106 protein-coding genes and 2 pseudogenes are annotated in these 111,738 nt (G+C 69.7%); 53 read left to right on the forward strand and 55 right to left on the reverse strand.

All coding sequences use genetic code 11. The features are described from left to right. Positions 1–231, forward strand: a 231-nt coding sequence (locus AB0C62_RS17930) for a zinc ribbon domain-containing protein (protein WP_362974154.1), incomplete at its 5' end; no start/stop codon positions are given. Positions 232–288: 57 nt separating this feature from the next. Here the strand turns inward: AB0C62_RS17930 and AB0C62_RS17935 are convergent. Together AB0C62_RS17935 and AB0C62_RS17940 are read right to left on the reverse strand one after the other, a co-directional pair. Next, the gene (locus tag AB0C62_RS17935; RefSeq protein ID WP_362974156.1) at positions 289–612 is read right to left on the reverse strand and encodes a hypothetical protein; all 324 of its coding nucleotides are present in this window, start codon (positions 610–612) and stop codon (positions 289–291) included. 286 nt (positions 613–898) lie between these two features. Then, positions 899–1,477, reverse strand: coding sequence for a dihydrofolate reductase family protein (locus AB0C62_RS17940; protein WP_362974158.1), 579 nt, complete (start codon positions 1,475–1,477; stop codon positions 899–901). 312 nt (positions 1,478–1,789) lie between these two features. Here AB0C62_RS17940 and AB0C62_RS17945 point away from each other — a divergent pair, with 312 nt between their 5' ends. Continuing rightward, positions 1,790–4,129 (forward strand): helix-turn-helix domain-containing protein, encoded by a 2,340-nt coding sequence (locus tag AB0C62_RS17945; RefSeq protein WP_362974160.1) that lies wholly within the window; start codon positions 1,790–1,792, stop codon positions 4,127–4,129. Positions 4,130–4,169: 40 nt separating this feature from the next. Here the strand turns inward: AB0C62_RS17945 and AB0C62_RS17950 are convergent, their stop codons facing one another. The 3 genes from AB0C62_RS17950 to AB0C62_RS17960 form a co-directional block, all read right to left on the reverse strand. Next, positions 4,170–5,150 carry a helix-turn-helix domain-containing protein gene (locus tag AB0C62_RS17950; RefSeq protein ID WP_362974162.1) on the reverse strand — a complete coding sequence of 327 codons (981 nt, stop codon included), beginning with the start codon at positions 5,148–5,150 and terminating at the stop codon, positions 4,170–4,172. 164 nt (positions 5,151–5,314) lie between these two features. Beyond that, positions 5,315–6,034: an alpha/beta hydrolase gene (locus tag AB0C62_RS17955; protein ID WP_362974164.1), complete on the reverse strand. Its 720-nt coding sequence runs from the start codon at positions 6,032–6,034 to the stop codon at positions 5,315–5,317. A 22-nt stretch (positions 6,035–6,056) separates the two neighbouring features. After that, positions 6,057–7,019 carry an alpha/beta hydrolase gene (locus AB0C62_RS17960; protein ID WP_362974445.1) on the reverse strand — a complete coding sequence of 321 codons (963 nt, stop codon included), beginning with the start codon at positions 7,017–7,019 and terminating at the stop codon, positions 6,057–6,059. 350 nt (positions 7,020–7,369) lie between these two features. Here AB0C62_RS17960 and AB0C62_RS17965 point away from each other — a divergent pair, with 350 nt between their 5' ends. Continuing rightward, positions 7,370–7,852 carry a hypothetical protein gene (locus tag AB0C62_RS17965; RefSeq protein WP_362974166.1) on the forward strand — a complete coding sequence of 161 codons (483 nt, stop codon included), beginning with the start codon at positions 7,370–7,372 and terminating at the stop codon, positions 7,850–7,852. A gap of 34 nt (positions 7,853–7,886) precedes the next feature. Here AB0C62_RS17965 and AB0C62_RS17970 read toward each other — a convergent pair whose 3' ends face one another. Beyond that, positions 7,887–8,519, reverse strand: coding sequence for a TetR/AcrR family transcriptional regulator (locus AB0C62_RS17970; RefSeq protein ID WP_362974168.1), 633 nt, complete (start codon positions 8,517–8,519; stop codon positions 7,887–7,889). Between the two features lie 146 nt (positions 8,520–8,665). On the opposite strand from AB0C62_RS17970, the gene AB0C62_RS17975 reads away from it, so the two are divergent. Beyond that, the gene (locus AB0C62_RS17975; protein ID WP_362974170.1) at positions 8,666–9,415 is read left to right on the forward strand and encodes an SDR family oxidoreductase; all 750 of its coding nucleotides are present in this window, start codon (positions 8,666–8,668) and stop codon (positions 9,413–9,415) included. A 33-nt stretch (positions 9,416–9,448) separates the two neighbouring features. Here AB0C62_RS17975 and AB0C62_RS17980 read toward each other — a convergent pair whose 3' ends face one another. The 5 genes and pseudogenes from AB0C62_RS17980 to AB0C62_RS18000 form a co-directional block, all read right to left on the reverse strand. After that, positions 9,449–9,703 (reverse strand): hypothetical protein, encoded by a 255-nt coding sequence (locus tag AB0C62_RS17980; RefSeq protein ID WP_362974172.1) that lies wholly within the window; start codon positions 9,701–9,703, stop codon positions 9,449–9,451. A 149-nt stretch (positions 9,704–9,852) separates the two neighbouring features. Then, positions 9,853–10,878: pseudogene (locus AB0C62_RS17985) on the reverse strand (acyltransferase family protein); the annotation flags it as partial. 433 nt (positions 10,879–11,311) lie between these two features. After that, positions 11,312–11,929: a VOC family protein gene (locus tag AB0C62_RS17990; RefSeq protein ID WP_362974174.1), complete on the reverse strand. Its 618-nt coding sequence runs from the start codon at positions 11,927–11,929 to the stop codon at positions 11,312–11,314. 113 nt (positions 11,930–12,042) lie between these two features. Beyond that, positions 12,043–12,813: an SDR family oxidoreductase gene (locus tag AB0C62_RS17995; protein ID WP_362974176.1), complete on the reverse strand. Its 771-nt coding sequence runs from the start codon at positions 12,811–12,813 to the stop codon at positions 12,043–12,045. Between the two features lie 165 nt (positions 12,814–12,978). After that, positions 12,979–13,383, reverse strand: a complete 405-nt coding sequence (locus AB0C62_RS18000) for a nuclear transport factor 2 family protein (RefSeq protein ID WP_362974178.1) — start codon at positions 13,381–13,383, stop codon at positions 12,979–12,981. Positions 13,384–13,694: 311 nt separating this feature from the next. Between AB0C62_RS18000 and AB0C62_RS18005 the strand changes: the two genes are divergently transcribed. The 3 genes from AB0C62_RS18005 (at position 13,695) to AB0C62_RS18015 (ending at position 15,720) form a co-directional block, all read left to right on the forward strand. Continuing rightward, positions 13,695–14,297, forward strand: coding sequence for a GPP34 family phosphoprotein (locus tag AB0C62_RS18005; RefSeq protein WP_362974180.1), 603 nt, complete (start codon positions 13,695–13,697; stop codon positions 14,295–14,297). 43 nt (positions 14,298–14,340) lie between these two features. After that, entirely contained in the window at positions 14,341–14,790 is a 450-nt protein-coding gene (locus tag AB0C62_RS18010) for an SRPBCC family protein (protein WP_362974182.1), read from the forward strand. Positions 14,791–14,859: 69 nt separating this feature from the next. Next, complete coding sequence (locus AB0C62_RS18015; RefSeq protein WP_362974184.1) at positions 14,860–15,720, forward strand: endonuclease/exonuclease/phosphatase family protein; 861 nt, start codon at positions 14,860–14,862, stop codon at positions 15,718–15,720. A gap of 35 nt (positions 15,721–15,755) precedes the next feature. Here AB0C62_RS18015 and AB0C62_RS18020 read toward each other — a convergent pair whose 3' ends face one another. Then, the gene (locus AB0C62_RS18020; RefSeq protein ID WP_362974186.1) at positions 15,756–16,919 is read right to left on the reverse strand and encodes an NAD(P)/FAD-dependent oxidoreductase; all 1,164 of its coding nucleotides are present in this window, start codon (positions 16,917–16,919) and stop codon (positions 15,756–15,758) included. Positions 16,920–17,031: 112 nt separating this feature from the next. Between AB0C62_RS18020 and AB0C62_RS18025 the strand changes: the two genes are divergently transcribed. Further along, positions 17,032–17,721, forward strand: coding sequence for a helix-turn-helix domain-containing protein (locus AB0C62_RS18025; protein ID WP_362974188.1), 690 nt, complete (start codon positions 17,032–17,034; stop codon positions 17,719–17,721). 43 nt (positions 17,722–17,764) lie between these two features. Here AB0C62_RS18025 and AB0C62_RS18030 read toward each other — a convergent pair whose 3' ends face one another. Both AB0C62_RS18030 and AB0C62_RS18035 read right to left on the reverse strand, forming a co-directional pair. Next, positions 17,765–18,121, reverse strand: a complete 357-nt coding sequence (locus AB0C62_RS18030) for an STAS domain-containing protein (protein ID WP_362974190.1) — start codon at positions 18,119–18,121, stop codon at positions 17,765–17,767. Then, positions 18,118–18,570 carry a PP2C family protein-serine/threonine phosphatase gene (locus tag AB0C62_RS18035; protein WP_362974192.1) on the reverse strand — a complete coding sequence of 151 codons (453 nt, stop codon included), beginning with the start codon at positions 18,568–18,570 and terminating at the stop codon, positions 18,118–18,120. The genes AB0C62_RS18030 and AB0C62_RS18035 overlap by 4 nt, the downstream gene beginning before the upstream one ends. Positions 18,571–18,781: 211 nt before the next feature. Between AB0C62_RS18035 and AB0C62_RS18040 the strand changes: the two genes are divergently transcribed. The 3 genes from AB0C62_RS18040 to AB0C62_RS18050 all read left to right on the forward strand — a co-directional run bounded on the left by AB0C62_RS18040 (position 18,782) and on the right by AB0C62_RS18050 (position 24,602). Beyond that, positions 18,782–22,954 (forward strand): SpoIIE family protein phosphatase, encoded by a 4,173-nt coding sequence (locus AB0C62_RS18040; protein ID WP_362974194.1) that lies wholly within the window; start codon positions 18,782–18,784, stop codon positions 22,952–22,954. Continuing rightward, positions 22,954–23,241, forward strand: coding sequence for an STAS domain-containing protein (locus AB0C62_RS18045; protein WP_362974196.1), 288 nt, complete (start codon positions 22,954–22,956; stop codon positions 23,239–23,241). The genes AB0C62_RS18040 and AB0C62_RS18045 overlap by 1 nt, the downstream gene beginning before the upstream one ends. A 203-nt stretch (positions 23,242–23,444) precedes the next feature. Beyond that, on the forward strand, positions 23,445–24,602 hold the full coding sequence (locus tag AB0C62_RS18050) for a N(5)-(carboxyethyl)ornithine synthase (protein WP_362974198.1): 1,158 nt from the start codon (positions 23,445–23,447) through the stop codon (positions 24,600–24,602). A 71-nt stretch (positions 24,603–24,673) separates the two neighbouring features. On the opposite strand, the gene AB0C62_RS18055 is transcribed toward AB0C62_RS18050, so the two are convergent. The 3 genes from AB0C62_RS18055 to AB0C62_RS18065 form a co-directional block, all read right to left on the reverse strand. Beyond that, positions 24,674–26,854 (reverse strand): MMPL family transporter, encoded by a 2,181-nt coding sequence (locus AB0C62_RS18055; RefSeq protein ID WP_362974200.1) that lies wholly within the window; start codon positions 26,852–26,854, stop codon positions 24,674–24,676. 230 nt (positions 26,855–27,084) lie between these two features. Next, positions 27,085–28,200, reverse strand: coding sequence for a MerR family transcriptional regulator (locus tag AB0C62_RS18060; RefSeq protein ID WP_362974202.1), 1,116 nt, complete (start codon positions 28,198–28,200; stop codon positions 27,085–27,087). A 34-nt stretch (positions 28,201–28,234) separates the two neighbouring features. After that, positions 28,235–28,702, reverse strand: a complete 468-nt coding sequence (locus AB0C62_RS18065; RefSeq protein ID WP_362974204.1) for a hypothetical protein — start codon at positions 28,700–28,702, stop codon at positions 28,235–28,237. A gap of 222 nt (positions 28,703–28,924) precedes the next feature. On the opposite strand from AB0C62_RS18065, the gene AB0C62_RS18070 reads away from it, so the two are divergent. Next, positions 28,925–30,547 carry a hypothetical protein gene (locus AB0C62_RS18070; RefSeq protein ID WP_362974206.1) on the forward strand — a complete coding sequence of 541 codons (1,623 nt, stop codon included), beginning with the start codon at positions 28,925–28,927 and terminating at the stop codon, positions 30,545–30,547. Between the two features lie 65 nt (positions 30,548–30,612). After that, complete coding sequence (locus AB0C62_RS18075) at positions 30,613–32,127, forward strand: amidase (RefSeq protein WP_362974208.1); 1,515 nt, start codon at positions 30,613–30,615, stop codon at positions 32,125–32,127. Here AB0C62_RS18075 and AB0C62_RS18080 read toward each other — a convergent pair. Beyond that, positions 32,113–32,802 carry a 2-phosphosulfolactate phosphatase gene (locus tag AB0C62_RS18080; RefSeq protein ID WP_362974210.1) on the reverse strand — a complete coding sequence of 230 codons (690 nt, stop codon included), beginning with the start codon at positions 32,800–32,802 and terminating at the stop codon, positions 32,113–32,115. The genes AB0C62_RS18075 and AB0C62_RS18080 overlap by 15 nt on opposite strands. A gap of 146 nt (positions 32,803–32,948) precedes the next feature. Then, positions 32,949–33,599 (reverse strand): helix-turn-helix domain-containing protein, encoded by a 651-nt coding sequence (locus AB0C62_RS18085; protein ID WP_362974212.1) that lies wholly within the window; start codon positions 33,597–33,599, stop codon positions 32,949–32,951. Between the two features lie 202 nt (positions 33,600–33,801). Here AB0C62_RS18085 and AB0C62_RS18090 point away from each other — a divergent pair, with 202 nt between their 5' ends. From AB0C62_RS18090 to AB0C62_RS18100, 3 genes are all read left to right on the forward strand, one after another. Then, entirely contained in the window at positions 33,802–34,545 is a 744-nt protein-coding gene (locus tag AB0C62_RS18090) for a VOC family protein (protein WP_362974214.1), read from the forward strand. A gap of 173 nt (positions 34,546–34,718) precedes the next feature. Next, a complete protein-coding gene (locus AB0C62_RS18095) occupies positions 34,719–34,934 on the forward strand; it encodes a hypothetical protein (protein WP_362974216.1) in 216 nt (71 codons plus the stop codon). An 80-nt stretch (positions 34,935–35,014) separates the two neighbouring features. Continuing rightward, positions 35,015–35,398 (forward strand): DUF488 family protein, encoded by a 384-nt coding sequence (locus AB0C62_RS18100; protein ID WP_362974218.1) that lies wholly within the window; start codon positions 35,015–35,017, stop codon positions 35,396–35,398. 113 nt (positions 35,399–35,511) lie between these two features. Here the strand turns inward: AB0C62_RS18100 and AB0C62_RS18105 are convergent, their stop codons facing one another. Both AB0C62_RS18105 and AB0C62_RS18110 read right to left on the reverse strand, forming a co-directional pair. Continuing rightward, positions 35,512–36,489 carry a hypothetical protein gene (locus AB0C62_RS18105; protein ID WP_362974219.1) on the reverse strand — a complete coding sequence of 326 codons (978 nt, stop codon included), beginning with the start codon at positions 36,487–36,489 and terminating at the stop codon, positions 35,512–35,514. An 87-nt stretch (positions 36,490–36,576) separates the two neighbouring features. Then, a complete protein-coding gene (locus AB0C62_RS18110; RefSeq protein WP_362974220.1) occupies positions 36,577–37,851 on the reverse strand; it encodes an MFS transporter in 1,275 nt (424 codons plus the stop codon). Between the two features lie 788 nt (positions 37,852–38,639). Here AB0C62_RS18110 and AB0C62_RS18115 point away from each other — a divergent pair. Further along, positions 38,640–39,830 (forward strand): GNAT family N-acetyltransferase, encoded by a 1,191-nt coding sequence (locus tag AB0C62_RS18115; RefSeq protein ID WP_362974222.1) that lies wholly within the window; start codon positions 38,640–38,642, stop codon positions 39,828–39,830. 26 nt (positions 39,831–39,856) lie between these two features. Here AB0C62_RS18115 and bla read toward each other — a convergent pair whose 3' ends face one another. After that, positions 39,857–40,735 carry a class A beta-lactamase gene (gene bla, locus AB0C62_RS18120; RefSeq protein WP_362974224.1) on the reverse strand — a complete coding sequence of 293 codons (879 nt, stop codon included), beginning with the start codon at positions 40,733–40,735 and terminating at the stop codon, positions 39,857–39,859. 139 nt (positions 40,736–40,874) lie between these two features. Here bla and AB0C62_RS18125 point away from each other — a divergent pair, with 139 nt between their 5' ends. Next, a complete protein-coding gene (locus tag AB0C62_RS18125) occupies positions 40,875–41,429 on the forward strand; it encodes a GNAT family N-acetyltransferase (protein ID WP_362974226.1) in 555 nt (184 codons plus the stop codon). Positions 41,430–41,467: 38 nt separating this feature from the next. Here AB0C62_RS18125 and AB0C62_RS18130 read toward each other — a convergent pair whose 3' ends face one another. Next, positions 41,468–42,052, reverse strand: a complete 585-nt coding sequence (locus AB0C62_RS18130) for a hypothetical protein (protein ID WP_362974228.1) — start codon at positions 42,050–42,052, stop codon at positions 41,468–41,470. A gap of 240 nt (positions 42,053–42,292) precedes the next feature. After that, positions 42,293–42,646, reverse strand: coding sequence for a helix-turn-helix domain-containing protein (locus tag AB0C62_RS18135; RefSeq protein ID WP_362974230.1), 354 nt, complete (start codon positions 42,644–42,646; stop codon positions 42,293–42,295). A gap of 67 nt (positions 42,647–42,713) precedes the next feature. Between AB0C62_RS18135 and AB0C62_RS18140 the strand changes: the two genes are divergently transcribed. Beyond that, positions 42,714–43,274: a carboxymuconolactone decarboxylase family protein gene (locus AB0C62_RS18140; RefSeq protein ID WP_362974232.1), complete on the forward strand. Its 561-nt coding sequence runs from the start codon at positions 42,714–42,716 to the stop codon at positions 43,272–43,274. A 78-nt stretch (positions 43,275–43,352) separates the two neighbouring features. On the opposite strand, the gene AB0C62_RS18145 is transcribed toward AB0C62_RS18140, so the two are convergent. Then, complete coding sequence (locus AB0C62_RS18145; protein WP_362974234.1) at positions 43,353–44,165, reverse strand: thioesterase family protein; 813 nt, start codon at positions 44,163–44,165, stop codon at positions 43,353–43,355. Positions 44,166–44,606: 441 nt separating this feature from the next. Between AB0C62_RS18145 and AB0C62_RS18150 the strand changes: the two are divergent. The 3 genes and pseudogenes from AB0C62_RS18150 (at position 44,607) to AB0C62_RS18160 (ending at position 48,081) form a co-directional block, all read left to right on the forward strand. Then, positions 44,607–45,361 (forward strand): annotated as a pseudogene (locus AB0C62_RS18150) (L,D-transpeptidase family protein). A 180-nt stretch (positions 45,362–45,541) separates the two neighbouring features. Further along, complete coding sequence (locus tag AB0C62_RS18155) at positions 45,542–46,240, forward strand: response regulator transcription factor (RefSeq protein WP_362974236.1); 699 nt, start codon at positions 45,542–45,544, stop codon at positions 46,238–46,240. After that, positions 46,237–48,081 carry a HAMP domain-containing sensor histidine kinase gene (locus AB0C62_RS18160; RefSeq protein WP_362974238.1) on the forward strand — a complete coding sequence of 615 codons (1,845 nt, stop codon included), beginning with the start codon at positions 46,237–46,239 and terminating at the stop codon, positions 48,079–48,081. Before AB0C62_RS18155 ends, AB0C62_RS18160 begins: the two co-directional genes overlap by 4 nt. 52 nt (positions 48,082–48,133) lie before the next feature. Here AB0C62_RS18160 and AB0C62_RS18165 read toward each other — a convergent pair whose 3' ends face one another. Then, positions 48,134–49,072: an RNA polymerase sigma-70 factor gene (locus tag AB0C62_RS18165; RefSeq protein WP_362974240.1), complete on the reverse strand. Its 939-nt coding sequence runs from the start codon at positions 49,070–49,072 to the stop codon at positions 48,134–48,136. A 164-nt stretch (positions 49,073–49,236) separates the two neighbouring features. Between AB0C62_RS18165 and AB0C62_RS18170 the strand changes: the two genes are divergently transcribed. Continuing rightward, positions 49,237–49,722 (forward strand): carboxymuconolactone decarboxylase family protein, encoded by a 486-nt coding sequence (locus tag AB0C62_RS18170; protein ID WP_362974447.1) that lies wholly within the window; start codon positions 49,237–49,239, stop codon positions 49,720–49,722. A 203-nt stretch (positions 49,723–49,925) separates the two neighbouring features. Here AB0C62_RS18170 and AB0C62_RS18175 read toward each other — a convergent pair whose 3' ends face one another. Then, a complete protein-coding gene (locus AB0C62_RS18175; protein ID WP_362974242.1) occupies positions 49,926–50,459 on the reverse strand; it encodes a GNAT family N-acetyltransferase in 534 nt (177 codons plus the stop codon). Positions 50,460–50,587: 128 nt separating this feature from the next. Here AB0C62_RS18175 and AB0C62_RS18180 point away from each other — a divergent pair, with 128 nt between their 5' ends. The 4 genes from AB0C62_RS18180 to AB0C62_RS18195 are packed head-to-tail and all read left to right on the forward strand — an operon-like array spanning position 50,588 to position 54,038. After that, positions 50,588–51,034: a MarR family transcriptional regulator gene (locus AB0C62_RS18180; RefSeq protein WP_362974244.1), complete on the forward strand. Its 447-nt coding sequence runs from the start codon at positions 50,588–50,590 to the stop codon at positions 51,032–51,034. A gap of 45 nt (positions 51,035–51,079) precedes the next feature. Beyond that, on the forward strand, positions 51,080–52,843 hold the full coding sequence (locus tag AB0C62_RS18185) for an MFS transporter (protein ID WP_362974246.1): 1,764 nt from the start codon (positions 51,080–51,082) through the stop codon (positions 52,841–52,843). 59 nt (positions 52,844–52,902) lie between these two features. Further along, entirely contained in the window at positions 52,903–53,469 is a 567-nt protein-coding gene (locus AB0C62_RS18190) for a cysteine hydrolase (RefSeq protein WP_362974248.1), read from the forward strand. Beyond that, positions 53,466–54,038: a YbhB/YbcL family Raf kinase inhibitor-like protein gene (locus AB0C62_RS18195; protein ID WP_362974250.1), complete on the forward strand. Its 573-nt coding sequence runs from the start codon at positions 53,466–53,468 to the stop codon at positions 54,036–54,038. The genes AB0C62_RS18190 and AB0C62_RS18195 overlap by 4 nt, the downstream gene beginning before the upstream one ends. 205 nt (positions 54,039–54,243) lie before the next feature. On the opposite strand, the gene AB0C62_RS18200 is transcribed toward AB0C62_RS18195, so the two are convergent. Beyond that, positions 54,244–54,894 (reverse strand): helix-turn-helix domain-containing protein, encoded by a 651-nt coding sequence (locus AB0C62_RS18200; protein WP_362974252.1) that lies wholly within the window; start codon positions 54,892–54,894, stop codon positions 54,244–54,246. Between the two features lie 186 nt (positions 54,895–55,080). Here AB0C62_RS18200 and AB0C62_RS18205 point away from each other — a divergent pair, with 186 nt between their 5' ends. Further along, the gene (locus tag AB0C62_RS18205) at positions 55,081–56,199 is read left to right on the forward strand and encodes a serine hydrolase domain-containing protein (protein WP_362974254.1); all 1,119 of its coding nucleotides are present in this window, start codon (positions 55,081–55,083) and stop codon (positions 56,197–56,199) included. Positions 56,200–56,433: 234 nt separating this feature from the next. Here AB0C62_RS18205 and AB0C62_RS18210 read toward each other — a convergent pair whose 3' ends face one another. Next, on the reverse strand, positions 56,434–57,891 hold the full coding sequence (locus AB0C62_RS18210; RefSeq protein WP_362974256.1) for an MFS transporter: 1,458 nt from the start codon (positions 57,889–57,891) through the stop codon (positions 56,434–56,436). A 99-nt stretch (positions 57,892–57,990) separates the two neighbouring features. On the opposite strand from AB0C62_RS18210, the gene AB0C62_RS18215 reads away from it, so the two are divergent. Next, on the forward strand, positions 57,991–58,620 hold the full coding sequence (locus AB0C62_RS18215; RefSeq protein WP_362974258.1) for a TetR family transcriptional regulator: 630 nt from the start codon (positions 57,991–57,993) through the stop codon (positions 58,618–58,620). Positions 58,621–58,629: 9 nt separating this feature from the next. On the opposite strand, the gene AB0C62_RS18220 is transcribed toward AB0C62_RS18215, so the two are convergent. Further along, a complete protein-coding gene (locus tag AB0C62_RS18220; protein WP_362974260.1) occupies positions 58,630–60,033 on the reverse strand; it encodes a glycoside hydrolase family 76 protein in 1,404 nt (467 codons plus the stop codon). Positions 60,034–60,265: 232 nt separating this feature from the next. Continuing rightward, positions 60,266–60,910, reverse strand: coding sequence for a GAP family protein (locus AB0C62_RS18225; protein ID WP_362974262.1), 645 nt, complete (start codon positions 60,908–60,910; stop codon positions 60,266–60,268). A 329-nt stretch (positions 60,911–61,239) separates the two neighbouring features. Here AB0C62_RS18225 and AB0C62_RS18230 point away from each other — a divergent pair, with 329 nt between their 5' ends. Continuing rightward, positions 61,240–62,175, forward strand: a complete 936-nt coding sequence (locus AB0C62_RS18230) for a class I SAM-dependent methyltransferase (RefSeq protein WP_362974264.1) — start codon at positions 61,240–61,242, stop codon at positions 62,173–62,175. Further along, the gene (locus tag AB0C62_RS18235; RefSeq protein ID WP_362974266.1) at positions 62,172–62,684 is read left to right on the forward strand and encodes a hypothetical protein; all 513 of its coding nucleotides are present in this window, start codon (positions 62,172–62,174) and stop codon (positions 62,682–62,684) included. Before AB0C62_RS18230 ends, AB0C62_RS18235 begins: the two co-directional genes overlap by 4 nt. Before the next feature lie 77 nt (positions 62,685–62,761). On the opposite strand, the gene AB0C62_RS18240 is transcribed toward AB0C62_RS18235, so the two are convergent. Both AB0C62_RS18240 and AB0C62_RS18245 read right to left on the reverse strand, forming a co-directional pair. Continuing rightward, a complete protein-coding gene (locus tag AB0C62_RS18240) occupies positions 62,762–63,082 on the reverse strand; it encodes a hypothetical protein (RefSeq protein WP_362974268.1) in 321 nt (106 codons plus the stop codon). Between the two features lie 126 nt (positions 63,083–63,208). Further along, positions 63,209–63,601, reverse strand: coding sequence for a hypothetical protein (locus tag AB0C62_RS18245; protein ID WP_362974270.1), 393 nt, complete (start codon positions 63,599–63,601; stop codon positions 63,209–63,211). Between the two features lie 324 nt (positions 63,602–63,925). Here AB0C62_RS18245 and AB0C62_RS18250 point away from each other — a divergent pair, with 324 nt between their 5' ends. Next, complete coding sequence (locus AB0C62_RS18250) at positions 63,926–64,279, forward strand: DUF805 domain-containing protein (RefSeq protein ID WP_362974272.1); 354 nt, start codon at positions 63,926–63,928, stop codon at positions 64,277–64,279. Positions 64,280–64,385: 106 nt separating this feature from the next. On the opposite strand, the gene AB0C62_RS18255 is transcribed toward AB0C62_RS18250, so the two are convergent. Both AB0C62_RS18255 and sigJ read right to left on the reverse strand, forming a co-directional pair. Beyond that, positions 64,386–64,934: a GNAT family N-acetyltransferase gene (locus tag AB0C62_RS18255; RefSeq protein ID WP_362974274.1), complete on the reverse strand. Its 549-nt coding sequence runs from the start codon at positions 64,932–64,934 to the stop codon at positions 64,386–64,388. A gap of 55 nt (positions 64,935–64,989) precedes the next feature. Continuing rightward, the gene (sigJ, locus tag AB0C62_RS18260) at positions 64,990–65,895 is read right to left on the reverse strand and encodes an RNA polymerase sigma factor SigJ (RefSeq protein ID WP_362974276.1); all 906 of its coding nucleotides are present in this window, start codon (positions 65,893–65,895) and stop codon (positions 64,990–64,992) included. Positions 65,896–65,993: 98 nt separating this feature from the next. Between sigJ and AB0C62_RS18265 the strand changes: the two genes are divergently transcribed. Both AB0C62_RS18265 and AB0C62_RS18270 read left to right on the forward strand, forming a co-directional pair. Further along, positions 65,994–66,356 (forward strand): hypothetical protein, encoded by a 363-nt coding sequence (locus AB0C62_RS18265; protein ID WP_362974278.1) that lies wholly within the window; start codon positions 65,994–65,996, stop codon positions 66,354–66,356. 232 nt (positions 66,357–66,588) lie between these two features. Then, positions 66,589–67,809 carry a GNAT family N-acetyltransferase gene (locus AB0C62_RS18270; protein WP_362974280.1) on the forward strand — a complete coding sequence of 407 codons (1,221 nt, stop codon included), beginning with the start codon at positions 66,589–66,591 and terminating at the stop codon, positions 67,807–67,809. A gap of 84 nt (positions 67,810–67,893) precedes the next feature. Here AB0C62_RS18270 and AB0C62_RS18275 read toward each other — a convergent pair whose 3' ends face one another. Next, positions 67,894–68,784 carry a helix-turn-helix transcriptional regulator gene (locus AB0C62_RS18275; protein ID WP_362974282.1) on the reverse strand — a complete coding sequence of 297 codons (891 nt, stop codon included), beginning with the start codon at positions 68,782–68,784 and terminating at the stop codon, positions 67,894–67,896. Between the two features lie 212 nt (positions 68,785–68,996). Here AB0C62_RS18275 and AB0C62_RS18280 point away from each other — a divergent pair, with 212 nt between their 5' ends. From AB0C62_RS18280 to AB0C62_RS18290, 3 genes are all read left to right on the forward strand, one after another. Further along, complete coding sequence (locus AB0C62_RS18280; RefSeq protein WP_362974284.1) at positions 68,997–69,857, forward strand: SDR family NAD(P)-dependent oxidoreductase; 861 nt, start codon at positions 68,997–68,999, stop codon at positions 69,855–69,857. 128 nt (positions 69,858–69,985) lie between these two features. Beyond that, positions 69,986–70,195 carry a cold shock domain-containing protein gene (locus tag AB0C62_RS18285; protein ID WP_362974286.1) on the forward strand — a complete coding sequence of 70 codons (210 nt, stop codon included), beginning with the start codon at positions 69,986–69,988 and terminating at the stop codon, positions 70,193–70,195. A 51-nt stretch (positions 70,196–70,246) separates the two neighbouring features. Continuing rightward, positions 70,247–71,050: an inositol monophosphatase family protein gene (locus tag AB0C62_RS18290; protein ID WP_362974288.1), complete on the forward strand. Its 804-nt coding sequence runs from the start codon at positions 70,247–70,249 to the stop codon at positions 71,048–71,050. Positions 71,051–71,180: 130 nt separating this feature from the next. Here the strand turns inward: AB0C62_RS18290 and AB0C62_RS18295 are convergent, their stop codons facing one another. Both AB0C62_RS18295 and AB0C62_RS18300 read right to left on the reverse strand, forming a co-directional pair. Then, the gene (locus AB0C62_RS18295) at positions 71,181–71,924 is read right to left on the reverse strand and encodes a nucleotidyltransferase domain-containing protein (protein ID WP_362974290.1); all 744 of its coding nucleotides are present in this window, start codon (positions 71,922–71,924) and stop codon (positions 71,181–71,183) included. Positions 71,925–72,097: 173 nt separating this feature from the next. After that, positions 72,098–72,610, reverse strand: a complete 513-nt coding sequence (locus AB0C62_RS18300; RefSeq protein WP_362974292.1) for a MarR family transcriptional regulator — start codon at positions 72,608–72,610, stop codon at positions 72,098–72,100. Between the two features lie 39 nt (positions 72,611–72,649). On the opposite strand from AB0C62_RS18300, the gene AB0C62_RS18305 reads away from it, so the two are divergent. Then, entirely contained in the window at positions 72,650–73,612 is a 963-nt protein-coding gene (locus tag AB0C62_RS18305; RefSeq protein WP_362974294.1) for a DMT family transporter, read from the forward strand. A gap of 135 nt (positions 73,613–73,747) precedes the next feature. On the opposite strand, the gene sbnA is transcribed toward AB0C62_RS18305, so the two are convergent. From sbnA to AB0C62_RS18330, 5 genes are all read right to left on the reverse strand, one after another. Next, positions 73,748–74,749, reverse strand: coding sequence for a 2,3-diaminopropionate biosynthesis protein SbnA (sbnA, locus tag AB0C62_RS18310; RefSeq protein ID WP_362974296.1), 1,002 nt, complete (start codon positions 74,747–74,749; stop codon positions 73,748–73,750). Positions 74,750–74,845: 96 nt separating this feature from the next. Further along, on the reverse strand, positions 74,846–75,916 hold the full coding sequence (sbnB, locus tag AB0C62_RS18315; RefSeq protein ID WP_362974298.1) for a 2,3-diaminopropionate biosynthesis protein SbnB: 1,071 nt from the start codon (positions 75,914–75,916) through the stop codon (positions 74,846–74,848). After that, a complete protein-coding gene (locus AB0C62_RS18320) occupies positions 75,913–76,920 on the reverse strand; it encodes a TauD/TfdA family dioxygenase (RefSeq protein ID WP_362974300.1) in 1,008 nt (335 codons plus the stop codon). Before AB0C62_RS18320 ends, sbnB begins: the two co-directional genes overlap by 4 nt. A 24-nt stretch (positions 76,921–76,944) precedes the next feature. Next, on the reverse strand, positions 76,945–79,422 hold the full coding sequence (locus AB0C62_RS18325; RefSeq protein ID WP_362974302.1) for an amino acid adenylation domain-containing protein: 2,478 nt from the start codon (positions 79,420–79,422) through the stop codon (positions 76,945–76,947). Further along, entirely contained in the window at positions 79,419–81,959 is a 2,541-nt protein-coding gene (locus AB0C62_RS18330; protein ID WP_362974304.1) for a Pls/PosA family non-ribosomal peptide synthetase, read from the reverse strand. Before AB0C62_RS18330 ends, AB0C62_RS18325 begins: the two co-directional genes overlap by 4 nt. A 478-nt stretch (positions 81,960–82,437) precedes the next feature. On the opposite strand from AB0C62_RS18330, the gene AB0C62_RS18335 reads away from it, so the two are divergent. The 3 genes from AB0C62_RS18335 (at position 82,438) to AB0C62_RS18345 (ending at position 84,103) form a co-directional block, all read left to right on the forward strand. Continuing rightward, a complete protein-coding gene (locus AB0C62_RS18335) occupies positions 82,438–82,884 on the forward strand; it encodes an SRPBCC domain-containing protein (RefSeq protein ID WP_362974306.1) in 447 nt (148 codons plus the stop codon). Further along, positions 82,884–83,222 (forward strand): helix-turn-helix domain-containing protein, encoded by a 339-nt coding sequence (locus AB0C62_RS18340; protein ID WP_362974308.1) that lies wholly within the window; start codon positions 82,884–82,886, stop codon positions 83,220–83,222. The genes AB0C62_RS18335 and AB0C62_RS18340 overlap by 1 nt, the downstream gene beginning before the upstream one ends. Before the next feature lie 71 nt (positions 83,223–83,293). Further along, on the forward strand, positions 83,294–84,103 hold the full coding sequence (locus tag AB0C62_RS18345; RefSeq protein WP_362974310.1) for an SDR family oxidoreductase: 810 nt from the start codon (positions 83,294–83,296) through the stop codon (positions 84,101–84,103). 188 nt (positions 84,104–84,291) lie between these two features. Here the strand turns inward: AB0C62_RS18345 and rph are convergent, their stop codons facing one another. The 4 genes from rph to AB0C62_RS18365 form a co-directional block, all read right to left on the reverse strand. Further along, positions 84,292–86,889 (reverse strand): rifamycin-inactivating phosphotransferase, encoded by a 2,598-nt coding sequence (gene rph / locus AB0C62_RS18350; RefSeq protein WP_362974312.1) that lies wholly within the window; start codon positions 86,887–86,889, stop codon positions 84,292–84,294. Positions 86,890–87,229: 340 nt separating this feature from the next. After that, positions 87,230–87,958 carry a glycoside hydrolase family 16 protein gene (locus tag AB0C62_RS18355; protein WP_362974314.1) on the reverse strand — a complete coding sequence of 243 codons (729 nt, stop codon included), beginning with the start codon at positions 87,956–87,958 and terminating at the stop codon, positions 87,230–87,232. A 177-nt stretch (positions 87,959–88,135) separates the two neighbouring features. Next, entirely contained in the window at positions 88,136–88,489 is a 354-nt protein-coding gene (locus AB0C62_RS18360) for a PRC-barrel domain-containing protein (protein WP_362974316.1), read from the reverse strand. Between the two features lie 313 nt (positions 88,490–88,802). After that, positions 88,803–89,906, reverse strand: coding sequence for an ABC transporter substrate-binding protein (locus AB0C62_RS18365; RefSeq protein ID WP_362974318.1), 1,104 nt, complete (start codon positions 89,904–89,906; stop codon positions 88,803–88,805). Positions 89,907–90,047: 141 nt separating this feature from the next. On the opposite strand from AB0C62_RS18365, the gene AB0C62_RS18370 reads away from it, so the two are divergent. Both AB0C62_RS18370 and AB0C62_RS18375 read left to right on the forward strand, forming a co-directional pair. Then, positions 90,048–90,422: a VOC family protein gene (locus tag AB0C62_RS18370; RefSeq protein ID WP_362974320.1), complete on the forward strand. Its 375-nt coding sequence runs from the start codon at positions 90,048–90,050 to the stop codon at positions 90,420–90,422. A 247-nt stretch (positions 90,423–90,669) separates the two neighbouring features. Continuing rightward, a complete protein-coding gene (locus AB0C62_RS18375) occupies positions 90,670–91,152 on the forward strand; it encodes a GNAT family N-acetyltransferase (protein WP_362974449.1) in 483 nt (160 codons plus the stop codon). A gap of 46 nt (positions 91,153–91,198) precedes the next feature. Here AB0C62_RS18375 and AB0C62_RS18380 read toward each other — a convergent pair whose 3' ends face one another. Beyond that, positions 91,199–92,014 carry a phosphotransferase gene (locus AB0C62_RS18380; protein ID WP_362974322.1) on the reverse strand — a complete coding sequence of 272 codons (816 nt, stop codon included), beginning with the start codon at positions 92,012–92,014 and terminating at the stop codon, positions 91,199–91,201. 228 nt (positions 92,015–92,242) lie between these two features. Here AB0C62_RS18380 and AB0C62_RS18385 point away from each other — a divergent pair, with 228 nt between their 5' ends. From AB0C62_RS18385 to AB0C62_RS18400, 4 genes are all read left to right on the forward strand, one after another. After that, positions 92,243–92,596, forward strand: a complete 354-nt coding sequence (locus AB0C62_RS18385) for a hypothetical protein (RefSeq protein WP_356174504.1) — start codon at positions 92,243–92,245, stop codon at positions 92,594–92,596. Between the two features lie 303 nt (positions 92,597–92,899). Further along, positions 92,900–94,132, forward strand: a complete 1,233-nt coding sequence (locus AB0C62_RS18390; protein WP_362974324.1) for an MFS transporter — start codon at positions 92,900–92,902, stop codon at positions 94,130–94,132. Between the two features lie 182 nt (positions 94,133–94,314). Further along, a complete protein-coding gene (locus AB0C62_RS18395) occupies positions 94,315–95,634 on the forward strand; it encodes a DUF1254 domain-containing protein (protein ID WP_362974326.1) in 1,320 nt (439 codons plus the stop codon). 2 nt (positions 95,635–95,636) lie between these two features. Next, positions 95,637–96,317 (forward strand): GAP family protein, encoded by a 681-nt coding sequence (locus AB0C62_RS18400; protein ID WP_362974328.1) that lies wholly within the window; start codon positions 95,637–95,639, stop codon positions 96,315–96,317. Between the two features lie 46 nt (positions 96,318–96,363). Here the strand turns inward: AB0C62_RS18400 and AB0C62_RS18405 are convergent, their stop codons facing one another. Continuing rightward, positions 96,364–96,960: an NAD(P)-binding domain-containing protein gene (locus AB0C62_RS18405; RefSeq protein WP_362974330.1), complete on the reverse strand. Its 597-nt coding sequence runs from the start codon at positions 96,958–96,960 to the stop codon at positions 96,364–96,366. Between the two features lie 41 nt (positions 96,961–97,001). Next, positions 97,002–97,835: an inositol monophosphatase family protein gene (locus tag AB0C62_RS18410; protein ID WP_362974332.1), complete on the reverse strand. Its 834-nt coding sequence runs from the start codon at positions 97,833–97,835 to the stop codon at positions 97,002–97,004. A gap of 131 nt (positions 97,836–97,966) precedes the next feature. On the opposite strand from AB0C62_RS18410, the gene AB0C62_RS18415 reads away from it, so the two are divergent. Together AB0C62_RS18415 and AB0C62_RS18420 are read left to right on the forward strand one after the other, a co-directional pair. Then, positions 97,967–98,878 (forward strand): LysR family transcriptional regulator, encoded by a 912-nt coding sequence (locus tag AB0C62_RS18415; protein ID WP_362974334.1) that lies wholly within the window; start codon positions 97,967–97,969, stop codon positions 98,876–98,878. A 222-nt stretch (positions 98,879–99,100) separates the two neighbouring features. Continuing rightward, on the forward strand, positions 99,101–99,469 hold the full coding sequence (locus AB0C62_RS18420) for a VOC family protein (protein WP_362974336.1): 369 nt from the start codon (positions 99,101–99,103) through the stop codon (positions 99,467–99,469). 71 nt (positions 99,470–99,540) lie between these two features. Here AB0C62_RS18420 and AB0C62_RS18425 read toward each other — a convergent pair whose 3' ends face one another. Next, on the reverse strand, positions 99,541–100,119 hold the full coding sequence (locus tag AB0C62_RS18425; RefSeq protein ID WP_362974338.1) for a TetR/AcrR family transcriptional regulator: 579 nt from the start codon (positions 100,117–100,119) through the stop codon (positions 99,541–99,543). A gap of 90 nt (positions 100,120–100,209) precedes the next feature. Between AB0C62_RS18425 and AB0C62_RS18430 the strand changes: the two genes are divergently transcribed. Then, a complete protein-coding gene (locus tag AB0C62_RS18430) occupies positions 100,210–100,656 on the forward strand; it encodes a DUF1772 domain-containing protein (RefSeq protein WP_362974340.1) in 447 nt (148 codons plus the stop codon). A gap of 395 nt (positions 100,657–101,051) precedes the next feature. Here the strand turns inward: AB0C62_RS18430 and AB0C62_RS18435 are convergent, their stop codons facing one another. Both AB0C62_RS18435 and AB0C62_RS18440 read right to left on the reverse strand, forming a co-directional pair. Then, entirely contained in the window at positions 101,052–102,476 is a 1,425-nt protein-coding gene (locus AB0C62_RS18435) for an amidase (RefSeq protein ID WP_362974342.1), read from the reverse strand. Next, positions 102,473–104,182, reverse strand: a complete 1,710-nt coding sequence (locus AB0C62_RS18440) for an MFS transporter (protein WP_362974344.1) — start codon at positions 104,180–104,182, stop codon at positions 102,473–102,475. Before AB0C62_RS18440 ends, AB0C62_RS18435 begins: the two co-directional genes overlap by 4 nt. Before the next feature lie 725 nt (positions 104,183–104,907). On the opposite strand from AB0C62_RS18440, the gene AB0C62_RS18445 reads away from it, so the two are divergent. After that, positions 104,908–108,111 (forward strand): TIM-barrel domain-containing protein, encoded by a 3,204-nt coding sequence (locus AB0C62_RS18445; protein ID WP_362974451.1) that lies wholly within the window; start codon positions 104,908–104,910, stop codon positions 108,109–108,111. A 154-nt stretch (positions 108,112–108,265) separates the two neighbouring features. On the opposite strand, the gene AB0C62_RS18450 is transcribed toward AB0C62_RS18445, so the two are convergent. Continuing rightward, positions 108,266–108,724 (reverse strand): PRC-barrel domain-containing protein, encoded by a 459-nt coding sequence (locus tag AB0C62_RS18450; protein WP_362974346.1) that lies wholly within the window; start codon positions 108,722–108,724, stop codon positions 108,266–108,268. A 440-nt stretch (positions 108,725–109,164) separates the two neighbouring features. Here AB0C62_RS18450 and AB0C62_RS18455 point away from each other — a divergent pair, with 440 nt between their 5' ends. Then, complete coding sequence (locus tag AB0C62_RS18455; protein WP_362974348.1) at positions 109,165–110,064, forward strand: neutral zinc metallopeptidase; 900 nt, start codon at positions 109,165–109,167, stop codon at positions 110,062–110,064. Between the two features lie 395 nt (positions 110,065–110,459). Next, positions 110,460–110,750, forward strand: a complete 291-nt coding sequence (locus AB0C62_RS18460) for a hypothetical protein (RefSeq protein ID WP_362974452.1) — start codon at positions 110,460–110,462, stop codon at positions 110,748–110,750. A gap of 245 nt (positions 110,751–110,995) precedes the next feature. On the opposite strand, the gene AB0C62_RS18465 is transcribed toward AB0C62_RS18460, so the two are convergent. Next, on the reverse strand, positions 110,996–111,646 hold the full coding sequence (locus AB0C62_RS18465; protein ID WP_362974350.1) for a TetR/AcrR family transcriptional regulator: 651 nt from the start codon (positions 111,644–111,646) through the stop codon (positions 110,996–110,998). Positions 111,647–111,738 lie beyond the last annotated feature (92 nt).

Here is a 111,738-nt window from a genome sequence, read left to right on the forward strand (position 1 = left end):
TGCTCGACCTGCGGCGTCAAGGACGGACCCAAGCCCCTCAATGTCCGGGAGTGGACGTGTGCCGCCTGCGGCACCGTCCACGACCGGGACCACAATGCCGCGATCAACGTGAAGACGGCCGCCGGACTGGCGGTATCAGCCTGCGGAGCACCGGTAAGACCAGGAGCAATCCCGGCACAGCGCGAAGAAACAGGAAGCCACGGACTCCCGACCCAAGCCCGTGCCGCGTAGCGGCACAGCAACAAGTCGAGAAGGCCAGAATCCTCGGGCTTCAGCCCGAGGAGCAAGTCAAGACACCGGTCGGCCTTCCAACTCCCGCTGTAGGGCGGCCAGTGCCCTCTCCAACACCTTCTCCCGGAAGGGGTTCGCGACGTCGAGCGCCTTCGCCACTGTCACCGCTTCTTCGAACAGCGCCAGCCGTCGCTCCGGCAGCTCGCTCACCAAAGGGGGAGCGCCTGCCTCCACCAGGACGTACGCCAGCTTCGACCCGTACACCTCCGGTTCGACCTGTGTGAGAAGGCGATAGATCCACAGCCCCTCGGTACCGCGCACCACCCGTCGATTGGCGCTGAGCAGCCTGAGTCTCGCCAGCACAACCATGTCCTGATCCACCGATCCCCCTTCGTCCCCCACTCCCGCGCCGCGCCCGCCGCGCGACGAGACAGCACAGCGAACGCACCGGCAGCCGAGGAAGGATGCCGGCACGAACGCCGGAGAGTGGATGACGACGAGTCTGCGGGTGGACCACCACCGGCGACAAGGCCGAACGGACGTACGCTCCGTCCTACCGAAACAGCCTCCGAACAGGCATGATGGACCTGACCCTCACCACAATGCGGCCTGCGGGCAGCCCGACGTGGTCGGGGCACCTCCCGCGGAGCACCTGCTCGGTCCGGACTCAGACATGTGCGGTGGGCCGGTAGATGAGCTCTTGGATATGGCCGTCGAGCGTGCGGTGCTCGATCAGTTCGAGGTCGAAGTCGGACGCACCCCCGAAGATCGGTTCCAGTCCGGTCTGACCGGTGATGACGGGGAAGAGCGTCACCTGGACGCGGTCCACCAAACCGGCGGCCATCAGCGCCCGGTTCATCGACAGGCTGCCGTGCGAGCGCAGCGGCACCTCGGAGTCCTTCTTGAGCCGGGCGACGACATCGACGGCGTCGCCGCTCGCGACCTTGGCGTCCGGCCAGTCGAGGGGCCCCTCCAGCGTGCTCGACACCACCGTCGTCGGCAGGTTCCTCATCCGCGTGACCCACGGATCACGGACGTCGGAATCCTCGGTGCTCTCGGCCAGCATCCGCGAGAACGCCCGATAGGTGTTCGCCCCGAACACCATCCGTTGTTCGTCGTCGTACAGGGCGAGGCGATGGTCCAGGAGCTCCGGACCCTGCTTGCCCCAGTAGCCGGTCCAGTTCCCGTTGGCTGCGCCGAATCCGTCGAGGCTGGAAAAGACGTCGAATGTGTAGGTCGCGGTCATGATGGCCTCCTCGAGTGCGGTTGCTCGCGTGCTGTGAATACAGACTGGCAAAAGCGGTGAGACTCATCGCCGTCCGACTCGCGGCTCGCACGGCCGAGACGGACCTCCGGGGTCGGACCTCGCGAGTACAGGCCGAATTCTTGTGGTGGGGGCGGAAGGCCGTCGTGGCCGGTGAGGCGTCGGCCTGGGCGGTTCCCGACGCCGTGTCCTGCGGTGACCGCGACCACCTGAGAATCGAATGAATGGCCGGAACACCGCGCAGAGTAAGATGAAACGACAAATATGTGTGGGTAGTGCCGACGGCGGGGTGTGGTGGAAAGCAGTAGCGGGACGCCGTTCGGCCGTCGGCTGCGGGAACTGCGTCAGGGGCGTGGTCTGACGCTGGAGGAGCTGGCTGAGGCATCCGGGGTCTCGGGACGCGCCATCGGCGACATGGAGCGGGGGCGGAGTCTTCGGCCTCGACGCGGGACGATCGCCGCCCTCGCGCAGGGCTTGGGGCTGGACGAGTCGATCCATGCCGACCTGCTGTCGATCGCCCGGGCCTCCCGCCCGGCCGGGGGCCCGTCCGATTCCGTCGTCCCCCCACATCAGTTGCCCAGGGGCGTCCGCGACTTCGTCGGGAGGCGCGCCGAGCTGGACCTGCTGCGTGACGTCGCCCACCGGCACCTCGAAGACGCCGGCGCGCCGGACCAGGGCCACTGGGCGCTCGCACCCCCGGTGGCCGTGGTGTTCGGCTCCCCCGGAAGCGGGAAGACCACCCTGGCGATACGGCTGGCCGAAGAGTCCAGAACGTCCTTCACGGACGGGGCGTTCCTGGTGGACATGCGAGGCCTGGACGCCCACCCGCTCTCGGTGGACGACGCGGTGGTGCGTCTGCTCGGAGCCTGGGGCGTCGGTGACCTCGACGTGGCGCAGTTGAACAGCGAGGAGCGTATGGCGCGCTACCACGCGATGGCGGCGGAACTCCGCGCCGTCGTGATCCTGGACAACGCGGGAGGCGAGTCCCAGGTGCGCCCGCTCCTGCCGCGTACGGGCCGGGTGCTGATGGTGGTGACCAGTCGTCGTACCTTGGCGGGCCTGGAAGGCGTCCAGCGTGTCGAACTGGGTGCCCTGAGCGAGCCGGAGTCCGCCTCCCTGCTGCGCGCTGTGGTGGGCGCCGGCCGCGTGGACGCCGAGCCGGAGGCCGCGCGCGCGGTGACGGAGCTGTGCGGTCACCTTCCCCTCGCTCTGCGCGTCGCCGCCAACTGGGCGGCCACACGCTCGAACTGGAGCCTCCAACGTCTCGCCACCCGCCTCAACGACGAGAACCGCAGACTGGACCTGCTCAGCGCCGGCGACCTCCGTATGAACTCGGCGTTCTCCCTGTCGTATTCACGTCTCGCCGCGGGGGCGGCACGGATGTTCCGGTTGCTCTCACTGGTACCCGGAGGCGATTTCAGCGTGCCGCTGGCCGCGGTGCTCGCCGACACGGCGATTCCTGAGGCCGAGGACGTACTGGAGGAGCTGCTGGAGGCCGGGCTGCTCGCGACGCACCACGAGGACCGCTACCGTCTCCACGATCTCCTGTGTCTGTACGCGAGGTCACGGCACCACTTGGAGGACAGCCCCCAGGAGTCGGCCGCCGACGCGGCACGGCTGCGGGCCTGGCTGCTCGATACGGCCGTCCTCGCCGGCCGTTGGTACGAGCCCGGTTACGGTGCGCCCGCGCCGGATCCGCTGCGTCTGGTCGCGCTGGACAGTCACCAGCAGGCGCTTCAGTGGATCAAGGCGGAGAGCGACAACTGGTCGGCCGCCTTCCACGCCGCCGCCGACGACGGCGAACACGCCAAGGTGGTCGAAGTCGCCGAGGCCATGCACTGGTTCTCCGACAACTGGGTCTCGTCAGGACTCTGGGTCGACGTCTACGAGCGTGCGGCCGAGGCGTCCGCGTCCCTCGGAGACCCCGCCCTCGAAGCCACCCACCGCAACTACCTCTCGTGGGCCTACTGGGCCTGCGAACGCCGCCACGACGACGCGGTCGCCGCCGCCGAGCATGCCCTGGTTCTCGCCGGCACGGCCCAAGACGTCATCCAGGAGGCGTGGGCCCACACCTACCTCGGCTCACTTCTGAGCCGCGTCGGTGATCTGTCCCGTGCCGCGGACAGCGCACGCCGTGCCATGGATCTGTTCTCCAAGGCGGACGAGATCAACGGATACCTCCAGGCCTGCAACGTGGCCATCGACAGTCTGGCCTCGGCCGACCGCACCGACGAGGCCGTCGAGACCTACGGGGAGGTCATGGCGGTTCTCGCCGACCCCCGGAATGTCGAGCGCATCCCGTCGAACGTGCGAGACGTCACGGCGCTGATCGCGGCCTACCACGTCTCGTTCGCCTATCTCGCTCAAGAGGACTGGCAGGACGTCGTCGACGTTCTCCGGCCGATCGATGGGCAGTTCGAGGCCCTGGGATGGGACAAGCAAGAAGGCAAGGTCCACCTGTACCTGGCTCGCGCCCTGACGCATCTTGGCGAACTCGACTTCGCCGTGGGTGAGTTGCGGCGCGTGCTCGTGCTGGAGGGCAGTATCCCGCAGGCGGTGGTGGAAGAAGCACGTGCCCGCCTCGGGGCCCTGGATGAAGCCGGAGCATCCGTCTGCGCCGATCCGGGCGCCTGACGGCCGACGCTTTCACGGTGCGCATGCGGAACCGCGCCGCTCAAAGCCCCCGAGCGGCGCGCTGTTCACCCGACAGGCCCGCGGCCAGCCAGTCCCGTGGCGCCATTCCGTACGCCGCGCGGAAGGCACGGCTGAAGTGGCTGGCGCTGACGAAGCCCCAGCGGTGGGCGATCGCCGCCACACCGAGCTCCCTCGCCCGGGGCCGCAGGAGATCCCGGCGGCAGCGCTCCAGCCGTTGCGTCCGAATCCATCCACCCACCGTCGTGCCTTCGAGCTGGAACAGCTTGTGCACGTAGCGCACCGACATGAAGTTCGCCTCGGCGATCCTGGACGGCGAGAGACCGGGGTCGGAAAGGTTCCGCACCACGTGCTCCTTCACGCGAACAAGTGATGCCGCGGCGTGCTGCGCCGCATCGGGCACGAAGCGTCCGCAGCGCTCGTCGATGAGCAGGACCAGCAGGTCGAGCGCCGTGGCGGCGACACGGCCCCCGACGCCGCGGTCGAAGGCCGCCGCGTCGCGGGCGGTCTGGGCCAGGTACGTCGCGAGCAGCGCAGCCGTACCCGCGTCGCCCGTGAAGGAGGTCGCGGTCACGGCCCGCAGGTCCTCGTCCCGCACACGCAGCTCATCGCGGGGAAACTGGAACGATGTGAAACTGAAGCCGTCGGCGAGCTTCTTCCTGAACGGCCGGGACGAATCGCTCAGGGAGAAGCCACCCGGTGCTATCCGGGACTCGCGGCCGTCCTGCTCCTTCAACGCCGTGCCACAGTTCTGCAGGCTGAGGATCACCGTCTCCCGGCTGTCCCGCGAGATCAGACGCTTGTCGCGCCGCACCACCTGCGGTCCTGCCTGGACGGTGGAGATCCGTAGGGGACCGAGCTGATGACTGACGATCGATCCGGGCGACGGCTCGCGTTCGAGGAGTTCGACATCGAGGGGTACGAAGGTGCGGTTGACCGCTTCGTGCCAGCGTTCCGTCCGTTCGGAGGCGGACAGAGGCGCGGTGGACAGGACGGTGGACACCAGGAATCTCCCACGGGCAGCGTGATCGCTCGGCAATGCAGCCTGTACCGCAATCACACAGCGTCGAGGTGGGAGAGACCAGGAAGAGACGGAGGAAGTTTCGCAGCGCAGTCCCGCGGACGCCACGGGGGAGGAGCGTCCGCGGGACTGCCTCGGCCGAGAGATCAGCTCGTCGCGCGGACCGCGTCGCGGATCAAGCCGGCCACTTCCGCGGGCCGCGACACGGCGACGGCGTGCGAGGCGCCCTCGATCTCGATGGTGGTCGCGCCGGCCCGCTGCGCACCGAAGCGCTCGACCTCTGGGTTGATCGCCTGGTCCGCTCCGGCGACGAGCGCCCAGGCGGGCTTCGTCCTCCAGGCGGCCGTCGAGGCGGTCTCCGTGAACGACGCCGCGGCCAGCGGGCGTTGGGCGACGGCCAGGACCTTGGTGACATCGGCCGGCACGTCGGCCGCGAAGACGTTCGGGAAGGCCTCCGCCTCGATGGTCACCTCGACGGCGGTCCCGGCCCCCTCGACGGGATACGTCGACTGCCGCAGGCTGCTCGCGAGCGGTGAGTCGGGGAAGCGACCCTGGAGTTCGCCCAGGCTCTCGCCCTCTTCGAGGACGTAGGCGGCGACGTAGACGAGCCCGACGACGTTGTCCGCAGCGCCGGCCACGGTGATGACCGCGCCGCCGTAGGAGTGACCGACGAGGACGACGGGGCCGTCGACCTGGGCTGCCACGGACGCCACGTAGGCGGCGTCGGCGGCCAGGCCGCGCAGCGGGTTCGGCGGTGCGACCACGGGAATGCCGTGGTTCTGCAGCTCGGCGACGACTCCGGACCAGCTGGCGGCGTCGGCGAACGCACCGTGGACGAGGACGACGGTGGGTGTGGAAGTGGTCATGTCCTGTTTCTCCCCGTGAGTCTCAGACGGTCTTCAGTGCCGAGCGCAGGGTGCCGATGGCCTGCGTGATGGCGGCTTCGGCGGCGTGGGTCTCGCGCAGGGCGTTGAGCATCACGAAGTCGTGGATGATGCCCTGATAGCGGACGGCCGTGACCGGGACGCCGGCCTCGCGGAGCTTGTTCGCGTACGCCTCGCCCTCGTCGCGCAGGACGTCGGCCTCGCCGGTGATGACGAGGGCCGGCGGCAGCCCGGTGAGCTGGTCGGTGGTGGCGCGCAGCGGGGAGGCGGTGATCTCGGCGCGCTGCGTCTCGTCGGTCGTGTACTGGTCCCAGAACCACTGCATGCCGTCGCGGCGCAGGAAGTAGCCCGTCGCGAACTGGTGGTACGAGCCCGTCTCGAAGTTCGCGTCCGTGACCGGGTAGAAGAGCACCTGCGCCACGAGCGGGACGTCGCCCCGTTCCTTCGCCATCAGGGTCAGCGCGGCGGTCATGTTGCCGCCCACGGAGTCACCGGCCACCGCGATCCGCGAGGCGTCCAGGCCCTTGGCCGCGCCCTGTTCGACGATCCAGCGGGCGACGGTGTAGTTCTGCTCGATGGCGACCGGGTAGCGGGCCTCGGGCGAGAGGTCGTACTCGGGGAAGACCACGGCGGCCCGGGCGCCGACGGCCAGTTCGCGCACGAGGCGGTCGTGGGTGTGGGCGTTGCCGAACACCCACCCGGCGCCGTGGATGTAGAGGATGACGGGAAGGGTGTCCGTCGCGCCGGCCGGCTTGACGATGCGAGCGCGGACGCTTCCCGTCGGCCCGCCGGAGACGGTGATCCACTCCTCGTCGACGGCGGGCTTCGTGATGTCGCCCGCCTGCACCTCGTCGACCGCCTTGCGGCCCTCGGCGGGAGCCAGGTCGAAGAGGTACGGCGGATGGGCGGTCGCCTCGGCGAAGGCGGCTGCCGCTGGTTCCAGCACCGGCTTGACGGCGTCGGCCATGAGAATCTCCTGAGTCTCGCTCACACGCCGGTCCGTCCGGCGTGACGACGGCGAAGGTGCGCGCCAGGGCCCGTCCACGCCGTCACTCGTCACGCTAGATCCGTCGGGCAGCCCGCATTTGCCCCTGCCTGCAACCGCACTTGACCCACCGTGCACGGGCGCGTGCAGGCGGCTGAGCCCGCCCTTGGCGGAGCGCCAAGCGGGCGATTCGGCGCCGGCCCCCGGGTCCTCGCGCCTCGGCGGGTGACGCTCCCCTCGCGGAGGACGCCCTCTAATACGACAGAGAGGGCGGTGTCTTGAGTTCACTCGAAGAACCACGACATCAGCGTCGGTGGTGCCATGTTTCAGGCATGGTAGGGACAACACTTGCGCCGCTCATCGGCGTTCTGCTCGGCGGACTCGTCTCGTGGGTGGCCCAGCACGCGTTGGGACGTGCGTCGGAACGGGCCGAGACGCGCAGAGGTCTCCGGGAGCGTGCCGAAGCGCGTCGGAGCGAACGTCTGACCCAGCTCATCGACTTCCTGCGCACGGTGCAGGAGGGGGAGAGGGTCGCCGTGGATCACTATCACCACGAGGCGGCCGACGAGCAGTGGCAGGCGCGGGCGAGACAGACCATCGACAGGATGTGGGTCGCGCAGAAGACGATTCACATGCTGTGCGCGCCCGAGGTGAACGAAGCGGCACGGCGGCTGGCGTTCGCCGTTCAGAACGTCATCAGGGACGGGCCCGGTGATGCCGGTGTTCCCGGAGAGCCCCTGGACGAGCGGGTCTGGGCTGCCATCCGGCCGAGTCGGCGGACCTTCCTGGACGTGGTGCGCGACCACCTGAACTGAGAGCCTTCCCGGTGACTCCTGTGACGGGAGCGGCCTACGGTGCCGGGTCGGCAGAGGCCGGCGCGACGCCCTGGAAGAGGTTGGCGATCAGTCGATCGACGAACTCCGGGGTCAGCGGTTGCGCCGGCATCAGCAACCGGTGGTAGACGGCGCCCCAGAGCTGGTCGACGATCGTCTCCAGGTCGACCCCCTCACGGATCTGACCGGCCTGCCGGGCGAGCGTGAGGCGTTCGACGGCGAGGGCGCGACGCTGCGTGACGTAGTGCGTCGAGAGCGCCGCCGCCAGGTCGGGGTCACCCTGGGCGGCTCCGATGATCCCGGCGATCACGGGGCCGTTGCGGTCCAGGAGATCGACGAAACTGCGCAGCTGCGTTGTCAGATCACGCCGGATGTCGCCCGTGTCCGGGAAGGCCAAGGTCTCCCTGAAAGTGTTGAAGTAGGCGTCGAAGGCCAGGGCTCCGGGGGAGGGCCACCACTTGTAGAGGGTCATCTTGCTGACGCCCGCACGGGCTGCGACCTTCGAGAAGGTGAGGGCGTGCACTCCCTCGGCGAGCAGGAGCTCGGCTGCCGTGGTCAGCGTCGCGCGGCGGACGTCCTCAGCCCGGCGGCGCCCGCGGCCCGGCTTGAGCTTGCCGGTTCCGGCGCCCTCGGTGTCCCCGTGCTCCACGCGTCTCCTCCTCGTCCAGCTCGGCCGACCGGGGTGGCACGGCATCCGGCAACAACTATATGGACCCGCGGGCCATATGTATATGGACCATCGGTCTACATACTGCTAATGTACTTATCGTCCACAAAAACGAGAGGGAGATCATCATGACCACGAATGAGCAGCCCGCCGCCCGTGTGGCGATCGTGACCGGAGGCTCGGGCGGGATCGGCAGCGCGGTCGCGCAGACGCTGGCCGCCGACGGCATGTCCGTGGTCGTGCACTACTCCGGCAGGGCCGAGCGCGCCGAGGAGGTCGTCGCGTCGATCGAGAAGGCGGGCGGCGCGGCCGTCGCCGTCTCCGGCGACGTCGCGGACGAGACGGCGATGACGGCGCTGTACGACGCCGCCGAGGAACGCTTCGGCGGGGTCGACGTGGTGGTCAACACCGCCGGGATCATGGTGCTGGCGCCGCTCGCCGACATGGACCTCGACGCCTTCGACCGGATGCACCGGGTCAACGTGCGCGGCACGTTCGTCGTGTCCCAGCTCGCTGCCCGCCGGCTGCGCCCCGGCGGAGCGCTGGTGAACTTCTCCACGTCCGTGACCCGGCTGCAGCAGCCGACCTACGCCGCCTACGCGGCCACCAAGGGCGCGGTCGAGGCGATGACCCTGATCCTCGCCCGCGAACTGCGCGGCCGGGACGTCACCGTCAACGCCGTCGCTCCCGGGCCGACCGCCACCCCGCTCTTCCTCGAAGGCAAGAGCCCCGAGCTGGTCGAGCGGATCGCCGCGGTCTCCCCGCTGGAGCGGCTCGGCACGCCCGAGGACATCGCGCATGCGGTCGCGTTCCTGGCCGGGCCGGGCGGCCGGTGGGTCAACGGCCAGGTCCTGTTCGCCAACGGCGGCGCCGCCTGACCCCCGGGTCCCTGTCGCGGCGTGTGGGCCGGTCTACGGGCGGTGGTGAGTGAGCAGGCCGCGCAGGAGTCCCGGCCGGTGTACGGAGAGCATGTGCGTGCATCCCGCGGTGCCCGCCGAGAACGCCAGGCCCGTCTCCTCCCGCATGGCCGCGAAGAAGCGGCGGCCCTCGGACGTCTGCCGTGACGTGGACCAGGCGTAGCCCATGCACGGACCCAGAGCCGCATGGACGGCCCGTCTCCCGACGCCTTGCCCCTGCCAGTGGGCCGCGACGACGATGCTCTCCACGTGACCGAGCCGGCAGCAGTGGCAGACCTGAAAGTCCATTCGTCCAGCCGCCCGTCCCCCGCCGTCGCGCATGACGACGGCCTGGAGGCCCGCCGGTGTCGACGCGGCGACGCGCTCGAAGTGAACCGCAGGCGGTCTGGCCGGCCCGGTCATCCCGATCTCCGAGCCTTGGCGACGTCGACGGCGTCCTGCCGAAACGCCCACCGCATCTTCGGCTCCATGACGAAGCGAAAAGTCCGCTGAACCGGCGGAGTGCACAGCAGGGTCATCACCGCGGCGGCGACTACGGTGACGGCGATCTCGCCGAGCGGCCGATGGATCCAGGCGGGGTCGTACCAGTCCCAGAAGCGGGAGCCCTTGGCGAGGAAGCCGTGCAGCAGATAGCCATACAGGGTCCCGGCACCGAGCACGGTGAACCACATCGTGCGCCGCGGGACCCAGGCGAAGAAGCAGGCGACCAGGATCACGGAGCAGGCGAAGAGCGCGAGGGTCATGGCGGCGCCCGTCCAGCCCGGGGCGCCCAGTTCCTGCGCACTGTCGCGACGGTAGAACCAGGCCGCGTTCATCCGTGGCGCCGCCCAGTAGGCGACACCCAGGGCGACCGCGAAGACGGGCACGGACAGGACGCGCGCTTCACGCCGGCGCACCAGTTGGAAGTGCTCCGGCTTCAGACAGAGCCCGAGGACGAAGAAGGGCAGAAACTGCAGGACACGCTGCAGGTCGAGGTCGTCGCCGATGTCGGGAGAGGCCGCCGCGAGGGCGGCGACGGCGAGTGCGAGCGGCAGCGGCCGTCGCACGACCTTCCACACCGGAGTGGTCAGCCGCCATATGAGCAGGGCCCCCAGGAACCACGTCAGGTACCAGGGGTCCAGCAGACTGATCGCGAAACCCGGATCGTCGTCCGCCCACCGCTTGAACAGCGAGTACGCCACCTCGAAGACCACGTACGGAACGGCGACGCCCGTCACCAGACGCACGATCCGGTTCGGACGGGCGTCGAAGTTCCGCGAGAAGTAGCCGGAGACGATGATGAACGCCGGCATGTGAAAGGTGTAGACCGTGATGTAGAGGGCTGCCGCCGCCCGGCTGTCACCTCGCAGCGGTTCCCAGGCGTGGCCCATCGCGACCAGCACGATGGCCAGGTACTTCGCGTTGTCGAAGAAGGCCTCACGCTGTGCTGTCCGCTTCGGCAGGGCGTCTTCGGCGGACGGGTCTCGGGGCCCTCCGTCGCCTGCTGCCCCCGAGGGTCGCCTCCGTGCGGTGGACGGATGCGGGCATCCTCCTGGCTCGAACGCTCCAGCGCCTCCCTCACGAGCACCCCCTCAACGGAACCCCGTCAGACCTCTCCAGCGTGTTGCCCGAATCGCGCGAGTCATGCGGGCGCGGCACCTCGCAGGCACCGTAGCCACCCCCGGAGTGCCTCGTGGCCCGAACCACCACACTCGCCCCATGGCGGAGGCGACGATCCCGACGTACTCGCGAAGAGCGAGCGGCATTCAGGAACGTCGCCTCCGAGGCGGTCGGCCCGCCCCCGGCTCCGGACGGAAAGCGAACTGCTGTTCAGGGCAACCCCGTTGAGCAGGACCACCTCACTCGATCGGCAGGTGCTTACGTGGGCGGCTCCGTTCCGGCCTGCTCGCTCACCATGTACCGTGCGTACCAGTCCGGCCAGTCCGGGTCCTCGGCGCCGGTGCGTGCCTCGTGCTCACCGTGCGCGGCCGCCGCCCGCCGCAGCGCGCTCGCCAGGTCGTCCGCCGAGGAGAAGGCGGTGGTCGAGGGGTCCAGCCGTCCCGGAAGCCGTGTGGTGATCTCCTGGAGAATCCAGCCGTTCCCGTCCGGGTCGCTGAACGACACGAAGGATCCATAACTGACGCGTTCCGGGGCGGGGCCGGGCAGGCGCGCATCGGTGCCGGCGTGGTGGAAGACGCCGCCGGCGTCGTGGAACACCTCGCTCGGGCTGCCGCCGCCCCGCTTCAACTCGTCGTGGGCCGCCTCGATGTCGTCGACAATCAGCTGCAGTCCGCGAGCGGAGCCCGGAGCCTGTTCGGTGACCGACGTGCCGAAGATGACCGACGCCGCTGAGCCGGGAGGGGTCACCTGGACCACCCGGAAGTCCTCGCCCGTCGGGATGTCCGCGTCGAGCCGCCAGCCCAGCCCGGTGTAGAAGTCCTTGGCGCGGTCGACGTCGGAAACCGGCACCACGACGACCTCGAGTTTCATGTCCATCGTTTGTTCCTCTCGTCTCGGACCCGAGGGCGACACGGACGACGACCTGCTCCCCGAACGTCGCCGGGCTGTGCTCCACGGCCGACCGTGGCCCGAGCCCCGGGCCACGGATGTCAGTGCGCTACGAGTTGCTGGCCGCCGTCGATGTCGTAGGTGGCGCCGGTGAGTGCGCTGTTGACCATGATGTGCAGGGCGAGGGCGGCGACGTCCTCAGGCCCGACCACCCGTCCGATCGGCAGCGTCTTCCTCAACTCTTCACGCCGTGCGTCGAGTTGGTCGCCGAGAAGGGAGGCCGACAGTGGCGTGTCCACGAACCCGGCCGCGATGAGGTTGACCCGGACGGGGGCGATCTCCAGCGCCAGGTTGGCGGTCAGAGCCGGCAGCGCGGCGGTGACGGCTCCCGTCACGGCCATCCCGAGCGCGGGTCGCCTGCCGCCGGTCCCGCCGATGAACAGCAGCGTTCCCCCCGGTCTGACCTTCTCCCTGCTCGCCCGCGCCACGGCCAGGATCATCGCGATACGCCCGCCGAAGTCCTTTCCGGCCTCTGACAGGTCGAGTTCGGCGATCGGGGTGTATGACGGGCTGCCCGCCGTGACCAACACGTGGTCCACCTGCCCGGGGAGTTCGTCGATGAAGTGTTCCAGGCGTTCGACGTCGTGGGCGTCGAACGCGGCGGTGCTCAGGGGGTTCAGCTGGTCCGCAGCGCGCTTGAGGCGCCCGGGGTCGCGCGCGACGAGGACCAGGTCACCGCCGGCCGCACGCACCTGGCGCGCGGTCTCCAGGCCGATGCCCGCGCTTCCTCCCACCACCACAACCGTCTGCCCGGCAAGCCGTCCACGTGCTCCGTCGGATTCTCCATCGGTCCCACTCACAGGGGTCACCACTCTCCGAACGTGGATTTCGTACGATCCCCCACGGCGTGTCGGCTTCGGGCCCCGCGGGCCAAGGTGGGCAGGGCGCCACTCCGCTCGACCGACTGCGCGGCCGACTCGATTTTCAGTCTGTCACTCGATCGACCGGACGGCATCCGCTCCGCGTCGTGGCACGGATCAGGCCTTGGCGATGGTTCTTCCAGGCATCGGCTCGGCAAGTGCTGTCCGCCATTCCGGGGCACCGAAAGCCTCCGCGAAGTACTGCGTCTCGTGCGCGACATGCCCGTCGGCGAACTCCATGATGCTCACCGAGTAGGAGGGCACCCCGTCGTAGGTGATCACGCACTGACTCACCCACTGGTCACCGCTGCCGACAATGCGGAGGACGGTGAAGTGCCGACTGGCGGGATGGCCGCCCCGTTGCGCGGAGATCGCCGCGCGACCCCGGAATCGCTCGCCGGACTGCGGGTAGTCGAGGATCGCGTCCGGGGCGTAGATGGCGTGCTCGGCATCGATGTCCCCGAGTTCCGATGCCCGCCAGTGCTCTTCCAGCGCAGCTCGGGTCCGGCCGTCGGAATCCATCACCTTGCGCCTTCCGCAGAGGGGGCGGGGGGATCTGAGTGTGCCGCATCGACTGACCGCGCCGCCTTCTCCAGCGTAGCCAGGCCCGTCGGCTGGTGCGCGACGGGCGGTCCGCCGCAGAGGAGCGCAAGGCGGGATGCAGGTGCGTCGCACGCTGCGTAAAATCGAACGCGGATCTGCCCGGAGCTGCTCGTCGAGGGCGCCGGTTGCACCAGTGGACCAACTCCACGTCCGGCGTTCGGAGTGGTCTCCGCGACATCCATGTCCCTCAACAGCGGTCCGTCGCCGACGCATTGGACGTGAGACTGGCCATGAGCACGCCCCGGGACCTGCTGATCGTCGCCCTCGATGTCGAGGGGAACCGGCCGGTGCGGTCCGGCGAGTTGTCCCTCGCGCTCGCCGGAGCCGAACTGCTCGATCTGTCGGAGGCCGAGGCCGTTCACCTGGACGGTGACCGGATGGTCCCGGGCGGTCCTACGGCGCCGACGGACCCTCTCTTGAAGGAGGCAGCGGCTGCCCTCGTGGTGGCCGAACCGTTCGAGTCGGTGGGCGATTGGCTGTGGCGCAGGGGAGGGGGCCTGGCTGCGACGTACATGGCCGCCTTCGAGTCGGAGGGCCTGGTCGAGAAACAGGGCGGACGGCATTTTCGCGGCGGACACACGGTCCTGGTCGACTCGATCCCCCGTCGGCAGGCGGCGGAGCGCTGGTCCTCCGCCGAGCCGGTCCTTCGTACGCTCGCGGAAGGCATCGGAATCACCGGCGAGTCGGCCGGAGAGGTCCCGGAGATCGCGGACGACGCCGCGGAAACGGTGCTGGCCGCTGTCAACGGTGCACTCCAGGAACTGGAGGCCGAAAGGCAGCGCCGCAGCATCGAGGAGGCCGCGTACGACAACGTCTGGCGCAGCCCTGAATGACCCTTGCTCTCGTTCAGGGGTCGCACTCTTCAAGGAGAGGCGTATGAGTACCCGGGTTGAGGTGACCGTCGACATCGACCGGCCCATCCATGACGTCTACGCCTATCTCGCCGACGGACTGCACGACCCTGAGTTCAATCCGCGGGTACTCGTGATGGACCGGAGCCCCTACGGTGAGACAGAGCTCGGCACCGTGTTCCACAGCACGGTCAGGAACGCCGGTCTGACGACTCACCGAGAGTTCGAGATCATCGACATGGCGGCACCGAACCGTATTCGCTGGCACGAGACGTCCTATCACTCCATCACCGCCGGCGAGGGCGGCTACGACCTCGAACCGACCGCCGACGGAGGGACCAGGGTCCACCTCTTCAACATCCTCGAGGGCCATGACATGGGAAGACTCCTCCTTCCGCTGGTCGGCGGTCGAGCACGCAAGGACGCGCCTGCCCTCGGCCGACGGATGAAGGCCGCGGTAGAGGGTTCGATCTGATCGAGCGGTCGTTGTGGAGCCCGTCCAACTTCCCTTTATCCTCGGGTGAAGAGGACGCCCACGACATGGATGTCCGTTGTGAGGGGGCCGCCGGTGTTCAAGGGGCGCACGCAGTTGCTCGCGGGCGCCTTGGTCGTGGCCTGCATGGCGCTCATCGGCCCCACCGCGCCGAGTGGTTCCCCCTTCGTCAGGTCGGGGGCCGTCGAGGCCGCCGTCGATGTCGTACCGAACCGCGTCATGACCTGGAACCTCTGCAACCCCTGCGAGGGGAGCAACGTCGACCGTGCTGCGGAGATCGCCGCGTACGCCCCGCAGGTCATCGGCCTGCAAGAGGCGTGCGCGCGGGACGTCGAGAGGATCGTGGACTACCTGGAGGGTATGTACGGGCTGCCCTACCAGGTCGAGTTCGGTTCGGTTCTGCGGAGTTGGGGCCGCTGCGGGGGAGCGCCGTGGAGTCCGGGGGGCTACGGTCAGGCGATTCTCTCGGCGGCACCTATGAGAGACCTCGTCACCGCGGAGTATCCCGACGGTGGATCCGAAGACCGTGGGTACATGGCGGTCACCACCACCGTGGACGGCCGGCCCCTGCGGGTCTTCAACACCCACCTTGCCGAGCGACGCCAAGAGACGGTCCGAGCGGGTCAGGCACGTGTCCTCGCCGCGGAAGTCGTACGGCACGACCGCGCCGTCGTCCTCGGTGACTTCAACGCCGTACCCGACGCTCCCGAACTCGCCCCGATGTGGGCATCGGCCACGGACGTCGCCCCGCGGTGCGGTCCCTCGTCCACGGTCGACTGCGAGCCGACGACCGACTGGCAGAGCACGTTCGACTACGTCTTCCTGCGGGGCCTCGTACCGCTGGGGCATGCCGTGCGTCCGTCGTCGTATTCGGACCACCACGTGCTGTACGGCGACCTGGACGCCTCGTGAGGGCGGCTGCCTGAGTGGGATCGCGTGCGCAGGGCTCAGCCCTGGTCCTGCGTCCCCTCCTGGCCCTGGGGAACACCGTTGAACAGGTCGATGAGTCCGAACGGTGCCCGGTCGCCGAGGCAGAGGTCCAGGATGTCGTGGGCGTCGGCGTAGAAGGGATCGGTGCGGGCGAACAGTGCCGTTTCGTAGGTCGTGAGGGCCGCTTCGAGGTCGTCGCCGTGTGAGGCGATCGCCTTGGCGAGTTCGGCGCCGTCGAACATCGCCAGGTTCGCGCCGTCGCCCGACGGCGGCATCAGGTGCGCGGCATCGCCGAGGAGCGTCACCCCCGGCACGCGGTCCCAGCGGTGCCCGTCCGGGAGGGTGTGGATCATGCGCGCGACCGGAGCCGTCTCACCGTCGGTGATCAGCGCGGTGAGTTCCGGTGCCCATCCGTCGAACTCGGCCGCCACCCGGGCGGTCGCGGCGGCGGCGTCCGTGAAGTCGATGCCGGCGATCCAGTCGGCGGGGCGGTTCAGCTCCACGTACGTGTGCAGGACGTTCCCCGCCTCGCGGTGCGCGACGATCCCCTTGCCCGGGGTCAGCGCGTACATGGCGCCGACACCGACCGCCTCGGCCGCCGCGCCGTGCTTCTCGTCGACGTCGTGCAGGTAGGTGTCGATGAACGTCGTGCCGATGTACCGGGGCGTGGCGTCGGAGAGCAGGGGGCGGACCTTCGACCAGGCGCCGTCGGCACCGACGAGCAGGCCGCTGGTCACGGTCGTGCCGTCGGCGAAGGCCAGCTCGTGCCGGCCGTCGCCGAGAGAACGGACGGCCGTGACCTTGCGTCCCCACTGGACGGTCCCGTCCGGCAGGGAGTCCAGCAGGATCCTCCGCAGGTCTCCGCGCAGCACCTCGGGGCGTCGTGCCATGCCGTCGTCGGGCTCGTCGTGCAGCAGCTTTCCGTCCGGGTCGAGCACGCGCAGCGCCTCGGCTCCCTCGTGGATGATCGCGCGGAACGCGTCGGTGAGGCCGGCGTCGGCGAGCGCGCGCTGCCCGTCGTCCTCGTGGATGTCGAGCTGGCCCCCCTGGGTGCGGGACGCGGCCGAGGCATCGGCCTCGAAGACCGTCGCGGGGATGCCGTGGACGTGCAGGACGCGGGCGAGGGTCAGGCCCCCGAGGCCTGCGCCCACGATGGCGACGGGGTGGTGGGTGGTGGTCATGGCTTCCTCGTTCCCGTGTCCGCGGAGCGTCGGGCGCTCACCGGACACCCTTATGGATCGGTGTTCCATAACCAATATGGAACACCGATCCAGGGTGTGTCAAAATATGGGCATGCCGCGCACACGAGGAAGAGCACCCGACGGGAAGGGGCGCCCCGACGCCCTGTCGCAAGAGATCATCGTCAGCGCGGCCGTCGCACTGCTGGACGAACACGGTGAGCGGGGACTGACCTTCCGCCTGCTGGCCAAGCACCTCGACACCGGACCCGGCGCCCTGTACTGGCATGTGGCGAACAAGGACGAACTCGTCGCCCTCGCGGCGGATCAGGTGCTCGGCCACGCCTTCGCCGCGGACCCGCGCGTCGAGGAGGACGCCGTGGCCGGCCTGCGCGCGCTCGCCGTCGCCGTGTTCGACGCCCTTGACCGGCATCCGTGGGCGGCGTCCCACGTCACCGCGCCGGCCACGCTGGACAACGCCCTGCGTCTGCTCGACCGCATCGGCACCCTCGTCGCACGGACGGGGCTGCCCGCCGAACGGCACTTCGCGGTCTCCACCGCGATCTCGTACTACATCACCGGCGTCAGCGCCGAGATCATCGCCCCGGGCATCACCGTCGACGTGGCCACCAGCCGCTCCGCGTTCCTCACCCGGACCGCCGAACACTGGGCCACGCTCGACCCCGCGGAGTACCCCTTCCTGACGGGTACGACCGCGGACCTGCGGGACCATGACGACCGCGACCAGTTCACCACCGGCCTCGATCTGCTCCTGGACGGCCTGAGAGCGACCGCGGGTCGGTGACCGCGCGCGTGACGTCGCGCTTCAGGCCTGCTCGGATCGCCGTCTAGGCGTGGAGGGCCTCGATCGCGTCCTCGACGGTGGGCTGGAACGTGAAGAGCTGATCGAGGCCCACGATGCGGAAGAGATGCATCAGGTCGGCGTTCATCCCGACCAGGAGGAGACGCGACTCGGCCTTGAGCGCGCGGTCGTAGGCGCTGACGAACACCGTGAGGCCGGTGGAGTCGCAGTAGGTCAGCTCGGAGACGTCCATCAGCAGGGGGGCGTCCGGGGTGAAGGGTGTCTCCTGGACGAGCCGGGCGAGGTCCGGCGCCGTGTGGTGGTCGAGTTCACCGGCTACGGTGAGCACCGTGGCGCCGCTGGCGTGGGGGTGTCGAGTGGCGGTCAGTGTGCGGTCGTTCACCGGTTCTCCTGGGCGGGTGGGCGTGTGTGGCGGGGCGGGACGGACAGGGCGAGCAGTGCGGTGTCGTCGCTTATTCCGGTTCCCAGATCGGTGAAGAGCTTGTGCACCGTGGCCGGCAGGCTGTCGGCTCCTCGCGTGGCATGGCCCGACAGGTGGCGGCCCAGCCCCTGCTCGCCGAGCATGCTTCCGTCCGCGGTGCGGGCCTCGATGAGCCCGTCGGTGTAGAGCAGCAGGGCGTCACCGGGAGCGAGGCGGGTGGTGGTCTGGACGAAGTGGAGGTCGGGCAGGAGCCCGATCAGCCGGCCGCCGATGGTGGACACCGCCTCGACCGTGCCGTCCGCGCGGAGGGCGAGAGCCGGAGGGTGGCCCCCGCCGGCGAGCGTGACGGTGAAGGATCCGTCGGCCGCCGCGTCCGTGCCCTGGTGAAAGGCGTGCAGGGACCCCGTCATGGCGCGTCCCTCCCCTCCCCGTTGGCCGTGCCTGTTGGCGCGAGGCGCGGCTGTCCTATCCTACGGAGCGCGTCAACGAGCTTCGCCCGGGTGTCCGTCGGCCGTGCGGTTTCCCATCGTTATGGTGTCCATTGCGCGCGGAGGGGACCGCACAATGGACACCGACAGACAGCCCTCGGGCACCGGTCTGTCGTGAACGAAGGGGTGGGTAGTGACGCGTTCCGAAGATGCCGTGCCGGAAGCGCCGGCAGCGGCCGGCGCCGGTGTGTTCGCCGCGGACGCGGAGGTCGGCCAGGATCTGGCGCTGGTGGACTGGGCGGGGACCACCCCGCTCGGCGACCCGGAGAACTGGCCGCAGAGCCTGAAGACCGCCGTGAGCATCCTGCTGTCGTCGAAGTTCTCGATGTGGATGGCCTGGGGCCCGGAACTCACCTTCTTCTGCAACGCCGCGTACCGGCGCGACACCCTGGGCCGGAAGTACCCGTGGGCTCTGGGACGGCCGGCGAGCGAGGTCTGGGCGGAGATCTGGGACGACATCGGCCCCCGTATCGACACCGTCCTCGTCACCGGTGAAGCGACCTGGGACCAGGCGCTGCTGCTCTTCGTGGAACGCTCGGGATACCCGGAGGAGAGCTACCACACCTTCTCCTACAGCCCGCTGCGCGACGATGCCGACCAGGTCGTCGGGATGCTCTGCGTGGTCAGCGAGGAGACCGAGCGGGTCATCGGCGAACGACGGATGACCACCCTCCGCGACCTCGGCTCCGACCCGAGTGTGGTGCGTACCGAGCAGGAGATGCTCGACTTCGCCCGCCGGCAGCTGAGCCGTAACCCGCATGATCTGCCCTTCACGCTGACCTACCTCTTCCAGGACGACGGCAGCGCCGCCCTGGCCGCGGTCACGGGGGTCGAGAGCGGTCACCCCGCCGCCGTGGACTTGCTGCCGCCGGGCTCCGAGACGGTGTGGCCGACGACCGCCGCCGCCCTGGGCGAGCCGGTACTCATGCCGTTGGACGGAACCCCCTTCGTGGATCTGCCGGCGGGGGAGTGGCCGCAACCGCCCGTCCAGGCACTGGTCGTGCCGCTGCGGCAGCAGGGTGGCTCCCCGTACGGATTCATGGTGGTCGGCCTCAATCGCTACCGGGCCCTGGACGACGGGTACCGCGGCTTCGTCGAACTCGTCGCCGGCCATGTCGCCACCGGAGTCGCCAGCGCCCGCAGCTACCAGGCGCAGCAGCGGCGCGCGGAGGAACTGGCGGAGCTGGACCGGGCGAAGACGACGTTCTTCTCCAACATCAGCCACGAGTTCCGTACGCCCCTGACCCTGATCATGGGGCCCGTGGACGAACTGCGCGACAAGCTCGCCGACGCGGACACGGGCGTGCGTGAGGAACTGGACGTCATCCACCGCAACGGCCTGCGCCTCGGCAAACTGGTGAACACGCTGCTGGACTTCTCCCGCATCGAGGCCGGCCGGATGCAGGCGCGCTACGAGCCGGTGGACCTGGCCGCGGTCACCGGTGAACTCGCCAGCGTGTTCCGCTCCGCCGTCGACCGGGCCGGCCTGGACTTCCAGGTCGACTGTGTCCCGCTGCCCGCGCCGGTCTTCATCGACCGGAGCATGTGGGAGAAGGTCGTCCTCAACCTGCTCAGCAACGCGCTGAAGTTCACCTTCGAGGGCTCGATCCGCGTCACCGTGGGAGCCGAGGACGGCAGGGCCGTCGTCACGGTCGACGACACCGGCATCGGTGTCGCCGCGGACGAGATGCCCCGGCTGTTCGAGCGGTTCCATCGGATCGAGAACGCCCGTTCCCGCTCCAACGAGGGCAGTGGCATCGGCCTGGCCCTGGTGAAGGAACTCGTCGGACTCCACGGCGGCGACATCGGCGCCACCTCCGCCGAAGGCCGGGGCACCCGGTTCACCATCCGGCTGCCGTTCGGCTCCGCTCACCTGCCGGAGGAGGCGGTTCACCTGGAGCCGGCCGCCGGCTCCGCCTCCACGGCGACCGACCCCTTCGTACAGGAGGCCTTGCGCTGGCTGCCCGGTGAGCAGACCGGGACGACTGCCGTCGAGGTCGCGAGCGCCACCGACGGCGGAGCCGACGGTTCCGGCATCGACGCCGCGCTCCCCGCCCATGTGCTGGTCGCCGACGACAACGCCGACATGCGCGAATACCTCATCCGACTGCTGCGCGGCGCCGGGTACCAGGTCAGCACGGTGGACGACGGCCGGGAGGCCCTGGCGGCGATACGCACGAAGGCCTTCGACCTGGTCGTCAGCGACGTGATGATGCCCCACCTGGACGGTCTCGCCCTGGTCGCGGCCCTGCGCTCCGACCCGCGCACCGCCTCCCTCCCGGTGCTGCTGCTGTCCGCCCGGGCCGGACAGGAAGCGTCCATCGAGGGACTCCAGGCCGGGGCCGACGACTACCTCGTGAAACCGTTCGCGGCCGCCGAACTCCTCGCCCGAGTACGCGCGAACATCGAACTGGCACGGCTGCGCAGTCACCACGCCCGCTGGCGCACCGCACTGGTGGACTCCCTGCAGGAGGCCTTCTTCGTCTGCGACGAGGAAGGCGCCGTCATCGAGATCAACGCGGCGTTCACCGGCATCCTCGGATACGGGCCCGAAGGCCTGCCGTACCGGCCGGTCCACCCCTGGTGGCCCGACGCCGCCACCGACTCCGCGGCGTACCAGCAGGTCAGTGAGGCCTTCGCCCTGCTGCTCGGCAACACCAAGGGCTCCTACACGATCCCGATCACCCACCGGGACGGACGGCGTCTGTGGGCCACGGCCACCTTCAACCAGGTCGACGACCCCGACACCGGACGCCGTGTCACCGTCGGCACCTTCCGCGACGTCACCGCCGAGCACTACGCCATCCAGCGTGAGAGCGCCCTGGCAGCCCTCGGCACCTGCCTGTCCCGAGCCACCAGCCTCCCCGAGGCGCTGACCGGCGCGCTGGACGAGCTCAAGAAACTGTGGCGTGCCCGGTCCGTCGTGGCAGCGGTCTTCGACCACGGCGACGAACCCACACTGACCTCGACCAACGCGTCACCCACCTGGGCGGGACTGCCCTCCGAACGCCGTGAGCGGCTCGACGCTATGCGCCAGGGGCCGATTCTGACCCCGGTGGCCGACCGCACCGGGGCCGGGATACTCCTGGAGTTCCCCAACGGCCCCCTGGCGCTCTGGATCGACCTCGGCGAGAACCGGCCCTTCACCGGCGAGGACCAGCTGCTGCTGTCCCTCCTGGCAGGCCACCTCGCCCAAGGCCTCCAGCGGGCCCATCAGATCGACCAGCAGCGTGAGACCGCCATCGCCCTGCAGCGCGCCATCCTCGGCCCGGCCCGGCTCCCCGACGGATTCGCCGTCCGCTACGAGCCCGCCACGCAGCCCCTGGAGGTCGGCGGTGACTGGTACGACACCGTCACCCTGCCCGACGGGCGGATCGGCATCGTCGTCGGTGACTGCGTGGGCCGGGGTCTCGAAGCCGCCAGCGTCATGGGTCAACTGCGCAGCGCCTGCCGTGCCCTGATGCTCCAGGACGCCAGTCCCGCACGGACGCTGATGGCCCTGGACCAGTTCGCCGCCGGCGTTCCGGGCGCCGCCTGCACCACCGTCTTCTGCGGTGTCCTCGACACCGACACCGGACAACTCACCTACTCCAGTGCCGGCCACCCGCCAGGCATCCTTGTCCATCCCGAGGGCACCACCCGGCTCCTCGAGGACGGACGCTCCCTGCCTCTGGCGGTCCGCCCCGGTAACGAGCGGCCCGAAGGCGCCTGCACCATACCGGCCCGGTCCACCCTGCTGCTGTACACCGACGGGCTCGTCGAACGGCGCCGCCGCCCGCTCAGCGCGGGCATCGACCAGGCCAGCGAAGCCCTCATGGACGGACGGGGAACCGCGGTCGACGAGCTGGCCACCGACGTGATGTCCCGGCTCGCACCCGCCGACGGCTACGACGACGACGTCGCCCTGCTGCTCTACCGTCACCCGGCCCCGCTGGAGATGTCCTTCCCAGCGGAGTCCTCGCAGCTCGCGCCCGTCCGCAAGACACTGCGCAGCTGGCTCGACCAGTGCGATCTGCCCCCCACCACCGTGCAGAACGTCCTGGTCGCGGCGGGCGAGGCGTGCGCGAACGCCATCGAGCACGGTCACCGCGACGCCCCCGGTGACGCCATCCACATCCGAGCCGAGGCATTCGTCGACAACCTGCACCTGACCATCGCCGACACCGGCCGCTGGAAAGCCCCGCAACCGGAACTCAACACCCATCGCGGTCGCGGGATGGGTCTGATGCGTGCCCTGATGCAACAGGTGACCATCACCCCCGGCCCGTCCGGCACCACCGTCGACATGCACACGAGGATCGCCTGATGACCACTTCCCTGACCCTCACTCGCGGACGACGGCCCGACGGCACCGCGCTCCTGACCGCAGTCGGCGAGATCGACATGAGCAACACCAAGGAACTGGCCGACGCCCTCACGGACATGACCGGACCTCTGGTGCTCGACCTCACCGGTGTCGAATACCTCGACAGCGCCGGACTCAGCGTGCTCTTCCCCCACGCCGACCGCCTCGAACTGGTCGCCAACCCGCTCCTGGAACCCGTCCTGACCATCTCGGGCCTCACCGGCCTGACCACCGTCCACACCACGTAGCCGCACCGGGGCGTAGCGGGGCGGCAGGTCCGGTGGGGTGCGGGGCCTCTGCGGAGGACGACCACGGGCGGTGGGAGGCGCCCGGACGGGAGTACGGTGGCGGTACCGAGCGCACCTCGCACGCCGTCATCCGTTTCGGCGTCGCCCTCGGGGAACGGCAATGGCCGGAGCACGCGCGTCCGGTCGGAGATGAGCCGCCCCACATGAGCCTGATGAGTCTCGGAGTACTCGCCTCCTCCCGCAAGGAGAACGAGTTCCGTCTGCCGCTGCACCCCCGCCACCTCGACCGGATCGCTCCGGACATACGCGAGAGGATCTTCCTCGAACAGGGCTACGGCCAACGGTTCGGCGTCGCCGACGACGCCCTGCGACCACTCGTGGCAGGACTGCGCACCCGTGAGGAACTCCTCGCCGAGTGTGACGTCCTGCTGCTGCCCAAACCGATGCACGAGGATGTCGCCGAGCTGCGCGAGGGCCAGGTGCTGTGGGGATGGCCCCACTGCGTCCAGGACGAGAAGATGACGCAGATCGGTATCGACCGACGGCTGACCTTCATCGCCTGGGAAGCCATGAACCACTGGACGTCCAAGGGCGCCTTCAGCGTCCATGTGTTCCACAAGAACAATGAGCTGGCCGGCTACTGCTCGGTGCTGCACGCCCTCCAGCTCGGCGGCCTGACCGGCAGCTACGGGCGCCGCCTGCGCGCGGTGGTCATCAGCTTCGGCGCCACGGCGCGCGGGGCGGTCACGGGCCTGGGCGCCATGGGGATCTCCGACGTCACGGTGCTCACGCAGCGTGCCGCCGCAGCGGTGGCTTCGCCCATGCCCTCGGTCGTGATGGGCCACTTCGCGGAGCGCGAGGACGATCCGTCGCGGCTGGAGGCGGTCACCGCGAACGGGGCCGTGCCGCTGGCGGAGTACCTGGCCGGGTTCGACGTCATCGTCAACTGCGTCCTGCAGGACACCGACGCGCCCCTGATGTTCGTCACCGACGAGGAACTCGCCGTGTTCCGCCCGGGGACCTTCTTCGTCGATGTCGCCTGCGACGAGGGCATGGGCTTCGAGTGGGCCCGCCCGACCACCTTCGGCGAGCCCATGCACACCGTGGGGCCGGGCTGCCACTACTACGCGGTGGACCACAGTCCGTCCCACCTGTGGAACTCCGCCACCTGGGAGATCAGCGAGGCGCTGCTTCCCTACCTGCGCAAGGTCATGAGTGGCCCCGCGGCATGGGACGCCGACGTCACGCTGCGAAAGGCCATCGAGATCCGCGACGGCGTCGTCCAGAACCCGAAGATCCTCTCGTTCCAGCACCGGCCGGCCGAGTACCCCCACGCTCCCGAGGTCCCGGCGGCCTGCTGAGCCGGCAGGGACGTTCGGCTGCTGCCGGGCCGCGTGTCGCCGGCCCGGCAGCTCCGCCGATCGAACGAACGCTAACCGCGCCGTCCCGAGGGATCGTTCGCGAAGACGTCACGGTCCTCGTCGGCGACCGGTCCGGAGCCGAGGGTTCCGGTGGCCCCCTCCTCTGCCCGGTCCGCGTGCCCCGGCCACCATGCCGCGTGGCCGATCAGGGCGGTGAGGCTCGGCGTGAAGAACATCGCCATCACGAACGCGGCGACCGCGATGCCGAACGAGACCGCGAATCCCATCTCCGTGAGCAGCGCGTTGCCCGCCAGCATCATCGTGGCGAAGGTCGCCGCGAGGATGAAGCCCGCCGCCGCCACGGTCGGCCCGGCGTGCCTCAGCGCCATGCCGGCCGCTTCACGCGGATCTCGGCCCTCCCGGGCCTCCTCGCGGAGCCGGGCGATCATGAGGATGTTGTAGTCCGTGCCGATGGCGACCACGAACAGGTACATGATCACGGGCAGCATGAACATCAGGCCGGAGTGCCCCTGCCCCTCCTGGAAGATCCACACGGTCGCGCCGAGGGTCGCGCCGAACCCGAGGCCCACCGAGGCCATCAGATACAGGGGGGCGACCACGCTGCGCAGCAGAAGTCCCAGGATGATCATGATCAGGATCGCGGCGACGGGGAAGACCGTCCGGTAGTCGTGGTTGACCGCCGCGTCGATGTCCTTGTAGATCGAGGACATGCCACCGACGAGGGCCTCGGTGCCCTCGGGCGCGTCGGCGTGCGCGACGTCCCGCACCCTGCCCACCGTCTCGATCGCCTGGTCCGTCGACGCCTCGTACTTGAGCGTGACCGTGAAGTCGGCGGTCGTACCGGCCTTGTTCACCTGGGTCATGCTCGCGCTGGCGACACCGTCCACCGCGCCGAGACTCTTCTCGTACGCGGGGAAGGCGGCCTTGTCCAGCGGCTTGCCGTCGGTGCTCGACAGGTAGACGTCGGTGGGTGCCGCGGCGCCCGCCGAGTACGCCTTCTGCATCTCGTCCTGGACGACCATGGACTCCTTGGTCTTGGGCATGGAGCCCGACGCCAGGTCGAACGTGGCGTTGTATCCGAACACGCCCAGGGACAGGGCGACCAGGACGAGACCGGAGAGTGCGGCGGTCAGTGCCGGGCGGCGCTGCACACCGCGGCCGAGGGCGGCGAACCGGGCGTTCTCCGGCTCCTGTTGCCAGGACTTCGAGGGCCAGAAGACCTTCGGCCCGATGAGCGAGACCACGGCCGGGACCAGGGTCAGACCCGCGACCAGGGTGACGGCGACCGAGATGGCGAGCGCCGGACCCATCTGCTTGAGGAAGCCCAGCGTGGACAGCACCAGGGCCAGGAAGGCGATGATGACGGCTCCGGCCGCCGAGGCGATGGCCTCACCGACCCGGCCCACCGCGTTGATCATCGCCTCCTTCGACTCGTCCCCTGCCCGCAGGCGTTCGCGGTAACGGAACATCAGGAACAGGAAGTAGTCCGTACCCACGCCGAACAGCACGACGATGAGGATCGAGGACACCGAACTGTTGGCCTGGAGGTCGAAGAGCTTGGTGGCGTAGGCGATCAGCCCGTTGGCGATGGCGGCCACCACGCCGATCAGGATCAGGGGGAGTACGGCCAGGATCGGCGCCCGGAAGATGATCAGCATGGTCACCAGGATGATCAGGAAGGTGCCGATCCCGATCAGGGCCTGACCGCGCTTGGACGAGTCCTGTTGGTCGAGGGCCTGCGCGGCGGAGCCGCCGAGCTTGACGTCGAGGTTCGTCCCCTTGGTCAGTTCCTTGACGTCGTCCCGCAACACCTTGGCCGCGTCGGCCTGTTTGGGCTGGCCGGCGTTCTTGCTGTCCATCTGGACCAGGGTGAGGTCGTACCTGCCGTCCTTCGACGGCTGGCCGGGGACGACCTTCTGCACCTGGTCGATCTTCTTCTCGCCCAGCTCGGTGGTGATCCGGGCGACGTCCTTCTTGTCGGCGGCCGTGAGCTTGCCGCCGTCGGTGCGCTGGTACAACGCGATCGCGGACGGGGTGAAAGCGCCGGGGAACGCCTTCGCCTGGAGATCCGCCGCTTTGATGGACTCGTAACTCTTGGGCAGGAAACTGCTCTCGTCACTGTTCGAAGGCAGGCCCGGAGCGCTGGCGACGATCGCCACCGCCGCGATGAGCCATGCCACGATCGTCCAGACGGGATGTCGGACGACGGTGATCCCAATACGTCGAAACATGCGGGGGGTCCTCCTGGGCAGGAAGATCACCACAGCCCGGGGAGCGGACCCCGGCATCGGCGACCCTGACCGGCCTTCCCATCGAGCCGGTCGAATGGTTGTCTTGGGCTCTGATCGTAGTGACCGCGCACCTCGCTCGCGGCATCGGGCCGTGACTGGTGTGCGTTTCGTTCGGAGGCGGACGGCGGGGCCGCGCGACGCTTCCCGTGCGGTGTCCCCGTACGCGGCGATCAGGCCACGAGGAGGCGGAGGCCGAGTTCCGCCGCGTCGAGGGCGACGAGGTCGCGGTTGCGTTCGGCCCACCGGCCCGAGGAGAGGTCGTCGCGGAGGCTGTCCACCGCCCGCTGCTCCGCCTCCGGCCCGACCCGGGTCCACACCGACACCGCGCGGCGCACGGGTTCGTCCAAGTAGGCCTCGGGCCGCCGCCAGTGGGCCTCGAAGAAGCCGTCGGCGCAGTCCCACGGCACGAGCACCGGCTCCGCGCGGCCCCCGATCGCACGGGTCAGGTCGGCCAGCGACGGCCAGTCGACGAGGAGGTCGGCGAACTCGGGCAGGTAGTCGCGGGTGAGCCAGAACCTCTCGCGCCGGCCGATGTCACCGGCGTCGTACGTGAACACCACCACGCGGCGGGCCACGCGCCGCATCTCCCGCAGCCCCGCGATCGGGTCCCGCCAGTGATGAACGGTGCTGAAGGCCATCGCCGCGTCGAACGACTGGTCCTCGAACGGGAGGCTCTCCGCCGCGGCGGCCACGCACGGCGCCGCGTCCGCGGGGCGCTGCGACCGCATGACCGCCGACGGCTCCACCGCGACGACGTCGCGATCGGGCGGCTCGTACGAGCCGGTGCCGGCCCCGACGTTCAACACGGTCCGTGCGTCCCCGAGGGCGCCCCAGACCCGCGCGGCGATCCGCGGTTCGGTTCGCCGCGTCACCGGGTAGGCCGACCCGATGACGTCGTACAACTGCGCCCCGAACGCGTTGAGTTGCTCCTCCGGAGTAGGTCTGATCCCCATCGCGCGTGCCTCCAGTTCCCTGTCGATCGCCGTCACCATGGCGCCGGCGCGGTCGCGCTGTTCCGCGAGCAGCCCGCGCAGTCGGCGCAGGTGCGCGACCGCGTCGACGGCCGGGTCGTCGACCAGATCCGCGATCTCACGCAGACCGAAGCCCAGCCGCCGGTAGGCCAGCACCTCCCGCAGCCGCTCCACATCGCCCGCCGCATAGGCCCGGTACCCGACCCCGGTCCGCGCCGACGGCCGTACGAGGCCGATCTCGTCGTAGTGATGCAGCGTGCGGACGCTCACGCCGGCCAGCTCGGCCACCCGTCCCACCGTCAGATGCTCCTCCACGCCGCCGACTATGCGGCATGACGTCACGTGAGGGTCAACGGCTCCGCGCGGGCCGGTTCCGGTGCAGGGTCTCGTCGGTCGTGCACACGGGCTCGGGATCGTGGGCGAGGCACAGGCTGAACACTTGACCGTCCTTCCTCGTGACGCCGAGGAAGGTGCAGGTGTCGTCCTCGCCGTCCACGGCGATCATGCCGCCTCGTGTGAGGGACTCGTCGGTGAAGGAGGAGCCCGAGTCGTTCACCGGTCCGAAGAACTCCCAACGGCCCTTCGTCGCCGCTGGGCACGATCCCGCCTCGGCGCCCGGAGCGTGATCGAGCCCGACCGCCCTCAGCGTGTGGTCGCCGGCGAAGTCGATCCTCAAGCCGTTGTCGTCGGCCCAGCGCCCGACCAGGGACGCCTGACCGATGGGCGGTGGCGGCGGGCCGACGCCGCATGCCACCCCGACGCAGCCCAACACGGCGACCAAGGCCGCGATCCGCCAAGACCTGGCAGTTCCCCGCATCCTGTTCACCCTCCCCAGGTTTTGAACACGTTCAGAATAGCGTCTCGGAGAGGCCGCCGGACGCGGGGGCGCGCTCGACCGCCGTCCTGGCGCCCGGGTGATGGAGGGCCGTCGTGAAATCGCAATGATCCGGAGCGCAACCATCCCCTCCCACGGTGAGTCCAGCCATCCGAACGACACGTGGGTGCGTTCCTGCTGGCGCGGGTGAGACGGGTGTGGGGTATGGGACAGATACGGCGATGGACTCAGTCGGCGGCACTGCTGTTGGGAGCGGCCGGACTCGGTGTGGCCGCGCTGCCGGGCATGGCGAACGCGGCCGACACGAAGCTGTCGATCGACGCCCAGGAGACCTACTACACCTACCAGTACGGCGAGGGCCCGCCCGGTGACGGTGATCTGTTCCTGCTCGACCTGAACCTGAGCGCCCCCGAGGGCACCAAACCGCTGGCCAAGAACGTCAAGCTGACCATCGACGCCACCGAGCTGGAGGGCAAGGCCCTCATCACCGGCGACGGCGGCGCCTGCTCGCGCTCCGGGTACGTCTACACCTGCTCGTACACCTCGATCGACGGCCTGACCAGCGTCCAGCCCTTCTACATCAAGGGCGCCAAAGGCGTGAAGGCCGGCGTCTCCGGCGACATCCACTACACCGCCGTCTCCAGCAACGCGGGCACGGCCACCGCCACCACGCACGCGATCATCGGTGGCCCCAAGCTGCTCACCCAGCGGGAGAAGAAGGTCACCGGCATCGCCCCCGGCGGAAGCTTCGACATCACCCCGGCCATCGCCAACACCGGCCCGCTGGCCGCGCCCCAGGGGATCGGCGTGAAGCTGTTCGGTGAGGAGGGACTGAAGGTCGCCGAGCAGTACAGCAACTGTCGCTACCGGCCGATGCCGCAGCCCACCGCGTACTGCACCTTCGACACCCCGATCGAGCCCGGGACCGCGTACGCGTTCGACAAGCCGTGGCACTTCACCGCGTCGGACGACCTGATGTACGCCACCATCAACTACCTCACCTGGCCGCTCGGCAGCGGCAACCCGTGGCAGTACGACAACCCGGCGGACTACACCATCACCGGCAGCGGACCGGAGCTCGGCCTCACGTCCGCTTCCGCCTCCGGTTTCCCCGACTTCGGCGGCTTCGTCGAGGTGTCCACCGCCCAGCGCGCCGACTACCAGGCGCTGGGCGGCCAGGTGACCGGCAAGGTGGGCCAGACGGTGCCGGTGAACCTGGGCGTGAAGAACGGCGGCCCCGGCTCGATGAACCTCTACAGCCGCCCCGGCCAGGGCTCCGGCGTCTACCGCGTCACCCCGCCCGAGGGCACGGTGATCACCAAGATCCCGTTCCCCGGCGAGGACGACGACCACGCCTGCGGCTCGCCGATCAAGGGCACCCGCACCTACGAGTGCCGGATCTCGGACAGCTTCCCGGCCGGCGACACCGACCAACTCACCTTCTACGTACACATCCAGAAGGCGGTCGCGCACCCGAAGGCCGGCTCCATCGAGGTCATCGGCCGCACCGACTTCCCCAACCGCGACGATCAGCCGGGCAACGACTCCGCACCGGTCACCCTGAAGATCACCGGCGGCGGCTCGTCCGCCTCACCGTCTCCGTCGCCGTCGGGCTCGGCATCCTCCGGTACCGGATCCGGTACCACCACCGGCGGGTCGGCCTCCACCTCCGGCGGAGGCGGCACGTCCGGCGGGTCGAGCGCGCAGAGCGGCTCGATGGCCGCCACCGGTACGGGCGGACTGCTCTGGATCGAGGCCGCGGCGGCCGCGGCGCTGGGCACCGGCGCGGTGGGCATCGCGGTGTCGCGCCGCAGGGCACGCCGATAGCTCCAACCTCGTTGCGCGGAACGGGATTTCGTGGCTCGAACGGGGGATAGGTACGTTCCCGCCTCATGGACTGGAACCAACAGACAGCCGAAGAACAAGCCGCCGCGTTGCGGGCCGGAGAAGTGACCTCGGCGGAACTGACCGATGAGGCGATCGCCCGTATCGAGCGGGACGACACGGAGATCAACGCGATCTGTGTGCGGGACTTCGACCGTGCGCAGAGCGCCGCGCGCGCTGCCGACGAGGCACGAGCGCGCGGCGAGGACCGTCCGCTGCTCGGCATCCCGGTGACGGTCAAGGAGTCCTACGACATCGCCGGACTGCCGACGACCTGGGGGATGCCGCGCCACCGGAACCACCTCCCCGCCGAGGATGCCGTGCAGGTGTCACGGCTCAAGGCCGCCGGGGCGGTGGTGCTCGGCAAGACCAACGTGCCCTTGGGGCTGCAGGATCTGCAGACCTTCAACGAGATCTACGGCACCACCAACAACCCGTGGCATCCCGGTCGTACGCCGGGTGGATCATCCGGCGGATCGGCGGCGGCCCTCGCCTCGGGATTCGGCGCCCTGTCCATCGGTTCCGACATCGGGGGTTCTCTGCGCACCCCCGCACACTTCTGCGGTGTCTACGCGCACAAACCGACGCTCGGGCTGGCGGCGACGCGCGGTATGGTCCCGCCGCCCGGGCCGGCGTTGCCGGACCCACCCGACCTTGCCGTCGTGGGTCCGATGGCACGCTCTGCCCGAGACCTGACTCTCCTGCTCGACGTCATGGTGGGACCTGATCCTCTGACGCTCGGCGTGGCCTACGAGGTGACGCTGCCGCCCGCGCGCCACGAACAACTCCGCGATTTCCGGGTCCTGGTCCTCGACCAGCACCCGTTCCTTCCGACCGGGTCCGCCGTTCGTGCGGGTGTGAACCGGGTCGCCGACGTGCTCGTCGACGCCGGCGCCCGCGTCGAACGGCACAGTCCACTGCTGCCCGACCTGACCGAAGCCGCCCTGCTCTACACGCAGTTGCTGTTCTCGAGCTCCGTGGCGCGCTTTCCCGTCGAAGCGTACGAGCAGTTGAGGACCCGCGCCGCGCGGCTGAGCGCCGACGATCAGAGTCTCGATGCGGCGCGCTTGCGTGGCATGGTGTTCAGCCACCTCGACTGGATCGGGGCGAACGGCCGTCGCGAACTCCACCGTCATGGCTGGCGGCGGTTCTTCGCCGAGTTCGACGCCGTCGTGTGTCCCGTCACGCCCACTCCCGCGTTCCCGCACAACCACGACCCCGACCTGATGGGGCGCCGGATCGACATCGACGGCGTCGAGTACCCGTTCTTCGACCAGCTCGTCTGGGCGGGGCTCGCCACCATGCCCGGCCTGCCCGCCACCGCCGTCCCGGCGGGCCGGTCTCCCGATGGTCTCCCGGTGGGAGTCCAGCTCATCGGTCCGATGCTGGAGGACCGTACCCCGTTGCGGCTGGCCGAACTGCTCGAGCAGACGATGGGCGGCTTCCAGGCACCGAAGCAGGGCGTACAGCCGGGCGTCCGTCTCCCTGCCTCGCCGTGTCGGACGGACTCAGTCGGTCGGTGAAGGAACGGCGTACGGGCGGAGGACCATGAGCGGGTCTTCCAGGGTCGCCACCATGGCGAAGGGGAACCGGTCGAGCTCAAGACAGAGCGCGACGTCGTCGGGATGGACTCCTTGCCGCACGCCCTGCGCCAGTTCGGCGGCGGCGCGCGACGTTCCGGCGCGGTGCAGGAACGCCGCTGCGTCCGTATCCGCTTCGGTGGCTCTACGAGCGATGTACTGAGCGCACGCCAGATCTTCGTCGGCGCGCCCGTCCTCGCCGGTCACGACGAACGTGACCTGGTCACCCGCGCGTATCCGCAGGAGACGGGCCGTCGCCTCCGCCACCACGAATCCGGCGCACAGCACCAGGGACGCCTCCTTGACCGCGAGGGCACCGACCGTCCCTGCCGTGGTCTTCTGCACGACGGTCCGTCCACCGAGGTCGACGGACCGCAACAGGCCCGGAGAGTTGACCGCGTCGAACCCGGGCGCGGGCGGACCGTCCTTGAGGGCCATCCAGTCCGGGTGACGGGTCTTGAGCGCCAGTGCTTCGTCCAGTGACTCGGCCAGAACGATCTTTTCGGCCCCTCGGGCGAAGGCCCAGGCAGCCACCGTGAAAGCACGCATGACGTCGACCACGACCGCCACGGACGGGACGTCGTCCAGCTCGGATATGCCAAGGAAGCGAGTGTCCATCGGGTCATGATCGCGCAGCCCGCCGGCCGGCACGAGGCCTTACGCGTCAGGGCGGGACGCGAGGCGTTTCCCATCACCTCGGGAACGGGGTGGCTGAAGCCCTCGGTTCCGTCCAGCCCGCACGTGAAGCCCTCCGCTCGGGCCACTCAGGTGCGAGCGGGATCCCGGCGGTCGGGTGTCAGGAGGTAGGCGATCGCCATGTCGCCGAGTTCGTCCGCGTAGCGGCGTTGGGCCGCTTCACCGGTGGCCGGGTCGGGGCGTACCGAGTTGTGGAAGCAGGCGCCGAGGATCGCACGGGCGGCGGTGTCGAGAGCCGCCCGCGGGTCGGATCGGCGGATCTGGTCCGTGTAGGGAGCCGCCGCTTCGAGCAGGAGGCGATGGATCTCGGTGATGGTGCGGGCGCCGCGGTCCGGGGGCTTGGTTCCCCGCGCGCGCAGCAGCTGGGGGAAGAGGCTGCTGCTGTCGGCGAAGGACTCCAGCAGGGCGTGCGCGTAGGCGTCCATCACGCCGGACAGTGACGGCTCGGCCCTGGACAGCCGCTCGGCCACGTACTCCTCCCGCCGGTCGAGCATGCGTTCCGTCAAGGCGTCGATCAGCTGCTCCTTGTCCTCGAAGCGGCGGTAGATCGTGCCGACCGAGACGCCGGCGCGTTCCGCGACGCCGGAGATCGTCATCTCGTCCAGACCGGCCGACGACGCGATGTCCTCGGCCGCCCGCAGCACGCGGGCCAGCGTCGCGGCGCTCCGCGCCTGCCTGGGCTCGCGATAGGGCGCCGGGCGGTCGTGCTCGTCGGTCATGTCGGCATCGTATCGGCGGCTGCCCAGCAGGAACTCTTGACCGACAAGCCGACCTTCCCGGGTGTGACCGTGGCGCTCGCGTCGGGGCCCACCGACTCGACCGAGGCCACCGACGTGTCACGCCCCGAGTTCGTCCCGCTCTGACCTGTTCGGGGGCAGCACCTGTGGATGTCGTAGCGGAGCGGTGCATAGGATCGGCGGCATGGCGCTGCGACCTGTGCAGGTGAACATCAAGGCGGTTGATGTCTCGGCGGTCGGCCGGTTCTGGGCGGAGGCGCTCGGCTGGCGCGTTTCCAGCGGGGGATCCGGCGTGACCCGACTCGTGGCGCCCGTCGGTTTCGTCTGGCGGGACCCGGTCGACGTCTGTGTCGACGTCGTACCCGTCCCGGAGGCCAAGACGACGGCGAAGAACCGTGTGCACCTCGATCTCGCCACCACCTCCGCGGCCCACCAGACGGAGTTGGTCGCGCGCCTCCAGGCACTCGGTGCGACCTCCGTCGACGTGGGCCAGGGCGATGTGCCGTGGACGGTCCTCGCCGACCCGGAGGGCAACGAGTTCTGCGTCCTGGAGCCTCGGGAGGTGTACCGGGACGCCGGTCCGATCGCCGCGGTGGTCGTCGACTGCGCGGATCCGCGGGGGATGGCCCGGTTCTGGGACGCGGCGATGGACTGGACGGCGCAGGAGGTGAGTGACGATCAGGCGTCGTTGCGCTCGCCCCAGGGCTCCGGTCCGTATCTCGAGTTCATTCGGACACCGGAAGTGAAGGCGGGGGAGGACCGTGTCCACCTCGACCTGTTGCCGTACCCCGGCGACGACAAGGAGGCCGAGGTCGCCCGGCTGCGGGCCCTCGGCGCCACGGATCTCGACCTCGGCCAGGGCGACGTGCCGTGGACGTGCCTGAGCGACCCGCAAGGCCTCGCCTTCTGCGTCCTCGCGCTGTCCTGACGCTGAGTCGCGTTTCTCCGTGCGGTTTGTCCTGAGGGATGAGCAGGGTCCGCGGGTGCCGTGGGCGTCCGGGGCCATCCGAGTGGGCTGCGGCTGTGTCGGGCAGCGGCCGCCGGGCGGATTGACCATGCTGAGCCGGGACCAACGCCATGCCCAGCGATGAGAGGTCAAGCATGCCGAACGACTCGGTCGCACGCTTCCTGGCAGCACTGACCCCGGAGGACAGGGAGTCCGTCGCAGCCGGCCCGCGGGAGGAGCAGGAGCGGCTCGCTGCCGCCTGGGAAGAGGAGTTGGAGGGCGACGACGAACTCGACACCCTCGACGAGGTGTCCCCGGCGGCGGCCGAGGCCGAGGCGGCCCGCCGTGTCCTGGGCAAGGAAGCCGACTAGCAGCGGAGCGGCGGCCCGCAGGTCGAGATCGACCCTGCCCGATGGGGCTTTCCCTGACACACCGTCCGAGAGGAGACGAGATGAAGTCGGATGCGGAGTTCCGCGTACGCCGGGTCTACGACGCGCCGGAGTCGGCGGACGGGCGACGGATCCTGGTGGACCGCCTGTGGCCACGCGGGCTCTCGAAGGAGAGGGCGAGCCTCGACGAGTGGCTCAAGGACGTCGCGCCTTCGAACGGTCTGCGCGTCGCCTACCACGCCGGTGAGTTGGACTTCGCCGCCTTCCAAGGCCACTACCAGGCGGAGCTCGACGACTCTGAGCACGCTGCCGCGGTCGAGCACCTCCTCGACCTGGCGCGCGAGGAGACCGTCACCCTCGTCACCGCTGTGAAGGAACCGGAGAACAGCCACGTAGGCGTTCTCGTCGCTCACCTGGGAGAGCAGGGGCACAAGCCGCGCCGGTGAGGTGCCCCGCACGCCCCGGCAGCATCGCGCGTACGGCCATGAGCGGGTCGCACGGGGCCGTCCGGGGCGGCCCCTCAAGGGAACGCCCCGGACGGACGCCAGGACCGCGTGCGTCAGGAGTCCGCGGCGATCCGGTCCCGCACATAGGTGACCAGCGCCGCCGCCACCCGGGAGCGGTCGGGCTCCGGCAGGTCCTCGTACGCGGCCGAGACGGTCATCCACTCGTTGAAGACGGGACCCTCGCGGGTGAGGAGCCAGTCGACACACAGGTAGTCGGCGTCGACTCCCCTGGCCAGCCGCTCGCTGAGCGTGCGCACGCGGTCGTCCCCTTCGAAGGAGGCGCCGGAACCGCCCTCACTCACGTTGGCGAGGTACGAGCCCTCCTTCGGGCGGCGCAGCATCACGGCGATCGCTTCCCCTCGGTGCACGTACACCCGTACGTCGCCGTCGTTCTCCTGGAACGGCTGTACCACGGCGCCCAGCGCCGCCGGGGTGAGGAGGTCGACCGCCGCGGTCAGCTGCTCGGGGCCCTCGGCCTTCAGCACCCCGAACCCCATGGCCATCGCGCGAGGCTTGACCACGTAGGGACCGGTTCCCAACTCCCGTCCGACCACGGGCAGTACCCGGCGCGCGTACCGCCCGAAGGGGACCGTGACCGTCGGCGGGACCGGGATGCCGAGTGCTGCCGCCGCGTGGCACATGGCGAGCTTGTCCGATCCCAGGGACTCGGCGTCGCGGATGCCGTCGTTGAGGAGCACACGCCCGGCCGCCCTGATGGTCCGCGTGATGGCCTGGACGTGGCGCCCGATGCCCGCGTCCCACGTCCAGTCCGACAGCAGGAAGGCGTGACCGCCACCGAGCAGGTCCTCCTCGTCCAGGTACAGGCGCGGCGCTCCGCCGGACCATGCCGGTACGAGGTCTCCGGAGTGCACCACGCGCACCGGCAGACCGTTGCTCTCGAAGAGGTTCACGCGGTCGGAGCCCTCCTTCTGCAGCAGGAGGTGGCGGCGCGGGTCGTAGTTGTCCGGGTTGGTGATCCACACGATCGCGGGGGCGCCGGGCGCGTCGGTCAGGGGGAGTGCGTCGGTCACGGCAGGGGTTCCGTTCGTCGGGCGGACGGGGGGCAGGCCGAGCAGCGGTGATCGGCCACGGTGGTGCGGCGGGGCGGTCGGCCCCGGTCAGGTGGCCGCGAGGGGTTCGCCGGCGGGCGTGCCGGTCGGCAGGGTCCGCATCCGGCGCAGCGGGGAGAGGAAGAGCCAGAGGAAGGCCAGCGAGGTGCCCACCGCCCCGGTGAGCACAGCACCGCGCGCCCCGAACATCTCGGCCAGCACACCGCCGCAGAGACTGCCGACGGGGCGCGCGCCCCAGGCGAAGAACCGCACGGTGGCGTTGACCCGGCCCAGCCGGTCGGGCGGCACGGCGCGCTGGCGGAAGCTGACCTGGGCCACGTTGTAGACCACGAGCGCCGCCCCCAGCCCGAACAGCGAGACGCTGACCAGCGCGAGCCGCCACCCGGGCTGGACGAGGGCGGCGAGCAGGGTGAGCGGGGCGCCGCACGCCACGCTGTACTTCACCGCCGTCGCGTCCCCCAGCGCCTCGATGAGCCGGCGCACCACGAGCGTGGCGAGGACACCTCCGAGGCTTCCCGCCGTCAGGAGCAGACCCACAGTGGTGGCGGGTACGGCGAGGTCGCGGGCGAGCAGGACCAGGAGCATCGCGTAGGACATGCTCCAGAACAGGGTCAGCGTCGTGGAGCACAGGACGATGGGCCGCAGCAGGGCGTCCCGTGTCACCAGCCGCACGCCTTCGGCGATCCCCCTGAGGAGTTGAGGACGGTCCTTGCGGGACGGGAGCGGCTCCGGCCGCCGGATCAGGGCGACGCACACGGCGGACCACACGTACCCGAAAGCCGTCGCGACGATGGCGAGCGGTGCGGTCACCAGCTGGATGAGCAGACCGCCGGCGCTGGGGCCGACCACACCCGCCACCTCCTCCACGCCGGCCAGCCGGGCGTTGGCGGTGACGAGGCGGTCGCCACTGACCACGTGCGGCAGGTAGCTCTGCTCGGCGACGTCGAAGAAGACGGTGAGGACACCGGTGACGAGCGAGACCGCGCACAGGTGGAGCACGTCGAGCGTGCCCAGGGTCCACGCCACCGGAATGCTGCCCAGGGCGACGGCGCGGCCGAGGTCGCAGGCGACCATCACCGTCCGCTTGCGCATCCGGTCCACCCACACGCCCGCGGGCAGTCCGACGACGAGGAAGGCCGCCGTCTGGCAGGCCGCGACGGCGCTGACCTCGAAGGCGGAGGCGTGCAGGGTCGTGGTGGCCAGGATCGGCATCGCCAATCCCAGGAGCCGGAAACCGAGTTGGCTCAGCGCCTGGGCGGTCAGCAGCAGGCGCAGGGCGCCCACCTCGCCCGCGCCGGCGGTGGAACGGGGTGGTCCGACCATCACCAGGCCTTTCCAGTGGGGCGTGGTCCCGTGCCATCACGGAACCGCGGTGCGGCGCACAGCGACGGCGGGGCCCGTGGACGCCGGTCTCCGGGGTGCGGAGCGGGGCCGCCCGGGTCCCGCCGGGGAGCGCGACGACGCTAGAGGCGGCACGGGGGCGCCGCAAGCGGGGGAGAGGCGACGGAGAGCGGGCGGAGAGACGCGAAATGACATGAGGTGTCCGGGAGTTGGGGGATCCCTCACGAACCTCCCCGCAGAACGGCAGGTCACCGTCCCCATCGGTTTTCCGCCGATTTCCGCTGACGAGCCGCGACAATGGCGGAGACGTCCCTTCAGTGGCATACGGGAGCTTGCGTCGCAGGGGGCGCTGACCTACGTTGTCCTCGCCGCCGCTCCGCGGGTGACGGCACGACCACCTCGCCGCGGCTCGTACCGCCCCGCACCCCTGATCCCGGCCCTCCCGTCGTGTGCCGGTGCGGTGTTCCTCCCGGCGCCCAGCCGGACGTGAAACCCTCCTCCAGACCTGTGCTGCGCCCTGCCCGCGACGCTTCCGCCCGCCTCCGCACGACTCGTGCGGCGGTCCGGACCGTCAGGGCGTCGCGCAGGCGCGGGCCTGCGGCGTGCCGCTGTGGGAGGGGCTGCCGAACGCGCCACCGACCAGCAAAGAAGACACCGTCAGAGTCACCGGCCGACGGGACCCTCCGACGGCTCCGTGAGCCCCGCCGGCCGCCGGACCCGCACACGACGGCGCCAACACCGGCCGCCGTGAAGCCGATCAGGAGAGCACCGTGCAGATTCCGGACGTGGACATCCGGGCCACCGAACGCGCCCGCCCCAGACCGCCGTTACCGCGTCCGACGGACGCACAGCCCATACCCGAGGGCGCATTCGATCCCCCTTCGGCACTCGGGGTCGTCCGGCATGCCACCCACCTCCCTCGCGCGGCCTGGGACCGTCTCGCCGGTCCCGACGCCGCCTACCTGGCGACCCGTTGGCTCGACGTGGCGGAGGACACCTCAGGCGCGGCCATGCGCTACGTCACCCTGACCGACGGCGAGGGCCTGGCCGGTGCACTGGCCACCGCGGTCGCCGACACGAACGCTCCATGGCTCGCAGGCCGCCCCGACACCGTATTGCGGTCCTGCGCGCAGGAGGGACGGCAAGGAGCACGGGAGCTGGCCGACGACCTGCCCGCCGACCTCGCGGACGCACTCCTGCCCGGCCTCGTCTGCGGAGGTCGGCACCTCGGCCGTACCACCCTCCTGAGCCGCGACGGCCACGACAGCGTCGGCGAACGGCTGTTGGGTGCCGCCGAGCGCCTTGCGGACGAGGAGGGGCTGCGCAGCGTGGCCTTCCTCCATGTCGACGAGCACGACAGCGGGCTGCGGAACCTGCTGGGCCGCCGCGGTTACCGCTCCTTCCACTCCGAGGACTATCACTGGCTGCCCGTGCCGGCGGGCGGCTTCGCGGAGTACGCCGCCGGGTTCTCCGCTCACCGCCGTCGCCGGATCGGAGCCGAACGCCGGGGGGTGCGCGATGCCGGCGTCCAGATCGCGACGGCCCCGCTCGACCCCGCCGACATCCCCCGCTTCGCGGAGCTGGAGACCACGCTCCTCGGCAAGTACGGGATGAACGCCTGGACCGCCGCGCGCTCCGCGGCCATCCTGGAGCGCGCGCTCGGCGCCTGCGGGCCGGACGCGCTGGCCGCCACCGCCCGCCTCGACGGCGAGATCATCGGCTTCGCGCTGATCGTGGTCCACCGCGACCGCTGGTTCGCGCACCGCGCCGGCTTCGACTACGCGGCCCAACGCAGGCTGCCGCTCTACTTCGAACTGCTCTACTACCACCTGGTCGAGGCCGCCGCCCGAGCCGGCGCCACCGTCATCCACTACGGCACGGGAAGCGGCGCCGCCAAGACCTCACGTGGCTGCCACGGCTCACGGCAGTACGCCTACCTCCGTACGCCCGCCCTCGTCTGAGGGAAGGGCCGCGCCGCTTGCCCCGCTCACCCTCGCAGCGCGGCGACGACGACTTCGGTGGCTCGGGCGATGAGTCGGTCGTCGTAGGCCGCGTCCTGGGTGGCACGGCTGGAGAGCACCGCGAGGACGATCGGGGCGGCGTCGGGGGGAAACACGACACCGATGTCGTTCCGTGTGCCATAGCTCGCGTTGCCGGTCTTGTCGCCGACTTTCCAGTGGGCGGGGACGCCGGCGCGGATCAGCGCGTCGCCGGTGGTGTTGTGCCCGAGCCAGCCGATCAGCAGCGCGCGCTTCTCGCTGCTCAGGACGCCGCCGAGGGCGTAGGCGCGCAGGGTGGAGGCCAGGGCACGGGGGGCGCTGGTGTCGCGTGGGTCGCCCGGAGTGGCCTCGTTGAGGGCGGGTTCGTACCGGTCGGCACGGGTGGTGGTGTCGCCGAGGCCGACCAGTTCGGTCTGGAGGCCCTTCGGGCCGCCGAGTTCGTCGAAGAGCAGGTTTCCGGCGGTGTTGTCGCTGTAGCGGATCGCGGCATCGCACAGCGCGCGCAACGACATGCCCGACTCCACATGCCGTTCGGTGACGGGGGAGTGGGCGACCAGATGGGCGCGCGTGTAACGGACGACTCTCTCCAGCCCCGCCGGCGTGTTCTTCCTCAGCACCGCCCCAGCGGCCAGGGCCTTGTAGGTGGAGGCGAAGGCGTACCGCTCGTCCGACCGGTACGCGACAGCCCTGCCCTTGCCGGTGTGTACGGCGTAGACGCCCAGCCGGGCATCGAATTCCCCCTCCAACTCGGCGAAGGAAGGCGCCGATTCCGTTGGCGCAGCGATTCCGCGTGGTGCGGCGCCGAACAGGGGAACGGCCGTAAGTCCGGTCAGCGCGGCGAGCGAGCCACGGCGCGTGAGTGCCATAGTTTCGTCCCGTTCATTCAACCTTGAGCGGTTATTACAGATCTTGTATACCTGACGTCCCGCGCCGTACGGCCCTCTCGGCGTGGCTGAGTGCGAACCCACGACGCGGGCCGAGCCGGCGTCACGGCAGGATGGGCGGATGGAACATCCCCTCGACGTGCCCGAACTCGATGCCCGTGAAGGATTCACACTCCGGCCGTGGCGCCTTTCGGATCTCCCGCTCGTCCAAGAAGTCTCCGAGGACGACTACATCCCGTTGATCACGACAGTTCCGTCGCCCTACTCCGACGCGGCCGGTGTCGCCTTCATCGAACGGCAGTGGAGCCGGGCGACCACGAGGGCCGGCTACACGTTCGTCATCGTGACCTCCGACGATCGGCCGGTCGGCCAGGTGGGCCTGTGGCTGAGGGATCTGCCGCAGGGACGCGCGTCGATCGGTTACTGGGTCGCCAAGTCGGCGCGCGGCCAGGGTGCCGCGGTGGCTGCCGTGGACGCGGTGGCCCACTGGGCGTTGCGCACCCTGCGCATTCCCCGGCTCGAACTGTGGATGGAACCCGAGAACTCGGCATCCGTACGGACTGCCGAACGCGCGGGATTCCAACGTGAGGGACTGCTGCGGAAATGGCAGCAAGTGGGCGACGAACGCAGGGACATGTTCATGTACGCGCTGCTGAATGAGGCGACTTGTAGGTGACGTCGGGGGCCTGCCGGGGGTGCCACCCGTCGGCCTACCTACGCCTTCGGGACGGTCCATTCGACGGGGTCGCGCGAGTCGACGTCGTAGACGATGCCCGTCGGTTTGCTCCCGTGCTTCACGGAGAACGTGATCTTTCCCCGGTAACAGGTGCCGGGTCTCACCGCTGCCCCGCCGACGGAGTAGAGAGGCTCGGCGACTCCCTTGGAGCTGATCCTGGGAGCGGCGACCCGGGTGCCGTCGGCGTAGCGCAGGCTCCAAGGCGTCTGGGCGACGATGACGTTGGTGCTGTCGGTGGCGGCGCATACCCTGACGTCGAGGACCGCCCAGTCCGGGTCGGGGACGCCGGACGCCTCGTCGGGCAGGGACACGTCTTCGGCGGGCTGGCGGTAGCTGATGACGGTGGTCGTGCCGCTGATGTGACTGCCGTCGGTGTCCGTGTCGCTCCAGTGGGATCCCGTGCCGAAGGCGAGCGCCCTTGCGGCGGGATGGGCGCTGGGTCCGGCGCCGGACCCGGCGGCAGTGGCCGGCACCTCGGCATCCGGTCCGCTGCCGTCGACGACGCTGCAAGCGGTGGCCGTGGTAACGATGAGCAGGGCTGCGGCGGCTCTGCGGACAGGCATGGTCCCCCTGTGAAGTGCTGGTGCTGAGAGGGAATCATGCGTTACGCGAAGCCCGAGTGGGACGGGTGTGCCCATCTTGTGATCTTGTAGGCGGCGAGCTGCGCGTCCGGGCTCGCCGGTGCCGCAGCGTCGGGCTCGTGAGCCGGTGCGGAACGTGATCGGCGGCGTCTCGTCCCGGTCGCGTGGGGCAGATGTGCGTGCCCTGCCCCGCGTCCCGCCGCATGATCCAAACGGCAGGCCCTAGCGCGCCCCCGTAGCGTCGGCTCCCGTCTCCCTGGCCCATCGTCGGCTCCAGGCGTCCAGCGGGCTCAGGGCTTCGACAAGGGCCTGGCCGAGTTGGGTGAGGTGGTAGCCGTCGGCCTCCAGGGCGAGCAGGTGGGCGTCGGTCAGTTCGTCGAGCCGGGTGCTGAGCACGCTCGAGGACATGCGTTCACAGCGGCGCTGCAACTCGCGGAAGCCGGACGGCGACTGACTCAACTCCCACAGGATCCGCATCGCCCAGCGCCGCCCGAGCAGGTCCAGTACGGCCATGACCGGACGACCCGACTCGGACCCCCGTACGGGCACACCCGGCCGTGGTGCATCGGCTTCCATGTCCACCCCTTGTGCTTCGGTTGTCGAGGCATCATAGTGATTCGAAAATCGAAGCAGGAGGTGCGGCATGCCGCGCATCGAACCGCTCGCCCCGCCCTACGCCCCCGCCGTCGACCAGGCGCTCCGCCGATGGATGCCTCCCGGTGTTTCGCACGAGCCACTCACCCTGTTCCGGGTGCTGCACCGCAACCCGGAACTCGCCTCGCGCATGTTCGCCCTCGGTGCCGGCCTACTGGGCCACGGGCTGCTCCCCGCCATCGACCGCGAGATCGTGATCGCCCGGGTGACCGCGCGCTCCGACTGCGCCTACGAATGGGGCGTGCACGCCGCGACCTTGGCGCGGCAGGCCGGGCTCAGCCCGGAACAGCTCCGGGCAACCACCCGACCGGACACGCCGGTCAGCGGCCCGTGGCTGCCACGTCAGGCGGCACTGCTCGACGCCGTCGACGAACTGCACGACACGACGCGTCTCACGCAACCCGCCTGGGACGCCGTGCGCGCGTACTACGACGAGGCTCAACTCCTCGAACTCGTCGTACTGATCGGCTGGTACCGAACCATCAGCTGTCTCGCCAACGGGCTCCTCCTCGAAGAGGAACCCTGGGGCACCCGGTTCCCCACGACCTGACCACGTACCCGGCGAGAGGGGCGGGGGTCCAACTCGTCGGGATACGGCGAGAGTTCGGCGCACAGGGGGACTCTTCGTTCAGCCGTGGGCCCCCGGCACGGGGCGAACCGTGAGGATCTGTTCGGCGTGGCCGACCGGCCCGTCGACGTCGTGAAGGACCGTGCTGGTGAGGCCCTGTCCCAGAGGGCCGAAGGTGACCGTGGTGTCGAGCCCTGTCCACGAACCGTGCGGTTGGCGGTGCAGGTGGACGGTCAGGTCGACGTTGGGGAACATCCACTCGGTGGGCGACTGCCGGACGGCGATGCCGTTCGCCGTGTCGACGAGGGCGAGATAGGACGCGAGTGGACTGACGGGGACACCGGCGACCAGATCAAGTGGACTCGACACCCAGGCAGTTGTGCGGCCCGGTCGGGGTGGTGCGAGCGGGCGGACGTCCAAGGAGGCGATGTAGCCGCCGGGCCAGACCTCGGACATCGGCCACGCGGCGAGCGAATCGGGGTGGGGGAGGGGGTCTCCGGCGCCCGCGGCGACCGCTGAGGTGTCGGCCGTGGCCAGGAACCAGGCGCGTGCCCGGACGACCGGCCGATCGGCGATCCGCACGACCGCCTCCAGGAGTTCGATGGTCCGACCCGGGCGGAGGGTCTCCACCTCGATCGTGCACTCGTCGAGAGCGAGACGGCCGAGGATGTCGTAACTCACCCGGGCAAGCGCCAGTCCACGGTCCGGGCCTGCCGCATGGTGACCGTCGAGAGCGTGGACGATCAGCCCGCCCAGCGGACTGAAGTGCTGCTCGTCGGGGTCCCAGGCGCCGCCGGCGTACGGGGTCGGTTTGTATCGGTGGTCGTCGATGGCTTCGAAGTAGCTGCCTCGGGGGCCGGCGGACACGGACAACGGCTGTCTCTCCCTACGCGCCAAGGCCTTCCCGAAGGAAGAGCCGACGGGACGTCGACCGGCCGGCACGCCGGCGCCAACCGGTCGCCCAGCCGAGATGGCAAAGTGTACGGGGCACGCACTTTCCCGGTGCGACGCCCATCTCCCGCTGCCGGGGGTGGACCACGCTGGGAACAGGCCCAGCAGTTCATGGAGCTTGAGCCGTCCGCAGGCCCTGCCATGGTCGACGATCCTGCGGCGACGTCCTCGATCGAGCCCACGCCGGTCGAAGCGGCCCGACAGGTCGCCTGCCGGCTCCGCGCAGCGTCCGCCCGCGGTGGCGGAGCGGAAGCGTCCGATGATCAAGTCCCTGGATCATGGATGAAACGCTCCCGTCGAGGTACTCCACCGCATTGTGGATGACCTGACGAGTTCCTCATATGCCTGGGCCATGGTCGGAGCATGATCAACCCCGTACACCGTGTTCCCATCGCGATCGCCGCCGCCTCGTTCCTGCTCGCCGGGTGCGGCGCCGGTGCCCGGACCGACCGCCTCGGCACCGGCGTCGCCGGACCTTCGGCACGCCCTGACGTCGTGACACTGGATCCAGCGTCCGCCGCCTCCCCGGATGCCACACCGCAGGACCTGCCGGGGCTGGGGCCCAAGACCCGGGCCGCGGTCCCGGCGCGGAGTCGACAGGCCGTCGTGGCGACCGGCCGGGGGAAGGACTCGCCGCAGGCCACCGTGGTGCTGTACGAGCGCACGGAGGCGGGCTGGCGGGCGGGCCCGAGTCTGCCCGCGCACAACGCCCTCAAGGGCTGGAGCGAGCACCACCATGGCGGTGATCTCCGTTCGCCCATCGGCGTCTTCACGCTGACGGATGCGGGGGGCCTGCGGCCGGACCCCGGCTCCCGTACGACCGCTCACACGGTTTCGTCTCGCCCGGCACCGGCTTCAAGGGCGAGTCGCTGTCCGGCTCCTTCGACTACGTGGTCGCCATCAACTACAACCGCAAACCAGGCACTTCGCCCCTGGACTGGACCCGGCCGATGGGCGCGGACCGGGGCGGCGGCATATGGCTGCACGTCGACCACGGCGGTCCCACCCACGGATGTGTCAGCCTCCGCGAGGACGACCTGAAGCACCTGATGCGCGCGCTGGATCCCGACCGGCACCCGGTCGTCGTCATGGGGGACGCGGCCTCGCTCGCACGCTGACACCGACCGGGGGAGACCAGCCGAGGGCGGCGTGCACTCCGCGTGGAGGCGCGCCCCCCACGGGCGGGTCTTCGGTCTCCCGTCGCAGTAGCCCTGCAGACGGCTGTGAGGAACGTGTCAGCGTGTGGGAAGCACCTCTCGCCGGCCGATTCGCCGCCGGATCCGCATAGCATCGGCGCCGTGTGCGCACATGTGCTGGTCGCGGAGGACGACGAGAAGCAGGCCGAACTGATACGCCGGTCGCTGCTGGGGGAGGGACACACGGCCACGGTCGTCCACGACGGCGGAGCCGCCCTCCAGGAAGCCCGGCGGCACCGCCCCGACCTCGTCGTCCTCGACCTGATGCTCCCGGTGATCGACGGCTTCGAGGTCTGCAGGCAGCTGCGGAGAGACGACGACATCCCTGTCCTGATGCTGACCGCCCGCTCCACCGAGGACGACATACTGCTCGGCCTCGAACTCGGCGCCGACGACTACATCACCAAGCCGTACAGCCCGCGCGAGCTGATGGCCCGGATCCGTACGGTCCTGCGCCGCGGCGGACGGCTCGCGGCCGACGAGCACAGTGATCCGTCCGTGCGCGCCGCGGGGATCGCGATGGACCCGGTGCGGCACACCGTCCACTGCGACGGCGCGCCGGTGGACTGCACACCGGGCGAGTACGCGATCCTCCTCGCGATGGTGAGCGAACCCGAACGGGTCTTCTCACGGCGACAGTTGCTGCACCACACCCGGGGCATCGACCGGGCCTCGACCGAACGCGCCATCGACGTCCACATCATGAACCTCCGCAAGAAGATCGAGGCGGATCCGCGCAGTCCGGTACGCCTGCTGACCGTGTTCGGCGTCGGATACAAACTCAGCGGAGGCCGCGGGTGAGCCGTGCCCTGCCGCTGCGCAGAAGCCTTCTCGTACGCCTGCTGATCACCTCCGTGCTCATCGCCGCATGCTCCGTGGCGGCGACAGCCTGGCTCGCCGTGCAGACCACGACCCGGGCCATCCAGGAGGAACAGGGCCAGGTGCTCGCCGACGACATGGACATCCTCCGGCAGCTCAGCGGATACGCGGCCACCCATCCGGACTGGACGCACGTCGCCGGGACCCTGCGCTCCATCTCCCACCGGACCGGCCGCCGCATCGCGCTGACCACAACCGGCCGCGTCCCCATCGCGGACTCCGCGGACCACAGGTTCTCCCTGCCCCTCAAAGCCGCGGCCACCGTCGATCCGCTGCGCACCGACACCGACACCGAACCCGGGGCGCAGCTCGCCGGTATCGATCCGCGCGCCGTGGGACCGTACCGGCTGCCCACGGCCGAACGCCTGAAGGTCGCGAAGCTGGCCACCGTTCGCCAACAGTGCTTCGCCCGCAACGGTGTTCGCACCCGGATGGAGCGGCTGCCGAGCGGCCGGTCGTACCTCACGAACGTCGACCCGCGGGCGGATCCCGGCTACGTGCCCGAAGAGTGCGCCGACGGGAAACTCAACACCCCCACCCGGACCGAGCAGAAGGCCCTGGACTCCCTCTCCCGACTGACCCGGTCATGCCTGGACCGGCACGACGTCCACATCGACTACCCCGTGGCCCTGACCGTCGACGCCACGACCGGATCCGCCGCGGAGCCCTACTTCATGGGCAAAAGATCGGTCGAACAGCAGGGTGCCCAAGCCCGCACGGCGAAGGCCTGCATCGACAGTGGGCGCCGGCAACAGCTCGCCCCCTACGTGGCCCCAGCCGCGGAGCTCTTCCTCGGCACCGGTGACAGTGCCACCCCGCGCTTCAACATGTCCACCGCGAACAAGGTGAAGGTGGCCGGGGTCACCGGACTCGTCCTCGCCCTCACGGTGGCCGCCACCGCGCTGATCGCCCTGCGTCTCGTCCGTCCGCTCCGCGCCCTGACGGCGGCCGCCCAGCAACCACCGGAGCAGCACGTCCGTGTCCCGGTCACCACCCACGACGAGACCGGCGTGCTGGCCCTCGCTTTCAATGAACTCGCCGAGCGTCGCGAGCGCATGGAGGCACAGCGCAAGGCGATGGTCAGCGACATCGCCCACGAACTGCGCACCCCGCTCACCAACATTCGGGGCTGGCTGGAGGTGGCCCGCGACGGTCTCGTCGACCCTGACCCGGAACTGCTGGCCTCCCTGCACGACGAGGCGGTGATCCTCCAGCGCGTCATCGACGACCTCCAGGAGCTTGCGGCCGCGGACGCCGGAACCCTTCGCCTGCACCGCGAGGAGATACGCGCCGACGAACTGCTCGAACAGGTCGCCGCGGCCCACCGCGTGCGGGCACAGGACGCGGAGATCCGCCTTGCCGTCGACGCGGCAGACGCCCTGTGGCTGAACGCGGACCCCGTCCGGATGCGGCAGACCCTCGGCAACCTGATGTCCAACGCGATCCGGCACACACCGGCAGGCGGCGCGATCACCCTGCGCGCCCGCCGCCAGGACGATCGAATCGTCCTCGAAGTGTCGGACACCGGGGCCGGCATCGAACCCGAAGACCTGCCTCATGTCTTCGACCGCTTCTGGCGGGCGGAGAAGTCGCGCAGTCGGCGTACCGGCGGCAGCGGCCTGGGCCTGGCCATCGTCCGGCAACTCGTCACCGCGCACGGCGGAACCGTCACCGTCTCCAGCACGGGCGGTACCGGATCGGTGTTCTCCGTGCAACTCCCCTGCATCGAGGGGCCTGTCGGACCACCCGCAGCATCCATCTGATCGCCCGGCTCTCCATCCGCCGGCGGCGACAACCATCGAGCGGAGCCACGCTTCATCGATGCAGCGTGGTCCCGCGCTGCAGACGCGACAGCTTCTCGGGGTTGCGCACCGAGTAGAGCCCGGTGATGAAGCCGTCGTCCATCCGTAGCGCCAACACCGTGTCGATCTGGCCGTCGAGCCGAAGGAGCAGGGCGGGGCAGCCGTTGACCTGCGCCAACTCCATCGACCTCGCTGCCAGATTGCCGAGTCCCGCCGAGAGGACCGCTGCGACCGCCTCCGCACCGACGACGGGCTCCAGCGCGGCCTGCGCGATACCTCCGCCGTCGCCGAGGAACACGACATCCGGTGACAGGACATCGAGCAGGTGTTGCAGATCGCCGGTGGCGACGGCTCGTTGGAACGCCGTCAGGGCGTTGCGGGTGTCGGCCGCGGACACGGCCCCGCGCGGCCGGCGTGCCGCGACATGGGCCCGAGCGCGGTAGGCGAGCTGGCGGACCGCTGCCGGGGTCCTGCCGACCGCGTCGGCGATCTCCTCGTAGTCGAAGGCGAAGACCTCACGCAGGACGAACACCGCCCGCTCGACGGGCGTGAGCGCTTCGAGCACCAGCAGCATGGCCATCGAGACGTGCTCGGCGAGTTCGACCTCGGTGGCCACGTCGGGGGACGTGAGCAGTGGTTCGGGCAGCCAGGGGCCGACGTAGGACTCCCTGCGGCGACGAAGCGTGCGCAGACGGTCGAGCGCCTGGCGGGTGGTGATGCGGACCAGATAGGCGCGTCGATCCCGCACGGTGTCGAGATCGACGGTGGTCCAGCGCAACCAGGTCTCCTGCAGGACGTCCTCCGCGTCGGCGGCCGAGCCGAGCATCTCGTAAGCGACCGTGAAGAGGAGACTGCGGTGGGCGACGTACGCATCGGTGGCGGGGTCCGACGGGCTGACGCGGCTCTCGCCGAGGCCGCCTTCGTCAGGTGCGGGCTGCGCCGTTCCGGACATGGTGCTCCTGCCTTCCCTCGGATCTGTCATCCCCTCGACGCCGCAGCCCCCTGGTCCGTAACACCGAATCGACGTGGTCCGCCTCACATCGCAGCCGTGTTACGGCGGTACGGGGGGCGCCGTCTTGTGCTCGTCCACTCACCACTGCGAGCGAGGAGCACATGATGGAACCCCGTTTCGACCTGAACGCGAACGATTTCGGCGCGAGGATCGGCAAGCGGTTCGCCAACACCAGTGTGGCGATCGTGCAGTCGAGTCTGCCGAAGTCGCTGATCGAACTCGTGGAGTTGCGCGCCAGCCAGATCAACGGCTGCGGCTTCTGCGTCGACGCCCACACCAAGGAGCTCGCGGCGGCCGGTGAACCCGCGGTCCGGATCAATCTGGTCGCCGCGTGGCGCGAGTCCACCGTGTTCACCGAGGGGGAGCAGGCCGCGCTGGCGCTGGCCGAGGAGGGCACGCGCCTGGCCGACGCCCAGCAGGGCGTCTCCGACGAGACCTGGGCCCTGGTCCGTAAGCACTACGACGACGACCAGATCGCCGCGCTGGTCTACCTGGTCGCCATGATCAATGCCGCCAACCGGCTCCTGGTGATCACCAGGACGAAGGGCGGCTCCTACCGGGCCGGAACGTTCGACACCGTGGCGGACTGAACGGCAGGGAGATCCCGGTCCGTCCGAGAGCAACCCCTCGCGGGCGGACCGGAGTTGCGTACGCATGCTCATGTGCGCCACCACCCGCCATGACCGACAGCTCTTCCGTCCCGGAGCACGCGCGCCCTTGGTCGCGCCTGACATGCCTTGGCTGATGACGCAGGGGACTCGCTGATCGTGCCGAGACCGGGCCGCTCGCGGGGTCAGCCTCTCCCGGCGGGCCCCGCGCCCGGCGGGCGCACCATGAAGACGTCGATCGGATCCTCGGAGTCGACGACGAATCCGTGACGCTCGTAGAGCCGACGGGCCGCACTGCCCTGCAGGACGTTCAGGCGCACGGTCGTGCCGTGTGCCTCCGCGCGCCGCAACACCGTGCGCAGGACGGCGGATCCAAGCCCTCGGCCCTGATACCGGGGCGCCAGGTAGAAGTGCTCCAGCCACTGAGCACCCTCGGCCGGTCGGACCGTGACGCACCCCATGACTTCGCCGTCGCTCGTGATGATCGACGTGTGCTCCGTGGAGAAGGAGTCCCGCAGGCGCTGTCGCACCCGGTGCTCGTCGTAGCGTCCGAGGCGCTCCAGGTCCGGGCGCATCACCGTGGCCCGCAATTCCGCGATCGCCTCGACGTCCGCCACGACCGCGGGACGCAGCGTCCAGCTCGCTCCACGCGCCGACGCGGTCTGCGGAGGCGCTCCCCCGTCCGATCGCGTCCGGCTCGGCGGCATCTCGGCATTCATGGCCGGAGTATCGCAGTCCGCCTGCTCGGACCTGGCACGCAGGCAGCCCGACTCGGTCCGGGCGGTGCGGCAGGACCGGTGATCCGGGCCGAATCTACTAAGGCAGGTTTATAAGGTAGCCTTAGTATATGAATGAGGATCTGGACCCTGAACCCGACGTGGTCGCCTCAGTCCTGCTGGCGAGCCTCAGCCTGCTCGTGCGGCGGGTACGGCAAGTGCCGGTCGGTGGCGGACTCACCATGCCCGAGCGGAGTGCCCTGTCCCACCTGGAGCGCTCCGGCCCCACGACCTCCTCGGCGCTCGCCCGAGAGGCGCAGATCACCGCACAGGCCATGGGGGCGACGCTCGGCGCCCTGCGAGATCGTGGCCTGGTCGAACGCCGCCCGGATCCCGACGACGGCAGACGCGTGGTGCTGACGGTGACCGACGCCGGCCGGCAGGCGCTGAAGGACAAGCGCAACGCGCGGACGGAACTTCTCGCCCAGGCTCTGACCAGTGGCGCCTTCACCCCGGCGGAGCTGGAGCAACTCGCCTCGGCCGCGCCGCTGTTGGAGCGACTGGCGCGGAACATCTGACGACGCCGCGACATCGCGACACCGGACCATCGAGGAAGCGACCTGATGTCGGTTACCCCCACGACACCCGCCCTGAGCCGTCCGCCCGGGGACCGGTACAAGTGGACGGCCCTGTCCAACACGACCGCCGCCGTCTTCATGTCGGCGCTGGACGGCTCCATCGTGCTGATCGCCCTCCCGGCGATCTTCCGCGGCGTGCACCTGGACCCGCTGGCCCCGGGCAACATCGCCTATCTGCTGTGGATGATCATGGGATACCGGCTGGTCCAGGCCGTCCTCGTGGTCACCGTCGGCCGCCTGGGAGACATGTACGGTCGCGTCCGCATCTACAACGCCGGGTTCGCCGTCTTCACCTTCGCCTCGATCCTGCTGTCCTTCGACCCCTTCGACGGGGGCCACGGCGCGATGTGGCTGATCGCCTGGCGGGTGCTGCAGGCCGTCGGCGGCTCGATGCTGACCGCGAACTCCGCCGCGATCCTCACCGACGCCTTCCCGGAGGAACAGCGCGGCTTCGCCCTGGGCATCAACCAGGTGGCCGCCCTGGCCGGCATGTTCATCGGCCTGGTCGCGGGCGGACTGCTCGCGACCTGGGACTGGCGGGCGGTGTTCTGGGTGAACGTGCCCGTCGGTGTGTTCTTCACGGTGTGGGCCTACCGCACCCTGCGCGAGACCGGGAAACGCGGCGGCGGCCGGATCGACTGGTGGGGCAACATCACCTTCGCGGTGGGGCTGAGCGCGGTCCTGATCGCCGTCACCTTCGGCCTGCAGCCTTACGGCGGCCACACCATGGGCTGGACCAACCCGCTCGTCGACCTACTGATCGCCGGCGGGCTGGTCCTGCTGGCGGCGTTCGTCGCGATCGAGAACCGCACCTCGGTGCCGATGATCCAACTGAGCCTCTTTCGCCAACGGGCCTTCACCTTCGGCAATCTGGCGGGTCTGGCCATTTCGATCGGCCGGGGCGGGATGCAGTTCGTGCTGATCATCTGGCTGCAGGGCATCTGGCTCCCGCTGCACGGCTACGACTACGCCGACACTCCGCTGTGGGCCGGCATCTTCATGCTCCCGCTCACCGCCGGGTTCCTCGCCGCCGGGCCGGTCTCCGGCTACCTCTCCGACCGGCTCGGTTCCCGGGGGCTGGCCACCGGCGGCGCGCTGCTGTTCGGGGCGAGCTTCCTCGGACTGATGGTCCTGCCGATCGACTTCAGCTACTGGACCTTCGCCGTGCTGATCGCGCTCAACGGGATCGCCAGCGGCATGTTCGCCTCACCCAACTCCTCCTCGATCATGGGCAGCGTCCCCGCCCAACTGCGTGGAGTCGCCTCGGGCATGCGCGCCACCTTCCAGAACTCCGGAACCGCCGTCTCCATCGGCGTCTTCTTCTCCCTGATGATCGCCGGACTGGCCGGCAGCCTCCCGCACACCCTCACCACCGGACTCCGGCAACAGGGCGTATCCGCTCACGTGGCCACCCAGATCGGCCACCTACCCCCGGTCGCGTCCCTGTTCGCCGCGCAACTGGGCGTCAACCCGATCCAGCACCTTCTCCAGCCCACCGGCGCCCTGACCCATCTGACCGCGACGCAACAACAGGCTCTGACCGGGCGCGAGTTCTTTCCCAGTCTGATAGCCGGGCCCTTCCACTCGGGTCTGGTCATCGTCTTCGCCTTCGGCGCCATCCTCGCCCTCCTCGCCGCGATCGCCTCCCTGCTCCGCGGGACCAGCTCCACCGCCGGGACCCGCACGGTGCCCACGGCCACCACAGGCGACGCCACACCTCGTCGATCCGACAGGTCCACCAGCAGCTGAGGCCGGCCAACTGCCCGTCCCAGCAACCCACCAGCCGACCTCCGCAGGAGAGAAGACCGATGGCACTGACAACCCTCGACCCCACGGCCGCACTGGTCGTGATCGACCTGCAGAAGGGGATCGTCTCGGCCCACGCCGCCCCCGCGGCCACCGCAGCCGTGGCCCGGGCCACCCGCCTGGCCGACGCGTTCCGAAAGCACGACCTCCCCGTGGTTCTGGTCAACGTCACCGGCCGCGCGCCAGGACGCACCGACACCGGCGGATCCGCGAGCGACGTCGCGCTACCGGCCGGCTGGGCGGACCTCATCGACGAACTCGACATCCGTGCGACCGACCACCTGATCACCAAGCGGCGGCGCAGCGCGTTCCACGACACCGGCCTCGACACCCTGCTACGGGACCTGGGCGTCACCCAGGTGGTGCTCGCGGGCATCTCGACCAGTTCCGGCGTCGAGTCGACGGCCCGCTCGGCCTCCGACCATGGCTACCACGTCGTCCTGGCCACCGACGCCATGAGCGACCCCGCCGCGGACGCTCACCGCCACAGCGTCGAACGCGTCTTCCCCAAGCTCGGAGAAACCGCCACCACCGCGGAGGTCGTCACGATGGTCGAGGCGGCGCGATGAGCCTGCTCGGCCGACTCCTGATCAACCGCAGGGCAGGCGAGACCCACACCGCGTGGAATCTGCCCAACCTTCAAGGCCCTGAGGTCCTCACCCTCGCCAGCCGCCAGTTCGGCGACGGTGAGGCGATGCCGCTCGCCCACGCCGAGAAGTACGCCGGCGGCGACAACCTGTCACCCCACCTCAGCTGGACCCCGCCGCCGGCCGGGACGGAGCAACTCCTCCTGGTCGTCGAAGACATCGACGTCCCGGTCGGAAAGCCGGCCGTGCACTGTCTCGCGCTCGTGGACCCCGCATCCGGGCACCTGGAAGCCGGTGCACTCGACGCACGGGAACCGGCCCCCGGAGTGCGACTGCTGAAGTCCACCATCGGGCGGGGCTACCACGGCCCCGCGCCCGTCAAAGGCCACGGCCCGCACCACTACACCTTCCAGCTCTTCGCCCTCGCGGCCTCCGTGGACAACGGGTCCGGCAGCACGCCGGTGGACCGGGTGCGACCCCGCACCCTCCTGCCCGCCGTCATCGCACCCGTCCTCGCACGAGGCCGGCTGACCGGCGTCTACGAACGCTGACCGCGGGACCGGGCCACGGCGCAGCCTGCCGAGCCGCGTTGTTGCCTCGCCGCACACGGCGGCCCGGTTCGCCGCGGCCGGATTCGTGGAGTCACCGGGCGCGTTGAGTCGGGGTCACCCTCGATGCCGGCGAAGTAGCGCTTCCCGCGGAGAACTTGATCGGCACGACGAGCGCCGGTCGCGCAGCAGTGCGCGCGCCGGCGGATCAGATCGAGGCCTCGACGTGGGCGAGGTGGGCGGCCAGGATCTCTTCGAACGCGGTGCCTCGGTCCACTCCCAGCGGGCGGACGTCGCGGGCGAAGTGGGCCAGAGCGGGGAAGCGTTCGGGGTCGGCGCCCAGCACCGCGACCCGGAACAGCTCCATGCCCTGTTCGTACTCCTCGGGGCTGATGGTGCTGAACCCCGCCTCGGAGGTGATCAACGAGGTGAGGAGGACCGCGATGCGGTGGTAGTGCGCAGGGATCTTCTCGTCGGGCAGTCCCGACGCCCGCAGGGCCTCCAGCACTTCTTCCATGATCAGCCGGGAGCCGGCGCCGCTCGACGCGTAGCGTCCCCAGACCGCCGCGAGCTGGGGCTGCTGACCGAAGGCCTCTCGCACGCGCAGGGCCAGCGCGGTGATGCGCTGCTTCCAGTCACCCTCGGGCGAGTAGCCGTCCACGGCCGCCAGGAGGATTCGGTCGGCGACCGCGCGCAGCAGTTCCGTCTTGCTGCGGAAGTGCCGGTAGAGGCTCGACGAGTCCGTGCCGAGAGCTGCGGCGAGCTTGCGCACGCTGAACGACTCGGCGTCGCTCGTGCGCAGCAGGTCCGCGGCCGCATCGAGGATCTCCTCGGTCGTCCAGCGCCTTCGACCTGCCATTTCCGCTCCTCTCGCCGGGTCACAGCCTAACCTATGCACTTGGTGTTGCACGCACCGCGTGCATAATGGGTGCACGGCGTGCCGAGCGGCTCGATACGTGAGGGCCCGGCGTGCCGCTCATGCCCGGTCACCCGGGGCGGGCGACCGAAGCGGAGCTCACCCGGCGAGGACGAAAGGACGCATGTCGTGAGGAACTCACTGGATCCCGCGGAACTGAACGCCGCCATCGAGAACGTGCACCGCGCCGGAATGCCCGGTGTCTTCGCCGAAGTCCGTGACGGCGACGAGGCCTGGCACGGCGCCGCCGGTGTCGCCGACACCGCGACCGGCCGCCCTGTCACCGCCGACATGCGCCACCGCGTCGGCAGCGTCACCAAGACGTTCACCGCCGCCGCGGTGATGCAGCAGGTCGAGAGCCGGCGGATCGGCCTCGACGCGCCGATCGGCGAGTACCTGCCCGAGCTGGTCCCCGGAGCGCGCGGCGACGCGATCACGGTCAGGATGCTGATCAACCACACCAGCGGCCTCGCCGAATACCTCCCGTACGCCTATCCCTCCCTCAAGGCGTTCCCGGATCTCGCGGACACCGGGCCCCAGAGCCTGGACGACAACCGGTTCACACGGTTCGACCCCACCGAACTGATCGAGATGGGGGTCACCGCACCGGCCGTCGGCCCACCCGGTGGTACGCCGGGGGTGTACTCCAACACCAACTACCTGCTCCTCGGCGAACTCCTGCATCACGTGACCGGGACACCGGCCGCGCAGTACATCACCCGGAACGTCATCGAGCGCGCCGGACTCCGCCACACCGAACTGCCCGTCGACCCGTACGTCAGTGGGTCGCACGCGAAGATCTACGAGGCCTGGTTCGGCATGATCGATCCGCCGCGCGACTTCAGCGTGTACGACATGTCCTGGGTGGGACCGGCAGCCGCGCTCATATCCACGGTCACGGACCTCAACCTCTTCTTCCGCAAGCTGCTCGCCGGCGAGATCGTCGGTCCGGCGTCGCTTGCGGAGATGCAGCGCACCGTCCCCGTCGTCTCCCAGGAGGGAAAGGTGATCGACTACGGTCTCGGCCTGCACCCGATGAACGCCCCCGGCCACAGCGCCTTCTGGGGCCACGGGGGCACGGTCTGGGGCGCCGGAGCACTCTCCATGTCCCGCGCGGACGGCAAGCGGCAGATGAGCGTCGCGGTCACCATGCAGCGGTGGAACAGGCTCGACGCCGCGGGCAGGCCACAGCCGCATCCCATCGACGCCGCGCTCGCGGACTTCTACCGACTGGCGATGTACGGCTGACGGGGTTCCGTGCGCCGGGGTCAGGTTCTGCGGCGTCCGGCGGTCGCAGGGTCGACGCCGCGACCGAGGGGAACTTCTGATGCGCAGCGTGACCTAGTCGAGGGGCGTCCCCTACGACGTCTACGTCGTCGGACCGGACGGGGACTTCGGCTGGATGCGCCCGACGAGGAGATCTTCCGCCTCGTTCCCGGTCCGGCGCGGCCCGCGTGTCGGGGCTGCGCCGGACCGGGCGGGTCAGACGGTTTCCACGACAGGCTGGGTGTGCTGCTGCGGAACTCTGGTGCGGGACGCGATGAGGCCGAGCAGCGCCGCGGCCACCGCGGCCACCGCGCAGATGACGAACAGCACGCGGTACGCCTTGAGCGACGGGATCTCGAAGCCGCCGAGAGCCATGGTCATCGAGGCCAGGATGCTCCCGCCGACAGCGCTGGCGAGGGTGCTCCCGAGCGATCGCGCGAGGGCGTTGATGCCGTTGGCGGCCGCGAGGTCGGTCGCCGGGGTGTAGGTGTTGATCAGTGTCGGCAGCGTCGCGTAGCCGATCCCCGATCCGGCGCCGATGATCGCCGTTCCGACGACGATCTGCCACAGGCTGTCCACGAAGATGATCCTCGCGACGAGTCCGGCGGCGACGACGAGGCCGGCCAGGAACAGCACTCTGCCCGCTCCCCACAGGGTGCTGAGTTTCGCGGTGACCGGGGCGAGCAGCAGCATCAACAGACCGCTGGGCAGCAGGCACAGGCCCGCGGTCAGCACCGAGGACCCGAACCCGTACCCGGTGGCGGCGGGCGCCTGAACGTAGTTGGCCGTGCCGACGAAACTGGCGAAGAGGGCGAAGCCGAAGAACAGGCTCGCCACGTTCGTCATGGCGATCGGGGGATTGGCCAGTGCGCGCACGTTCACCACCGGTGCGGCCGACCTCGATTCGACCCGGACGAGCAGGGCCAGGAGTACGACGGCGGCCACCAGAAGGCCGATCGTGCGCAGGGAGCCCCAGCCCCAGGTGCCGCCCTGCGACAACGGGAGAACAAGGCACACGAGCCCGGAGGTGAGGAGCGCGATCCCGGGCAGATCGACGGTACGGGTGCCCGTGTGCCGGGGTTCGCCCACCAGCGCCAGGATCGCGAGGAGACTCAGCACCGCGCCGACCGCCCCGATCCAGAACAGGGCGTGGTAGTCCACGTTGTCGGCGAGCAGGCCCGCGAGCGGGAGACCCAGTGCGCTGCCGATGCCGAGCATGGCGCTGATGAGCGCCGTAGCGGACGACCGCCGGTCGACGGGGAGGACGGCGGCCAGCAGGCTGATGCCCAACGGGATCGACGCTGCGGACAGTCCGGTGAGGGCCCGCCCGACGATCATGATCGTGGTGTCGGTGGTCAGGGCGTCGATGAGCGACCCGAGGGCCAGGGCGCCCAGGCTGAAGACCAGCATCAGACGGCGTCCGACCATGTCGGCGAACCGGCCGATCACGGGCACGGACACCGCCGCGACCAGAAGCGTCGACGTGAGCAGCCACTGCGTCTGGGTCGTGGACGCCCCGATGTCCTGGGAGATCACCGGGAGTACGGGAATGACGAGCGTCTGCGTGAGCGACGCCATGAGAGCGCCCAGACCGACAGCCCCGATCTCCAGGTATGCGCGTACGGGTGACGTCTTCTCCGCGACCGACTCGTCGGTCATCGCGTCACGTTCCATCCGGACCCCTAAGTCAACGTGTGTTTACATCAGCCTAGCGGTGGTCCGACCGGGCATGCAAACAGTTGTTTACATGCCCGGGTATAGGAGGATGGAGCCATGGATGCCGACGCCGCCGTTCCCGCCTCCCGGCCCCGCGATGCCACCAGGACGCGGGCCGACCTGCTGCGTGCGGCTCGTCGGCGCTTCACGCTCATGGGATACGAACGCACGACGATGCGTGCCATCGCCGCGGACGCGCACGTCAACGTCGCCCTGATCAACCGCTACTTCGGGTCCAAGGACGGACTCTTCGCCGCGGTGCTCGACGAATCGAACTCGCTGTTCAACGGTTCCGACGAAGACGGCAGGCCGGTCGAGGAGTCCGCGTCCGAGGTGTTCGCCTCCATGCTCGCCGGCCTGAACGAACAGGACTGGTCGGAGTACGGCGGCGAACACCCGATCATGCTGATGCTGCGCAACGCCGGCCCCGACCCGGTCGCCGAGCGCCTTCGACGCGAGGGCCTGCTGATGGCGGTCGGCCGGTTGAGCAGGGCCCTGCGGGCCGACCGGGCCGAGACGTCCGAGGACGCGGCCGACCTCAGTTCCGAGCTCGTCCTCTCGCTCTTCATCGGCGTCGTGATCCTGCGCCATCTGCTGCCCGACGAAACGCTCGCCACCGCGAACGAACAGCTGCTCAACGAGGAGATGTTGCGCATCGTGCGCACCATCTCCCGATGCGACGACTGATGCCGACGATCATCCGGCGGCGTTGAGCAGATCGAGCACGCTCCCCTGACAGCCGTAGTCGCTGGTGCCGCTGCCACCCGCCCAGTGCGGACCGTACTGGTCGAGGGCGTTGCGATCCTTGGTGTAGGCGGAGTTCGCCCAACTGGTCAGTGTCGACGCGTACGGGTGGTCGCTCAGCTGGTTGTTGAGCCTGCCCAGGCCGCGGACGTACGCGCCCTTGAAGGTCGGGCCGTCGCCCGTGCAGGTGTCGCCCTCGCCCGGTTCACGCAGCACGCCGGCCGACTGGAGCCTGACGGTGGAGGCGTTGGCCAGAGTCCGGGCCGAGTCGAGCAGGCTCGTGTCACCGGTCGCCTTGTAGAGCTCGGTCAGGCCGCCGAGCACGACGCCCTGGTTGTATGTCCAGGCGGTCTGGCCGTTGTTGGCGCAGGAGTCGCCCAGCCCGTCGTTGATCATGTGGTCGCCGTTGATCATGCCGCTCTTCTGGAACCACGCCCACTCGTCCTTGGCCTTCTTCAGGTACGAGGTGTCACCGGCGATCCGGTTGTGCAGCGCCGATGTGAGCGACAGGAAGAGCTCGTTGGTGATCGCGTTCTTGTAGTTGCCGTTCGTGTTCCAGCGCACACCGCCGCCGCAGGTGGAGTTCCAGTTCGCGTACATGTGGTCGGCGTCCGCTCGGGCGGTGGCGAGATAGCGGCTGTCGCCCGTCATGTCGTACGCGTCCACCCACGCCAGACCCCACCAACCGGTGTCGTCCAGGTACTCGTTGGTGAAGTTGCCACCCTGGGCGTTGATGTTCTTGTTGTACGTGTCGGCGATCGCGTACTGGTAACTACCCATGCCGCTGACCCGTGCGTTGTCGATGATCGCCGTCAACGCGTTGGCGCTGGTCCACCAGCCGTTCCCGCCGAAGAGTTTGGAGGTGCGGTCGAACGCCATCATCAGGGCGGTGGCCGCGGCCGTCCGCCGGTCGCCGGCGTTCCAGGTCGTCCGCGCCCAGCCCGTACAGGCGATACTCCCGGCCACCTGTCCGCAGGCCCGCAGAGCACCCACCCCCTGGGTGTTCCAGTCGTCGACGTTGTACATCAGCGTGCGCCAGCCGGTGTTGCCGCTCGGAACGCTGGTGTCGCCGAGCTTGCTGCCACTCGCCCACGTCCGGCCGCCGTCCATCGAGCGGTCGAGCCAGACCTCGTCACCCGCCGCTCCCTTCGTGAGGGACGCCCAGCCCATCGCGTCGGTGTCGTCGAAATGGAGGGTGATCGAGCGGGACTGGAGGGTGACCGTGACCGGCTGCCGGTCCTGGCTGCTCAGGCTCGGATCCCGGGCGTCGCAGAACTTGTTGCACACCGCTGTCGCAGCGGCTGCGGTCCCGACCGCCGTCAGATCGAGGGCCACTCCTCCCGATAACGTTGTCATCGAGACAAGGAGCGTGGCGACGAATGCCTTGGTGCATTTCATGGGGGGATACTCCGTAACTCCGCTACAGCGCTGTATGCGATGTGAGTTGACTGAGAGCGCTCCCGAACGTAGCCACGCCCCGCGAAGCCGTCAATATCCCGCACGACGCCGTGCGACTCGTCGACCGTGTGAAGTGACGGGTCGACGGCCGCTGCCGGCCGGCCCTGACGTAGCGCTGCGGCCGTGGCGGTCAGACGACGAGGTCGTAGATGCTCCGGGCCATCAGCCACAGGCCCAGGAGAAGCGACAGCGTGACGATCAACTGCTCCTGATGGTGCTCCAGCCAACCGCGCAGGGCGCTCAACCGGGCGTTCGCGGCCGTGGGCGCCCAGACCGTGTACATCTCCATGACGATGAGGCTGAGCGTGGCCAGCAGGCAGTAGCCGGTCAGTGCGAGCCAGTCGGCGAGCGTGGAGAGGTCGGCGTCGACAGCGGTGGCGGCGCCGGCGCCGACCAGGGCCCAGGGTTGCAGCACCCAGGCAAGACCGGCCGCTGTGACCGGGGAGGCGTCGTCGATGCGAGCGGCCCAGCGGGGCGGTCCGTGCGGGCGCGGCGGTCTACGGCGTCTGTGCCCGCCGTAGAGGACCAGTGCCACACCGATGGCGAGTTTCGCGGCGACCGCGACGGTCGAGGGCGCGCTGTGACGTGCCGGTGGCTGACCGCCGGTCAGCAGCACCACGCAGGCGATCACAGCAATCAGGTTGGCCAGCCACGACAGCAGGAACGCCAGGCCCTGGCGAGCGCCGCGCCGCGAGGACAGCAGCAGAATGAAGGCACTGTTGTGCAGGGGCCCCAGGCTGATGGCCGAACCGATCAGGAGCAGGTCGAGGACCATCGGATCAATCGCTCCTGGATATGGGGGCCGCCTCCCGACGTGGGCGGGCAGGCCGGTCGGAGGGGTCGGGCGGCGCGGTAGCTGCGCCGCATCCCGACTGTGCAGGGGGCCGCCGTGCCGGTCAAGCAGGCCACGCGCGCGTCCCCGCACCCACGGAAGCCTCACTCGTTCAGCCGTCCGTCGACCGGCTCCGGTCGAAGCTGCCAGTGCGGGTTTGCTCGCGGCGCTCCCGCCGAGAGGACCGGGAAACGTGGGACGCCGCGTGCACCGCGGGGTAGCGGGACGCCGACCCGCCCCGCTCCACAGAGGAGGACGTAGGCTTCTCGCTCGTGCCCCAGCTCGAGATATCCGACCTGATCACCGAGGTCGACCCCCACAGTGGTCGCCGACTCCCGGTCCGGCGCGCCGAGGTGATCGAACAGCTCCGCGAGAGCGGCGACGAGCGCGCGGTGCGGATCGTCGCGCGCCTGCCCGCGGACCAGGACGACGTACTCGACCCGCACGCCGTGGACCGCCTGCTCATCAGCGTGCACACCGAACTCCAGCGTCTGAGCGAGGAACTCCGGATCGGTGAACGCCTCGTCGACCTGCTCGGACCGCTCTTCACCGCGATCCGATCGACCACCGGAGAGCCCGGCCCGTACCGACTGGTCGACGTCGGCTGCGGCCTGGGTTACCTGGTTCGCCGGCTGGCGACGACCAACGCCCTCGGTGCGGACGTCGAGCTGGTCGGCGTCGACCTCAACGCGGCTCTCGTCGGTGAAGCGGAGCGCCTGGCCCGCGCGGAAGGGCTCAACTGCACCTTCGTCCACGGCAACGCCTTCGACCTGCCCGAGGCCGCCACCGTCTACGTCTCCACCGGAGTGCTGCACCACTTCCGTGGTTCCGCTCTCACCGAGTTCTTCCAGGCGCAGGCAGCGTCACCGGCGTACGCCTTCTGCCACTTCGACATCGCCCCGACCCCCTACGCGCCGCTCGGTGCCTGGATCTTCCATCGCGCCCGCATGCGCAACCGGCTCGGCCGTCACGACGGCGTCGCCTCCGCACTGCGCGCCCACACCGACGAGACCCTGCTGCGCGCCGCCGCGCAATCGGGCATCCGCGCGCTCCTCTACGAGCCGCGCACCATGGCCAACCCGTTCTGCACGACACTGCGCCCGGTCATCGGAGTGCGCCCGCACCTGGAAGCACCCCTTCGCCGAGCGCTCAAGCGGGACGCACGCCGCCTCGTCGGCCCCGAGCACCTCACCGGGGCGACTCGATGACGCCCGCCGTACCGCTGGCGCTGCTCGGGCTGGTCGACGCCACCTTCAGCGGCTTCCGCGCCTACGCCGGCAGCGACGCCCGCATCCGGAAGAACCGGGCCAACGCCCGAGCCGCCCTACGGGGACTGGCCGTTGGTGCCGTACTGCTGCTCGTCCCCGCCCTGGTGGGCACCCTCGTGCTGCTGACCGCCCCTGACCAACGGGACACCTACGCCGCGCTCACAGCGGGGGGTCTCGGCTACCTGATCCCTCTCACGGTGTACGCCACCGCCGTACTGCTCTCGCTCGCCGCCTACTTCGCCCTGCCGTTCCGCGCCAGCACCCTCGCGATGGTCATCGGCCTCGGCCCCCTGACCCTGCTGCGCCCGCTCGCCATCGCAGCAGCCTGCGTCGGCGCGATCCTCAACAGGGGCGGCTGGCCCGCCCTCCTGATCGGCATGATCGCGGGCGCCGCCGTACTGTGCGTCGAACCGACGGTGCACCGACGGTGGTACGGCCACGTGCGGTAGCGATCCGGGTAGTGCCGCACGGCTTCCAGGGATCGGCACGGTGAAGTGGGGCACTGCCCGCCGAGACGGTCCCGTCCCTAGTCCCGCTCCGGTGCCGCGGCGCGCTGTTCGGCTGCCGTGACGCGTTCTTCGAGGGCCCGGATACGGTCGTAGAGGTCGACCAGTGTCGCGCCGTCGGCGACCACGCCGGGGCGCTGCCGGTGCCTTCGGGCGAAGTCCTCTCGCGATTCCTGCGGTGACTGCTGGAAGCCTGCCGCGGTCACACCGGCCGATGGCTTCGCCGATCGGGGTTCAGCCAGCCGGAGGGAAGCCCTCTGGAGCCTCAGCACCGCGTAGGAACCGAGCGCGATCGCCACGAGAGCGGCGACGGGAATCAGCAACAGCCAGTTGGCCGACATTCAGAACCCCCTAGTTCGGCGCAGCCTATCGAATCGCTTTCGTCCGGCCTCGGCCGCATCGGATGCCCCCTCACCGGCGGGTCCCCGGTAGGGCGCAGTCTGGAGCGAGGCGCGGTTCTGGTGCCGCTACGCGAAGACGACGGCGCTGTCGGTCAGGGGAGAGGCGAGGCCGAGTTGGGCCATGTCGCGGCCCAGCGCCCGGTCCAGAACCGTGGTGCAGTCGGCGCACAGGAACAGCGGTCCACCGGGCGTCTCAGCGCACGGCCCACGCCCGTTGACGCATACGGCGCAGGGGCCGCCGCCCTCCTGGTGCTCGAAGGCCAGGCAAGCCGCCTGCGGATAACCCTGGGCGTGGCGCGTGACCCGGGCGTGCGCGTGCGTGACCGCGGAGCGCAGGGCGTCGTCGCGGCCGTCGACGTGCTCGCTGACGATGTGCCAACTGGTGCACCGATCGTGCTGGTCGGGGCCCCGGCAGACGGCAACGGAGTAGATCCACGTCGTGGTGGGGTATTCGGGCACGAGCGAGTTCCTTCAGGCAGAGGTGACGTGCAGACGGTCTGATGCCCACTGTTCATCAGGTGATGCCGCAGACACCTTGGCAAAGATCCGGTCGGTGGCAACGGCGGACAGCCAATCGTTTTCGTTCCGCGACGATTTGGCACCGGGGCCGGACGCGCTGAGTCAACCGACGTCGCCCGGACGCGGCGGTTCAGCCCGGATCGATCACTGAACGGCCGCAGCACGGTAACGGCTTGAACCGCGCACGCCAAGATCATGGCTTCCGGTCAGCGTGGCTGATTCGATGTACGTCAGCACTAACCTTGATTCCCTGGGGGACGAGAAATGAACTGGTACGTAGACGTCCTGAAGAAGTACGCCGTGTTCAACGGTCGCGCTCGGCGACAGGAATACTGGATGTTCTTCCTGTTCAACCTGATCATCGCGATCGTTCTGGCGGTCGTGGGCAAGATCATCGGCACGAGCATCCTGAGCTTGATCTACTCGCTCGCGGTCCTGCTTCCCGGGCTTGGCGTGGCAGTCCGCCGCCTGCACGACACGGACCGTTCGGGCTGGTGGATCTTCATCGCCCTCATCCCGATCGTCGGCACGATCATCCTCATCGTGTTCCTCGCCAGCGAGGGCAAGCAGCAGCCGAACGAGTACGGCCCCAACCCGAAGTACGCGCCGGCCGTCTGAGTCGCTGCAGTATCCGAAGTCCCAGCGAAGGCCCGCCGGTTGCGTCCGGCGGGCCTTCTCGCTGTTCCGTGTCCCCTGCTCCACGGGAGAGCAACTGCCGTTCCGCTCAGCCGGATCGCGGGACCGGAGACCGCACGCCGAACCACTGCTCGGCGCCGTACTCCTCGAAACGCTCCACCTCGGTGAACCCCAGCTTCGCCGCGAGACGCATGGAACTGACGTTGGCGGTCTGGGTGGTGAGCACCACCGGTTCGCCGGGAAACGTGTCGGTGAACCAGTCGAGTGCCGCTGTGCACGCCTCGGCGCCGTACCCGTGTCCCCACGCCTGCGGCAAGAACAGGTAACCGAGTTCGGCCACCCCGGCATGCGAGCGGACATGCCCCGGACGCTCCGCATCACGCCGGTCGAGCGTGATCATGCCGATCATCGCTCCGTCGAGTTCAACCACGAAGAGACCAGGGCGCCGCCGGGGGAGACGAGGCACCTCGCGTTCGAGCTCATCACGCGGTCGAGCGCCGCCGATGTAGGTGCCCACCTCCGGCGATGCGTACAACTCGATGAACGTCGGGCGGTCGCTGGCCTCGGGCTCGCGGAGCACGAGCCGTTCGGTCTTCATCGGGGCAGCCAGCCAGGTCACGGGTCCGAGTCCAGTCATGGCCGGCAACCTATCGCACGCCCGTGACGGGATCCCGAGGTGAAGTCCCGGAGCCTCAGGGCCTGTTGTCCAGCACCCACGGCCGCAGCTTCTCGGGGTTGCGCACCGCCCAGATCCGAGTCACACGCCCCTCGGTCACGTCGAACGAGGCCACGGTCATCACAGTGCCCGCACTCCGGGCCACCAGCCCCGGCCGCCCGTTGACCGACCGCTCCAGCAGTTCGAGCCCCGGAGCCTTGTCGGCGATGGCGACCATGTAGTGGGCGATGCGCGCGCCGCCTTCGATCGGACGCAGGACGGTGCCGACCAGGCCGCCACCGTCGGCGGTCATCACAGCGGCAGGGTCGAGCAGTTCGACGAGGGCCGCGATGTCCTTCGTCTCCCACGCCTCCTTGACCCGGCGCACCGCGTCCGCCTGCACGGCGGCCGTCACCGAGGCGCGCGCGTCGCGCGCACGTCGGCGGGCCGAGGCCGCGAGCTGCTTGCACGCCGCGGGCGTCCGGTCGAGGACCCCGCCGATCTCCGCGAAGGGGTACCGGAAGACGTCATGCAGGACGAACGCGACCCGCTCGGCCGGTGTCATCGACTCCAGGACCACGAGGAAGGCCATGGTCACCGACTCGTCCAGGACGATCCGGTCGGCGGGATCGACCCCCTGGACGTGGCCCCACTCGGCACGGTCGGGCAGCGGATCGGGCAACCACGCGCCGACGTAGCGTTCCCGCCGCGCCCGCGCCGAGCCGAGCACGTCCAGGCAGACGCGACCGGTCACCGTCGTCAGCCAGGCGCCGGGCGAGACGATCTCTTCCCGCCGGCTTCGCGGCAGTGCGTACCAGCGCGCGTAGGCCTCCTGCACCGCGTCCTCCGATTCGGCGACCGAACCGAGCAACCGGTAGGCGATGTTCATCAGTTGGCGTCGCTCACCCGCTGTCCCCGCGGTGCTCGCCCCAGCCGTCCCCATCCTCTGACCGCCCCCCGGCCTTACCTTTCGCGGTCCCGCGTCGTCGGGCTGGTGAGACCTTATCGATCGACCGCCCCCAGGGCGGAAAGGGGACCGGCATGGCCACCGAGGCGACGACACAGCACCGCTTCTCGTTTCTTCAGCTCGCGATCACTCTGCAGACCCTGACCATCTTCCTCCAGGCGATCTCCGCGGGACTCCTGCTGACCGCGTCCTACGGAGCGACGCTGCACAGTGTCGGAGCCCGCGTGATGTACGGGGCGTCGATGCTGTACGTGCTCGCGGCGGTGCTGGCGTGGAAGCCGGGCGGAGGCTCACCCCGGCACGTATGGCAGGCATCCGGCTTCCTCGCCCTCGCCTCGATCCAGGTGGTTCTCGGTATCGCCCACGTCCCGTCGGTCCATCTCCCGCTGGGGGTGCTGATGTTCGGGCTGAGTGTCCTGGCGCTGGCGCGCCGCTGACGTCCGACGCGGGGGAGTGGCAGCGGTCGGGGAACGGCCGGCTCAGGTTCCCCTGGTTCGGCCCCAGGCACCGGGGGAAACCGCCTCCCCAGGCCGGCCATGGGTTCTCCGACCGGCGGTGAAGGGCACCGTGGGCGACCGCCATACGATTGACCTGAGCGGTGTACACCGCTGCACTGTTGCGGGACACGACGACCGGTGGTGTCTGTATGCCGGGGAGGCAGCTGTAGTCATGGAGATCCGTCCCACGACCGACCAGGACCTCGACGTCTTCGTCGACACACTCCATGCCGCGTTCGGGCGCTTCCCGGCGACCCCCACCGACGGCGGCGGAGTCTGGTGGGCGGCGCTCGAAATGGACCGCGGCCTGCTGGCGACGGCGGCGGACGGTCGGCCTGTCGGCACCGCGGCCGCCTACTCCTTCGAGCTCACGCTGCCCGGCGAGATCCTCGCCCCGGCTGCCGGGGTCACCGCCGTGGGTGTGGTGCCCTCGCACCGACGGCAGGGTCTGCTGAGCGCGATGATGCGGCAACAGCTCACCGAGCTGCGGGCGCGCGGGGAGTTCCTCTCCGTGCTGCTGGCCTCCGAGGCCGGGATCTACCGCAGGTTCGGCTACGGACCCGCCACCTACACACGGCGGTTGACCGTACCGCGCCACAAGAGCGCTCTTGCCGAACCCCGGGCGCGCGCAACGGCCGACGCCACATCGCCGGGCGCCATCGAGGTGGTGCGGCGGTCCGAATGCGGTCCGATCCTGGAAGAGGTCTACGACCGCTACCGTCGCGCACAGCCCGGTGCGTTGTCCCGGCCGACCCGCTGGTGGGCCTCAGGCGCGGGTCAGTCGCCGATCTCTCCGGCACCGCGGTACATCGCCATCCACCGTGACGGCGACGGCGTCCCGGTCGGATACGCCAGCTACTCGATCGGTGAAGCCGACACGTTGACGGTCGACGAGACCATCGCCACCGACGACGCCGCCTTCACGGCTCTGGCCCGCTTCCTCCTCGGGCACGACCTGGTGGCTCAGATCGTGTTCAAGCACCTCCCGCCCGAGCATCCGTTGCGCTGGCAGCTCGAGGACTTCCGCGCCGGCGAGGTGAGCCACGACACCGACTGGCTCTGGGTACGGATTCTGGACGTCCCGCGTGCGCTGACGACACGCGGCTGGTTCACGGACGGTGAACTCGTTCTCGACGTCGACGACCCGTTCCTCGGCGAGCGGGAGCGGTACGTGCTGACCATCCGGGACGGCAAGGCGGACTGCGTTCCGACGGACCGCGAGCCGGACCTGTCCCTGGACGTCAGCGACCTCGGTGCGATCTACCTCGGCGGCACCGCCCCGAGCACCCTCGTGAGGGCCGGACACATCCGGGCCCACCGTCCCGGCGCGGCCGCCCTGGCCGACGCCCTCTTCCGCGCCGACCGCCCCCCGCACTGCCTCCACTGGTTCTGACCGCATACCTGCGAGCCGGCGTCGGTCGCGTCCGTGCGAGCCGGCGCCCGCCGCATCTGTGTGAGCCGACGTCGGCGTCGGAACTCAGAGGGGAGGGTTGCGGCGTGCTTCTGTGTCTGCGGCGAATCGGTCCGTGCCCAGCACGGTGAGCAGGGCGAGCTTCTCGTGGCTCTCCGTGCCCGGCGTGGCGGTGAAGACGAGCAGCGACTGTCCCTGGTCGGGCTCGAGCAGGAGTTGGCAGTAGAGCTCCAGTCGGCCGACCTGGGGATGGACGAACCGTTTGGTCCCGCTCCACCGCAGGCCCACCTCGTGGCGCTCCCACAAGCCGGAGAACTCGTCACTGGTGCGCAGCAGGACGTCCGTCAGGTCCGCCGCGGGTGAGCCGGGGCCGTCGCGGGTGACGGCCGCGCGCAGCAGTGCGGCGTTGATACGGCTGTTGTCGTCGTGCTCCTCGGGGTCGTACCGCTCACGTGCCGCCGGATCGGTGAACCAGCGGTACGTCGCGCTGCGGGCGTCGCCGGTGTACTGGGTCTGCTCGCCCAGCAGCGCCACGGCGGACGGGGTCTGCAACAGGGTCTCGCCCAGCGGTCCCATGACCTGCGCGGTGGCCCCCACCAGACCGTCCATGACCCGCATCAGGCCGGGACTCACATGCCCGAGCCGCAGATCACGGCGAGTGGTGCGGTGACCGGCGAGCAGGAACAGGTGGTCGCGTTCGTCCGGGGTCAGCCGTAGGCCACGGGCGATGGCCGCGACCATCTGCTCCGACGGTTGCGGGCCGTCGCCGCGTTCCAGCCGGGCGAAGTAGTCGGCGGACATGGCGCACAGCTCCGCCACCTCCTCGCGGCGTAGACCCGGAGCTCGCCTGCGTCGGCCACGCCGCAGTCCGACGTCCTCCGGTTGCAGCGCCGAACGCCGGGTGCGCAGGAAGGCGCCCAGCGACGAGCGGTCGAACGTTTGGTCCATGGTGCCCATCGTTGGCCATCCGGCGCGGCTTAGCCACGACCTGTCATTCAGTGGCTGCGCGTGTCCTTCCACCGCCGTGGCGCGACGCCTTCACTGGCGATGCCGCACAGGCCGCCACAGTGGGCGACCGGCGACCGGCGACCGGCGCGATCGGCGACCTGAGCCGCCGACCACCGAACTGTGCTGCCGACCCGCCGACCACGCACCCAGGAGCCAAGACGATGACCAGTTGGACAGCGAACGACCTCCCTGACCTGACCGGCCGCACGGTGGTGATCACCGGTGCCGGTCGTGGCCTCGGCCTGATCACGGCACGCGAACTCGCCCGTTCCGGTGCGCACGTCGTGCTGGGGGTACGCGACACGGACAAGGCCCGCCAAGCCGTGGCCGGACTGCCCGGCACCTTCGACATCCGCCCCCTCGACGTGTCGGATCTGACCTCGATCCGAACCTTCGCCGACTCCTGGACCGGCGACATCGACATATTGATCAACAACGCCGGCGTGATGGACGTCCCCGCCGCCCGCACCGCCGACGGCCTCGATCTGCAGACCACGACGAACCACACCGGTCCCTTTCTGCTGACCACACTGCTCCTCGATCACATCACCGACCGCGTCGTGCACGTCACCAGCGAGCTTCACCGACAGGGCCGGATCGATCTGGGCGACCTCGACTGGCGTACGCGAAAGCATCACGGGATGTGGGTCTACCAAGCGTCGAAGCTCGCCGTCGTCCTGTTCTCGCTGGAGCTCCAACGCCGGCTGGCCGCCGCCGGCAGCCCGGTGCGCTCCGTGCTCGCCAGTCCGGGCATCGCCCGGACCGCACTGGCCGCACACTCCCGGTCGAACGTGGTGAACCGGCTCACCTTCCTCACGAACACCCCCGAGCGCGGAGCGCTGTCACTGCTCTACGCCGCGACCCAAGACGTCCCCGGAAACTCCTACGTCGGCCCGGACGGCCTGGGCGGTCTCCGAGGCTCCCCGGCCGTCCGTCGGCCGGGGAAGGCCGGCCTGGACGCGGACACGGCCGGCCGCCTGTGGGAGGCGACCGCTGGACTGGTCGGGTCGGTCGCTCGGTGATCGCCACGAGCGAACCTCTGTCCCACAACTGCCTGGCGTGCTGTTCGTGAGGCGACGCGTGCTCTACAGTCCTGCGCGGGAAAGGACAAAGCGACAAGGCGACAGAGCGCAGACGAAGAGGTGAGGTTGTGCGAACCCATTTGCGGGCCGGCAGGGTGCTCTCGTTCGACGCTGCCAGAGGCTCTGGCCTCATCGCTCCCTATGGCGGTGACGAGGACGTCCCGTTCCAGGCGCAGTCCCTCAAGTTCGTCGACCACCTGACACAGGGCCAGACCGTCATCTACGCGATCGAGCAGGCGGACGCGGGTGTACGGGCGGTGGAGGTCCGTCCCGCCTAGCGCCACTTCCGGGACGGCCCACCAACTCGTCCGCCCGATACCCTGGTCGGCGTGAGCAACTCACCTGCTGGTTCTGACGATGCCGGCGTCGCCATAGCCGCGGCGCGCGCCGGCGCAGACGTGGTGCGCGCCCTGTACGGCCGACAGTTGGTCCGTGTGGACAAAGGAGCGGGCGACTTCGCGACGGCCGCCGACATCGAGGCCGAGAAGACCATCCTCGGGGTCATCCGAGCCGCACGGCCCGATGATGCGGTCCTCGGCGAAGAGGGCGGACAACATGGCGGCTCGCAGACTGCTCGCAGATGGCTGGTGGATCCCTTGTGCGGCACGCTGAACTACGCCGTCGGCAACATGCTGGTGGCGGTCAACGTGGCGCTGCGCAGCGGGGCGGCAGCGGTGGCCGACCCGTTCAGCGGGGAGGTCTTCCACACCGACGGTGAGACCGCCTGGGTCCGGCGAGACGGTGCCGACGCCCGGTTGGCGCCCACGCCCGCGACGGGACTCGTGGACGTGAACCTGGACCCGCCGTTCCCCAACGCACCCGGCTTCCGGGCCGTCGATCTGTTGGCCCGACCTGACTTCGTCGAACGATTCCGGCCCCGGGTCGTGTCCACGACGCTGGCGTTGGCCTGGGTCGCGGCCGGCAAGCGCGCCGCGTACATCACCGACGGAGGCGACCTGTCGGAGAGCGTGCACTTCGCCGCCGGAATCGCTTTGTGCCGTGCCGCCGGCTGCGTCGTCACGGGCATCGACGGTGCCCCCCTGGGCCAGATGGGCCGAGGTCTCGTCGCGACCGCGGATGCCGAAACCCACGCACAGTTGATGTCGATGATCCTCAACAAGAGCCGGCACTGACCCGGACAGACCACTCTCTGCCGTCGGGAAGGCACGACCGCGGACTACCGCGCCCCTGGCGGCCGTTCGGGTCGAGCGCCGAGCGACTCCAAGGTCGAACGCACCGACCCGGCGCACGTGCCGCTCGTCTTCAGGCTCGCCCTGTCGCCGACCACGTCCACCGGTGTGCGTAGCCTTCGCGCAGCGGGCCGCCGATCGATTGCAGAAGTTCGTCCACGGCGGACGCCAACCGAGTCGGGTCCGCTTGTTCAGCCACGGCCAGGTGGCCGTCCAGGAGCTTGGTGCCCAGCTCTGGGTCTGCCTCAACGAGCCGCCGTGGTAGCCATTTACCGATTCCCGTCCAGGAAACCTGGCGAGCCGTGAGGAGTTCGGCAGCCTCCCGGAGTGCGTGGTCGGCGACGGCAAGCTGCTCGTGGCGGTTCGACGGCGACGTGTCGACGAGGTCGTCGACGTAGCAGGTGAGCACGTAACGACCGTGGCGCCACTGCTCCGTGGTCAGAGGTGGTGGCCCCAGCTTGATGATCTCTTCTGCCATCTGACGAGCGCGGGCAACGCGACCCTCCGGGTCGACCAGAACTGCCCCACGGGCGTAGACGAAGACCACGGTCGCTCGACGACGCGCACGGTCCCATTGGAAGAACTCGGCGAGATCTTCGTCGGAGTTGAGGAACAGCTCCACGAGGCGCCCTTCGTGGCGCAGGACTTGTCGGCCGCTTCCAGCGGAGTCCGGGAGGAGCACTCCGATGTCGAGGTCGCTGGTCGGAGTGGAACGACCTTCCGCAGCCGACCCACCGAGCACGGCCCCGAGGGCCTGGGGGAACAGTTCTGCCACCAGGCGGGCGGCATGGGCGGACGCAGCCTCTTGATCAGTCATGGATGCTCATCGTGCCAGCGCAACGGACTCCGGCGGGGCCCGTTCGCCGATCACGGATTCCGCTGTGCCTCGCCGTGCGCCGCCGGGCACGGCGAGTGGTCCGGCAGCGAGCGCGGGGCCTCCGGTCGGTCCCGGGCCGGCGCCGGCTGTCCGCTTTGGGGCCCTGTCCCGGGTCAGGGGGACTCGAGGCGGCCCAGCCAGTTCGTGAGGAGGGCCTCAAGGGCCGAGGCCTCGTCGGGGGCGAGAGCGCTCAGCAGGCGGTGCTCGTTGTGGATGTGGTCGGTGAAGGCGCGGTCGAAGAGTTCCTTGCCTGCCGTGGTCAGGGCGACGACCCGGCCCCTGCCGTCGTCAGCGGCGCGGCGGCGGGTGACCAGACCCGACCGCTCCAGCCGGTCGATGCGCTTGGTCATGGCGCCGGTGGTGACCATCGTGTGGGCCGCCAGTTCGCCCGGCGCCCGCTCGTAGGGCTCGCCGGCCCGGCGCAGGGCCGCCAGGACGTCGAAGTCGCCCTCGCCCAGCCCGTAGCGTCGGTAGACGACGGAGAGCTCCTCGGTGAGCAGCGCGGCCAGGCGGTGCAGGCGCCCGACGACTGCCTGAGGGGCGACATCGAGGTCGGGCCGTTCGTGACGCCAGGCGGCTTGGATGCGGGCTACGTGGTCAGGCGCTTCGGGGCTGTTTTCCTCCACGACTCCAGCATACCTTCCCAGGAAGGTATAGTTGCTTCCATGGAAGGTAATGTTCGGTGGGTCGCCCTGACAGCCGTGGCGCCGGTTGCCTGGGGCGCCAATTACTACGTCACGCGCGAGTTCCTGCCCGCCGGGCAGCCGCTCTGGGGTGCCGCGCTGCGCGCTGTGCCCGCCGGATGCCTGCTGCTCGCCATCGCCCGCGAGCGACCGCGGGGCGTGTGGTGGGGGCGGTCCGCGGTCCTGGGGCTGCTGAACACCAGCGCGTTCTTCGTCCTCGTCTACGTGGCCTCGCAGACGCTTCCCGCCAGCACGGCCTCGATGGTCATGGCGCTCTCACCGCTCGTGCTGATGCTGGGCGCGTGGGCTCTGCTCGGTGAGCGACCACGCGGCGCTCAGCTCGTCGCGGCGGCGGTCGGCCTCGGAGGAGTCGCTCTGATGCTGGGCGGTCCCGGTGCGGAAGTCGGACCGATCGGCGTCCTCGCCTCCGTGGCTGCCCTGCTCTTCTCCGCCGTCGGATTCCTGCTGAGCAAACGATGGGCTCCGGGGCCGAGCGTCCTGTCGGTCACGGCCTGGCAGCTCACCCTCGGTGGCCTGATCCTCGCCGTCGTCGCCGCAGCGGCGGAGGGAGCACCGCCCTCGACCGGCCCCGCCGCCATCGCCGCCTACGCGTACACCTCCGTGATCGCCACGGCGCTGGCCTTCCTCGCCTGGTTCACCGGCCTGCGTCGCCTGCCCGCGGCCACTGTGGGCCTCGTAGGCCTGCTCAACCCCGTCACCGGCGTCCTGCTCGGCGTCACCCTGGCCGGAGAAGCGCTGACGGCACCGCAGGTGACAGGCATGGCGCTCGTCCTCGCCGCGGTTCTTGGCGGTCGTCCGTCAACCCGAGATGACCGACTCGCGGCCGACCCGCCAGACGAACCGCCGCTGGACGGCGCGGTCCCCGGTCATCGCGCGCCACAACGTTCCGCCACCGCCACCGGCCCGACCGAGGGCGGGAGGTGATTGCCCACCTGCACCCCACCAACCACGTCGACGGTGACCATGGCGGCCCGACGTTGGCCTTCGACACTGAGATCCTCAGGGTCGGCAGAGGTGCCCGCTGGGGCGCTGCCGTCCGGCGGTGCCCCTACGTCTGCTTCACCGCGCGGGTCCGTCCACAACGGAATGCGCCGGTGCGAGTTCGGTGTCGTCGAGCGAATCCCCGCCGTACAGGTCCTGGACCCAGTTGTCGTGGTAGATGGTGTCGAGGTAGCGCTCCCCGAGATCCGGCGCGATGGCCACCGCGGTGAGTTCCTGCGCCCCGTGCTCGGCCAGCCAGCCGATCGACCCGCTCACCACGGTGCCGGTGGAGCCGCCGAAGAGGAAGCCCTGACGGGCCAGGCGACGGCAGGTACGTATGGTGTCGGCCTCCTCGACCCGTATGACCTCGTCGACATAGGACTCGTCCAGGAGCGGCGGGCGCATGCTCATTCCGAGCCCCGGGATCATGCGGCGGCTGGGTGCGCCACCGAACGCCACCGAGCCGACACTGTCCACGGCGATGATCCGCACCGGCCGGTCCTGGTCCCGGAAGTAGCGTGCGCAGCCCATCAGCGTTCCGGTTGTCCCCGTGCCCACGAACAGAACGTCGAGGTCGGGGAAGGAGCGGGCGATCTCCGGTGCTGTGGTGCGGTAGTGCGCCTTCCAGTTGGCCTCGTTCGTGTACTGGCTGAGCCACACGCACCGGTCGTCGGTGGCGCACATGCGCCGGACGTGCTCCAGGCGTGCGCCGAGGAGTCCGCCGTTGGTCTCCTGGCCGGCGACGACGTGCACCTCGCTGCCCAGTACCTCCATCATCAGCCGTGTCGCGAGGTTGCAACGTGAGTCCGTGACGCAGACGAACCGGTAGCCCTTGCTTGCCGCGATCATGCTCAGTGCCACGCCGAGATTGCCGGACGACGACTCGATGAGGATGGAGTCGGAGGTGAGGGATCCGTCGCGTTCGGCCGACGCCACCATCTCGGCGGCGGCCTTGAGTTTGATGGAGCCGGCGAAGTTGAACCCCTCGCACTTGAGGAGCAGCGAGTGCCCGAAGATCGACTCCAGGTCGACATAGAGCTCCTCCTCATTGAAGGCTTGAGGAACGGAGATGACCGACATGACGAGCTCCTCTTCGGTGTCGCGCTGGTTGCGGGTGCTGGGATCCGCTCGGTGCGGGGGTGCTTCTCGTTGGCGCACCGTTCGGCGGGGAATCGCCTATCCGTAGCGGCCTCGTTCGTGGAAGAAGTCGTCGACGATCTGCAGTTCGCCGGAGCGGGCCACCTCGTCGTAGACATAGCTCCCGACCGCGAGATCGAGCACGCCGAGGCCGAACGGCGAGAACACCACAGGGCGGTCCGCCGGTACGTGCACCCGGTCCGCCATCACGTCGCTCAGCGTGCCGTGGACGAAGTCCCGGTCTCCCGTGAGCTGTTCGGTCAGATGGGGCGAGGTGGCGGCCCTCAGACAGTGGTCGACATCGTCCACGATGTTGGTCGAGGCCAGCAGGACCTGAGGTGCGAGATCCCGCAACGACACGTGCAGCACCACGGGGTTGTGGTCGAACCACGCCGGATCGCCGACATGCGGCTCGCCGGCCACCGTCGCGAAGACGACCAGATCGCTGGTGCGGATCAGGTCCTCGGGCCTCGCGTGCACGGTGATACGGCCGGCCTCGCCGGACTGCTCCGCGTACCTGCGGAAGCCGGAGGTGCTCTCGGGCGAGAGATCGTACAGCCCGACGTCGTCGAACGACCAGCCCGAGCCCCGCAGGAAGGTGTGGATGTAGCGGGCGATCAGTCCCGTTCCGAAGAACCCCACGCGGGTGGGCCTCGGGCGGTCGCGGCTGAGGCGGTCGGCCGCGGATGCCGCGGAGGCCGCGGTCCGGGTCGCACTGATGATGGAACTCTCCAGGCACGCGAACGGGTATCCGGTGTCGGGGTCGTTGAGGATCAGGACGGCGGAGGCCCGCGGTGTCCCGGTCCGTACGTTCTCCGGGAAGCTGGAGATCCATTTCAGCCCGTCCACCGGTGACTCGCCTCCGAGGGAGGCCGGAAGGGCGATCATCCGGGAGGTGGGACGCTCCGGGAAACGGAGGAACGAGGAGGGAGGGTTGACGGTCCGGCCCGCCCCGTGCAGGCGGTAGGTGGCCTCGACCACCTCGACGATCTCCTTCTCGCGACCGGCCAGGGCGCGCCGGACCTGACCGCCCGGGATCACCGCGAACCGCGGCACAATGGCCTCGACGGCGCCGGCCGCGAGGGTGGACGGGGCACGCGGGGTGCTCATCGCAGCCCCCCTTCGACCGTCGAAGGGCCGCTGTCGAGGCGTGTCGGCGAGGCCATCGCGACGAACACGCTGCGGGGTCCCTCGTAGGCCTCCCTGCTGTGCGCGGTGCGGATGTTGTCGACGGCGAGCAGGTCGCCGGCCTGCCACGGCATACGGACCGTGTGGTCCTCGTAGGCCGAGTTGATGAGCCGGACGACGTCCTCGTCGAGGGGCTCGCCGTCGCCGTAGAACGTGTTGAAGGGGAGACCGCCGGTGCCGTACTCCTCGACCAGGTACTCGCGCACCTCGGGGGCGAGCGTCCACTCGTTCAGGAAGGCGATCTGGTTGAACCAGCAGCGCCGTCCGCCGACCGGATGGCGCACCACCGCGCGCCGGCGCTGCGTGGTGCGCAGACTGCCGTCGGGCTGCCAGGCCCAACTGATGCCCTGGGCACGGCAGTAGGTCTCGACGGCATCCCTCTCCGCGGTGCCGAAGGCCTCGGTGAGTGTGGCTCCGATCTCGTCGTTGTACGTGCGTGTGAGCAGCCACCCGTCGCGCTCGAAGCGCGAGACGAGGTCACCGGGCAACGCGTCGAGAACGGCAGCGGCGTCGGCGACACAGGTCGCTCCGCCGACCGTGGGCTCGGACAGACAGGCGAAGAGCAGCAGGCCAGGGGGAGCGAGGGTGTAACTCAGCTCGTGGTGCATGCACATCGGCTGGTTCGGCGGCCAGGGCGAGGCCGAGTACACACCCGGGCCGTACGTCTCCCGCTGGGCGAAGGTCTCCTTCTCCGCCACGGGTTCCACTCGGAGCCGATCCATGACGGCCGCCATATCGGTCGTGTCGTGCAGCTCCAGCCCTCGGATCACGACCGCTCCGTGCTCGACGAGCGCGGACGCGAGACCCTCCCGGGCTTCGGCCGCCCAGCCAGCCGGGTCGTCGGTGTCCCCGACCCGCAGCATCGCGGGCCGGCCGGGCTCCAGTTCCAGCCGGAGCGGTGAGATGGTCGATTCGATGGAATGCATGTCGCTCCTTACGTCGCGATCGGTTCAGGAGGTGGAACGCCGGTCGACCAGCGCGGCCAGATCGGTGAGGACGGGGTGGCGCACAAGGTCCTTGAGCGTGACCTCACGGTCCAGGGAGATGGCCACCCTGACGGCTGACAGCGAGGTCCCGCCCCGGTCGAAGAAGTCGTCCCGCCGGCCCACGCGGTCGTGCGGGACGCCGAGAACCTCGGCCCAGACCGCGGCAATGCGCCGCTCCGTGGGCGTGCGGGGCGTTTCGGTCCCGTGCTCGACGCACGGATCGAACTCGGCCGCGAGCGCGGTCAGTCGATTCCGGTCGATCTTCCCGTTGGCGGTGAGCGGCAGGGCCTCCAGGCGGCTGAAGGCGGACGGAACCATGTACGTGGGGAGGGTGTTCCCCAACTCGTCCTGGACGTGGGCGGGTTCAAGCGGGCGTGGTCCGGTGTAGAAGGCGTGCAGGCGTCGGCCGCCCCCCGCCCCTTCGGCGACCACCACGGCTGCGTCGTGCACGCCCGGCACGCGCAGGAGACCCTCGTCGACCTCGCCGATCTCGATCCGGAATCCGCGGACCTTGACCTGGCTGTCCCGGCGGCCCAGGAACTCCAGTTGCCCGTCGGGCAGCCAGCGCCCGTAGTCCCCTCCGAGGTGGAGTCGTTCGCCCGGCCGATGGGGATCGGGCAGGAAGACCGCCCGGGTTCGCTCGGGATCGTTGATGTACCCGCGACCGACGCAGACTCCGGAGAAGGCGATGGCTCCCGGGGCGCCGAGCGGAACGGGGGAGAGGTGCTCGTCGACGAGATAGAGGCGCACGTTGTTGACCGGGTGGCCGAGGGGTACGCCGTCGCCCTCCGGAACGCGGTCCAGGACGGCGTGGTTGGTGTCGTCCGACGTCTCGGTCAGCCCGTAGGCGTTGACCAGCCGGACACCGGGGACGGTCCTGAACCAGCGTTCGACGAGATCCTTCTTGACCGCCTCGCCCGTGACCGACACGCAGCGCAGATCGGGCAGTTCGCGCGGATTCCCTTCCAGGAAGGAGAGAACCGCGTCGAGATAGGAGGGCACGACCTGGAGCACACCGGCTCGGCCGTCGGCCAGTGTGTCGAGGAACCGCCGGACATCGAAGACCGCCTCCTGGCCGACCAGCAGGGTCCTCCCGCCGACGAGCAGCGCGGACAACAGCTGCCACAGGGAGATGTCGAAGCACTGCGGCGCCGTTTGGGCGACCACGTCACCCTCGCCGATCCCCAGGTCGTCGATCTTCGCGCAGAGATGGTTGAGCAGTCCGGCGTGCTCACACATGGCGCCTTTGGGTTCGCCGGTGGAGCCCGAGGTGAAGAAGACGTAGGCGAGGTCGCCGGCTCCCACGGGGACGCCTGGATCGGTGTCGTCGCCACCCCGCTCGCACAGCCGGTCGACGAACAACGTCCGTGTTCCCGGCAGGTGGTCCGCCCCCTGGTCGAGGGCGGCGGTGCTGCCGGATTCGGTGAGCACCAGGGCGCAGTCGGCGCGCTTGAGCATGCCGGTGACGCGCTCGGCCGGGAAGTGCGGCTCGACGGGCAGGTAGGCGCCGCCGGCCTTGAGGATGCCGATGACGCCGGCCATCCACTCCAGGTTGCGTTCGGTCAGTACGGCGACGACGTCCTCCCGGTGCAGCCCCGCGTCGAGGAGCGCGTGGGCGATCCGGTTGGCGTGGCCGTTGAGCTCCCGGTAGGTCCACCGCCGGTCGTCCTGCACGGCCGCGACGGCGTCCGGACGCATCCGTACCTGCTGCTCGAACAGCTCGTGGCAGCGCAGGTCGGGCAGTTCACGGACGGGTCCGGCGAGGCCGTCGAGCTGCCGGCGGACTTCGTCGTCGGACAACAGGCTCTGTCGGCCGTGCGCCGCATCCGGATCCGCCGCGATCAGGGCGAGTGAGGCGAGGTGGTAGCCGGCGATCCTGGTGGCGGCCTCCTCGTCGAGGACATCGGTCCTGTACCGGAGCCGGATGACGAAGCGGTCGTCGTGACCCGTGAAGGCCACGGTCAGGACGGGGTCCGTGAGGGGTGCCCGGTCGCCCGTCGGATCGAACCACGTCTCAGGAACGAGGGCGGGCAGGCCCAGTTCCTCGCGGAGTGCCTCAACGGGAAACCCCTGATGGAGCAGCAACTCCGCCTCGGTGGCGTGCGCGTGCAGCAGCAGGCTCCGCCAGGACGCGGTGCCGGTCGTCAGACGGCAGAGCAGGGGCGCCGTACGGCCGGCCGGGAGGTACCCGGTGGTCACCGCGGACTCCCCGGAGAGGGCGGCGAGAACCTTGGCGTGTGCCGCCAGCATCACCGAGGTGATGGTGACGCCCGTGGATGTCGCCAGGCGGTTCAACTCCGCGACGAGAGAGCCGGGGACGGCCGCCTCGACCACCGTGGTGCCCGGCACCGGAGAGCGTGTCCACCGAGGCACCTCGGTGGAACCACCCGCGGTGAGCACGTCGCGCCAGTACTCGGCGCCGGACCGTACGGAGCCGTTCATCGTGAGGTCTCCTCGTCCGTGGATCCGCCCGGGCGGATCTGGTGCGCCGGGTTCCCGCCCCACCAGGCTTGCCGGGGGACGGATTCGCCCTTCATCAGGAAGGAATCGGGGGCGAGCACCGCGTCGTCCCCGATGTTCACGCCGTAGTGCACGAACGCACCGACCCCGAGGGTGCAGCGCGAACCCAGCCTGGAGCGGTCGGACTTGAAGGTGCCGTCCTCCTGCGAGTGGCACTGGACGACACTGCCCGCGTTGAGGGTGGCGTCGTCCCCGATGGTGACCATCGTGCGCTCGGTCAGGTAGCAGCCGTCGTCGAAGACCCGGTGTCCGATCCGGACGCCCAGCAGGCGCCAGATCAGACTCTTGAAGGGCGTTCCGTTGAAGACCTGGAGGTACGTCTCCGAAGGCACCTTCCAGAAGCGCTCACGTCGCCAGAAGCGGCGGTCGTAGATGGAGCAGAACAGGGGGCCCGGCGGGTGGAGAGCCGTGACCGCGCGTTCCACGAGGACGAAGTACACGGCGCTGACGACCACGACGAGGATGTTGCCGAGCGCGATGGCCTCGGCCCCGATCGAGGTGTACAGCTCGGCGGCTCCCGACACGACCATGGTGACCACGAAGGCGTAGAACCAACGCGCCAGCAGGTAAAGGACCATGGAGGTCGCGTTGTGCCGGTTCTTGGCGGCGAGGCCGGTGCGCAGCGCCTCACCCTGGTACATCGGGTCGAAGCTGCTGTCGCGTCGGACGGAGCGGGGAATCTCGAAGCTGGGTGAGCCGAGGAGGCCGACGTCCTGCCGGATCTCCCCGTCGACGGGGACCATGACCTTGGTGGCCAGCAGACAGTTGTCCCCGGTCCGGCCCCGCGAGGGGTAGGCGATGCGGTTGCCCAGGAAGTTGCGCGCTCCGATGGTGGCCCGGGACACCCGAAACGAGGTGCTGGAGAACTCCGCGTTGTTGATGGACAGCCCGTCGGCGACCATCGTTCCCGTTCCGACCGAACTCAGGTACGGCGTCTCGTGTTTGACCTCGGTGCCGAAGTTCGAGCCGGTCTGCTCGACGGGGGTCAGGTCGTACCCGAGGAGTCGAAGGTAGGGCACGATCCCGGAGCTGTCCCCGAACAGCCTGGTCAGGAAGCGCCGGTTGGTGAGCAGGGTGATCGCGCGATGCACGCCGTAGTGGAAGCCGTAGAGCGGATAGACCCTGTCCGGCTGGATGGTTCGGCTCAGCAGACGGGGAATGGTCGCGAGCAGCAGGAAGCCGAGCGGAGTGATCACGAAGAGCAGCAGGAAGGAGACGGCCAGTGCGTCGCGGTAGAACGCCCAGGTCGTCAGGACCGTGGGTCCCGGCTCCAGTACGGCCGACAGCTGGGGTGCCTCGGCGAGGAGGATGCCGATCCCGCCGACGGCCAGCGGCAGGTACACCAGCAGCGCGCTCAGCAACTGGCTGATGCTGTGAACCGACCTGCGCAGGGTTCCGCAGGCCGCCGGCGCGACCACCTCGTACGCCACCTCGGCGCGTAGCGCCGGTGATCCGTGCCAGTGCTCGCCGGCGGGCACCGCCTGACCGCTGTGCAGGGAAGAGGCATGCGCGAGTCGCGCTCCGTCACCCAGCGATGTCCCGATGTCGAGCACCGACGCCTCGGCGACGACCGTGTCCTTCCCCAGGGTCACCGTGCCGGTCTCGATCAGACCGTCGCGGGCGCGGTAGCAGGCGAAGAAGGAATCCTTGCGGATGACAGCGGAGTCTCCGACGGCGAGCAGGTCGGTACAGAGAGGAACGTTGCGGGAGAAGATCGCGACACCTGATCCGATGTGGGCGCCCAGGGCTCTCAGATAGAGCGTGTAGAGCGGCGAACCGACGAACAGGACCAGCGGATCCGAGCGGACGAGTGTCTTGACGATCCAGAGCCGGAAGTACGCCAGGCTCCAGATGCGTATCCGCTGGGGGTGCCAGCGTCCGATCAGCACCCACTTCACCGCGACGGGCAGTGCGGACAGTCCCAGAAAGACGGCGGCACCGAAGACCACGGAGCGCACATACACATCGAGCAGACCCGACCCGGCGGAGATCCACGCGTATCCGCGGACGCTGATGAACGCGACGATGCCCGAGTACGCGACGAACGCCAGGAGTTGCAGCGTTCCGCACATCACGTACCGGGCCCTGCCGGTGGGGGCGGTCGGGGGAGGGGCGGCCGCAGCGGAGCCCGGTGACTCGGTGGCCGCGGTGGGAGCGGGTGCCGCCATCGCCAGCGCCAGTGCGCCGATGGAGGGGTGCGCGTACACGTCCTTCATCGACACCCGACCGAGGTCCGTGTGCTTCCTGACCCGGGCGCAGAAGTGGGCCATCACCAGGGAGTCGGCCCCGAGGTCGTTGAAGAAGTGACGGTCGCTCCCCACCTGGTCGAGGTGCATGACGTCGGCGAGCACCTGGGCCAGCGCTTCCTCGGTGCCCGCGGCGGACGGGGCGGGCGCCGTGGCCTCGGCCACCGCGTTCCGAGGACTCTGGGGCAAGGTGCCGACCGGCTTTCCCGTCATGGGAACTCCCTGGGAAGGATTCGATTCGACCTCGACGGCCCTGGAGCGGGCCTGGGCCGGAGGCCCTGTCGTCCGCACGGCCGGGGACCCGGGCCGGGTGAACACACGACACGTGGAACCTTGGGCACGGACCGTGATCCGTCAGCGGTTGGATGCCTCTGTGCCGAATGCACCCGGTGCCGATCCCACGCGGACGTTCTACGAGGTATTCGAGGCCGACCGGGGAACGGATGGACCCGGCGCGAAGAAATGTGAGATGAGCGCCGTCGGTCCGCCTGGCGACGCGTGACCTCGCGACTCGCGCGCTCCGTGCCCAGGGCTCAGCACGACGTCTGCGGGGACGATGCGCCGCCTCTGGGCCGCCCTGCCCCTGTTCCCTGCCTGGCGCACTGGCGCGCATTGCGCAACATAAGGTTGCGGATCCTTGGAGGGTCGACTAGGGTCACATGCAACCGATGGTTGCACTTAGGAGGCCCGGGTGGAGTTCGGAAAGCTGGAGCGGGAGATCCGTATCGACGCGCCACCGGAGATCGTGTTCGAGGTGGTGAGCCGCCCCGAACACATCAAGATGTGGTGGTCCGACGACGCGTCGTTCGAGCCCGAGCCCGGCACGTTCGGTGAGCTCGTGTGGGGCGACCGCGCCGCGGTCGAGTCGATCGCGGTGGTGGACGTGGACCCGCCCCGCAGGTTCACGTTCCGCTGGGTCGCCCCCGCCGCGGAGCTGCCCGACGCGGGCAACTCCCTCCTGGTCACCTTCGAACTCGAGCCCTCCGGTGACGGCACGATCCTGCGCCTGACCGAGAGCGGCTGGCGGGAGAAGGGCTGGGAGGCCGCCGTACTCGAAGAGGCCTTCCACGACCACGAGCGCGGCTGGGACGTGTTCCTGCCCAGGCTCCAGGGCTACGCGCCTTCCGTGGAGGTGTGATGTCAGCCGCCGTCGACGACGAACTCTGGTCCGCGATCGGCGACCCGATGAGGCGGCGACTGCTCGACCTGCTGCTCGCGGAGGGATTCGGAACGCCGACCAGCCTCAGCGACCGTCTCCCGATCACACGCCAGGCGGTCACCAAGCACCTGGGCGTCCTCGATCGAGCGGGCCTCGTGCACGCGACACCGACCGGCCGCGAACGACGGTACGAAGTCGACGAGACGCAGCTCGCCCGCGCCGTCCGACAACTGAACGAGGTCGGCACTTCCTGGGATGCCCGACTCAACCGCATCAAGCGCATCGCGGAGGAGATCCAGCGGCAGAGGGGCGACTGACCGGCCGGCCGCCGGAAGAGACTCCGGTGGCCTCCACCATCCAGAAGAACCGATCACCTTTGGAGAGCGCCATGAGTCTGCTGCTCGGTGACAAGAACGCTGTGATCTACGGAGGTGGGGGCGCCATCGGCGGCGCCGTCGCGCGCGTGTTCGCCCGGGAAGGCGCGAGGGTCTTCATCGCCGGACGCACTCGGGGGAAGCTCGACGCCGTGGCACGTGACATCACCGCAGCGGGCGGACGGGTCGAGACCGCGCAGGTCGACGTACTCGACGAAGCGGCGGTGGAGAAGCACGCCGAGGCGGTCGCGGCGACAGCCGGAAGCATCGACATCGCCCTCAACGCCGTGAGTGTCATGCACGATCAGGGGACCCTGCTGGCGGACCTCTCGGTCGAGGAGTTCATGCGGCCGGTCGACGGCTTCCTGCGGACGCTGTTCATCACGAGCAAGGCCGTGGCACGGCGCATGGGCGGGGAGCGGCCCGGCGTCATCCTGACGCTGTCCGAGCCGGGCTCGAAACTGGCCGCGGGCGGCATCCTGGGCCACAGTGTCAGCGCGGCGGGCAAGGAGGCCTTCTCCCGCGTCCTCGCCGCGGAACTGGCACCCCACAACATCCGGGTGGTCTGCATCCGCCCCCACGCCGTCGTCGACGCGCCGGCAGCGGGCTCCTACACCAAGGACCTCTTCGAACCGATCGCCGCGGCCGCCGGGCAGTCGGTCCAGGAAATGCTCGACGGCGGCGGAATGGCGCAGGGAACGCTCCTCAAGAGGCTGCCCACGCTCTCGGAGATCGCCGAGACGGCCGCCTTCCTGGCCTCGGACCGAGCCGGAGCCATGACCGGCACCGTCGCCAACCTGTCCGCGGGGGCACTCGTCGACTGAGACCCCCGTATCCGGCCGGGCAGACGTGGGCGGGTGAGCCCCGGTCGCGGTGCCCGGCTTCGTTGGAATCGCGTTGGGCGGCCCTGCCGCAACCGAGTGGAGCACGTGCTCCAAGCCCCGTCCGTCGCCCCCGTGTCGGGCAGCCTCATCGGTGGCTCCGCACCGATGAGGCTGCCCGATGTCTCCGCTCACGACAGGATCTCGACGTACCCGTCCGTCCCGTGGACACGGATACGCTGCCCGTCCTGGATCAGGCGGGTGGCCCGCTCCACGCCCACGACCGCCGGCAGGCCGTACTCACGGGCGATCACCGCGCCGTGGGTCATCTGACCGCCCACCTCCGTCACCAGACCCGCGATTCCGACGAACAGCGGTGACCAGCTGGGGTCCGTGAACGTCGTCACCAGGATGTCGCCCGCTTCCAGGTCGGCTTCCGCCATGTCGAGGATGACGCGGGCCCGCCCCTCGACGGTCCCGGCGGAAACCGGAAGACCGATCAGGGAGCCGGCCGGCACGTCGTCGCGCCGGTACGCCCCGGTGACGGCCTCGCCGTCCGATGTGAGCACCCGGGGCGGAGTGAGCCCTTGGTACGAGCGGAACGCGTCCTTGCGCTGCTGGATCAGCCGGTCATCCACCTCGTGCGAGCGCGCGACATCGTGGAACTCCTGGAACGTGAGGTAGAAGCTGTCCTCCTCGTCCCGAAGCACACCCGCCCGCACGAGGCGCTCGGCCTCCCGCAGCAGGGCCTGCTTGTAGACGAAGTAGCGGGTGATGATGCCGTACTTCGGGTACTCCCGGTATCCGATGAAGGTCCGGACCCGGTCGATCATCCGCTTGGTCTCGTCGGCCTTCTGGTCCCCGTCGGGCAGGGCCCGCAGGCGCGTCAGCACGTCCTGTTCCTTCTCCTGTGCCTTCCGCCGCCCCTGCTCGAAGCGTCGCTCGGCGGCACCCGGCTCGAAGATCCTGACGTTGTCCAGGATCACGGGCACGAGCGTGGTCGGGCGCTCGCGCCACCGTGGCCTCGTGATGTCGATCTCGCCGACGCAGCGCATGCCGTACCGGTCGAGGTAGGCCTCGATGGCGTCGCGCGCCTCGGTACCGCCCGTGAGCTTCGCCAACTCGTCCAGGAAACCCTCGTCCTGGACGCCCTGCAGGAACGCCACCACCTCCGGGTGCGGGCGGATCACGTCCGCGACGTCGAGCAGCGCCAGCCCCATCTCCGACGTGATGTTGTCGGGGGCGGACAGCGTGAGCGTGTCAGCGGCGTTCTTCTCGCCCAGCCACTCCCTCAGCTGGTCGTTGAGACACCACGTGGCCTCCATCCCCGCCATGATCGCCTGGATGCTCAGCGGATCGCTGAGGACGCGTTTGTGCTCCTCGAACGCCTCCAGCAGGAAGTCGAACAGCGCAGGGCCGCTCTTGCTCCGGATGTCGTGCTCAAGGGCGGTCACGGACGCCCGGCTGCGCTCGATCAGCTCGACGACGATGGCCGGATCGGTCTCGATCGGGGCGGACGCACCATGTCCCGGCAGCCCACCGGGGCCCGCGTCCGGGAGCGACGGGATGAAGTCGTCGTGGTCGAGGACGGTCTCCAGGGCGTCCCTGACCAACGGATCACCTCTTCCCATCATCTCCAGGAGGCCGGCCCGGCTCGCGGGCGACGCCAGGCGCCGGGCGACGTCGACGAACAGCCGTCCGCCGGCCGCGTGCATCGGCGCCATCGCGGTCAGCTGCCACATGGACAGCCCCAGGGGCCTCATCGGGTCGGTCATCATCTGCTGGTGGCCGACGGAGACGTAGACGTGGTTCTCCTCGTCGTCGCTCTCCGGGATGGGGAACAGCGTCGTGATCGGCCGGCTCTGAACGATCTGGAAGTCGTCGTCGACCAGGCACCACTCGATGTCCTGGGGGCGGCCGAAGTGGGCCTCGATCCGCCGCCCGAGCCGCACCAGCCGCACGGCCTGTGCGTCCGTCAGCGCCGGCTGCTTCTGCTGCTGGGGGCTCACGGCGACTTCCCGCGTCCCCCCGCTCGGCAGGGCGTCAACGGCACGCTGTTTGGCGGCGATCACCCTGGTGACGATCTCGCCGTCTCGTACCGTGAAGACGTCCGGGTTCACCAGGCCGGAGACCAGGGCCTCGCCGAGGCCGAAACCGGCGTCCACCGTCGCGACCTTCCGGTTGCCCGTGACGGGGTCGGCGGTGAACAGGACACCGGCCGCGTGCGGGAAGACCATCCGCTGCACGACCACGGCCATGTGGACCGTGCGATGGTCGATGCCGTTCCGCCGGCGGTAGGCCACGGCCCGCTCGGTGAACAGCGACGCCCAGCACCGGCTGACGTGCTGGAGGACGGCCTCCACCCCCATGACGTTCAGGTAGGTGTCCTGCTGGCCCGCGAAGGAGGCCGTCGGCAGGTCCTCCGCCGTCGCGCTGGAGCGGACGGCGTAGGCGGCCTGCTCGCCGTGCCGGTCGAGCGCGCGGGTGATTTCCGCCGCGAGGTCACCCGGGACGGTGACCGCTTCGATGGTCCGGCGGATCTCCGCGCTCAGCGTACGGATCCCCTCCCGGTCGTCCGCGCTCAAGGACGACAACCGATCGAGCTGATCGCCCACCGACGTCGCTTCCGCCACGATCCGGCGGAAGGCGTCCGTCGTCACGCAGAAGCCGGTCGGGACGTCGATGCCCTCGATCCGCGACAGCGCGCCCAGGTGCGCGCCCTTGCCGCCGACGACCGCGACCTGCGTCTCGTCGACCTCTTGAAGATCCAACACGTACTGCTCAGTCACTGCGACACCTCCGAGGCGGCCGTGTTCCGTCGCGCTGTGATGGCCGACCGAATCACCGGCGCCTCCCACTCTCTCGAACCTCTTGTCGGGCACGTCGTCATCCCTGGCCGCATTCCCTCTGATGAGCCACCAGGCCGCTCCGCCAGTCGGGCGGCAGCACAGCTCGGCCCTCGTTTCCGCAGGTGATGGCTTCGGCCGACGATTCTGCGCCACGACGGGGGCCTTGCCGCAAGCCCCCCGGTGCGCTATAAGTTGAGAGAGGCAAGGAGAGAGTTCTCTCCTTGCCTTCGCCATGTGCCGCTCTCTGGATCCGGCAGGACTCGCGTCCGGCCGGCCCGCCTCACGGGTAGTAGGGCGTGTACGTGATCGCCGAGACCTTGAGATAGCGCGCGCCGTCCGCCGTGGCCCAGGTCGAGGAGTCGGGGTTGCCCGGCCAGTCGCCGCCGACGGCGGTGTTGACGATGAAGTGCATACCGATGCCGGGAGCGGTCGAGTACCACTTCGTCCCCTGGTAGGCGCCGTCGACCGTGAAGTCGATGTGGTCGGGCCACCACGTGAACGAGTAGGTGTGGAAGCTGTTGGTCCATCCGCCGGCGTTGTTCACCGCCCACTGGGTCTGTGCGTTGCTGGTGTCGTGGAACGTCTGGTAGACGGTGTTGGGGCTGGATCCCACGATCTCGGCGGCGTCGAACTCAGGCAGCCACGGGTTCAGGTAGGCGGCCCAGACGGCGGGCAACAGACCTTTGCCGTTGGGCATGTTCGCGGTGAAACTGTACGTCCCGTAGCCGTAGAGAGCCTGGGATTCGACGCGGCCGGAGTAGTAGGTCCCGTTCCCCGCGTTGTAGGTCTTGATGACGAGGGTGCCGCCTTCGTACCAGACACAGGCCGGCGTGTAGGTCTCCAGTTCGTTGTTGGCCGTCCATCGTCCGTTGATCGTGTTCCAGGAGTTGACGGTCTGTGGTGTGCCCCAGGTGCCCGCGTGCGCCGGAGGCTGGGTCAGGAGCACCAGCACCAGTGCTGCGAACGCGGCAGCGACAAGCCTGGTCCTGGACAGAAGAGTTGATCGCATCAGAGCTCCGTTGCTCGGACGTCAGGAGGATGGGAGCGGTCCCACTCCCGTCACGCACAGTAGGACCGTGTCCCGTACCTGACAATCCTTCGGGCCATGGCTGCCCGCGAGGGGCATACGTCGTGGGGCCGCCCGGAGAATCTCCGAGCGGCCCCACGTGACGTGTTCGGCCTACGGTCAGATGCGTCGGTGGCTCTGGTAGTAGCCGCCCACCTGCTCGTGGTAACCGGCATCCCCGAGGTGCTTGTCCTTGTCGAACTCGGGGGAGTCCTTGATCTGTTCCTTGGTGAGGTCGACGTAGATCCTGTGCTCGACGAGGTCGACCGTCTTGACGGTACCGGCGGGCAGCAGAACGTGCTTGCCGAAGATCCAAACGCCGGTGTCGACGACGACGTAGGAGGAATTGACTTCGTCGGAATGCTTGTCGATCTTCCCGATACTGCCGTCGGTTGCCTCGACGTTCCACCCGGTCAGATCCGTGCCCGCGATGTAACCGGCGGTCGACTGATAGCCCCAGATGCTGTCATTCACCGTGCGACTCCCTCAACGACATTCATTCCCACCCACGGCTGAGCCGTGGAGTTCTGACTCTGTGACGACTTCTCGGAACAGTCGAGTGCCCAGGCCGCCCGACCGCACACATGCGTACTGCGCGAGGGAAGGGAAAGGCTGAAGTGCTGTGCTGGAAAAGGTCGTTCGTGGCGCTGGGCCACGAACCTCGGTGCCGGTGAAAGAAACGGGTGGGGCCCAACGCCATGGGGTTGGGCCCCACCCGAGGAAATACGCTGATCCGCCGTCTACCAGCGGTACCAGCGACCGAGACCGCGGGGTCCTCCGTGCACTCTCAGCTTGTGTGGAGGATCCGGAACCGGTCGGGTTCCGCCGGGTCTCGATCCACGACCTGGATCGGCGTACCGGCCCACTGCCAGACGCTGATGCCTGGTGTGCGGGAGAACCGGATCAGTCCTCGGGTGCCTTCGACGCCGATCCGGGGCCAGGCGTCGGCGATGTGTCGCCGGTCCGTGCCGTGTGTGCGCAGCATGTCGGCGAGGACGATCACTGTGTCGTAGCCCTCGAAAGCGACGAAGGAAGGTTCTTGGGTCAGCCGCTCGCGAAGGGCCGCTTCGACTCGTACGCCGAGGGGGCTGAGACGCTCGGGCAGATAGCGCAGGAACGGGATCGCGGCGCCCTCGCTGCCCAACAGCTGCTTCCACTCGGCGAGTTCCGGTTGCCCGGCCGGCGCGCCGATCATGATCTCGGTGAGTCGCTGATCGCGGCGGACGGCCTGGACGATGGGCACCGCCGGCTCGGGGTGGCCGACCAGGAGAAGGAGGGCTGTCGCCCCGTTCTCGACGAGCTCCTCGCACACGGCCGACGGAGTGAGGGCGGCCATGTCGAGTTCGACGACGCTGCCCCCGCGCGCGGTGACGTACTCCCGCAGGATGCCGGTCCCCGACGACCAGTAGACACTCTGCTGGGCTGCGACGGCGATGCGGCCGCGCCCCGCGCCGAGGAGGAAGTCGGCGTACAGCTGCCAGCCGCGGGACTGCGGCGGCGCGAGGCGCGCGACCCAGTCCGTGGGCTGTTCGGTGAGCGCGTCGAGGACCGCGGACGAGCAGAGGAACGGCACTCCGAGAGCGTCCGCCCTGGCGGCCGCGGTGCGAGCGACGACGCTGTGGTACTCCCCGGCCAAGGCGGCGACGCCGAGCAGAGCCAGTTCGTCCACGGCGGCCGCGGCCCTGTGCGGATCCGCCGCTGTGTCACGGACCACCAGCTCAAGGGGCCTTCCGGCGATTCCGCCGGCCTCATTGACATCGCGGACGGCCAGTTCGAGTCCGGCGAGCAGGTTCCGGCCCGACTCGACCCAGCCGGGCCGAGTCAACGGAACGAGGGCACCGATCTTGACGGCTGATCCGTCAGCCCGTTCCGCTCCAACTGGCTCATGCATACGCGGGCATCTCCCATCGGTCCGAACGTGCAGCTTACCCACGCACAGGCACTCGGGCCCTCGCGGTTGTTCACCATGAGAACCCGTGTCCGTGGGGTGGGTGGACGCATGGGCGCGAGCGTTGGGGGCAGGGCCGGAGGCATGACCACAACACTCGGCGCCTTCGTCCTCGGCACCCCTGATCCTCCCGCGCTGGCCGACTTCTACCGGGCCCTGCTCGGCTGGCAGGAGGTCCATCGCGATCCGGAGTGGGTCCGGCTCAAAGCCCCGGGACAGGAACGTCCCGGCCTGAGCTTCCAGTTGGAGATCGACCACACTCCGCCGACGTGGCCCCAACGCCCGGGCACTCAGCAGATGCAGGCGCACCTGGACCTCCAGGTCGATGACCTGGAGGCGGAGACCGGGCGGGCCCGCGCCCTGGGCGCGACGCTGGAGGAACACCAGCCTCAGAAGGACGTACGGGTACTTCGCGACCCGCACGGCCACCTGTTCTGTCTGTTCCTTCCGGGAGCCTGACGGTCCTCGGCTCGACGCCGGATCAGGGGCGAGCGGCCGAGACGTCGACCTGTTGTCTGACCGAACTCTGTGCGTTCCAGGAGGACCCCGCCCTGTCGGAACGAATGCGCTGACGCGTGGAGTTGGCCTGGTGTAGAGATGAGCCAGCGCCGTGAACCTCTGGCGCGGAGGTGCCGGCGTGTCTGACTGCGCAGGCACCGTCGCTGAGAACTGCGCACCGCTCACGATCACCGGCCGGGAGGCTCGCATGCAAGTACGGCTCCGCGACGTACGGGACAGTGACCTGCCCGTCTTCTTCGCCCAGACGAACGATCCCGAAGGGTGTCGGATGGCGGCGTTCACTGCCAAAGACCCCTCGGACGAAGGGATGTTCCAGGACCACTGGGCACGGATTCGCCAGGATCCGGCGATCGTCATGCGCGCCGTCGTCGGCGATGGGGATGGGGAGGAGATCCTCGGGCACGCCTCCGTGTTCGGACCGCCCGAGGAACGCGAGGTCACGTACCGGATCGGCCGCGAATACTGGGGGCGAGGAGTAGCCACCGCAGCTCTTCGGACGCTGCTCGGCATCGCGACGGAGCGTCCGTTGTACGCTCGCGCGGCCGCGGACAACCTTGCATCGATCCAGGTCCTGAAGAAGTGCGGGTTCGTACTCTCCGGCAGCGGGCGGGGTTTCGCGAACGCCCGAGGCGAGGAAATCGACGAAGTGCTCCTCACGTTGAACGACTGAGCGTGGACTCCCCACGGGTGGTGGTCCGTCCGGCCTTCTCGGAGGGTCAGCTCAGCAGGGCGGCCGCGAACGTATCGTGCTGAGCCGCGAGCCAGTCCTGTATCCGGTCCCAGCGTTCCCATCCGCCGCGCTCCGTCAGTGCCCGCACGTAGAGGGGATCACCGTCAGCCACGCGCCGTGCGACGAAGGCCCGGCAGACCTCGGTGGCCTGTTCGACGATGCCGGGCAACTCGCCACGTTCCCATGGGGAAAGACCGTAACTGTCGGCAAGGATCCGCAGCCGAACGGATGCGACGAGCCCCGGGGGGTAGACGACGGCGGCCGACTCGGGATCCAGCATGGGGATCCAATAGCGGGCGGTCATGGCGAGGTCCCAGAGAGGGCGTCCTGGGGCCGCCAGGTCGAAGTCGATGAGGGCTACGGCGTGGCCGTCACGGAAGACGACGTTGTCCGGGCACACGTCGTTGTGGCACACCATCGCTCCTCCCTCGGGGTCGGCGAGATCACCGGGCCACGTGACGCGGGTGTCGACGGCGACGGCCGCACTGGCCTCGTGCAGGCGCCGCAGCAGACTTCCCACCGATGCGAGCGCGGTGTCGGTCACCACCCACCGAGGGAACGGAGGGAGGGCGACATCTCCCGGGATGAAGGTCACCAGTTCGCGGCCGTCGGTGGTGAGGGCGACGGGAGTCGGGGCCGCGTCGAAGCCGTGCTCCTTCAGCGCGTGGAGATAGGCGTGGAGTGCCAAGGCGTTGGGCGGTGCCGGGCGCTCCACCAGAGCGCCCCTGCGGAAGACCGCGCCGGCGTTCATCATCCCGCCGAGCAGGGGTTCGCGGGCCGCCGCCTCGCCATCAGCCGTCATGCGGATCACGGTATCGCCGACCGGCTCCGAGCGGCGCTGCCGCGGCGCGACTGGGACGGCGCGGTGTTCGGCTCTCGGCACGTCGAGCCCACGGGGCCGCTCAGTGAGCGGTTCTCGGTACGTCGTGGTCATGCGGCGGCACTGCGAGCGGTTGCGTGACACCTGTCATGCGAAACGTCGTACGGCGGGCACTGGGGGAGCCGGATGCCCCGCCTCTACCTTCTTCTCATGACGAAAACAGGTGGCAGCAAGCCTCAGAAGACCGACGTCAAGGTGAGCCTGATCGGCGGTCACCGCCTCAAGGGCGAGACGCTGCACGAGCGCACTCTCACGGCGTCCCTCATCGGAGGGGCCGACATCGACCTCACGGACATCGACATCCCTGATGGTGCCGAGCTGCGCGTCACGAAGCTGAGTCTGATCGGCGGCGTCAGTCTCAAGGTCCGTCCGGATGTCGTCGTGCAGGTGCACGGCATCCGTCTCGGAGGAGTGAAGGACGACGGCCCGAGCGAGCCCGGCGGCCCGACGGTCCGTATCGACGCCTGGGGCCTGCTCGGCGGAGTCACTGTCACCCGCGGGTGATCCCACGCCGGTGCTCGGGCGTACCACGATGAACTGGTGTTAGGTCCAAGCCTCGCCCTGCGCTGCACCTGGGTCCTTGGCGCTGGTGCGTTGATCCCGGGCGGGATGGACATCGATGCTCCCGGCGGCGAGACTGGCTGCCCACAACACGTCAAGACTTCTGCCCGGTGACGGAGTCGGTGCGGGGCGCGTGCCCCCTCTCCGCGCCAGCACTGGACGATTCCAGACGGCAACCGCGGGTCGGTCCACCAGGGCACCGACGACCCGGCGGGTCGTCCCGCCGGGCAGCGAACAGGACTCGCCGTGCCATCGGCGAACTACCGTTCCCTGCTGCGTACCCCGGGTGCCGCAGCGTTCTTCCTCCCGGCATCGCTCGGCCGCGTCGGCGTTGCGATGACCAGCCTCAGCATCGTCTGGCTCGTGCACAGCCGTACCGGCACCTTCTCCGCCCCTGGGTTGGTCACCGGCGGGTTCGCGGTGTCCGAGGCGCTCGGTGCGCCTCAACTGGCGCGACTGGTCGACCGGTTCGGGCAGACCCGCATCCTGCCACCCACCCTTCTCGCACACGCCGTCGCGGTGGCGGTCCTCCTCTCCCTGGTCGCCGCAGACGCCGAGGATGCCTTCTTGGTCGTCGGGGGAGGGCTGGTCGGCGGCAGTGTTCCTCAACTCGGCGCGATGTCCGCCGCACGCTGGGCGGCGCTCCTGCGCCCGGACCGAGCGGCGGAACTGCCCACCGCCTTCGCCCTGGAGTCGATCGGCAACGCGGTCGCCTTCCTGGTGGGTCCAACGCTGGTCAGCGCACTCGCCGCGGCCGGCCACCCCGTCGCCGGCATGGTGCTGGCCGCATCCTTGGCGGTGTTCGGCGGCCTGTTCCTCGCGACCCAGCGCGCCACAGCACCCGCGGTCGCGGTCAGAGGGGCCGAACACAGCTCAGACGTCGGGCAGTTGTTGTGCGGGCCGGTTCTGCTCCTGATGGGCCTCAACCTTGCCATCGGGATCTTCTTCGGGGCCATTCAGGTGTCGGTCACCGCCTTCGCGGTGGAGTACGGCTCGCCGGGCGCCGCCGGCCCGATCTTCGCGGCTTCCAGTTGCAGCGGTCTGTTGGCCGGATGGTTCTACGGGCTGCGCAGGTGGCGTGCGACACCGCCTGTACAACTGCTCGCAGTGACCGGCGTGTTGAGCTTCGGCACACTGCTGCTGTTCACGATCGGCTCACCGGTCGGACTCGGACTGGTCGTGGTCCTGACCGGAGCCGCGATCCCGCCGCTTCTCGTCCTGTTCCCCGTGTTCACGGAGTCCACGGTCCACCAGACCGTGCTGACCCAGGCATTCGCATGGCTCGGTGCGGCCGGCGCGGCAGGCTCGGCTGCCGCGGCGGCACTTTCCGGCTTGGCGGTCGATTCGCTCGGATCCCGGGGCGGCTTCGCGGTCACCGCCACGGCCGCCGTCGCGATGACCCTTCAGAGCCTCGTCGGCCTCCGTGTGCTGCGCGCACCCCAGGTGCGGCGGGGGCGAAGGGGGACGGGGAGACAGTGAAACCCGTCATGGGGTGATCATCTCGTGGCGCCGGGCTCCGGCGGGTGCGATGGCTGCGGCCGGTGCGCTGCCGCCCAGTTCGACCGAAGGAGTCGAGCCCGGCGCGTGGCACGCCCACATCTTCATCCCGTCCCTAAACTCCCGAAAAGAGCCAATAAGCGATCTTTCAGAGGACGGTGCGTATGAGCGGTGCGAGTCTTGACGTAGTGCGGGACACCGCGGCTCGAGGCTGGATCTTCGGCCATCCGATGCTGGAGAACTACCGAACGATGTACAGCCAGGCCGTCGACTCCAACGATCACCGGTACGTGGGGGGCTTCGGCACGTTCCGGCACTATCCGCAGCCCTCACGGCCGGAGAACACCGACATCGTCACACCGAACAACGACACCCCGTACTCGTGGTGCTGGCTCGACCTTCGGGCCGAGCCGTGGGTGGTGTCGGTACCGGCGATGGACCGGTACTACGTCCTCCCCTTCCACGACCTCGACACCACGTACGTCGGCTTCGTCGGTGCCCGCACCACCGGCCAGGACGCCGGCGACTACGTGATCGCCGGGCCCGGATGGACGGGGTCCCTCCCCGATGGCGCGGCCGGAGTACTGCGCGCCGACACCCAGCTGGTCGGCTGCCTCGGTCGTACCACGCTCACCGGGCTCGGGGACGAGGACGTCGAGGAACTGCGGGCCATCCAGGAGCAGTACCGGTTGCAGCCACTGAGCACCTACACCGGCGCCGCCGCGCCCGCGCCGGCGGAGGAACCCGCCTGGCCGGTCTGGCGGGAGGATTCCGGCGCGAGCATCGAGTTCTTCACGGTGCTGGACTTCCTGCTCGGCTTCTTCCCCGCCCTACCCGAACAGCAGGCTCTCCGGGAAGAGTTGGCAGCCCTCGGCGTGGACGGCACCGGCAGGTTCGAGCCGTCCCGTCTCGAGCCCGACATCCGTGCCGCCATGCAACAGGGCATTGCCGATGGTCGCGCCCGGTTGGAGGAGGCCAAGGCCCGGGCGACCACGTCGGCCGGGTTCTTCGGTACCCGAGCGGAGCTGGGGGAGGACTACGTCGCCCGCGGTGTCGGCGCGGACAAGGGCCTGTATGGTCTCCCCCCGGCGGAAGCCTGGTACGGAGGCTGGGTCGTCGACAGCGAGGGCAACCGGCCGCCCGACGCCGGCGAACGCGACTACACCCTTCACTTCGCCGCCGACCAACTGCCGCGAGCGCAGTTCTTCTGGTCGGCCACCCTCTACCGGCTGCCCGAGCGCCTCCTGGTGGACAACCCTGTCGACCGCTACTCGATCGGCGACCGCACCGAGGGACTCGTCCACGACCATGACGGCAGCCTGACCCTGTACGTCCAGCACGCCAGGCCGGACGAACCACGCCGCGCGGCGAACTGGTTGCCCGCTCCCGACGGCCCCTTCTCCGTCATCATCCGCGTCTACGGCCCGGACCCGTCGGTGCTCGACGGCACCTGGCAGCTCCCCACCCTCACCGCGGGGCGCTGACCGTGGGAGACGCCATCGGACAGATGCTGCCCTCAGCGGTCGGTATCGCCATCAGCCCGCTGCCGCTCGTGGCCGTCATCCTGATGCTGGCCACGCCACAAGGCCGTATCAACGGCATCGCCTTCACCGCGGGCTGGACGCTCAGCCTGGCCGGCGCGACAGCCGCGCTGGTCCTCGTCGGATCCAACAGCGACGCCGCCACCGACAGCGGTTCGCCGGCCACCTGGACGAGCTGGCTCAAGCTGGCCCTTGGCCTGGTGTTCATCCTGCTCGCTGCACGGCAGTTCACCGGCCGGCCGCGTGAGGGTCGTGAGGCACAACCACCGGGCTGGATGAAGGCCATCGACCATTTCACCCCGGGCAAAGCAGCCGGCCTCGCCGCCGCCCTCGCGGTCGCCAATCCCAAGAACCTCGTCCTGCTCCTCGGCGGGGCCGTCGCCATCGCGGCGAGCACCGCAGGCACGGGAGGCAAGGTCGCAGCCGGCCTCGTCATGGTCCTCATCGCTTCGCTCTGCACCACCGTGCCCCTGGCCGTCTACCTTCTCGGCGGCGACCGATCCGCCCAGACCCTGAACGGCTGGAAGGGATGGATGTCGGCCCACAACGCCGCCATCATGACCACTGTTCTGGGCATCCTGGGCGCCAAGTACATCGGGGACGCCATCAGTGCCCTCACCACGTGACCGTGCGCCGGGCCGCTCGACGTGCCCCGAGGTCTGCTCGCCCGGTTCAGCGAGTGATCGAGACGGCGAAGGGTGAGAATCCGCTGGAACGGATCACGTGAGGTACGAACAGCACGGCGGCCTCGGTGGCCTGCGCGGTGTCGATTCCTCCGAGGTCCGTGATCCAGTCCCGGTGCCAGCCGAGGTCTTCGAGGAGCCCGTGGACGACCTGCTTGGCTCCCGGGTCCTCACCCGAGAGGAAGGCGGTGGGCGATTGGTCGAGAGCGCCGGGGGCGGTCATCACCGTGTACAGCATGGTGTTGAGCGTCTTGACCACGCGCGTGCCGGGGAGCGCGTCCTGGAGTTGCCGACCGAGGCTCGAGCCGGGGTAGAGCAGACCGGCGGGCAGTCCGTCCGGTCCGTCGACGGTGGCGTTGGAGACGTCCACGAGGATCTTGCCCTGGAGCTCCTCGCGCAGATCAACGAGACGTTTCAGTGAACTGGCGCCCGGCGTGGCGTTGATGATGATCTGCGCCGTCCGGGCGGCGTCGGCGGCAGCGCCCGGCGCACTGTCCGCGACGGTCACCTCATGCCCGGCCCTGGTGAGGGCCGCGGACAGGCTGCCGCCGACGCGGCCGTTTCCGAGTACAGCGATCTTGGTCATTGCGATCTGGTCCTTCCGGTGGTGCTGGATGTCAGGGGTGGTCAGCGGGAGAGCGTGGCGACGGCGTCGGTGTGCACACCGGGTGCTGCGGCCAGCAGGCTCTCGCTCGCCGGCGTCCAGGGGCGGCCCTCGGCGTCGGAGATCCGCCCGCCGGCCTCGGCGACGAGCAGCGCACCGGGAAGCAGGTCCGCCCGGGCTCCGGCGAACTGCCAGAAGGCGTCGATCCGGCCGGCGGCCACGTTCAGCAGATGCAGGGTTGCGGGCACCGACGTGCGCACCACGAGTGCGTCGCTCAGCATTGCGGTGATCGAGGAACCGATGCGCTGCGTGATCGACTCGTCCTCGTCCGGCCTGGCCTGGCTCGTGGCCACCAGGCTCAGTCCGAGATCCGTCGTCTCAGAGACGTGCAGCGGCCGGCCGTCGAGGTAGGCGCCACCGCCCGCGAGCGCGGTGTACGTCTCGCCGGTCAACGGAAGATGGACTGCGGTGAGTACCGGCTGGTTGTCGCGCACGAGGGTGGCGGTGACGCCCCACTCCGGCAGACCGTGCAGGTGGTTGACATTGCCCTCAGCGGGATCGACGACCCACCACTCACCGGGAGGAAGTGCGCCGCCCGCGAGCTCTTCCTCCACCCAACCGGCCTCAGGGCGCAGGCGCTCGAGGCGTGGACGCAAGACGTCGAGAGCCGCGTCGTCGTTGGCGGCGAGCGCGCTCATCAGTTCCTCGCGCGTCCGGTAGCGGACCACGCCGCCGAACCGCTCACGCAGCACCGAGCCCGCCGCACCTACGGCGATCGCGGTCTGCGTCAACAGATCGGCGTCGGGCGCGGTCCCGGCGACTTCGGCATTTCCTGTGCTCTGAATCGAGTCGGACATGGCGGAACTCCCATCTCAGCAGGGGCGATGAATGCGGGGGAAGTTCGTCGATCTCTCCCGCTCACATCTCGAAGGTATGAGCCCGCGGCCATAACCTCAAGTGCATGTAAAACACGGATAGAGTGACTCTCATGCAACTGGATTTGAACCTGCTGGCCGCCCTCGACGCGCTCCTCGACGAGGGGAGCGTGGCCGGTGCGGCCGATCGCCTGCACGTGACCGCGCCGGCGATGAGTCGAAGCCTCGGCCGGATCCGCAGAACGACGGGGGATCAGATCCTGGTGCGCACCGGCCGCACCATGACCCCGACCCCGTACGCGATCGCCGTTCGGGAACAGGTCCACGAGCTGCTGCAACAGGTCCACGGCGTGCTGGCGCCGAGCCGTGCACTCGATCTCGCGACGCTGGACCGCACCTTCACCCTCCGCTGGCACGACTCCCTCGTCGCCCACGGCGGCCCCGCACTGCTCGCGGAAGTGCGTAGACAGGCGCCAGGCGTACGGTTGCGCTTCATCGCGGAATCGAGCGTCGACACGCCGGAGTTGCGTCGCGGCGAAGTCGACCTCGAGGCGAACGCCAATCGCCCGATCCAGTCCGAGATCCACGGCGAACTGCTGGCCGAGACCGGCCACGTCATCGTCGTACGCGAAGGGCATCCGCTCACCGGCGCCAAGGCCGTCACGCCCGCGCGGTACGCCGAAGCCGAACACATCACCATCTCCCGGCGCGGAAGGTTCGACAACGCCCTCGACGGCGCTCTGGCCCAACTCGGCCTCACGCGCCGTGTGGTGGCGACCGCGCCCACCGAAGCGACCGGGCTGGAGTTCGTGCGCGAGTCCGACCTCCTGGTCACAGCCCCCGAATCGACGACCCGCTCGGCGGCAGCGAACCTCGGCCTGGTCCTCCTCCCTCTGCCCTTCGAACTGCCGTCGGCGCCGGTGTACTTGTCCTGGCACCAGCGCTACGACACCGACCCCGCCCACGCATGGCTACGCGACCTGGCACGGACAGCTCTGGGGGGACGGGCGGAAGGTCGGGAATGAGGCGGCGCAGTGACGCCCGTGTGGTCACTGCCGCGGCGGATGCGGCGACGGGCCGTGGCGAGCGGCCGGCAGCTTCGGAGGCGTGCAGTCCGAGGCGGCGAGGGCGGGTTCGGGGTTTTCCACATTGCGGCACTACGGATCGCCCGGCGGGAGGGGTCGCCGATGAGTTCGGCGCCTTCCAGCGGTCTACCCAGCGAAACGACCGTTTGCGACAGGAGTGCCATGTCCACCATCCAGCCAGTGATCGTGACGGCCGACCAGGACGCTCTGCTCGGCTTCTACACGAAATTGTTCGGCGCTGAGGAGATCTTCCGGGTGCCTGCGGAGGGTCCGGCGTTCTACCTCGGACTGCGCATCGGCGACTCCGACCTCGGGCTCGTGGCCAAGGCGGAGGCGGGGACCGGGGCGGTGTCGCGGATCCTGCTCAGCATCGGTGTCGACGACGTCGACGAGACGCTCGGCCGGGTGGCGGCGTTGGGGGGCTCGGTCAGCGGCGGCCCCAACGACATGCCGTGGGGACAGCGCGTCGCCCACATCAAGGACCCCGACGGCAACCCGGTGAACCTCACTCAGCCGATCCCGGCGCGGTGACGCTGTTCCGGTCGGTACGGAGCCGGTACGCATCCGCCGGAAGAGCCCAGCCTGCCCGCCCGGTCCGCGGGTCAGAGTTTGGCGAGCCGGTCCACCAGTAGCTCCACCCTCCGATCGGCGTCCCCTCGTGGCAGTCGTCCCGCCCGGGTCAGGGTCGCCAGCCCGTGCAGGGCTGCCCAGAACACCTCGGTGAACAGTCCTGGGTGGACGCCGTCCCCGGCGACCTCGCCGAGAGTCTCCATCAGAGCGGCGAAGGCGTCCTTCAGGGGCTCCGGGGTGTCCTCGTTCGCGAACGTCAGGCCGCCGTCGAGCTGGAACAAGGCGTCGTAGACCGCCGTGTTCCGTTCGGCGAAGTCGAGGTAGGCGTGAGCGAGAGCGGTGACCCGGGCGCGCGTGCCGACCGCGGCGGAGGTCGCGGCCCGCAGCTCCGCGGCCATCTCGGCGGCGCCCTCGACGGCTACGGCGCCGATGATCTCGCGCTTCCCGCGGAAGTGGCTGTAGAGGACCGGCTGGCTGTACTCGATGCGCTCGGCGAGCAGGCGGGTGGTGACCGCGTCCCAGCCCCGCTGCTCGGCGAGTTCGCGGGCCGTCGCCACGATGAGGCGCTCGCGCTCCATCCGTTCGCGCTGCTTGCGTTCCTGTACCGACATGATTCGATCCTAGCACCGCTAGACAATCGAGCGGCAGCAGTACTAGCGTTGCACTGTCATCTAGCACCGCTAGATCCTGGAGGGGTCATCATGCTCAACACACTTGAGGTCGTCACCACCGTGATCGTCGGCGTGATGGTGGGGGTGGAGTTCTCCGTCGCCTTCGTCATGAACCCGATCTTCAACGCACTCCCCGAGGACAGCGGCCAACTCGCCCACGCCCACGGGGGCCGGATGCTCGGCGCCGTGATGCCGTTCTGGTACATCGGCTCGCTCGTCCTCGTCGCGGTCTGGGCCGTCGCCGGACGGCACCACCACGGCACAGGCCTCGTCGTCACGGCCGGGGCACTGCTGCTCCTCAGCGTGGTCATGTCGATCCTGCTGCTCGTCCCGATCAACAACCGGAACAAGACGTGGACCCCTGAGAACCGGCCCGCCGACTGGCGGCAGCAGGTAAACCGCTGGAACCGCTACCACTACGTCCGCGTGGCCGTCATCATCGCCGCCTTCGCCGTGCTGGTCGCCGCCCTCGTCTGAGCGCGTTCACAGGGGCGAGTGCCCTTGAAGAGGCCGGGAGCTGACGCGCGCCTCGTACAGGAGTGGCCACGCCGAAAGCCCACGGAGCACGTGCGAGGCCCGTCGAATTCGGCAGAGCAGCCCGGGCGAGCCTGATCGTGCACAGCGTGTACAACGGCTACTGGTATGGGCGGCGTCCGTCGGCCTACGACCTGTGGCGCGATCTGCGGGACGTCACCCGGGGGATACGCCCGGACGGGGACCTGAGCACTCCGGGCCTCCGTGAGGCCTGGGACGCCGGCGATCGGGCGCCGTTCCACGGTTCGGGGAGTGCGTCGCCCAACGGTAGGCGATGGCAGGGACGTTGACAGCCGCAGGACTGCGCGCGCCGAACCAACCCTCGATCCGCCGTGCGCTCAGAGCAACGCCGAGTACCGCTCCCGCCACGGCGCCGCAGCCTCCACCTGTGCGCTGAGCGAGATGAGCGTCGCCTCGTCGGCGGGGCGGCCCACGAGCTGCACCCCGACGGGGAGCCCGTTCTCGGCGGTCCAGTGCAGCGGCAGGCTGACCGCGGGCTGGCCCGTCATGTTGTACGGGCTGGTGAACGCGCTGAACGGGCTCTGGCGACGCAGATTCGCGAGGGGGTCGCCCGACTCGTCGAAGTACTCGACAGGTTGGGGCAGCGTCGCCAGGGTCGGGGTGAGGACGACGTCGTACGCCCGCGTCGCCTCGACCGCGTGTCGCGTCGCGCGGTGCATCCCGTTGACCGCGGCCGCGAACGCTTCGCCGGTCACCTGCCGTCCGTACTCCCGCCAGGCCCGTGTCACCGGCCTGAGAAGCCCCTCCTGTTCCGGCGGCACTGTCCGGCCCAGGGACTGCACACTCCAGGCCGTCACGAAGTAGTCGCTGATCTCCGGGCCGAAGGGGGTCGGGATGTCCTCCACCTCGTGACCGAGGCTCTCCAGGAGCCGTGACGCGTGCTCCCAGGCGGCCACGCACTCGGGGTCCACAACGATCCCGTCCGCCGCGGGGGATACGTACCGGCCGATCCTGAGCTTGCCCGGTTCGCGCTCGGCGTGCTGGAGGAAGGTCTCGCCGGGCGGCAACGGCGGCGCCCAGTGCGGATCACCGGGCCCGGGTCCCGCGAGGACGTCGAGCAGAGCTGCCGCGTCGCGTACCGAGCGGGCCAGCGGCCCCTGCACGGCCAGCCCGGTGACCTCGGCTCCGGCGGGACCCGAACTGACCCGCCCCCGGGCGGGTTTGAGGCCGAAGAGTCCGCACAGGCCGGCCGGTATCCGGATCGAACCGCCGCCGTCGCCGGCATGCGCGACGGGTACGAGGCCGAGCGCCACGGCGACGGCCGCCCCGCCGCTGGACCCGCCGGCCGACAGTGACGGATCCCACGGATTGCGGGCCGGGCCCGCCAGGTCGTTGTCGGTGTAGCAACAGCAGCCGAACTCCGGGGTGTTGGTCTTCCCCAGGCTGACGGTTCCGGCCTCCCGCATCCGCCGCACGCTGTGCGCGTCGACGTCCGGGACGTGCGCGGCGAACGCCATCGAGCCGTACGTCGTCACCACCCCGGCCGTCTCCACCAGATCCTTCACCGCGGTGGGAACGCCGAACAGCGCGGACGCCGTGTCGCGCGGCGCCTTCTCCAGCGTGACCGCCGCGTCCAGGGCCGCCTCGGGCGTGCGGGTCAGGAACGCCCCGTACCTCTCGTCGAACTCCTCGACACGGGCGAGGTGGTGGCGTACCAGCTCCACCGGGGAGATCCCGCCGGTGCGCACGGCGGCGGCCTGCTCGAGCGCGGTGAGCGCGTGCGGCACGGTCGGGACGCTCACGCGGGCGCACCTTCCTGTGAGTCCGCCTGCCGGATCTCGGCGACCTGACGGGCCACCGCCTCCTCGTGCTCGCGCAGGTCGCGCCGGGCGTCGCGCGGCCGCCACCGGCCGGACATCAGGAAGACGAACGGCACGAACAGCACCTGGCCGGCCAACGACACCCACCACCAGATCTGCCACTTGCGCGGGTTGTCGGCGCTCGCCTTCTGCACCTCGGCGCCGTGCTCCCGGAGAATCCTGAGCTGGGGCGCGGCCTTCTGCACGGTGGCCAGGTCCTGAGCGCCGACCTCCTGCACGGCCTGCTTCAGCAGCGTCGGCGGCACCTTGTCCGGCGCGTAGCGGCCGAGTTCGGCGAAGACCTTCGGGTGTGCCTGGGTGATGGCGAGCGCGTCGGCGGCTTGTACGGACGCCTGCTTGACCTCGGCGCCGTGCTCGACGATCGGGGTCACGGTGTTCACCACGAGCGGCAGGAAGGCCGCCGACAGCGCGACGGTGATGCGCACGATCCAGCCCCAGATCGCCAGGCCCGTCGCGGTGGCCGCGGGATTGTGCCGCTCGACGGTCTCGGTGAAGCTCGCCATCCACGGCGAGTAGGCGAAGCCGCTGGTGACGCCGATGCCGGCCACGATGAACGCGAACGTGTAGTAGCTGGTGTCCGGCTCGGTGGCGCGCAGCGTGAACGCGAGAGTGAACCCGATCGTGCCCAACGCGCCGCCGAGCATGAACGGCTTGCGCACGTGCAGTCGGTCGGAGAGCAGCCCGGCCACCACCAGGGAGACGGCGTTCGCGCCCCAGTACCAGTTGAGTAGGGCGTTCGCGCGTTGGGTGGTGTAGCCGAAGGTCGTGGCGAAGTAGACGACGAAGTTGCCGACCGCCGCGTAGTACAGCAGCAGGAAGAGCGCGACGGCGACAGCCGAGCCGATGACGTCGAAACGCAGCATCTGCCGCCACTGGCCCTTGAGGGCGGCCTCGGTGTCGATGCCCTGGGCGCGGGCTTCCACCAGGGCGCGGTCGCGCAGGCTCACCATGATCTGGTCGCGCAGCGCCGGGGCCAGCTCGCGCAGCCCGACGAGCGCCACGACGAACAGCACCAGACCACTGATCCCCGCGTAGCGGATCTCGTCCTGCCAGGTGGCGGAGGTGCCGTACGTACGTGAGGTGACGGCGGTGACGACGAGGCTGCCGATGACCGGGCCCATGGTCCAGTAGCCCATGGCGGACGCGCGCCCCAACTGCGGCGAGAAGTCACGGATGAGCGCGGGGGTGGCGACCAGAATCGTGCCCTCGACCAGGGCGACCGCGCAGTAGATGAGCAGGTAGCTCAGCTTCCCCGGCGCGTTCGGCAATGCGAACGTGGTCAGCACGCCGACCACCAGCAGGCCGTAGACCACGATGTTCGCCCGGCCCCAGCGGTCGGCCAGTCCGGCCGCGAGCGAGGCGAAGGCGCCGACCGCGTTCGCCGCCACCGAGATGTACACGAAGTACATGAACGACATGTGGTAGTCGGCGATCACGGCGGTCGAGACCGCGTACTGCACGTACAGCTGGTAGTACAGGACGATCGTGACGAGCACCACGAGCGCCAAGTACCAATAGCGCGCGCCGCGTTCGGGATAGCGCTGGAGCCGTCGTTCGGCGAGGCCCCGCAGCGGCGTCGACGCCCGCGTTGCTCGCGGCCCGTCGGTCGCCGGAGGAGAAATCGACACAGTGCCTCCCTGGAGGTCGCCCTGGCACGCGGCAGTGCGTGCTCGACGCGGCGACGCTAGTACCGACCAGTCGGTACGGGGAAGGGGGCGGGTCTGATTCTCTGGAGAAAAGAGTGACGGGTGGGGCGGGTTTGGTCGGGGCATCCGGTGCCGGCGAGCACCTGCGCGACCTCCCGCGCGCGGCCGGCAGGGGTTGGCGAACGGGCGAGGCGCGTTCAGTTGTCGAGGTGACGATGCTCGGCGTAACCGGGAGGCGTTGCAGCCCGGCCGGGCCGCTTGTGCCTGGTTGCAGTTGGGCGGCGTCACCGGCACGTCCGATGGCGCCGCCCTCAGTCGCGTCGGACTGCCTGCGCGACCCTGATCGGATCTGGGTCGCCGACCGAATCCGAGCGCCCCCTTCGTCGTTGTGCGCCCCGCATATGGACACCCGTCCGCGGCTGTGTTGTCATGCCACGGGCATCATTTACAACGATAGAAGTCGGCGAGGTGCTTCGCGGCGCCTTCCCCCTTCCGTCGTTCGCGTTCCATCGTTCGCGCAGGTTGAGCCGATTCCGCCGGAGCCCCGAAAGGGGCGAAGGTGACAACGATGTCAGCAGGAACTCGCGACGGGCCGAGGGGCCCGCTCCAGGACGGAGTCTTCCGTGAGAAGCAGACCAGGGTGGCGTGGGGCGTACTTCATGCGGCGGCGGGGGACGGGCGTCGCGCTCGCCGCGTGTCTGGCGGGGATGACCTTGACCGGACAGGCCGCCGCGGGACCGGCTGAGCATCCCGCCGGGCACCGGATCGCGGCGGTGACGTCCGGGAACGCACGTTTCCAGGTGCTGTCGCCGACCTTGATCCGTACCGAGTACGCACAGAACGGGCAGTTCACCGACCAGGCCACCTACAACGCCATCGGGCGCGGCGACTTCACGCCGACCTCGTACACGTCGAGCACGGCCGACGGGTGGCTGACCGTGAAGACCAGCGCGGTGACCTTGCGCTATCAGGTGGGCTCCGGGCCGTTCAACGCCCGCAATCTCTCAGTGCGGTTGACGGCCGGGGCGGCGGCGGTGACGGCGTCACCCTGGCAGCAGATGACCTGCACGGTCGGTGCGCTGTGCGAGGCGGAGAGCCTGTCGTACGGAGGGCTGGGCGTCGCCTCCGACCACACCGGACACACCGGCGCCGGATTCCTGGCCGGGTTCCAGGGGACGGGCAGCTCACTGACGGCCGATGTCGACGTCACGAACGCCGCAAACTACGAGTTCGACGTCCGATACGCCAACTCCCTCGCGGGCGACGGAAAGAACGTCACACGCACTCTCACCCTGACAGTGGACGGCGGCGCGGCCAGGACGCTGAGCCTGCCGGTGACCGGCAGTTGGGACACCTGGAGCCTCGCGACCAGTGCCGTACAGCTCGGCGCGGGGCACCACACGATCACGCTGGCCAAGACCGCCGCCGACTCCGGCAATGTCAACGTCGACAGCGTCGCCCTGGTGGCCCCGGGCGGCAGCTTCCCGCCCACCTCGACGACCGCGATCACGGACTGCGCCTTCGGCACGAGCTGCGAGGCCGAGGACGACCGGATCTCGGGCTCCGCGAAGGTGGCCACCGACCACGGCTCGTACTCCGGAAACGGGTTCCTCTCCGAACTGAACCAGGGTTCGAGTGTGTCGGCCCACGTGGTCGGCGTGCCCTCCGACGGCACGTACGCCCTCCAGGTGCGCTACGCCAACGCGGCCGGCGGCGACGGCCTGAACCAGACGCGTACGGCCTCGGTGTCCTCCGGCGGCACGACGCAGACGCTGTCGCTCCCGGTGACCGGGAGTTGGGACACCTGGCACACCGCTGCGGTACCCGTGGCGCTGAAGGCCGGCGCCAACGACATCACCATCGGCTGCCCGGCAGCGGCGAGCTGCCACATCAACCTCGACACGGTGTCCGTGACGGCGTCCGGTGCGGCGGCACCGCAGCCCCATCTCGCCCTGGGCGGCTACCGACGCAGCCTGGACGGACTGAACGGCGAGAACGGCGACCCGACCACCACACCCGGCCTGCTCCACAAGGACGGTTGGTATCTGCTGGACGACACCACGTCCGCGCTCTACGACACCGCCACCAAGAAGGTCACGCAGCGGCCGTCCCACAACGGCACGCCCTACCGGGACGGTTACGTCTTCGGCTACGGCCACGACTACAAGAAGGCGCTGTCCGACCTCGCCACCCTCACCGGGCCGCCGAAGCTGCTGCCCGAATGGGCTTACGGCACCTGGTACTCGGAGTACATCGACCGGACGGCCGCCGACTACGAGAACACGATCCTGCCCGCCTTCCGTTCCGAAGGCGTCCCGCTGGACGTGCTGGTGACCGACACCGACTTCAAGTCACCGAACACCTGGAGCGGTTGGGAGATGGACACGGCGAAGTTCCCCGACCCCAAGGGCTTCTTCGACTGGTCCGCGTCGCAGGGACTGCACAACACGCTCAACACCCACCCGAGCATCCTGGCGTCCGACCCGCAGTTCGCGCAGGCCCAGGCGACCGCCAAGGGCAAACTCACGAAGGGCGGTTGCGCGTCCGGCGCGAGCGCCGGCGGCGACTGCTACACCTTCGACTTCGGTGACCCCGACCAGCTCAAGGCGTACATGGATCTGCACCGCACCCTCGACGACCAGGGCAACGACTTCTGGTGGCTCGACTGGTGCTGCGACAACTCCCAGTCGTCAGTGCCCGGTGTCACGCCGGACGCGTGGATCAACCAGCAGTACGCCGCCGACGCCGACCGGGCGATCGGCCGCGGCTTCGTCATCTCCCGCGCCTACGGCTCACTCCAGGCCGGTGGCTACAGCGGCCAGCAGGGGCTGCCGACCGGACCGTGGGCGGACAAGCGCACCACCGTGCACTTCACCGGGGACACCTCGTCCACCTGGGGCACGCTGCGCTCCGAGGTGGGCTATACACCGGGCGAGTCCGCAGCCACCGGCATGTCGGCCGTCAGTCACGACATCGGTGGCCACAACGACACGACGGGGCTGACCGGATCGGAGACGTACACCGACGGCGGCAGCACCCGCACCACGCACAAGCTGCCGGACGACCTCTACGCCCGTTGGGTGCAACTCGGCACCTTCCAGCCGATCGACCGCCTGCACAGCAACCACAGCGACCGGCTGCCCTGGCAGTACGGCTCCAAAGCCCGGCAGTCGGCCGACACATTCCTCAACCTCCGCGAGAACCTCGTGCCTTACACGTACTCGCTGGCGCAGGAGGCGGCAACGACGGGCACCCCCGTCGTCCGCGCCACGTATCTCGAGTATCCGGACGAGCCGCAGGCCTACGCCACCGCGGGCAGCGAGTACTTCTACGGCTCGGACATGCTCGTGGCACCCGTGACCACGCCCGGCAGTACCGCCACGACATCGGTGTGGTTCCCGCCCGGCCAGTGGACCGACTACTTCACCGGACAGACCTACACCGGCGGCACCACGCAGAACGTCACCACCGGCCTCGACCGGATGCCGGTGTTCCTCAAGGCGGGCGCCACCATCCCGACCCGGACGGACGACGTCACCAGCAACGACAAGGCTCCGCTGACCAAGGTCACCCTCACCGTCGCGGCCGGCGCCGACGGCACCTCGTCCCTGTACGAGGACGACGGGACCACGACCGGCCCCGGACACAGCGCCACCACGAAGATCCACCACCGCGAGAGCGGCTCCCGGCACACCGTCACCATCGGCCCCGCCACGGGCTCCTTCCGCGGCCAGGTCAAGAGCCGTCGGTGGACGGTGAAGCTGCTCGGCGTGACCCCGCCCAGCAGCGTCACCGTCGGGAGCAGGGGTCTGTCGTCGAAGGCATGGCAGTACGACAGTGCCGCCCGCACACTCACCCTCACGCTGCCGCCGCGCAGCGTGCACACACCGGTGACCATCGGCTACCGCTGACAGAACAACGGACGACGGGCCTGCGCGGGTGCGCGCAGGCCCGTCGTCCGTCGTCCACCGCGGTCTCCGCACGGTTCACCGACGCGCTGGGCGTCAAGGGTGCCGCCGGTGGGCATCCACGGTCCCGCCGCCGATCAATCTGCGGGATGACCACTCACTTCTCGGTGTCCGCCGAGCGGCCGTCAGCGGCCCGGCCGGTTCCACCGGCGCTGGACTCATCGTTGCCGACCGGGTCGACGGAGCCGGTGTGCCGGCCGCTCTGGGCAGCCGTTCCAGCCACGCCCACCGGCGCGGACGTGGACTGGGTCAGTCCGTAGTGGGCGTACAGGTCGCGCTCTTCGTCGGCGTCGAGACGCCCGTCCACGTCGACTCGGGGCGCGTGCTTGACGGTCTCCTTGGTGACCGGGACATGCAGCTCGGTGCCGCTGACACGGGCACCCGCGAGCGGTACGAGCGTCTCCTTGCTGCCGAACAGGCCGGTCTTGACGGTGACCCACTCAGGCCGGCCGTCCGCGTCGTCGCGGTACACCTTGCCCACTGTGCCGACCTTCTCGCCGTCCGGGTCGAGGACGGTGAGGTCACGCAGCTGGTCGGCACTGGCGAATTCAGTCATTGTTGTACCTCTCGGGGAAGCGTTGTTCGGTGCCAAAAGCCTGATCTGCCCGTGGCGGTCTCGACGGGGCGCAGATGGTCGCTGCCTCGAGCCGCGCCCTTCTGGCTCATGTGAGTCAGTCATCACGGGTCACTTCGCAGCAGAAGCAGCGCAGGGAAACGCACGCGATTTCACCCGGTCGGAACATTGCCCGGCCTTCGCCGCGGCACCTTCCCCTGGGACGTCGTACGCCTCTGCGACCTCAGCGGCGCAGTGATTTCCGCTCTGTCTGCGTGACCCTTGCGCCGCCGAGTAAACATCTGGACCGCCCCGGCCATCCTCACCGTCGGGCTGACGGCGTCCATCCACCGCGGCAGGACGGACGTGAACCCCCTCGCACGGGGTAGTCGAGCGTCACGATGCGGGGCGGGCCGACGCGCTGCTTGAGGGAGAGTCAGCGAATGGAATTCGACGACAATGCCACGCTGGACACGTCCGAGGTCCAGGACAACCGCGGCGGAGCGCTGGGCGGGATCCCGGGCGGCGGGAAGACCGTCGGCGGGGGAGTGGTCGGGCTACTGGTCCTGGTCGCTTCGGTGATCTTCGGCGTGGATCCGGGCCTGTTCAGCTCGGACGGCACCACCTCGCCGGGCACCGGCTCGGGATCGGGCACGTCCGCCGCCGACCTCGCGGCCAACTGCCGGACCGGGGCCGACGCCAACAGCAAGGAAGAGTGCCGGATCGTCGCGGTGGTCGACAGCGTCCAGGCCTACTGGAAGCAGAGTGAGACGGCCGCCGGCAAGTCCTACGAGCAGGCCCCGACGTATCTGTTCACCGGCAGCGTGAACACCGGCTGCGGAGACGCCACCTCGGATGTCGGCCCCTTCTACTGCTCGGCCGACGACAAGGTCTACCTCGACCTCGGCTTCTTCAACGACCTGAGCAGCAAGTTCGGCGCCAAGGGTGGCCCGTTCGCCGAGGCCTACGTGATCGCCCACGAGTACGGGCACCACATACAGGACCTCAGTGGCACGATCTCCCGGGGCAGCGGGCAGGGCCGGAACAGCGGTTCGGTGAAGCTGGAGCTCCAGGCGGACTGCTACGCCGGAGTCTGGGCCCACCACGCCACCACCACTCCCGACCCGAAGAGCGGAAAGCCGCTGATCACCAAGCTGACCCAGGACGACATCAACCGCGGTCTCGACGCGGCCGCCGCCGTCGGCGACGACCGCATCCAGGAGCGCTACCAGGGCAAGGTCACACCCGACACCTGGACCCACGGCTCCGCGAGCCAGCGCCAACAGTGGTTCTCCACCGGGTACACCTCGGGAAGCGTCGCGCGGTGCGACACCTTCGGCTGAGCACAGTGTCGAGCGAGGGATGCCGGGCCTGAGCCATGCTCCCTGTTGCTCGCGCTCGCGTCGGCCGGTGCGCGTGTCGTCCTGGTCTCCGCCGCGGCGGTACGCATCGAGCTGCCGCTGCCGGACATCATCGATCTGACCCTGTGGTGATACGACGGCCGGAGGGGCGGTCGTGACACCGGGTCGCCCCGACGAACTCGCCGGTTCGGCCCGCGTGTTCGTAGATCCTGAGACCGGGCCGCCCAGGCGTGAACCGTGTGCGGAACCGGTGGGGCCGCGCGATTGAACTCGGCCGGTCGGCCCCGCAGGCGGGAATGCGGGGCCGACCGCTCGGGTCACGCGCGCTTGACCGGAAGCTGCACGTACGACGCGCGCTCGCCGCCGGTGTGGATGATGTGCCGGCCGCTGTTGGCCGGAGCGTACTCGCGGATTCCGGGCATCATCGTGCCCAGGAGCGACCGGCCGCTGACGCGTCGGTTCTGTCGCGTCGCGTGACGTCGACGACGCTCCGCGCCGGCATCGTCTCGTCGATGCTCGTCGGCCTCGTGGTGGGGCGAGGCGTGGTCGGTGTCGCCACGCTCGCCGCGGCGGAGCGTGCGAAGCTGATCATGCTCGTCGGGCCCGCCGTGCAGAGCGTGCTGGTCCCGACGCCGTCGGCCACCGACGGCAACGGGACGGGCTCATGACGGCGATCGACGGCCGTGTCTGCGTCGAAGGGCGCGAACCGCCTTCCCGACCGATCTGCAGGACGCGGCCGACGATCTGGAGCGCTCGGGGGGAGTGGCCTGCGGAGTCGGCCTCTGGGGTGTCTTCGAATGCCCTCGCCGGCTCTGATGACACCACCAGCTCCGACGGCGCCGCTGGTTCTGAGAGGCTGCCATCGACGGAATGGCTGCGCCGGGCAGAAGGCGGGTGCGGCAGAGCGGGCGATTCAGGCGTGGGTGGTGTCCGGGCGGCCAGGTGTGAGGAGGTACGCCATCGCCATGTCGCCGAGTTCGTCCGCGTAGCGGCGTTGGGCCGCTTCGCCGCTGGCCGGGTCGGGGCGTACGGAGTTGTGGAAGCAGGCGCCGAGGATCGCACGGGCGGCGGTATCCAGTGCCGCCTCCGGGTCGGAACGGCGGATCTGGTCCACGTACGGAGCCGCCGCTTCGAGCAGGAGCCGATGGACCGCGGTGATGGTGCGGGCGCCGCGGTCCAGGGACTTCGTCCCCCGTACGCGCAACAGCTCGGGGAAGAGGCTGCTGCTGTCGGCGAAGGACTCCAGCAGGGCGTGCGCGTAGGCGTCCATCACGCCGGACAGTGACGGCTCGGCCTTGGACAGCCGCTCGGCCACGTACTCCTCGCGGCGGTCCAGCATGCGTTCCGTCAGCGCGTTGATCAGCTGCTCTTTGTCTTCGAAGCGGCGGTAGATCGTGCCGACCGAGACGCCGGCGCGGTCGGCGACGCCGGAGATCGTCATCTCCTCCAGGCCGGACGAGGCGACGATGTCCTCGGCCGCCCGCAGCACGCGGGCCAGCGTCGCGGCGCTCCGCGCCTGTCGGGGCTCGCGGTACGGCGCCGGGCGGTCGTGCTCGTCGGTCATGCCCCGCATCGTATCGGCGGCCGTCTCCGTCGCGACTGTTGACAAGTGGTGCCCTCCTCTGCGTACTCTCATTATGCGAATGTGAATTTACA

It is taken from the genome of Streptomyces sp. NPDC048643 (genome assembly GCF_040650615.1).
Classification (GTDB): Bacteria; Actinomycetota; Actinomycetes; order Streptomycetales; family Streptomycetaceae; genus Streptomyces.

What these genes read in the sequence shown, in the direction of transcription:
- AB0C62_RS18185 (WP_362974246.1), top strand. Translation starts at nt 51,080, where the DNA reads ATGTCGGTTACCCCCACGACACCCGCCCTGAGCCGTCCGCCCGGGGAC.
- AB0C62_RS18355 (WP_362974314.1), bottom strand. Translation starts at nt 87,958, where the DNA reads ATGCGATCAACTCTTCTGTCCAGGACCAGGCTTGTCGCTGCCGCGTTC.
- AB0C62_RS17940 (WP_362974158.1), bottom strand. Translation starts at nt 1,477, where the DNA reads ATGACCGCGACCTACACATTCGACGTCTTTTCCAGCCTCGACGGATTC.
- AB0C62_RS18005 (WP_362974180.1), top strand. Translation starts at nt 13,695, where the DNA reads ATGAGCACGCCCCGGGACCTGCTGATCGTCGCCCTCGATGTCGAGGGG.
- AB0C62_RS18010 (WP_362974182.1), top strand. Translation starts at nt 14,341, where the DNA reads ATGAGTACCCGGGTTGAGGTGACCGTCGACATCGACCGGCCCATCCAT.
- AB0C62_RS18270 (WP_362974280.1), top strand. Translation starts at nt 66,589, where the DNA reads ATGGAGATCCGTCCCACGACCGACCAGGACCTCGACGTCTTCGTCGAC.
- AB0C62_RS18320 (WP_362974300.1), bottom strand. Translation starts at nt 76,920, where the DNA reads ATGCATTCCATCGAATCGACCATCTCACCGCTCCGGCTGGAACTGGAG.
- AB0C62_RS18055 (WP_362974200.1), bottom strand. Translation starts at nt 26,854, where the DNA reads ATGTTTCGACGTATTGGGATCACCGTCGTCCGACATCCCGTCTGGACG.
- AB0C62_RS18210 (WP_362974256.1), bottom strand. Translation starts at nt 57,891, where the DNA reads ATGGAACGTGACGCGATGACCGACGAGTCGGTCGCGGAGAAGACGTCA.
- AB0C62_RS18445 (WP_362974451.1), top strand. Translation starts at nt 104,908, where the DNA reads ATGACCTTGACCGGACAGGCCGCCGCGGGACCGGCTGAGCATCCCGCC.
- AB0C62_RS18165 (WP_362974240.1), bottom strand. Translation starts at nt 49,072, where the DNA reads ATGTCCGGAACGGCGCAGCCCGCACCTGACGAAGGCGGCCTCGGCGAG.
- AB0C62_RS18305 (WP_362974294.1), top strand. Translation starts at nt 72,650, where the DNA reads ATGGAAGGTAATGTTCGGTGGGTCGCCCTGACAGCCGTGGCGCCGGTT.
- AB0C62_RS18220 (WP_362974260.1), bottom strand. Translation starts at nt 60,033, where the DNA reads ATGACAACGTTATCGGGAGGAGTGGCCCTCGATCTGACGGCGGTCGGG.
- AB0C62_RS18255 (WP_362974274.1), bottom strand. Translation starts at nt 64,934, where the DNA reads ATGACTGGACTCGGACCCGTGACCTGGCTGGCTGCCCCGATGAAGACC.
- AB0C62_RS18135 (WP_362974230.1), bottom strand. Translation starts at nt 42,646, where the DNA reads ATGGAAGCCGATGCACCACGGCCGGGTGTGCCCGTACGGGGGTCCGAG.
- AB0C62_RS17990 (WP_362974174.1), bottom strand. Translation starts at nt 11,929, where the DNA reads ATGGACATGAAACTCGAGGTCGTCGTGGTGCCGGTTTCCGACGTCGAC.
- AB0C62_RS18050 (WP_362974198.1), top strand. Translation starts at nt 23,445, where the DNA reads ATGAGCCTGATGAGTCTCGGAGTACTCGCCTCCTCCCGCAAGGAGAAC.
- bla (WP_362974224.1), bottom strand. Translation starts at nt 40,735, where the DNA reads ATGGCACTCACGCGCCGTGGCTCGCTCGCCGCGCTGACCGGACTTACG.
- AB0C62_RS18085 (WP_362974212.1), bottom strand. Translation starts at nt 33,599, where the DNA reads ATGACCGACGAGCACGACCGCCCGGCGCCCTATCGCGAGCCCAGGCAG.
- sbnB (WP_362974298.1), bottom strand. Translation starts at nt 75,916, where the DNA reads ATGAGCACCCCGCGTGCCCCGTCCACCCTCGCGGCCGGCGCCGTCGAG.
- AB0C62_RS18180 (WP_362974244.1), top strand. Translation starts at nt 50,588, where the DNA reads ATGAATGAGGATCTGGACCCTGAACCCGACGTGGTCGCCTCAGTCCTG.
- AB0C62_RS18070 (WP_362974206.1), top strand. Translation starts at nt 28,925, where the DNA reads ATGGGACAGATACGGCGATGGACTCAGTCGGCGGCACTGCTGTTGGGA.
- AB0C62_RS18110 (WP_362974220.1), bottom strand. Translation starts at nt 37,851, where the DNA reads ATGGTCGGACCACCCCGTTCCACCGCCGGCGCGGGCGAGGTGGGCGCC.
- sbnA (WP_362974296.1), bottom strand. Translation starts at nt 74,749, where the DNA reads ATGTCGGTCATCTCCGTTCCTCAAGCCTTCAATGAGGAGGAGCTCTAT.
- AB0C62_RS17965 (WP_362974166.1), top strand. Translation starts at nt 7,370, where the DNA reads ATGGTAGGGACAACACTTGCGCCGCTCATCGGCGTTCTGCTCGGCGGA.
- AB0C62_RS18365 (WP_362974318.1), bottom strand. Translation starts at nt 89,906, where the DNA reads ATGCATGAGCCAGTTGGAGCGGAACGGGCTGACGGATCAGCCGTCAAG.
- AB0C62_RS18075 (WP_362974208.1), top strand. Translation starts at nt 30,613, where the DNA reads ATGGACTGGAACCAACAGACAGCCGAAGAACAAGCCGCCGCGTTGCGG.
- AB0C62_RS18045 (WP_362974196.1), top strand. Translation starts at nt 22,954, where the DNA reads ATGACCACTTCCCTGACCCTCACTCGCGGACGACGGCCCGACGGCACC.
- AB0C62_RS18240 (WP_362974268.1), bottom strand. Translation starts at nt 63,082, where the DNA reads ATGTCGGCCAACTGGCTGTTGCTGATTCCCGTCGCCGCTCTCGTGGCG.
- sigJ (WP_362974276.1), bottom strand. Translation starts at nt 65,895, where the DNA reads ATGGGGACGGCTGGGGCGAGCACCGCGGGGACAGCGGGTGAGCGACGC.
- AB0C62_RS18430 (WP_362974340.1), top strand. Translation starts at nt 100,210, where the DNA reads ATGCTCAACACACTTGAGGTCGTCACCACCGTGATCGTCGGCGTGATG.
- AB0C62_RS17960 (WP_362974445.1), bottom strand. Translation starts at nt 7,019, where the DNA reads ATGGCCGACGCCGTCAAGCCGGTGCTGGAACCAGCGGCAGCCGCCTTC.
- AB0C62_RS18415 (WP_362974334.1), top strand. Translation starts at nt 97,967, where the DNA reads ATGCAACTGGATTTGAACCTGCTGGCCGCCCTCGACGCGCTCCTCGAC.
- AB0C62_RS18275 (WP_362974282.1), bottom strand. Translation starts at nt 68,784, where the DNA reads ATGGGCACCATGGACCAAACGTTCGACCGCTCGTCGCTGGGCGCCTTC.
- AB0C62_RS18125 (WP_362974226.1), top strand. Translation starts at nt 40,875, where the DNA reads ATGGAACATCCCCTCGACGTGCCCGAACTCGATGCCCGTGAAGGATTC.
- AB0C62_RS18065 (WP_362974204.1), bottom strand. Translation starts at nt 28,702, where the DNA reads ATGCGGGGAACTGCCAGGTCTTGGCGGATCGCGGCCTTGGTCGCCGTG.
- AB0C62_RS18200 (WP_362974252.1), bottom strand. Translation starts at nt 54,894, where the DNA reads ATGGCAGGTCGAAGGCGCTGGACGACCGAGGAGATCCTCGATGCGGCC.
- AB0C62_RS18140 (WP_362974232.1), top strand. Translation starts at nt 42,714, where the DNA reads ATGCCGCGCATCGAACCGCTCGCCCCGCCCTACGCCCCCGCCGTCGAC.
- AB0C62_RS18345 (WP_362974310.1), top strand. Translation starts at nt 83,294, where the DNA reads ATGAGTCTGCTGCTCGGTGACAAGAACGCTGTGATCTACGGAGGTGGG.
- AB0C62_RS18295 (WP_362974290.1), bottom strand. Translation starts at nt 71,924, where the DNA reads ATGACTGATCAAGAGGCTGCGTCCGCCCATGCCGCCCGCCTGGTGGCA.
- AB0C62_RS18225 (WP_362974262.1), bottom strand. Translation starts at nt 60,910, where the DNA reads ATGGTCCTCGACCTGCTCCTGATCGGTTCGGCCATCAGCCTGGGGCCC.
- AB0C62_RS18280 (WP_362974284.1), top strand. Translation starts at nt 68,997, where the DNA reads ATGACCAGTTGGACAGCGAACGACCTCCCTGACCTGACCGGCCGCACG.
- AB0C62_RS18425 (WP_362974338.1), bottom strand. Translation starts at nt 100,119, where the DNA reads ATGTCGGTACAGGAACGCAAGCAGCGCGAACGGATGGAGCGCGAGCGC.
- AB0C62_RS18035 (WP_362974192.1), bottom strand. Translation starts at nt 18,570, where the DNA reads ATGACGGGGTCCCTGCACGCCTTTCACCAGGGCACGGACGCGGCGGCC.
- AB0C62_RS18380 (WP_362974322.1), bottom strand. Translation starts at nt 92,014, where the DNA reads ATGACGGCTGATGGCGAGGCGGCGGCCCGCGAACCCCTGCTCGGCGGG.
- AB0C62_RS18340 (WP_362974308.1), top strand. Translation starts at nt 82,884, where the DNA reads ATGTCAGCCGCCGTCGACGACGAACTCTGGTCCGCGATCGGCGACCCG.
- AB0C62_RS18170 (WP_362974447.1), top strand. Translation starts at nt 49,237, where the DNA reads ATGGAACCCCGTTTCGACCTGAACGCGAACGATTTCGGCGCGAGGATC.
- AB0C62_RS17975 (WP_362974170.1), top strand. Translation starts at nt 8,666, where the DNA reads ATGACCACGAATGAGCAGCCCGCCGCCCGTGTGGCGATCGTGACCGGA.
- AB0C62_RS18250 (WP_362974272.1), top strand. Translation starts at nt 63,926, where the DNA reads ATGAACTGGTACGTAGACGTCCTGAAGAAGTACGCCGTGTTCAACGGT.
- AB0C62_RS18025 (WP_362974188.1), top strand. Translation starts at nt 17,032, where the DNA reads ATGCCGCGCACACGAGGAAGAGCACCCGACGGGAAGGGGCGCCCCGAC.
- AB0C62_RS18020 (WP_362974186.1), bottom strand. Translation starts at nt 16,919, where the DNA reads ATGACCACCACCCACCACCCCGTCGCCATCGTGGGCGCAGGCCTCGGG.
- AB0C62_RS18000 (WP_362974178.1), bottom strand. Translation starts at nt 13,383, where the DNA reads ATGGATTCCGACGGCCGGACCCGAGCTGCGCTGGAAGAGCACTGGCGG.
- AB0C62_RS18420 (WP_362974336.1), top strand. Translation starts at nt 99,101, where the DNA reads ATGTCCACCATCCAGCCAGTGATCGTGACGGCCGACCAGGACGCTCTG.
- AB0C62_RS18100 (WP_362974218.1), top strand. Translation starts at nt 35,015, where the DNA reads ATGAAGTCGGATGCGGAGTTCCGCGTACGCCGGGTCTACGACGCGCCG.
- AB0C62_RS18410 (WP_362974332.1), bottom strand. Translation starts at nt 97,835, where the DNA reads ATGTCCGACTCGATTCAGAGCACAGGAAATGCCGAAGTCGCCGGGACC.
- AB0C62_RS18370 (WP_362974320.1), top strand. Translation starts at nt 90,048, where the DNA reads ATGACCACAACACTCGGCGCCTTCGTCCTCGGCACCCCTGATCCTCCC.
- AB0C62_RS17955 (WP_362974164.1), bottom strand. Translation starts at nt 6,034, where the DNA reads ATGACCACTTCCACACCCACCGTCGTCCTCGTCCACGGTGCGTTCGCC.
- AB0C62_RS18175 (WP_362974242.1), bottom strand. Translation starts at nt 50,459, where the DNA reads ATGAATGCCGAGATGCCGCCGAGCCGGACGCGATCGGACGGGGGAGCG.
- AB0C62_RS18080 (WP_362974210.1), bottom strand. Translation starts at nt 32,802, where the DNA reads ATGGACACTCGCTTCCTTGGCATATCCGAGCTGGACGACGTCCCGTCC.
- AB0C62_RS18215 (WP_362974258.1), top strand. Translation starts at nt 57,991, where the DNA reads ATGGATGCCGACGCCGCCGTTCCCGCCTCCCGGCCCCGCGATGCCACC.
- AB0C62_RS18375 (WP_362974449.1), top strand. Translation starts at nt 90,670, where the DNA reads ATGCAAGTACGGCTCCGCGACGTACGGGACAGTGACCTGCCCGTCTTC.
- AB0C62_RS18330 (WP_362974304.1), bottom strand. Translation starts at nt 81,959, where the DNA reads ATGACGGGAAAGCCGGTCGGCACCTTGCCCCAGAGTCCTCGGAACGCG.
- AB0C62_RS18325 (WP_362974302.1), bottom strand. Translation starts at nt 79,422, where the DNA reads ATGAACGGCTCCGTACGGTCCGGCGCCGAGTACTGGCGCGACGTGCTC.
- AB0C62_RS18265 (WP_362974278.1), top strand. Translation starts at nt 65,994, where the DNA reads ATGGCCACCGAGGCGACGACACAGCACCGCTTCTCGTTTCTTCAGCTC.
- AB0C62_RS18455 (WP_362974348.1), top strand. Translation starts at nt 109,165, where the DNA reads ATGGAATTCGACGACAATGCCACGCTGGACACGTCCGAGGTCCAGGAC.
- AB0C62_RS18465 (WP_362974350.1), bottom strand. Translation starts at nt 111,646, where the DNA reads ATGACCGACGAGCACGACCGCCCGGCGCCGTACCGCGAGCCCCGACAG.
- AB0C62_RS18190 (WP_362974248.1), top strand. Translation starts at nt 52,903, where the DNA reads ATGGCACTGACAACCCTCGACCCCACGGCCGCACTGGTCGTGATCGAC.
- AB0C62_RS18015 (WP_362974184.1), top strand. Translation starts at nt 14,860, where the DNA reads ATGTCCGTTGTGAGGGGGCCGCCGGTGTTCAAGGGGCGCACGCAGTTG.
- AB0C62_RS18385 (WP_356174504.1), top strand. Translation starts at nt 92,243, where the DNA reads ATGACGAAAACAGGTGGCAGCAAGCCTCAGAAGACCGACGTCAAGGTG.
- AB0C62_RS18395 (WP_362974326.1), top strand. Translation starts at nt 94,315, where the DNA reads ATGAGCGGTGCGAGTCTTGACGTAGTGCGGGACACCGCGGCTCGAGGC.
- AB0C62_RS18405 (WP_362974330.1), bottom strand. Translation starts at nt 96,960, where the DNA reads ATGACCAAGATCGCTGTACTCGGAAACGGCCGCGTCGGCGGCAGCCTG.
- AB0C62_RS18090 (WP_362974214.1), top strand. Translation starts at nt 33,802, where the DNA reads ATGGCGCTGCGACCTGTGCAGGTGAACATCAAGGCGGTTGATGTCTCG.
- AB0C62_RS18195 (WP_362974250.1), top strand. Translation starts at nt 53,466, where the DNA reads ATGAGCCTGCTCGGCCGACTCCTGATCAACCGCAGGGCAGGCGAGACC.
- AB0C62_RS18235 (WP_362974266.1), top strand. Translation starts at nt 62,172, where the DNA reads ATGACGCCCGCCGTACCGCTGGCGCTGCTCGGGCTGGTCGACGCCACC.
- AB0C62_RS18095 (WP_362974216.1), top strand. Translation starts at nt 34,719, where the DNA reads ATGCCGAACGACTCGGTCGCACGCTTCCTGGCAGCACTGACCCCGGAG.
- AB0C62_RS18450 (WP_362974346.1), bottom strand. Translation starts at nt 108,724, where the DNA reads ATGACTGAATTCGCCAGTGCCGACCAGCTGCGTGACCTCACCGTCCTC.
- AB0C62_RS18130 (WP_362974228.1), bottom strand. Translation starts at nt 42,052, where the DNA reads ATGCCTGTCCGCAGAGCCGCCGCAGCCCTGCTCATCGTTACCACGGCC.